This is a genomic window from Pseudomonas sp. H11T01 (genome assembly GCF_048515765.1).
Taxonomy (GTDB): domain Bacteria; phylum Pseudomonadota; class Gammaproteobacteria; order Pseudomonadales; family Pseudomonadaceae; genus Aquipseudomonas.
Genome location: NZ_JBLYED010000014.1, coordinates 57,321 through 172,663, shown reverse-complemented (window position 1 = coordinate 172,663; position 115,343 = coordinate 57,321). Strand labels below are relative to the sequence as shown.

The window sequence follows — 115,343 nt, the reverse complement described above, 5'->3', positions numbered from 1 at the left end:
AGGTTTGTCGGGCCGCAGAAAAATTCGGATTTAACCTACATCAAAAGTTGAGTTCCCCTGCATTTTTAACTGGGCTGGCTTGCCAAGGTCGCCGTTTTTAAGAGCGAAGATCGGCATGAGCAAACCCAGAACACCGCAGCCAATTTACTTGTCAGAACTTACAGGTATGAGTGCAAGACTCTTTGTTGTAGTGATTTCCTCTTTTATATTGGTCGGATGCGGGGACGACAAAGCACCTACGATTGAATGGTTTATCGACAATCCGTCCGAGATATATCGAACCCTAAGAAGCTGCGACCACCCAACAAAGTACAATCCTATGCCGCACTACACGTGGTGTGCTAACGCACGATTTGCATCTGAGACTAGGAGTATGAGGCTAAGGAAACTTGAAGAAGAAAAGAACTTGGCTGCTGCAAGAGATACTCCTGAGAATCTTAAAACGATTAAATGGTACGAGAATAATCGCCACGCACTAGTCGCCAAAGTTAAGAAGTGCAAGGAGAGTACGGGGAAAGTAAATGTTGAGTTTCACGTCGGATGCTTAAAGGCTAATCAAGCAGCAATGAATAGGTACGTGCGTGGGCAGCTCTGGTAGGCAAAAAAACTGTTCCAGTACCCTTGGTCAGTCAATTAAAACTGAATGTCTGGTGGGATTGTTCCCGATTCAGCCCTATCGGACGGCCACTGGTATGACCGAAGAGCTGATATACGCTGCGCGGAGCTGATTACGAAACTTGAAATCGCTGAGGCTAAAAAAGCTTGCGCACAATGCCTGCTAATCAACTTCTAACGCAGAACTTCGGCAAAAAATTCGGTAATCGGGCGCCTGGGCTGACATTTGTACAACGTTTGAACTTTTTCGCTCATGTGCAGCAGTTCTTCACTCGGTTTCGCCCATTGTTCCTTCGGCAACGGCTCGGACCATTGCTGCATCACTTAGGGCAAGGCGTGTTGGCCCATTTTCTGGAGGCGGCGGACTTCCCATTCGGTTAGGTGGTTGGGAATCGTCCACAGGGTCATGACGTCGAACAGATACCAAAGGAACCCTGAGATCCGGTTGCGCTCGCCGTCGCGAATTTGCTGGTGCATACGCGCGCTGACCTTATAAAGGTGAGCTCCGTAGGAGCAAAGGCGACAGATCGCGATGGGAATAAACGCCTTGGGCCGATAAGCCGAGCGACTTCTTGATGTGAATACCCGACCAAAACCATCGGAGTTTCTTGATCGCCATCAAGCAGGTTTCGACCCACCGCTTCCTAGAATGGACAGGCCAAGCAAAGAGGAAGCGACCATGTCAGAGACCTTCACAAAAGGCATGGCCAGGAATATCTATTTCGGGGGAAGCATCTTCTTCTTCCTGATATTCCTGGCCTTGACCTATCACACGGAACAGACCTTTCCAGCTCGCAGCAATGAAGCGCAATTAAGCGAATCAGTGGTGCGTGGCAAGTTGGTCTGGGAGCAAAACAACTGCATCGGCTGCCACACGTTACTGGGCGAGGGCGCCTACTTCGCGCCTGAGCTGGGCAACGTGTTTCAGCGGCGCGGCGGGGAGGAAGGTTTCAAACCCTTTCTGCATGCCTGGATGAAGATGCAGCCGCTGGGCGTACCCGGCCGGCGAGCGATGCCTCAGTTCAACCTGAGCGATCAGGAAGTGGACGACATCTCCGAGTTCCTCAAATGGAGCTCGAAAATCAATACCAATGGCTGGCCGCCAAACAAGGAGGGCTGAGAGATGAGTATTGCTAATCCGCATCTGAAATTCGCCTCGCAAGCCGTGGCCAAACCTTACTTCGTGTTTGCCTTGATCCTGTTTCTCGGTCAGGTGCTGTTCGGTTTGATCATGGGCCTGCAATACGTGGTGGGGGACTTTCTGTTTCCGGCCATTCCCTTCAACGTGGCGCGGATGGTACACACCAACCTGCTGATCATCTGGATACTGTTTGGCTTCATGGGCGCCGCCTACTACCTGATTCCGGAAGAGGCCGACCGCGAACTGCACAGTCCGAAGCTTGCGATCATTCTGTTCTGGGTATTCGCCGCGGCGGGTGTGCTGACGATCCTGGGCTATCTGCTGGTGCCGTATGCGGGCCTGGCCAGGCTGACCCACAACGAGCTGCTGCCGACCATGGGCCGGGAGTTTCTGGAGCAGCCGACCATCACCAAGATGGGCATTGTGGTGGTGTGTCTGGGCTTCCTCTACAACATCGGCATGACCCTGCTAAAAGGTCGCAAGACCACCATCAGCATGGTCATGATGACCGGGTTGATCGGGCTCGCGGTGTTCTTCCTGTTCTCCTTCTACAACCCGGGAAACCTGGCCCGCGACAAGTTCTACTGGTGGTGGGTGGTGCATCTTTGGGTCGAAGGCGTGTGGGAGCTGATCATGGGCTCGATGCTGGCCTTCGTGCTGATCAAGATCACCGGTGTGGACCGGGAAGTGGTCGAGAAATGGCTCTATGTGATCATCGCCATGGCGCTGATTACCGGGATCATCGGCACCGGTCACCACTTCTTCTGGATCGGTGCGCCTGAGGTCTGGTTATGGGTCGGTTCAATCTTCTCTGCACTGGAGCCGCTGCCTTTCCTGGCCATGGTGATATTCGCCTTCAGCATGGTGAAGAAACGTCGTCGGCAACACCCGAACCGCGCCGCTACGCTGTGGGCCAAGGGCACCACGGTGACGGCCTTCTTCGGTGCGGGCGTCTGGGGTTTTCTGCATACCCTGGCACCGGTCAACTTCTACACCCATGGCTCGCAACTGACGGCGGCTCACGCTCACCTGGCCTTCTACGGTGCTTACGCGATGATCGTGATGACCTTGATCAGCTACGCCATGCCGCGACTGCGCGGGCTCGGTGAAGCGGGGGACGAGCGCTCGCAGACCCTCGAGATCCGGGGCTTCTGGTTGATGACCCTGTCGATGGTGATGATCACGTTGTTGCTCACCGCTGCCGGTGCCGTCCAGATCTACCTGCAACGCTGGCCGGTCGATGGAGTCGCGTTGCCGTTCATGGCCACTGTCGAACATCTGAAAGTGCTGTTCTGGGCCCGTCTGGCCAGCGGTGTCGGTTTCCTTGCCGGACTGCTCTGCTATCTCTTGAGCTTCAAGCAGCGTGGCCGCGCAGCCTTGCGCGCTCCAGCCGCTGTTGTCCCTTCATGAGCCGGTGCAACGGCTAGAAAAGGTCGGCCCGGCTGATACAGCGGGCCGTTTTTTTGATGTCCAAAAAGGGCAAAAACCATGGCCTTTACCGTCGAACTGGAAGAGTGGGTAGGCAGTGTCTGGCATCGTTTCATCACGCGGCGCGCCAGCCCGGATTTCCCCGAAGCGCGGGTCGAGCTGGTCAGCCAGCAACGACCGCTGGCGCTGTTGTTTCGTGCCATGGGCGGCGCCAGTGGCATAGGCGTGGAAGCCGCCAGCGACCGCGATCTGTTGCTGCGCCGTAACGTGCTGCAGCAGATCGCCGGTACCTGCAAACAAGTGCCATTGGCGTGGTGTGACGAGAATAACCTTCGTCTGCCGTCGAGCCTGGCGGTCTTCCCTGAAGTGGCATTGAACGAGGAACTCTATCGCTGGCTGGCGCTGCTGGCAGCGCAGGCCGGCCAGATGCGTCACTGGGGGCGGGACAACCAGCGCTGGACGCAAATGCTGTTGCGGCGTTATCCCGCGTTGCGTTCCCGGTACCACCGCCTGGTCGATGCCCATCTGCAATTGCGCCCGGATCCGGCGTCGCTGAACACCAGCGAAGCAGCACTGGAACGGGCGTTGTGCCAGGCATTGCGCGAGCCGGGGAGTGTCGAACATTTTCCCCGTAGCGAACGATCGGCCTGGCCGCTGCCGCTGTGGCTGTATCCGCCGCAGAACCTCGCCAGCCCACAGGCTGCGGACCTGGGCGAAGACTCGGAAGAGACTCTGGCTACGCCTCCCGGCGAGCAGAAAGGCGGACGCAAGCGCGCCAAGCGGATTGATGAAAGTACCCGCGCAGGCGGACTGTTGGTGGTGCGTCTGGAGAACCTGTTCAGCTGGACCGAACACGTGGACCTGGATCGTTGGTCGGATGACAGCGAAGACCCGAACGCCGCCAAAGTCGCCGACGACCTGGACGAATTGACCCTGTCGCGCACTCGTCTGCGCAAGGGCGGCGGTCTGAAGCTGCACCTGGATTTGCCACCGGCCGATGTCGACGATATTCCCCTGGGCGAGGGCATCAAGTTGCCGGAGTGGGACTACCGCAAGCAGCAGATGCAGGATGGCTTCGTCAATCTGCAAATGATGCAGCCGCGTGACTGCGAGGCGCAGCCGCTGCCGCCACGGCTGAAGGCATCGGCGCACCGTTTGCGACGCCAGTTCGAGCACCTGCGCAATGATCGTCAATGGTTACGCCAGCAGCCCCAGGGATCTGAGCTGGATATGCAGGCCTGGCTGGATTTCCACGTTGAACGCCAGCATGGCCAGTGCGCCGAACGCGGTCTGTTCATGGAACAGCGCCAGACCCGTCGCGACCTGGCGTGCCTGTTACTGGCCGATGTGTCGATGTCCACCGACGCCCACCTGAACGATGAGCATCGCGTGATCGATGTGATCAGGGACAGCTTGCTGTTGTTCGGCGAAACGTTGTCGGTGCTGGGTGACGATTTCGCCCTGTACGGGTTTTCCTCGCTGCGTCGTCAGCAAGTGCGCCTGCAAGAGCTCAAGTCATTCACCCAGCGTTATGACGACAACATTCGCGGTCGCATTCAGGGGCTGAAACCGGGGTATTACACACGCATGGGCGCTGCCATTCGCCAGGCCACGCAACTGCTGGGCGGTTGTAAACGCAGACGCAAACTGCTGCTGTTGCTGACTGACGGCAAACCCAACGATCTGGATCTCTATGAGGGGCGCTACGGTGTCGAAGATACTCGTGAAGCGGTATTGGAGGCGCGGCGTCAGGGGTTGACGCCGTTCTGTATCACCATTGATCGCGAGGCCGGCGATTACCTGCCGTATATGTTTGGCGCCAATGGCTACACCTTGATCCGCCAGCCCGAACAATTACCCCTGCGCTTGCCGCAGTTGTATCGTCAGTTGACCCAGCCTTGAAAGGCACTTCCCGTAGCAGCCTGCGTCCCCGTAGCAGCTGCCGAGCCTGCGAGGCTGCGTTCGGCTGCGAAGCAGTCGTGAAATCAGACCACGCGGTGTTTCAGGAGGACCGTGCGTTCCGGGTTTACGACTGCTTCGCAGCCGAACGCAGCCTTCGGCAGCTGCTACGCGGTGGGATATGTTCGGGATGGCGCTGCTCAGGAGATGCTGCGCGGCAACCAGAAAAACATTGCCACACAGAAGATCGTCAGGCCGATGCAGAACCACATGAATCGTCGTTGCCGATGTTCCCCAGCGTCCTCGGCCAGCGCCGGCAGGGGCATGCCGCACTGGCGGCACTCGGTTTCCTGCAGCGGATTAGTGTGTTGGCAATACAGACAGATGGGCACGTCACTCATTCGAACTGTTCCAGGCGCAGACGATCAAGAATGGCGATCTGGCGGCCGTCTTGAGTGATGATCTTTTCATCGATCAAACGGCGGATGATCCGGGAAAACGTCTCTGGCTGGATCGACAGATGCCCGGCAATCAGCTGCTTGGCCATCGGCAGTTCGAATTGGCTGTCAACGGTTTGCAAACGCACCAGTTGCGTCAGCAGATAACGCACGACCCGGTGGGTCGCATTTTTCAGCGACAGGGTTTCGATCTCGTTGACCCGCTGGTGCAGACGTACGCAGAGCTTGCCAAGCAGGGCAAAGGTCAATCGACTATTGCTTTGCAACAGGCGCATGTAGGTGCTGTTGGACAAGCGATAGAGCTGCGTCGGACAAATCGCTTCGGCCGAGGCCACATAGTTGGGTGTGTCCATCAGCATCATCGCCTCGGCGAAGGTTTGCCGATCACCGATGACCTCAAACACCTTCTCTTGCCCATCGGGCGTCAGGCGATAGATTTTCACCGCCCCGGCGATCACGAAATAGAACGAGTCGGCCGGCTCGCCCTGACGGAACAGCGGTTCGCCTTTGTCGATGCTCAGCAAGTGGCTGGTACTCATCAATTCATCCAGCTGTTCTTCATTCAACGGCTCGAATAAATGATGACTGCGCAGAATCTGGTGATGGACGCGATGAAGCACCATAAAAAATCTTCCTGATGGCTGGAAAGGGACGGCTATTAAGTCAAACGAGGCCTAGAGAGATGCCACTGGCCAAAGCCACGATTGAGGCCAGGACAACAAACCATGCAACTGGCTGGATGATGTTTTTCATGACGGCTCCAGGTAGTCGAGGGAAAACACATTTGTCTTATGAAGGCACTCATGAATGAGCAAGACGCGGGCCAGACCTGGAGATCCTTATTTATTGGGGATGTCAGTGAGGTAGGTGAAAAAGACCATGGGCTTTAGGGTGAAAACACCCACTTAATGGTCATTTGTACCCTGAGTGGGTGGCCCTTTGTGGCGAAAGGGCAGCGTTCAACCCTTGATCGGCATCAGGGCACGCCCCTTGCAACCCATTGTTTCGACTACAGAGGGTCAATTTAACCCTCTGGCAGTTTGCAAGCTTGATCTGTGACAAGTGCAGCGAATGGGTAATACCCGATTATGGGGGTGGAATTTACCCTCCGGCAGCAAGGTAGAGGAGTGGCTTTATGCAAGTGCTTGACCGCCGTAAAGCGATGGCGATTGCGCCGTTGTTACGTCTGGCCTTTCGGCCGTTTTTCCTGGCGGGCTGCGTCTTGGCGTTGCTGGCCATACCGCTCTGGCTGGCCGCCTTCAGTGGCGCGATTTCCGGCTGGCAGCCGGCAGGTGGTTGGCTGGCCTGGCATCGGCATGAGCTGTTGTTCGGGTTTGCGCTGGCGATTATCGCGGGTTTTCTGCTGACGGCCGTGCAGACCTGGACCGGTCGCCCGGGCATCAGCGGTAGGCCACTGGCGGGTCTGGCGTTGTTGTGGTTGTTCGCGCGTCTGGCCTGGCTGGCGAATGTGCCGTGGCCGTTGCTTGCGGTTCTGGAATTGGCTTTTCCGCTGGCGGTGGCAGCACTCATGGGTTTCACCCTATGGAAGGTGCGGCAGAAACGTAATTATCCGATTGTGCTGGTGTTGCTGTTATTGGCCGTGGCCGACGGCTTGTCCATGTATGGCCTGCTTCCAGGTCATGAGGGCTGGCAGCGTCAAAGTGTATTGACCGGCATCTGGCTGGCGGCGGCGATGATGGGCTTGATCGGCGGGCGAGTCATACCGTTCTTCACTCAGCGCGGCCTCGGCCGGGTCGAGGGTGTTGCGCCCTGGCCCTGGCTGGATAGCCTGCTGCTGGCAGGCTCGGCGCTGGTGGCAGTGTTATATGCCGCAGGACCTGCGCTTAACCCCACTGTCTGGGTCGGCCTGCTGTTTGCGGTGTTGGCGGCGGGGCATTTTGTGCGTCTGGTTCGCTGGCATGATCGGGCGCTGTGGCGAGTGCCGTTGCTGTGGTCGTTGCACCTGGCCTATGGCTGGTTGGCGGTGGCCTGCCTCGGTATGGCGCTGTGGCATTTCGGTGTACCGGTGAACCCCAGTCTGGCGGTGCATTGCCTGACGATAGGTGCCATGGGCGGTTTGATTCTGGCGATGATCGCTCGGGTCAGCCTGGGGCATACCGGCCGTGCGCTGGAACCGCCGTCGGGCATGACTTTGGCGTTCATTTTGTTGAACCTGGCATGTCTGAGCCGGGTGGTGCTGGTGCTGTTCTTTCCGTTGGGAGCATTGTGGCTGGCAGGTCTGTGTTGGGCGCTGGCGTTTGCGCTGTACGCCTGGCGTTATGGGCCGATGCTGCTGCGGGCCCGGGTTGACGGTCATCCGGGATGAGCAGTCGAATTGACGGAGGTTGCCGGTGATTTACCCCTACTTGCTGGTCACGCACTTGCTGGCGGCCATCGCCTTTATCGGGACGCTGTTTTTCGAGGTGTTCATCTGGCACTCCGCACGCCTGCAGTTGGTGAGCGGTGCGCAATCGACTGCAGATCAGGCGATTGCGGTGCGCTCGCGCAAGGTGCTGCATGGCGTGGTGTTGCTGCTGTATGGCGCCGGCATCGGGCTGGCGTGGCAGCACCGTGGTGTCTTGAGCCAGCCGCTGGCCAGCAGTTTCGGCACGTTGTTGAGCCTGAAGATCCTTCTGGCCTTGAGCATCATCGGGCATTACTTGCTGCTGGCGTATTGGCTGAAAAGCGCGCGGCTGACCTCGACCCGCGCCAGCTGGATTCGCCGCAGCATCCTGGGGCACATGCTGTTGATCGTGATCCTGGCCAAGGCCATGTTCTATTGGCACGGCTGATGGCAGCCCAATCTCATCCCAATAAAAAAACCGCGTCAACCGGTTGGTTGGCGCGGGTTGGGTGTTGCTGGCAATCGATTAATGGCGAGGGGGCAGGGCCTTGACGAACAGCACGTTGTTTTCCAGATGGATGTGCTGCATCAGGTCGTCCCTGAATTCCAGCAAGCCGCGATAAAGGGCGCGCCAGGTGTTGCAGGCATCGGCAGGCGGGGTGATGTTGTCGGTCAGGGCGAGCATTTTTTCCAGGGCTTCACCGTGTTGATCATGTTCGTAACGCAGCACCTGGATCGGCGGTACGGCCTGTGGCCCCATTCCCTGTTGCAGCATCGGGAAGAGCACTTGTTCTTCCTTGAGCATGTGGCCTTCGAGTTCTTGCTGCATGTCCCGCAGGTGGTCGGCCAGGCCGTTGGGGCAGCTGCTGCGCGCACCATGGACCTGCTCGACGCGGCGAGCCAGGCGGATCAGTTCCGGCAGTTGCTCGCGGTGGTGGGCGTGGTAGCGCGCCAGGATGTGGGCGATCAACAGTTCCTCGGGTTCGTTGCGCCAGTCGTGCTGGGTTTCACCGGCGTCTTGCAGGGCATGGAGAGCGTCGGCAATCAGCAGGGGATCGAGGCCTTTGCCAAGGGCGGCTTCACGCAGGCTTTTGTGCCCGGCGCAACAGAAGTCCAGATTGAAGGCGTGAAAAGTCCGGGTGGCGCCGGGAATGTCGCAGGCCAGTTGGCCGAGACTTTGTTCCAGAAGGGTCAGGCTCATCGAGGTTCCTCTTAGGTTTCACAGGTTCCCCGGTCCTGTTGCATCCGGCATGCCATATTTAACGCATTGAAAATGCTCGATTAATTTTTTGTTGTGGTGATGAGTACCCTGACGGCATAGGGTGAATCAAACCATAAAGGGTGGTTACTACCATGCTGCGTGAAAGCCTGGCCGCCGACTTGATTGTCGAGCTGCCCAATGCCGTGCGTTTGCAACGGCTTGTCCAGACCCTGCGCGAATACTTCAACAGTGGCGCCGTGGGGTTGCTGCGTCTGGATGACGACAGCCTGAGGCCGGTGGCGACGGTGGGACTGGTTCACGAAGCGCTGGGGCGCCGGTTTGTCATCGCTCAGCACCCTCGGCTGGCGGCAATCATGGCGTCGCGCGAGCCCACCTGGTTCGAACCCGATAGTCGCCTGCCGGACCCCTATGACGGCTTGCTCGACGGCCATGCCGGCGAACCGCTGCCGGTGCATGACTGCATGGGGGTGAGCCTGTATGTCGAGGGGCGGATCTGGGGCGCGATCACGCTCGATGCGCTGCACGCTGGGACCTTCGACAGCCGCGCTCGGGAGGAGCTCAAGCGTTGTACCTTGCAGATCGAGGCCGCTGTGCGGGTGACCCGGCTCGAACAGGAAAACCGCAGTTTGCGTTTGTCCCGCAGTGATATTCAGGACGTGCGGATGCCCGCTGAGGACGGCGAAATTCTGGGTCAGAGCGAAGTGCTGCGCCAGTTGCTCAATGAGCTGGAAGTGCTGGCCGACTCCGAGTTGCCGGTGTTGCTGTTGGGGGAGACCGGGGTTGGCAAAGAGCTGTTCGCCCGGCGTTTACACGGTCTTTCACGCCGGCGTCATAAGCCCCTGGTGCATGTCAATTGCGCCGCCTTGCCGGAATCGCTGGCGGAGAGCGAGTTGTTCGGACACGTCAAAGGAGCCTTTTCCGGGGCCACCAGCGATCGTGCCGGGCGTTTCGATGCGGCCAACGGCGGCACGCTGTTGCTCGACGAGGTCGGTGAATTGCCATTGAGCGTGCAAGCCAAATTGCTTCGCACGCTACAAAACGGCGAGATCCAGCGCCTGGGCGCCGACAAGCCGCTGCATGTCGATGTGCGGATCATCGCGGCGACCAACCGACACCTGCCGGACAGCATTCGCGACGGCTTGTTTCGCGCTGATCTGTATCACCGCCTCTCGGTGTATCCGGTGCCGATCCCGCCCCTGCGCGACCGCGGCAACGATGTGTTGATGCTGGCCGGGCATTTCCTTGAGCTCAATCGGGCGCGGCTTGGCCTGCGCGGTTTGCGTCTGTCGCCAGCGGCCGAGCGAGCGCTACTGGGTTATGCCTGGCCGGGCAATGTGCGTGAACTGGAGCATGTGATCAGTCGAGCCGCCTTGAAGCAGCTCAGCCGTGGCACCAGTCGCACCCTGATCATGACGCTGGAGCCCGCGATACTGGATCTCGACAACGGTATTCACGCGCCGGGTTCGGTCGCTGAATTGCCTGTGAGCGATGTGTCTGACCTGCCGTTCCAGCCCCTGGGCGAAGCCGTCGACGATTACCAGCGGCAAAAAATCCTTCACGCCTTGAGCCTGTCCGGGGAGAACTGGGCCTGCGCCGCACGGCTGCTGGAAGTCGATCCCAGCAACCTGCACAAACTGGCCCGCAGGTTGCGGCTTAAGTAAGGGCAGGGCGACGCTTCATCAATGCTCAGTGTTGATGGTGGTCAAGTGGGTATCGCACGCAAGCTCGCACACTGTGTGAAACCTTCCGGAGATTACCGCCATGCCCCTTTCCCTGGCTCAAATGCGCCGTAACTACACCCTTGATGGTTTGCAAGATGATCTGGCGCTGGACGATCCACTGACCATGTTCCGGCAGTGGATGCAGCAAGCCCGCCAGACCGAGAGCGCTCCCGTCGAGGCCAATAGCATGGCCCTGGCGACAGTCGACAGCCAAGGGCGCCCACACTGCCGGATTCTGTTGCTCAAAGGATTGAGCGATGAAGGCTTCACTTTTTTCGGCCATTACCAGAGTGACAAGGGGCAGCAACTGGCGGGTAATCCCAATGCGGCCATGACCTTTTTCTGGCCCGGTCTGGAGCGTCAGGTTCGTGTCGAAGGCCAGGTGTCCAGGCTTGACCCGCAGCTCTCGGATGCTTACTTCGACTCCCGCTCCCTGGCCAGCCGTCTAGGGGCCTGGGCTTCACCGCAAAGCCGTCCGTTGGCCAGTCGGGCAGCACTCGAATCCTTGTTGGTGGAAACCGGTAAGCGCTTCGTCGGCCAGACCATTCCACGACCCGAGGACTGGGGTGGTTACTGCCTGCGTCCGGAACGGCTGGAATTCTGGCAGGGGCGTGCAGACCGATTGCATGATCGGCTTGATTACCGTTTGCAGAAGGGTGTGTGGGAGCGAAATCGTTTGGCGCCTTGAGCGACGAATGAATTCCCCCGTAGCAGCTGCCGAAGGCTGCGTTCGGCTGCGAAGCAGTCGTGGAATCAGACCACGCGGTGTTTCAGGAGGACTGTGCGTTCCGGGTTTACGACTGCTGCGCAGCCGAACGCAGCCTCGCAGGCTCGGCAGCTGCTACGGTTATTTCCCCAATTGCCCCGTCGAGGTACCTCCTTGGAGGAATAGGCTCGGTCTACATTCCGGTTCAGGCTGGGCCATACCTTTATCTACAGGAAGGCTTGGATATGGCCCATCTGGCGCAACGTATTTTTCAACCGCTGAACATTGCCGTGCTGACCATCAGCGATACGCGAACCTTCGATACCGACACCTCGGGACAAACACTGACGGATTTGCTGCAAACCGCCGGGCATGTGTTGATCGACCGCGATCTGGTCAAGGACGACATTTATCAGATCCGCGCAAAACTCTCCCACTGGATCGCCGACCCTCAAGTGCAAGTGGTACTGATGACCGGCGGCACCGGATTCACCCCTCGCGACAACACGCCGCAAGCGGTCCTGCCGTTGCTGGACAAACATGTGGAAGGCTTCGGTGAACTGTTCCGTCAGGTGTCTCTGGCGGAAATCGGTATGTCCAGTTTGCAGTCCCGGGCATTGGCGGGGATGAGCAATGGGGTGCTGGTGTGCTGCGTACCGGGTTCGCCGGGCGCGTGTCGAACGGCCTGGAACAAGATCCTGCTGGAACAATTGGACAGTCGCACCGGCCCATGTAATTTCGCTCCGCATTTGAAGCCGCAGGCGCAGCAGGTCATTGATGCCTGCGAGTCACGCTCATGACCGGCTCGGTGTGCGACAGCGGCAAGCTGATGCCCGTGGACGAGGCCATCGCCCGACTGCTGAACCAGGCACCGCCGCCCCCACCGTCGCAAAAGATCCCTCTGGAGCAAGCCTTGGGGCGGGTGTTGGCGGCGGATATTCATTCCCCGGTGAACCTGCCTGCCTGGGACAACAGTGCCATGGACGGCTACGCCCTCAGGGCGGCTGACCTGCCACTGGCGGGCGGTTACTTGTCGGTGGTGGGCCGGATCGCGGCGGGGGCCGGCGACAGCTCGCCATTGTTGCCGCAAACGGCGGTGCGGATCTTTACCGGTGCACCGCTGCCGCCGGGTGCCGATACCGTGGTGCCGCAAGAACGTTGCCGGGTCGAGTGCGAGCACGTCTGGTTCCCGCCGGTAAGCGTTGGCGACCACGTGCGCAAGGAGGGCGAAGAAGTGCGCCGTGGGCATCTGTTGCTCAAGGCAGGTAAGCGCTTGCGCGCACAAGAGTTGGGGCTGTTGGCCGGTGCTGGCGTGGCGCGGGTCGAGGTCTATCGGCCTTTGCAGGTTTGCTTGCTCAGCAGTGGCGATGAACTGCGTGAACCGGGTGATTCGTTGGCGCCGGGGCAGATTTACAACAGCAATCGTTACTGCCTCGCCGCGTTGTTGCGCGGTTGGGGCGTCGAGGTGCATGACTACGGGGTTATGGCCGATGAGTTGGCGGCCAGCCGCGATGCCTTGATCCTGGCGTCTTCGGAATGCGATTTGCTGCTGACTTCGGGCGGTGTGTCGGTGGGCGAGGAAGACCATCTCAAACAGGCGATCGAGGAACTCGGCAGCGTTGATTTTTGGCGGCTGGCCATCCAGCCGGGTAAACCGCTAGCCTTTGGGAACGTGGCTGGCAAACCCTGGATCGGCATGCCGGGCAATCCATCGGCGGCGCTGATTACCGCGTTGGTGGTGGTGCGTCCGTTCCTGCTCAGGGCACAGGGTGTGCGCGAGGTGCTACCGATGCCATTGGCTGTCGCGGCCGGGTTCGATTGGCTGCAACGCAACAAGCGCCGGCAGTACCTGCGGGCAAAACTGAGCCCCGGCCCCAACGGGCAATTGAGCGTCGAGCTGCACCCGCAGCAAAGCTCTGCCATGTTGACCGCCGCCTGCTGGGCCGATGGGCTTGCGGTGGTGGAGTGCGAGCAGCAAGTGCTCAAGCACGACACCGTCATGTTCCTGTCCTTTGCCGACCTGATGCAGTGATGGCAATTGATTGCCGTCAAGGTCGTGGCTGCCGGTCTCGCTAGACTGGCAGCGCATTTTCGATCGCTCTGAACCTGCGCGCGACAGGTATCAGCCGATGGTCGCGACGAGTTCTTTCATGAGGATTACCCATGCAACTGGTCTGCCCGGCAGGGAACCTGCCTGCGCTAAAAGCGGCCGTGCGCCAAGGCGCCGACGCCGTCTACGTCGGCTTTCGTGATGACACCAATGCCCGGCATTTCGCGGGCTTGAATATGGACGACAAACAGTTCGACGCCGCGGTCTCATTCATTCGCCAACATCAACGCAAGCTCTATGTGGCAGTCAACACCTACCCTCAGCCCAAAGGCTGGGAGCGCTGGCAGCGGGCGGTGGATCGTGCTGCCGATTTGGGCGTGGATGCGCTGATCGCCGCCGACCTCGGGGTGCTCAACTACGCCAGTCAGCGTCACCCGCAACTGGCGTTGCACTTGTCCGTCCAGGGTTCTGCGACCCATGCCGCTGCGCTGGCGTTCTATGCGCAGCGCTACGGTATTCGTCGTGCCGTTTTGCCTAGGGTGTTGTCGTTGGCGCAAGTGCGTCAGGTCGCGGCCAGCAGTCCGGTGCCCATTGAAGTGTTCGGTTTCGGCAGCTTGTGCATCATGGCCGAAGGGCGTTGCCATCTCTCTTCCTATATCACCGGCGAATCGCCGAACCTGTGCGGCGTCTGTTCGCCGGCCAAGGCGGTACGCTGGAGCGAAGACGCCCAAGGCTTGAGTGCGCGGCTCAGTGAGGTCTTGATCGACCGCTATACCCCTGATGAACCGGCCGGATATCCGACCTTGTGCAAAGGCCGTTTCCTGGTGGGTGGCAAGCGTTTCCATGCGCTGGAGGAACCCACCAGCCTCGACACCCTGGACCTGCTGCCGGAGTTGGCGGCCATCGGTGTCGAAGCGGTAAAAATCGAAGGCCGCCAACGCAGCCCGGCCTATGTGGAACAAGTCACCCGCGTCTGGCGCGCCGCGCTGGATGCCCATCGCGGCTCGCCGGGCACCTTTCGGGTCAAGGATGAATGGCGTCGGGTGTTGGCCGGTTTATCCGAAGGCAGCCAGACCACCTTGGGTGCCTATCATCGATCATGGCAATGAGGGACGGGACATGAAACTCAGCCTGGGACCGGTCCTGTTTTACTGGGACAAAGAGCAACTCAGCAACTTTTACGCCGAAATGTCGACCTTGCCCCTGGATGTGATTTATCTGGGGGAAACCGTGTGTTCGAAACGCCGGGCATTCTCATTGGATCAGTGGCTTGGCCTGGGTCGCGAGCTGCAGGAGTGCACTCAGGCGCAGCTGGTGCTTTCCAGCCTGACGCTGATCGAAGCGGCGTCCGAACTCTCCAGCCTGCGCCGCCTGTGCGACAACGGCGAATTGCTGGTGGAGGCCAACGACATGGGGGCGGTGCAGTTTCTGGCCGAACGTAAATTGCCTTTTGTCGCGGGCCCGGCCCTCAATCTGTACAACGGCCATACGCTGGCGCAACTACTCGATTGCGGAATGACCCGCTGGGTGCCGCCAGTGGAGTGTTCGGCGGCGCTGATTGGCGATGTGATCGAGCAGGTGCGCGAGTTAGGGCGTGAGGTACCGGAAGTTGAAATTTTCGCTTATGGGCATTTGCCTTTGGCCTATTCCGCGCGTTGCTTCACCGCCCGGGCGGAAAATCGTCCCAAGGACGACTGCCAGTTTTGCTGTATCAACTACCCCGACGGCCTGGCCCTGACGAGTCAGGAAGGTCAGCCGCTGTTCACCCTCAACGGCATTCAAACAATGTCGGCCGAAGTGACCAATCTGCTGGCGGATTATTCCGGGCTGGTGGCCTGCGGCGCCGATATGTTGCGCCTGAGCCCGCGTGCTCAGGGCATGGCCGAGGTGGTTGCAGCCTATCAACGGGTCCGCCTGGGCGAGACGCCGCCGCTGTTCGTCGAAGGCTGCAATGGTTACTGGCATGGCCAGGCCGGCATGTTGCGCGTCGAGGAGGTCGGCCTGTGTTGAACCGAAAAAAGTGGCTGTTGAAAGGTGCTGACCGGTTGCTGCCGCTAGTGCGGCGGGTGCCCTTTGTCGTGCAGCGCGTGGCGTTACAGCAAGCGCTCAATCGCTGCCTCGCCGAGCCGCTGCGCGACGGTGGATTCGACCTGTTGCGTGGTCGCTGGCTGTGCCTGCGGATCCCGGACCTGGGTTTGTCCTGGTACCTGACCCTGGGTCGCGGTGGATTGCAGATTGCCGAACGGGCTCAGGCGCACGTGACCATCAGCGGCAACTGGCGAGAGTTTTTACTCCTGGCCAGCCGTCAGGAAGACCCGGACACGCTGTTCTTCCGCAGGCGTCTGGTTATTGAGGGTGATACCGAACTGGGGCTGGCGCTGAAGAACCTGATCGACAGTCTTGATCCTGATGTATTGCCTGTTTGGTTGTGGCGCAATCTGGAGCGGGCCGGGAAGGGGTTGGCGGCGGGGTGAGAATCTGCGTTGCTGTGACCGACGCACTGTAGGAGCGAGCCGGTCGACGCTCGATTGGTCCGGGCGGCGTTCCGACGATAGCGGCCTCACAGCCGGCCTGTCTCTTGCTGGTGTACATATTCATTACCGCAGAAATGGATAGGTACTCGGACAAGACAAAGAAGTCGTAAGGTTACGCCGCCCCCCACCTCCTTGATAAAGGCCATCACATGGCCCTCATTCATCATGCCAACGAATGTCTCGCCATTCAGACACTCCTCCAAAGCCCCAGGTTAACAAAAGATAACGTGGCGTCGATTGTCAGACCTTTCTAAAGCTGGATAGGATAGGCCAGCTTCAGAAGGGGCTCTAGATTGCTGGTTTCAGGACAACGATCCGAAACGGCAAATCAGAAAAAACGCCCTGTACGGCGCCCTGAAAGGTTGAATGACCTAACAATAATAATGGGGGAAAGGTCTATGAGTGAGCCTGTCATGGGTGTGGGTTTTTGCCGCCCGCCGGCGTTACGCAGATTCGCGTTGCTGGCTACAGCGCTCTCGCTGTTGGGTGTTGCTGCGTTGTCGGCACCCGTCCAGGCCGCAGCCACGGCAGCGGTTGACACTGTCTATTCGATTGAATCCGCAAAATCCGCCAAAGGCCTGATGCTCGACGTCGTACCTGCCGGCGCGCGCCTGGTGGCTGTGGGTGATCGCGGTCATATTCTCTATTCCGATGACCAGGGTAAAACCTGGACCCAGGCCAAAGTGCCGACTCGACAGTTGCTGACCGCGGTGTTCTTTGTCGATGACCAGCATGGCTGGGCGGTCGGGCATGACGCACAAATTCTCGCCAGTGAAGACGGCGGCGCGACCTGGACCAAGCAATTCGAAGACTTGAAACGCGAAGCACCGCTGCTCGACGTCTGGTTCAAGGACGCCAGCAACGGCTTTGCCGTGGGCGCTTATGGCGCATTGCTGGAAACCACCGACGGCGGCAAGCACTGGGAAAACGCCAGCGATCGCCTGGACAACGAAGACCAGTACCACCTCAACGCCATCGCCGCAGTCAAGGATTCCGGTCTGTTCATCGTTGGTGAGCAGGGCAGCATGTTCCGCTCCGCCGATTGGGGACAAACCTGGGAGCGCCTTGAAGGACCGTATCAGGGATCGCTGTTTGGTGTGATCGGTACCCGCCAGCCCGGCACGCTGCTGGCTTACGGTTTACGCGGCAATCTGTTCCGCTCTACTGACTTTGGCAGTACCTGGGAGCCGGTTGAGCTGAAAGCCGCCCGTGGTGCACTCGAATTCGGCCTGTCCGGCGCGACATTGCTCGATGACGGGTCACTGGTCATCGTCGGCAACGGCGGCAGCGTGGTGCGCAGCACCGACGATGGTTTGACCTTCAGCGTATTCAATCGACCGGACCGCATTTCCTTGTCGGCGGTCACGGCAGCGGGCAATGGCAACTTGATTCTGGTGGGACAGGGCGGTGTTCGCGCCACCACGCCAACCGGCGCTGAGCTGGGCAAATAATAAGAAGGCGGGGGATTTCCATGAACATTCAACACCAAAGCAAGATTTCCGTAAGCAGTCATCACCAGGACAAGGCAACGTTCCTCGAACGCCTGATTTTCAACAACCGCCCGGCAGTGATCGTCATCTGCCTGCTGGTCAGCGCGTTCCTGTTCTGGCAGGCGACGCTGATCCGGCCGTCCACCAGTTTCGAAAAAATGATTCCGCTCAAGCACCCCTTCATCGAGAAGATGCTTGAGCACCGCAACGATCTGGCCAACCTGGGCAACACCGTGCGGATCTCGGTGGAAGCCACCGATGGCGACATTTTCTCCAAGGAGTACATGGAGACCCTGCGGCAGATTAACGACGAGGTGTTCTACATCTCTGGCGTTGACCGTTCCGGTCTCAAGTCGCTGTGGAGCCCCAGCGTTCGCTGGACTGAAGTGACCGAGGAAGGTTTCGCCGGTGGTGAGGTGATTCCGCAGAGCTACAACGGCTCGGCCGACAGCCTCGATCTGTTGCGTAACAACGTGCTCAAGTCCGGTCAGGTCGGTCGTCTGGTGTCCAACGATTTCAAATCCAGCATCGTCGATATTCCGTTGTTGGAGTCCTACCCGGACCCGCAAGACCAGGGCAAGTTGCTCGCGCTGGATTACCAGAAGTTCTCCCACGAGCTTGAGGACAAGATCCGCAACAAGTTCGAAGCGCAAAACCCCAATGTGCAGATCCACATCGTCGGTTTTGCCAAGAAAGTCGGCGACCTGATTGATGGCCTGATCATGGTGGTGATGTTCTTCGGCGTCGCCTTCATTATCACCCTGGTGTTGCTGTACTGGTTCACCAACTGTATGCGCAGCACCGTCGCGGTGTTGAGTACCACGCTGGTGGCGGTTGTCTGGCAACTCGGGTTGATGCACGCCTTCGGTTTCGGGTTGGACCCGTATTCGATGCTGGTGCCGTTCCTGATCTTCGCCATCGGTATTTCCCACGGCGTACAAAAGATCAACGGTATCGCCTTGCAGTCCAGTGGGGCCGACAACGCCCTGACCGCAGCGCGGCGAACGTTCCGGCAATTGTTCCTGCCGGGGATGATCGCGATTCTGGCGGATGCGGTGGGCTTCATCACCTTGTTGATCATCGACATCGGCGTGATTCGCGAATTGGCCATCGGCGCGTCCATCGGTGTGGCGGTGATTGTGTTCACCAACCTGATCCTGTTGCCGGTAGCGATTTCCTACGTCGGCATCAGCAAGCGCGCTGTCGACCGCAGCAAGAAAGACGCAGTGCGCGAGCATCCGTTCTGGCGCTTGCTGTCGAACTTTGCCAGCCCGAAAGTTGCACCTGTGTCGATCGCCCTGGCCTTGTTGGCTTTCGGTGGCGGTCTCTGGTACAGCCAGAACCTGAAAATCGGCGACCTCGATCAAGGCGCGCCGGAGCTGCGTCCTGATTCGCGCTACAACAAGGACAACAATTTCATCATCAGCAACTACTCCACCAGCTCCGATGTACTGGTGGTGATGGTCAAGACCGCCCCGGAAGGCTGCTCGCGTTACGCCGCCATGGCGCCGATCGATGAGTTGATGTGGAAGATGCAGAACACCGAGGGCGTGCAGTCGGCGATTTCCCTGGTGACAGTCTCCAAGCAGATGATCAAGGGCATGAACGAGGGCAACCTGAAATGGGAAACCCTGTCGCGCAACCCGGATGTGTTGAACAACTCCATAGCCCGTGCTGATGGCCTGTACAACAACAGTTGCTCGCTGGCGCCGGTACTGGTGTTCCTCAACGACCACAAGGCTGCAACCCTTGATCGCGCGGTGCATGCGGTGCAGGAGTTCGCCAAGGAGAACAACAAGGACGGCCTGGAATTCATCCTCGCGGCCGGTAATGCCGGGATCGAAGCCGCCACCAACGAAGTGATCAAGGAGTCGGAGCTGACCATCCTGGTCCTGGTGTACATCTGTGTGGCGACCATGTGCATGATCACCTTCCGTTCATGGGCGGCAACCTTGTGTATTGTGCTGCCGCTGGTGCTGACCTCGGTACTCGGTAACGCCCTGATGGCCTTCATGGGTATTGGTGTGAAAGTCGCGACCTTGCCGGTGGTAGCGCTGGGTGTGGGGATTGGTGTCGACTACGGCATCTACATTTACAGCCGCCTCGAAAGCTTCCTGCGCGCCGGTCTGCCACTGCAAGAAGCCTATTACCAGACCCTGAAATCCACCGGTAAAGCGGTGCTGTTCACCGGTCTGTGCCTGGCCATCGGCGTCTGCACCTGGATCTTCTCGGCGATCAAGTTCCAGGCTGACATGGGCCTGATGCTGACCTTCATGCTGCTGTGGAACATGTTCGGCGCGTTGTGGCTGTTGCCAGCGCTGGCGCGGTTCTTGATCAAGCCGGAAAAACTGGCCGGGCAGAAGGGTAATTCGTTGTTTGCCCATTAAGGGTTAGTTGAAACGAAAAAGCCGCAACCTTGGGTTGCGGCTTTTTTATATCTGAAAATTCACACTAACCCTGTGGGAGCAAGCCCGCTCCCACAGGACTCTGATGGGCTATCATTGCCACTTTCCAATTGATGATTGATCGCCATGACTGCCGCTACCGATTCCTTGCTCACCGTCCTCGAAACCTGCGACATGCTGGAAATTGACGGGCTGCATGCCTTTGATTTCTCTCTCGACGAAGAGGATCAACTACACATCGAATGCATGGACGGCCGGGCAGCCAAACGCTGGGTTTTCAGTATGGCCCAGGTGCAAGCCGCGACCTTCGATGAAACCCTGCAGAGCTGGACCATCACCGGCGATTCCGGCGAGCACCGGCTGGTGTGCATGAGTGCATTCAGCGGCGGTGACGAAGAGGATGACGAGCATGAGGATGCGTAACTTCTGGCCATTGCTGGTGGCTGGCAGTGTGGGGGCGATGTCTGTGCAGGCGGCGCCGGTCGATAGCTACGAGCTGTTGGTCGGCTCCTACACGCAGGGCCAGAGTCAGGGCCTCTATCGTCTACAGTTCGACAGCCGCACCGGTCAGCTCGACCCCAAACCGTTGCAGGTGGTGAAGAGCGCCAACCCGTCGTGGCTGACCCTGTCCAGGGATCAGCGGCGACTGTTTGTGGTCAACGAAAACGGTCCGGGTCAGGTCGATCCGGTCGGCCGTGTCAGCAGCTTTTCCATTGACCCGAAGAGTCATGAGCTGAGCCTGATCAATCAGGTCCAGTCCCTTGGCAATGAACCGACTCATTCCAGCCTGAGCTCTGACGGGCGCTACTTGTTCGTCAGCAACTATTCGGTGGCGCAAGACCCAGGCGGCAGCCTCGCGGTATTGCCAGTGGCAGCAGATGGCAAGCTGGCGCCGCCAGTGCAACTGAGCAGCCATCCGTCCAGCCGGGTCAATCCTGAACGGCAGATGTCAGCCCATGTGCATTCGACGGTGTCATCGCCGGACGGCCAGTACGTGTTTTCCAGCGACCTGGGGGCGGACAAGGTCTTTGTCTACCGCTACGACCCCAAAGCCAATCCTGAGCTGCCGTTGACCGCCGCCACTGCGGCTTCGGTGCAGTTGCCGCCGGGCAGCGGCCCGCGACATCTGCTGTTCAGCGGTGATGGCAAGCATGCCTGGTTGACCATGGAAATGAGTGCGCAAGTCGCGGTATTTGACTACCAGGCGGGCAAGCTTGTGCAGCGGCAGATGGTCGAACTTGCCGCCGACAAACCCAAGGAAGAGAAGGCCGCAGGTGCGCTGCATGCCTCGCAGGACGGCAAGTTCCTCTACGTCAGCAACCGTGGCACCGCCAATCAGTTGCTGGTGTTTGCCATTGATCCTGCAACAGGTGAGCTCAAAGAGATCCAGCGCCGTTCGGTGGAAGGCGATCATCCACGGGAATTCAGTCTTGATCCGAGTGGCAAATTCCTGTTGATCGGCAACCAGAAAAGCAACCAGATTGTGGTGCTTGAGCGCGATGCCAAGACGGGTTTGTTAGGCAAAACCGTACAAAAACTACCGTTCGACTCCCCCAGCGATATCAAGTTCTTGCTGCGTCAATAAGCCGCAGGCCCCGGATGACGGGGCCTGCGTACTTCTATTAATGACGCTGATATTCGCTACTGCTGCAAAGAATTTCAACGCGCCGACCCTCGGGCGTAAGTTTGCTTCACGGCCTACACAGGCAAGCAAGCCAACTGAATTTACGAGGGTTAACGCCATGAACTTCAATCTCTTCTCCGTCATCGCTGCTTCCGCTATCTCGGCTACCGTGGCTTTGCCAGCCAGTGCCAACGTCTCAATCGGCGAGAAAAAATCCAGCACCCACACCTACACCCAGAAATACCTGCAACAAAGCGCCAACTTCTACGCTGCACTGGATCACAAGATCCAACACTGAAATCTGCGTACGAAAGAATTTATGCAGGAGCGAAGTCACTTGCTCTGATCGGCGATTTTTTGTCGGCAGCCGTCAAAGTGATGTCGCTCCTGCATAAACCGTTTGCGACAGCAGTGGCCGGTCGGTACAAATTCCTTTGGTAATATCATATAGCCATGTGTTTAAATTTGACGCTAATTTATTGACTCAGTCTCTCCAAGGGATCGACAGCATGGTTATGCGTCTGGCAGTGGTTCTTCTGTTCCTCTATTCCACCCCTATCTTGTCGGCTGCCCAGCCTGTTCCAGACGAGCCTGATGCTGCGCGCGAGCGATTGATGAGCGTGCTGCAGGACTAAAACACGCTGGATTTAAGATCAACAAAGCTGATAGTTACTATGCACAAAGGTCGCTATTCATTCTTGGTTTTTTGATCGATTCTGTGGGCACTGAAACATGCCCACGGAGAATCCCATGGCCAGCACACTTCTTACCTCTGCCAAACACGGTGCTTACGTCGCCATCGGTTTGTACGTGGCCATGATCCTTATGGTCACCTTGTCTGGCCAGACTCAGCGCTCCATCGAACCGCCTATCCAAGTGGCATACCCAGGCGTTCAATTCGAACACCACGCACAGAGCATCACTGCCGAACACGCAGACATTGCGGGATTGGTGGGGCAATGAAAGGGCATAGACTCTGGGTCATCGCCTTCCTGGCGTTTTTGACCAATGGCTCTTCATTGTTAGGGGTGGGGCAGGGTTCGGCCGGTTCGCTGGCGCGGGCTATCGAATGCAATCACAACATTGCTCACAACATTCAAACCGCCAAGGCATTGGGGTTGCTGGCAGGTAATCCACCCATCAAACCGAAGGCTGCGCTTTTGGGGCCGTTCAAAGTGGATTGCTCGGCGTTGCAGATGTGCAGTGTGTTCGCCGAGCCGATGGTGGCTTAAGAATGAAACTTGGAGGCGAGCATCGTACCTGTGGCGAGGGAGCTTGCTCCCGCTCGGCTGCGAAGCAGTCGCAAATCCAGCTGACTCATTCTGCCTGAAGAAATACGGTTGCCGATTTTAGGGCCGCTTCGCTGCCCAGCGGGAGCAAGCTCCCTCGCCACAATAGAGTGTGTTCACTGCTAGATCGGCGCTGCTTTAGTCATCACCCCCACAAACAACCCCGACTCCAGAAACCGCTGCAACCACGCCTGCAGATGCCGATACGGCGTCTGTGCGAACCAGTTCTGATCGACATGAGCAAATTGCCGTACGAATGGCGCCACGGCGATGTCCGCCAGGCTCAGGTGATCAGCCGCCAAGTGCGTATGTTCCTGCAACAGCTCATTGAGCTTCTCTAAGAAAACGGCGCCTTGGGCGCGGTAATGCTCCATCGGCTGTTCCGGATAGCGATCGGCGTACTTGTAGCGATCCAAATGCACCTTGAACAGCTGATCGTTTTCTTCGATCAGCGCCGCGCTCAGTTGCTGTGCCGAAGGATTGTCCTTGAGCAACCAATCCTGCGGATCGTTCTGTTCCAGTGCCCAGTGCATGATCTCCAGGCTTTCGTCGATGACCCGACCCTCAACGTCCAACACCGGCACTGTCCCTTTGTTCGACAACGCGAGCATTTCGGCCGGCTTGGCTTTCAGGCTGACCTCGACAATGTTCAGCACAACCCCTGAATAACGCAGGGCCATGCGCGCACGCATGGCATAAGGGCAGCGGCGGAAGGAGTAGAGTGTCGCCGTACTCATTTCACCTCCAGTGTGCTCAGGCCGTTGCCCAAGCGGCGGACCTGGATCTGCACCGGAATCCGTTCGTGCATTTCCTGCACGTGGGAAATCACCGCGACTTTGCGTCCTTGGGCCTGCAGGCCGTCGAGGGCGTCCATCGCCAGTTGCAGCGACTCCGGATCAAGACTGCCGAATCCTTCATCGATAAACAGCGATTCGATTTTCAGCGTGCTGGAGGCCATCGACGCCAGGCCCAGGGCGAGCGCCAGGGACACCAGGAACGTCTCGCCGCCGGACAACGAATGCACCGAGCGCAGCTCGTCACCCATTTCCGTATCCATCACCAATAAACCGAGCATGCTGCCGCCGCGCTTGAGGCGATAGCGGCGCACCAGTTGCCGCAGTTGCGCGTTAGCATGATGCACCAGCAGATCAAGATTGTAGGCCTGAGCGATCTTGCGGAAGGTGTCGCCGGTGGCGGAACCGATCAAAGCGTTCAGCCGTGCCCAGCGCTGCCACTCGCTATAGGCCTCGGCGATGCGTTGCGCCAGCGCCTGATTGGCATTCTGGCGACGTTGGTCTTCGGCCTGTTCGGCCCGCAGTTCGGCGCTGAGCTGTTCACTGGCGGCGAATTGGCTTTGCAGTTCGCTCAGGGCGCTGGCCAGTTGCTCGGCATCGAGATTGCCATTGTGTTGCGCCTGGTGGTTGTGCAGACGCTGTTCGCGTTCGTGCAGCAGCACCTTGGCCTGCTCGATGGCTTTTTCGCTGTGTTGCAACTGTTGGCGAAGCTGGCTGACCTGCTCGTCGTCAAAGGCCAACAGCTGTTCCAGGCCGCCGTCGTCCAGCTCAGGGTGCAGTTGGCGCCAGTCAGAAATCTTGCTGCTCAGCTCAAAATCTTCCAGCTCAAGGGCGTTCAGGCGTTCTTGCCTGGCTTTTAGATCGGCGTCGAGCTGGATCAGTTGGCTACGGGTCTCTTGCAGTGCCTGGTTGGCCGCTGCTTGCGCGTTGCGGGCCTGTTCGACGGCTTGATCCAGTTGCTGCTGCCATTGCTCGGCGCTGGCGTGTTCCCCCAGTAGCTGAAGCAGTTTCTGCTGACAGGCTTGCTGCTGATCGGCGAGGGCAGCGAATTGCTGTTGCGCGGCCTCGAACTGCTGCACGCGAGTCTGTTGCCGATCCTGTTCCTTCTCCAGGGTCTGCTGACGTTGTTGCTGTTCGGTGCGTTCATCGCGCTGCTGCTCGAGTTGTTCGAGACGCTGGGCGATGCGCTGATCGAGTTGCATAAAGGTCGCGGCAGGCTCGCTGCGCAAACCTTCGAGGGTTTCGGCCGGGAGCAGGGTGGTGAACGCCGACAGTTCTTCTTCAAGACGCTGGCGATCACCGGCCAGCTCGCGCTGCTGATTGGCCAGATGTTGCGCGGCTTCTTGACTGGCTTGGGTGGTGGCGTGCAGTTGCTGCTGCAGGCGCGCGGCGTCTTGCTGCAAGGCGAGCAAGGCCGTTTGCCGTTGCTCATCCTGGGCGATGTTCTGGCTCAGCTGACTCAATTGCTGGCTCAGCCAACCGTCCCGCTTGGCGGCGTCCTGTTCCAGCAAGGGTGCTGACAACGGATGGGCCTCAAGGCTAGGGGCGAGGGCTTGCTGCTGGGTCGCAAGCAGCTCTTGTTGTTGCAGGAATTCCTTCTGCTGAGCGATCAACCCGCCCAACTCAGTGCGCAGATCCGCCAGTTGTTCCTTCAGTGTGTCCACGGCTTTCTGGGCGTTGGCTTCTTCGCTTTCATCATGTCGGCCCAGACTCTGCAGAAGTGCTTCGGGCTGATGATACGGATGCTCGTGACTGCCACAGACCGGGCACGGCTGGTCGTCTTGCAGTTGCTCACGCAGTTCTTCGACGCTGGCGCTGCGGGCCAGACGCTGGCGTTCCAGCAGTTGCCGGGTGACGGTCAGGGTTTGCTCGGCGACGGTCAGCTCGGCTTTGGCCTGGATTCCCTTACGGTTGAACTCGTCTCGCTGCTGCTGGGCTGTGTGCTGTTTTTGCGTAAGCTCCAGCGAACGCTTGTCCAGTTCCTGCTGACTGGCCCACAGGCGTGCAAGCTCTTCGAACGCTCGCTGCTGTTTGCGGTTGTCCTGCAACAGACTGCCGAGGATCTGGATTTGCTCGGCCACCGCTTCAGGTTCGGCACCGGCTTCGCGGTACAGCAGCTCAAGGTGGTTGCGTTGTTCGGTGAGTTGTTGCGCCGCGCGGACTGCACGTTGCTCCAGTTCGGGCAATTCGGCCTGGCCTTTGTTCAGCCGATTGCCGATCAACATCAGCTGTTGCAAGCGATCGCGGTAGGCGTTCCAGGCCTCGCTGAGGGGCGCCAGATTCGCACTGTGTGCAAGCGCACTGGCAATCCGCTCCAGGCGTTCGGCGACTTGTTTTTGTTGCTCGAGCAAGCCTTGAATCGCGCTCTGGCCTTGAGTGCAGGCCAACTGCGCTTGTTGCTTGAGCGCTTCGCTCTGGCTCGATTCCCTGGTCAAGCGGGCAAGGCTGCTTTGCTCTTCAAACGCCTGGCGCAGCAACGGCGCGCTGGTGGTGTGTTGGCTTTGTGCCTGAGTCAGCGCCGTCTGGGCAGCTTGCAGGCTTTGCTCCAGTTGGCCCTGACGGCTTTGCAGTTCGCTTTGCTGCTGGGTGTGGTGCTGAATCTGCGCGCTCAGCGGACTCAGTTGCAGGCTCAGCTCGGTCTGCCGGGCGAACTGATGTCGCTGCGGTGCCAGTTGTTCCAGACGCGTCAGTTTGACCCGTTCATTACCTTGAATGTCCCAGTGCTGCTGGGCCTGTTGCAGCTGTTCGGCAGCGCTGTGCTGCTCATCCTGTAACTGCCGCAGGTCCTTGAGCCAGGTGTGCTGAAGTTCGAGCTGCTTGAGTTGCGCTTGTTGAGTTTTGAGTTGCTGCTGAGCGTCGTTAAAGCGCTGATCGAGCTCGGCTCGGGCCTCAGGCTCCAACGGCGTCACGCCACTGGCCTGGGCTTTCAGTTCTTTGTGGACTTCTTCGGCTTCCTTGCTTTTGCTGTAAGCACGGCGGCCTAACTGGCTGTAAATAGCGGTGTTGGTCAGCTTCTCCAGCAGCTCGCTGCGATCCTTGTCGTCAGCCTTCAGAAAGGCACTGAACTCGCTTTGTGCGAGCATCACGGCGCGGGTGAACTGTTCGAAGTTCAAGCCGAGTTTGGCTTCGATCAGTTGCTTGTATTCGCTTTTGCTCTGGTTGCTTAGCAGTTGCGTGCTGTCCAGATCGTGCAGGCTTTGTTTACTGCCCTGGAGCTTGCCATTGGCCTTGTCGCGGGCGCGATTGGCTTCCCAACGAGCGCGGTAGCGGTGGCCGTCGATGCCAACAAAATCGACCTCGGCAAAACCGCTGCCGGTGCCGCGACGCAGCAGGGTGCGCGGGTCGTTGGTGAGCATTTCCGTATCGACTTCCGGCACTTTGGTTTCGCGGCCAACGTTGTTCAGCCGTGGCACCGCACCAAACAAGGCCAGGCACAACGCGTCGAGCAAGGTGCTTTTACCGGCGCCGGTCGGCCCGGTAATAGCGAACAGGCCAGCGCTGGCCAGAGGCTCGGCGGTAAAGTCAATTTCAAACGGCCCGGCCAGAGAGGCGAGGTTTTTCAGGCGGATCGCGAGGATCTTCATGGTTGCTCGCTCTCCATCTGGACGTCTTGCAGCAGCACGGCAAAGTCATTGAGGGTTTGTTCATCGACCTCGCTGCCGTAGCTTTCCTGCCAGGCGCGGCTGAACAGTTCCTGGGGAGTGAGTTGGTCCAGTTCGATTAACTGCTCACTGCCATCGACGCCTTCACGGCTGCCATTGCCAGCGTATTCAGCGGCGATGCGCACCAGACGCACGGCTTTGCCTTGCAGCGCGGTTTCCACTTGCTGGCGCAGGTCAGGCTGTGGCTCGTCGAGGCGCACTCGCACTTCCAGCCAGGGTTGACGCTGGATGTCGGCCAGCAGGTCGATATTGGGTAGTTCGGCCAATTGGCTCAAAACGTCGGCCAGCGGCGCCGGGCCCAGTCGTTGCAGGTTGACGGCGCGGGGGATCAGCCGTGGTTCGACGCTGAGCAGGGACTCACCGTCGAGTTCGATGTCGAGAATCTGATGCTGATAGCCAATCTCGGAAAACGACAGTGGAATCGGCGAGCCGCAGTAGCGAATGCGCTCCTCGCCGTTGACCTTCTGCGGTTTGTGCAAATGGCCGAGGGCGACGTAACTGATGCTTGGTCCGAACAGGCTGGCGGGCAGCGCTTCGGCGTTGCCGATGATCAGGCTGCGCTCGGAATCTTGCGAAACCGAGCCGCCGGCCATGTGTGCGTGGCTGATGGCGATCAACGCCTGACCCGGTTTGCGTTTGGCGTTGGCGGCGGCGATCAGCCATTCATGGACCTGACCGATACCGCGCAGGTAGTCATCACCCAAATGCGCACCAGTGACTTCGGCGGGCCGCAAAAATGGCAGCGCCAGGCACCAGCCGGCGATTTCGCCGCTGGCGTCGGGCAGGGGAATCAATAGGCGTTCGGCATCCAGTTGGCCGTCATCGAGCCACAACACCCGGCCCAGGGCATGGGTGCGCAGGCGCCGCATCAACGGCGCAGGCAACTCGATGCGTGAGCCGGAATCGTGGTTGCCGGCGATCATCACGATGGTCAGCAATGGCTGCTGCTCGTGGGCGCTGACGATGAAGTTGTAAAGGCGTTCCTGGGATTTGACCGGCGGGTTGACCGTATCGAAGATGTCGCCGGCGATCAGCAATACATCGGGTGTGTGCTGAGCCAGTTGCCGTAGCAGCCAGTCGAGGAAGCAGGCGTGTTCGAAGTCGCGTTCCTGGCCGTGCAGGTTCTGTCCAAGGTGCCAGTCGGAGGTATGAAACAGACGCAAGGCAAACTCCGCTTGAAAAATGAGGTGTAGCCGCGGGGAAAATGATAGCGGCGAAAGGGGAGAGAGTTTACTGGCAAAAAACGCTGAGGGCGATGAAGAACCTGTGGGAGCGGGCTTGCCCGCGAAGCGAATACCGCGGTTTTTCAGGCATTGCGCGTCATCGTTCTTCGCGGGCAAGCCCGCTCCCACAGGGGGCCGCGCCCGACCTGAAAAGGTTTATTTCGGATAAAGCGGCGGCAGGCTGCCGCTGTCGCCAACCGGGTCCTGGGCGCGTTCGGTGATGGGGATCGCGCGGATCACACGCCACAGTTCCTCGCCTTGCCAGTGTTGACCGGTTTCGCTGTAGAGCGCGCCGTTCAGGCCGTCCAGTGCGTCGGACAGCGGTACGAAGCGGGCCGCCATGTCGGCGAGCGTTTCCGGTTGTTGCCGGGCCCAGGCATCCAGTGCTTGTCGGGTCGCTTGCGGGTCGTTGGCCAGGCTCGCGCGTTTGATGTCGTCGAGCAGGGTCCGTGGGCTCGGGCCGGTCTGTGCCACCCGCAGGATCGCCGGCTGCCAACGGGCACGCCACCAGAGGCCGAAGCCGAGCAGGGTGGTGCAGGCCAGAATCAGGGTGCTGAGCTGCCAGCGCCAGAGTTCGGGGCTGCTGGCCGCAGAGGTGGCTGGCGTGCCACCGGCGGGGGGTTCAACCATCAGGCTCGGGTTGTTCGCCACTTGCAGGGTGCGGGCCGGCAAGCGGGTGCGTTCCAGGTGATTCTCAAAGGTGTTCCACCAGACCACTTCCACTGCGGGTAGCTCAATCGGGCCGCTGCGGTTCGGCACCAGGGCTTCTCGTTCTTCGCGACTGCCAATCAGCCCTCGCTCACCGTTCTGGTTGCTCAGTGCCGGTTGGTCCGGGTACCGGCGCAGACCATTGACTTCAGTGGCGGGCAGGGGGGGCAGTTGCGCGCTGGACAAACCTTCAGCCTTGACCGTCAGGCTGCGGGTCAGGGAATCGCCGACCTGGCTGCGATCCGGTTCCGGACTCCAGCTTTCGCTCAGGCTCAGGCTGCGTGCCGGCAGCCAGGGTGCGTCGGCCGGATAATCGGCAGGTTTGGCTTTGACCGTCAGCAGGATCTCGGCGGAGCTGATTCGCATCAATTTGCCTTGCTTGGGCCCCAAAGATGTCGAGTCCTGGGAGGGCTGGGCGTCGACCAGGGTCGCGCTGAACATCTGCGGTGGAATCTTCAGCTCACCGCTGTGCTGCGGATAGACTGCGTAACGTAGTTCGATCACGCCATGGCGCAGGCCATTGATGACTTTTTCGTAAGTGCGCGACTCGCCCAGCTGTTCGATACGGGCATCGGGAATTTGCAACGGTGTCAGGCTGCTGTCGTCATACAGCGACACCGAATGGTAGATGCGCAGGGTCAGGAGCGCCTGGGCCTGCACATAGACGCTCTCCTGATCGAGGCTGACATCGATGAATACCGGGTCCAGTTTTTTAATGCTGTCCTGGCTTTCACTCTCGACCACTTGCAGGGTGATCGGCTGGCTTTTGACGTCGCCCAGTTGCAGCGGCGGGATCTCAATCGTGCCATTGCGTTTGGGCAGCAGGGTGATAATCCAGCGGGTGGTGGCGCGGTTGTCACCGTTCAACGAGGTGAGTTGGTTGACCTGGCGGGTTCCGCGTACTTCAAACAGGTCATCCAGTGGGGTCAGATCGGGTTTGCCAAACAGTGTGACATCGTTCGATTCGAGGGTTAGTTCGACCGTCTCACCGGAGTTCAGGTGGCTTCGATCTACGCTGGTGACCAGCTCCACAGCCTGGGCCTGACAGGTCCAGAGAAGGAGTGCGAGCAAGAGGGCGGTGAAGCGGGTCATCGAATTTTTCCCTGATCCTGATGTTGTTGCTGTTCGTACCAGAATTTGCGTCTGAGCAGTTCACCCGGATCATCCGGAATTTGTCGCAGCCATTGCTCCAGCGCCTGCCGGTGTTCGCCGTCGAAGCTTTCCTTGGCGGAGCGCAAGGGCGGTGTGGTGGTGTGTTCATCGCCCAGTTCGCTGCCTGGCACTTCATTACTGCCCGGCTGCTGTGTGCCGTGTGTCTGAGGTTCGCTGGTCGACGACGACGGGTTCTGCGTCTCGGGTTTCTGTTCGTCACCTGGCGAGGGTTGAGTCGCTGCACCGGGTGGCGGGTTTTGTGTGGCTTGCTCGGCCTCAGAGCCTTCGGTCTTGCCCTGTTCGTTTTGTGCCGATGCCTGTTTTTCTTTAAGCAGACTTTCCACCAACGCTTTGTTTTTCAGTGCGGGCCGTAAATCCGGTTGGCGATCCAGTGCCTGTTCGTAGGCATCCAGCGCAGCTTCCAGCTCCCCGCTTTTGGCCAGTGCATTGCCACGATTGTAGTGGGCATAGGCGTCGTTGCCTTCGGCGAAGCGCTGAGCGGCAGCGACATAATTGCCAGCTTCATAGAGCGCAACGCCTTGCCATTGCGGCTCTTCAAAATGCCTGGCGGCATCGGCCGGGCGTTGTTGCTCGAGCAACTGTTGGCCCTGTTGATCCGGGCGTAGCCAGAGGTCGTTGAACTCGAAGGCGTAAGTCGGTTGCGGCAGCATGAACAGTAATGGCAGGCAAAATAGCCAGCCTCGTCGCCCGGCACAGGCGGCGAGCAGCAACAGTGGCAATAGCAGCCAATAGCCCTGATCGGCCCAAGTATCCAGGCGCAGGGTCCGGCCGTCATTGCGCAAGCTTTGCGGGCCGCCGAGCAGGCCGAGGCCGTGCAGATCGTTATCGTCCAGGCGTGCTTGTCGGTAGCGTCCGCCCAGTTCATTGGCAAAGGCCTTCAGGCTCGGCCCGTCCAGGCGCGAGACGAGAATCGCGCCTTGGTTATCCTTGAGAAAAATGCCATCTTCCTGAGCCACCGGCGCGCCTTCGCTGCTGCCGATACCCAGCATCAAAAACTGTTGCGCCTGGCCGCTGAGGGCCTGACGAATCCCCTGACGCTCCTGTTCGGTGAGGGATGAGCCGATCAGCAATATCCGGCCCTGACCAAGGGCGCCGCGCTTGAGCAGCGTCAGGGCCTTTTCCACCGCCAGATCGGCGCGATGGCCCGTTTCAGGCATGATCGACGGCTTCAATGCTTCCAGCAGGTTGCGACTGGTGGCTAAGTCGTCTGATAACGGCACCAGGGTATGAGCACTGCCGGAATACACGACAATCGCGGTCTGCGCATCGCTGCGGTTTTGCAGCAAGTCGAACAACTTGCGTCGGGCCTGCTCCAGGCGGTTAGGCACACTATCGGTGGCGAGCATTTCCGGGGTCAGTTCCAGTAGCACCACCAACGGATCGACCGGTTTCTGACTGGATTGCTCGACCCGCTGCCAGCTCGGACCGATAAGTGCCAACACTGCCAGAGCCCAGGCCAGGCCAAGGGCGACCCACGGCAATTTGCTTTCGCGGCCGTTACCACCTCTGAGCAACACCGCGTGAAAGGCCGGGGGCAGGATCATCTGCCAGCGTCCGGCGCGCTTTTGCCGGTGCCAGAGTTGCCACAGCAACCAGCCAAGCAAGGGTAAGACCAGCAGCCACCAGGGGCGAAACCAGTGCGGCCAGAGCGCAATCATCGGCGCCTCCGCAGGCGCAGGCGTTTGAGCCGCTGGCGCCAGTCAGGATGTTGTTGCAGAAAAAGCTCCTTGGTGAATAAACGCCGTACTGGGTTGTCCGGCCAGCGTTCGCGGATCACCAGCAGCATGCTCAGCAGCAACGCGGCGGCCAGTGGCCAGCTGTATAACGCTTGGGCGGGACGCGCCTGGGTCGGTTGTTGCGTAACGGGTTCAAGCTGATCGAGGGTTTCCTTGATTTTCTTTAACTCTTGGCCATCGCGGGCACGGAAGTAGCGTCCGCCGGTGACCTCGGCAATTTCCTTCAACGCCGGCTCGTCGAGGTCCAGGCTGGGGTTGAGTCCCAGAAGACCTTGCGTGCTGCTCAGCTCCGGGTCGGCGCCAATGCCGATCGGGTAGATCGTCACGCCTTCTGCGGCGGCCAACCGCGCCGCGGTGATCGGGTCGATCTCGCCACCATTGTTCGCGCCGTCGGTGACCAGAATCAGTATTCGGCTTTGCGCCGGACGCTGACGCAGGCGTTTGAGGGCCAGGCCGATGGCGTCGCCAATGGCGGTGTTCTTGCCGGCGATGCCGATCCGCGCTTCGTCGAGCCAGATGCGTACGGTGCGTCGGTCAAACGTCAGCGGTGCTTGCACGTAGGCCTTACTGCCAAACAGGATCAAGCCGACGCGATCGCCTTCGCGGCCTTCAAGGAAATCACCGAGCAGGTGCTTGACCAGCGTCAGGCGGCTGACGTCCTCGTCCTGCCATTGCATGTCGGGGAAATCCATGGAGCCGGACACATCCACCGCCACCAACAAGTCGCGACCACTGGCGGCAATCGGCAAGGGTTCGCCCAGCCAGTGCGGGCGGGCGGCGGCGATCAACAACAGCAGCCAGAGCAGAATAAACGGCGCTTGCTGACGCCAGGCCGGCAGATTGGCCCGGGCGCGACGTCGGGCCAGACCTTCGAGGTCGCTGAGAAAGCTGACTTTGAGTGCCGGTTCGCCGCTGTCTGCTACCGGCAGCAATACCCGCAGTAGCCAGGGCAGCGGCAGCAGGGCGAAGATCCACGGCCAGGCGAACTCAAACATGTTTGCGGATCCAGGTGTCGACCGCTTGGGTCAGGCCAGCGATGGCCTTGTCGTCGAGTTTGCATTCGGGTTTGTAGGCGCCTTCGACCAGCACCATCCAACGGGTCAGGCCGGCAGCGGGACAGCGGTTGTCGAGAAACGCCAGCCATTTGCGGCCATTGAGGGTGTGGCTCTGGCTGTAGGGATAATCGTTGCGGCACAGGCGCTTGAGCAGCCCGTTGAGCTGCTGCAACCAGGCACCTGCGGGCGCACCGTCATAGGGTTTTGGCATCTGGGCCAATTCAGCCAGAGCCGCCACCCGCAAGGGGTCAAGCGGTTGCTCGGCGCGGGCCAGCGGGCGTTTGCTCGGTAAAAAACGCCGGAGCGTCCAAAGACCGAAACCGATCAGCGGCAACAGGATCAACAGCAGCCACCAGCCTGGCGCAGGTGGCCAGAAGCCAATCGGCGGTGGGACGATAAGGGGTTGTAGTTCTTCCAGGCTACTCACTTGGTTTTCCCCGGGCGCTTGGGGTTCAGGTATTCGCGCAGCTGCTCGACCATTTCGCTCTGGGTGCTCAAGGGCATCAACGGCACCCGCAGCTTTTGCGCGAGCAACTCCCAGTGGGCGATGCGCGCTTCCCCTTGAGCACGATAGGCCTGGCGCAGGTCGTAGTTCAACGTGTCCAGTTCCAGCTGCGCGCCACGCTCGGCGAAACGCAACAGGCCCGCGGCAGGCAGGGCATGGTCCAGCGGGTCGGACACTGGCAGCAACAGCAGGTCGCAATGCCGTGACAGCAGGCTCAGTTGTTGCTCGACGCTATCGGCCAACGCGCGCTCATCGCAGATCACGATCACCAGACTGCCTGGGCGCAATACTTCCCGGGCGCGGCGCAGGGCGATGCCGAAGGCATCACGGTCTGGCTCACCTTCGGTATTGAGCGACTGATTGACGCGCACCAGGCGGTTGAGCAGTTGCAGCAGGCTTTGCTTGCTGCGCCGTGGCTTGATCTCGTAGTGCTGGTTGTCGCCGAACACCAGGCCGCCAACCCGGTCGTTGTGCCCCAGCGCGGCCCAGCCGATCAGGCTTGCGGCCTGGGCGGCGAGAACCGATTTGAACATCAGGCCTGAGCCAAAGAACAGTCGGCGGCTCTGCTCCACCATGATGAAAATCGGCCGTTCGCGCTCTTCATGGAACAGCTTGGTGTGTGGTTCCTGAGTGCGCGCAGTGACGCGCCAGTCGATGGTCCGCACATCGTCGCCGGCCTGATAGACCCGCACCTGATCGAAGTCCACTCCGCGCCCACGCAGCTTCGAGTGATGCAGGCCGATCAGCGGGCTGCGCTGGCTGGGCGTAGAAAACAACTGCACTTCACGCACGCGATGGCGCATCTCGATCAGCTCGGCGAGGCTGACGCGGATGCCCGGTTCGGGCGGCAGGCTGGCGTTCATCGGGGTCAAGCGACGGCTACGACGTCGAGAATCCGCTGGACCACCCGGTCCTGATCGATGCCCGCGGCTTCGGCTTCAAAGGAAAGAATGATGCGGTGACGCAACACGTCGAACAGCACGGCCTGGATATCTTCCGGGCTGACGAAGTCGCGGCCGGCCAACCAGGCATGGGCGCGGGCACAGCGATCGAGGGCAATCGAGCCTCGAGGGCTGGCGCCGTAGGCGATCCACTCGGCCATCTCCGGGTCGAACTTGGCCGGGGTGCGAGTGGCCATAACCAGTTGCACCAGGTATTCCTCCACCGCATCGGCCATGTACAAGCCAAGGATTTCCTTGCGTGCGGCGAAGATCGCCTGTTGGCTGACACGACGTTCGGGCTTGGTTTCACCGTTCAGGGCTTCGCCCCGAGCCTGTTGCAAAATGCGCCGTTCGACGGCGGCATCCGGAAAGCCGATTTTGACGTGCATCAGGAACCGGTCGAGCTGCGCTTCAGGCAGCGGATAGGTGCCTTCCTGCTCGATGGGGTTCTGGGTCGCCATCACCAGAAACAGTGGCGACAGCTCATAGGTGCTGCGGCCGACACTGACCTGACGCTCGCCCATGGCTTCGAGCAAGGCGGACTGGACTTTGGCCGGGGCACGGTTGATTTCGTCGGCCAGCACCAGGTTGTGGAAGATCGGTCCTTGCTGGAACACGAAGCTGCCGGTTTCCGGGCGATAGATCTCGGTACCGGTAATGTCGGCGGGGAGCAGGTCGGGGGTGAACTGGATACGATGGAACTGTGCTTCGATGCCTTCGGCGAGCTCTTTGATGGCCTTGGTCTTGGCCAGACCGGGAGCGCCTTCGACCAGCATATGGCCGTCAGCAAGCAGGGCAATGAGCAAGCGCTCGATGAGTTTTTCCTGGCCTAGAATCTGCGTTGAAAGAAAGGTTCGCAGCGCAAGCAGCGCTTCACGATGTTCCATCGATGACTGTTCCTGGAAAGGGTGACCGAAGACGTTCGAGTAACGCCAGGGCTGGGGGCGTTACTTTAATGCATCGCAGGGGGTGACGACCAACGGCGATCAGGGATTTTTCGGGATTTGTCAGGGTTATGGAGGTTTTTTTGTGCATATAAGGGGATCGTTCCCACGCTTGCGCGTGGGAATGCAGCCCGTGACGCTCCGCGTCACCGCAGAAGCGGACGCGGAGCGTCTAGTGAGACATCCCCACGCAGAGCGTGGGAACGATCAAAATTCGGGTGGGACGCGGTCTATGTAGGAGCTGGCGAAGCCTGCGATCTTTTAGCGATGACTCAGGCGAGCTGGCTTACATAGGTGCCGGTGCCTTTGAGGATGTTTTGCAGGGTTTCTTCGACTTCGGGCAGGTCCGAGGCCGCGGTGCTATGGTGGATTTCCAGATGGTCGTCGCCATTGAGCACATCGGTATCGCCAGCGCCGATTTCGATCAGCAGGCGATCGGCGCTGAGGGTGACTTTCAAACCATCAAGGGTAGAAGGTTCGCCATCGAGGGTGATCTCGACTTCATCTTCGTCGGGGTAGCGAGTCATCAGGAACATCTCGCCCTTGTCACTGTGGCAGCAGAGCATGGCCATGTTGTCTTCTTCGTCATCGCACGGGTTGGCGATCAAATGAGCGGTGGTCAGTTGCATGGGACGGTTCCTCGCTCCGGGAGCGCTGTAAAGGCAAGCAAAGTGCAATTCTGCCAGCCCGAAGAATTTTCTGCTGGTCTGTGTTGATCGAGTGCCGGGCAAAAAGCCGGAATTTCTTTTATGAGTCTGGTGAATGATTGGCTGACAAAATATTAAATACTTGAATGAAGTGGGATATTTCCTTGTGGGAATTCCTATCGTTAGTCTTGAAATATCCTATGGGGTTGTAGGGTAACCAGAGGCCGTGAAAATAATAAGATTTAGTTGGGTTTTTTCTTGTTTTGTTCGTTCGTTATAACTTAGTTTACCGTTTCGAACGCAAAGGAGTGCGAAGGCAAAAAACTGAAAAGGAACTTTTTAGATGAATCAGCATTTTGAGTTGGCGGATGAGGTGAAGCATTTATCCGAAGCTGAAATCGAGGTGCTTTATGAGCGTTATCTAGCCGGTGAAAAAAGTAGCGATTTGATTGTCGAGTACAAAATCCCCGTGACGACTCGCAGTCTACTGAAAGTGTTGCCGCCGATTCTCAGCAAAGACTTGAAATGCCCCTATTGCGATCTACCCATGTGGGCTAGAAGGCACGCAAAGGGGACTTCTGCAGCTGGCCGGCACCTCTTCAAATGTGTACGCTGCGAGCACAAGTTTTATCCTGTCGGGTACTACGGTCGACGCTCTGCGTGCACTTGCATTGAATGCTACAAGGTCAGGCAGCAAGAGATCGCCGCGCAAGCGCAACTGGACCGCAACGAGCTGGAGAAGAGGTATGGGGTGTTTTGCCGACCGGTACCCTACGCCAGTCTTGGCTTTGTTCAAAAGCTCTCACTGCTCGCGTTGCTTGAAGGAGGTAAACCCGGCACAGAGGGCATCGCGCCGCTTGATGCAACGTCAAGAAACGAAGCCTTGGCGCCCAGTGAAGGCGCTTGTGAAGACTTGCTGAAAAAACTTCATGAGGCTGGCGTTCTGTTGGTTGATCTTGATTCGGAAATCAAGGCATTCGATCGAACGGCGGGCTGCAAGATCTGCAACTTTTGTTCGGTGCGCTGGCTACCCAATGTGGCACTTGAAACTGGCGAGCGAAGCGCTCGCGATGCTCTTTATCTGACGCTGTATCAGGACTTATCGGGATTTGTTCAACCCGCTTGGAAAAGTGAGCTGTATGCCTTGATGTTTGGTTTGGCCCGGGATGAGTCGATTCAATATATTCATGTGTTGGCCAATGAAGTGAGTTTTGTCTTCGGTGCCGAAAGTCGCGCCGAGTCCGTAGTGGGACAGTTGCTGCAAGACTTCTCTGTGAGTGAGATCTATTACTTTGCCCGGCTTGCAGTAAAAAACGCGGCGCATTTTTATGCGACGGGCACCTCCAAAGGGCGAAGTCATGCGTCCAATACCATTCCGGGCAATATGTTGGGTACGGCCCAGGATGCATTGGCCAAACATTGGCGCAAACGCGGGTATCGAGACTCACGTGTTCCGCAGTCGGCGCTGCATCGGTTGCTCTATGACGTCGTACTCAAGGACAGTGGCGCCGGGTTTACGAAGTCTCCTGGGGTGTATTGGCGTGATGAGCTGGTGCCGCAGTTTTTTTCTGGTTCGGCCTTTGGAGCGGATATGTCGGGACATCTGCAACTGTTCTGTCGCGAGTGCGACTCCAGCAACATCGACGCCAGAATGGATAAGGTGACGGTAGAAATGATGTGTTACGACTGCTCGACCGTCAGTAAATTTCAGGCAGTCCATGATGTGATCGACTGACTTGATCTTCACCTATTCAACCTGGTTCCAGATCAGCACCCATGGTCAGTTCATCGATCATGGGTGTTGGCGTATCCGGATTGCACAGGATACAGCCCCCAATCCGAAGGTTTTTCTGCTGGTTTGTGTACCTGATAGTTACGCGTCGTGGATTCCCTTTAGCCTATTTTTTATGGGGACAAACTGAGCACGAATCCAACCCGTCATGCATGGGACATGGACGCTTAACCTTGGTTGCCGTTGCGACGCGCGCGATATCCGCGTGGTCCGAACCAACCCCGATCATTCGGGTTCGCAGCATGACCGAGTACCTGTGTCCGGCGCTCGTCGTAGAGCGATTCAAACTGTCGTCGCTCAGCATTCGTGATGCGTCGCGCGGAGATGACGCGGATAACCTCCGTCCCGTCGAAATTCTCTTCGATCACGTGCACGACGAGCAGTGCTATTGCACCGTCGACTGTGCCGATGGTTTGCCAGCGAGGCTCACCTTTCTCGAAGGAGACGAGCGATGTGACGTTCAGCGGGTCGTCGATCACTCGGGCGGCGGTCTCGAAAGTCACGCCATGTTTTGTTCGGTTGCTCTCGTTCTTCTGTTCATCCCACACGAACACGGTTTTCTCCTCCGCTCTCGGCCCGTCGGCAACCAGCGTAATAGAACAACAAGCCAATTAACGTCATGCTGATCAAGGCGTAGAACATTGCACCAGGCATTGCATACTTCAATGCTATTCCACACACGATTGGTCCAATGGCGACTCCCATGTAAACGAGGTTTTGCATGCCAAAGTAGATGCCGCGCAAGTGGTTAGGGGCAATCTTGTCGATAAACATATATTCGGCCGGGACGATGATGATCTCCCCAATAGTGAAGATAATGATTGCGAATACCCAGATCCAAAGTTCCTGCGATAGGGAAAGGCCGATCAGTCCCACTACGAAGGCGGCCGATCCTAGCGACACCCACGCCAGGAGTTTCTCCTCCTTGATCCAGCGGCCAAATAGATACTGCAATGATATGACGACGACGGCGTTCGCGGCTGAGAGGTAGGCCACCGTTTCGTAAGCGACACTGGCCGTTTCCACGACGATGAGATATTGCGACAGGTAGGTCAGCAATGGTCCGTAGACGGCCATGCTGAAAATGCCGCCGAGGGTGAATAGTAAAAGGCGTTGGTCCCCCCGTAACACTGCAAGGGTTCCTGCGAATTTCATTCGTTCGGTATCGGCGGGGGCTACGGACGTGACGGGCGTGAAGGCGCTACGAAAGAACAGAAGGAGTAGCAGAATCAGCAGCGTGAAAGCTGCTGCTATCCAGAAGGGGGCGTTGAATACGTAGCGTACCGCCCACGCGCCCAAAAAGGGTCCAATCGCGGCGCCAATGTTTTGGAGCGCGTAACGCAAGGAGTAGGCCTTGGCGCGAACCTCTTGGGGCAGTTGCTCCGACAGTAGGGCGTTGCCTACTACGGTGATCGTGGCCGAGGCCGTATTGAGGAGAACGAGCAATACAAGAAATACGATCGTATTCTGAGTTGACGGGAGTACCAGATACAGTAACAACAGTCCCAGGTCCAATGCGATCAAGAGTTTAACCTTATCGATCTTGTCCGCGAGATAGCCACCATAAACGCTGGAAATCGTGCCGACCAATAGGCAGAGTCCGAGCACATAGCCAATCTGCCCTATGTCGAATCTAAGCACCTCATGAAGATAAATCGGCAGGAATGGTAGCAGTGCAAAAAAGCTTACGGACCGTGCCAGTGAGAGAGTGAGCAAGATCTTGACCGACAGGGGGAACTCGTAGATGGTCTCTAGCAGTGATTTCATTCAAGGCATAGTCCGACCAACTGATCACGCTTCACGCCGACATTACGTAAGGATATCGCCAGCTTTTCCGCGCGTTCGTTCAGCTCCCGATAGGTCAGCTGTGTCTGGCCATCGGTAACGGCTATGTCGTGAGGATACTGTTGAGAAACTCTCGCAAAGACGGCGTGAAGTGTCGTCGCGTCATTGAATTGGGTCGGTAAGCTAACTGTTTTCGTCGGCATCGCGGACACTCGAGGAAATGAAATAACTTGATGGACATAGTGTCTTGAAAAGTTTGAATAAAGCGATCCAAAATCGAGTAGGTGTTTGCCCAAAAAAGCGTAGGAATTTTCCATGGTTTATTGGTGTAAGACGGATAACAACGCATTTGCAATGCGCTGTCTCAGGGGTAAGCCTTTATTCGCGCATCATCGCGATCTACACCGACAATGTGAGGAGTCGGTCAGCAACGCCTGCGAAAAGTGATAAAAAAGGATGGGGCCCCTGAATCGCTTCGCTATTCAGTTAGAAGATCGGTTTTTTCGTGGTGTACAGGGGCTTGACTCGAAGAAAGTCCGATGCTTTTTCAGTCGGGTACGTACCGATGTTCGAAAATGTCGCAGCATCGCAAGCAGGGGCCTGCCGCTCTGGTTGGAAAGTGTGCTGTGAACAGAATCAGGCTTGTCGGTCACTTCTGGCACGCATGTACCGCAAAAAAACTGCTTAAAACAGCGGTTTTCGCCGGCGACTGCTAGTGTTGTTCGATGCGCAGCGCTCGAGTTACGTACCGATGACCGAATATGTCGCAGCATCGCAAGCACTGGCCTTGCCGCACTGGTTAAGCTGCGCAACTGATGGACACCCGTAAAGACAGTGTTTGTGCGCTCGACAGTGGTTTTTGCAGATGCCCATTTCTTGGAAGGTGAATGTGACCTGAGTGTCTCGTCCAGCTTCACCCACCTGTCATCCTGTTTCCTCTGCCCGAGAATCAGGAACAGGGTGACGGATCGCCCCGAAAGGGGTTTGCACGCGACGCTTCCATCAATAACAAGCCCAAGCGGAGTACCACAGATGGCGTTCTTCACCGCAGCCAGCAAGGCCGACTTCCAGCACCAACTGCAAGCGGCACTGGCGCAGCACATCAGTGAACAGGCACTGCCACAAGTGGCGCTGTTCGCGGAACAATTTTTCGGCATCATTTCCCTGGATGAACTCACCCAGCGTCGGTTGTCTGACCTCGCCGGCTGCACCCTTTCTGCCTGGCGCCTGCTTGAGCGCTTTGACCACGCTCAACCGCAAGTGCGCGTGTACAACCCCGATTACGAACGTCACGGCTGGCAGTCGACCCACACCGCGGTCGAAGTGCTGCACCACGATCTGCCGTTTTTGGTGGACTCGGTACGCACCGAGCTGAACCGTCGCGGTTACAGCATTCACACGCTGCAAACCACCGTGTTGAGCGTGCGTCGCGGCAGCAAGAACGAGCTGCTGGAAATCCTGCCAAAAGGCACCCAGGGCGAAGACATCCAGCAAGAATCTCTGATGTACCTGGAGATCGACCGCTGTGCCAATACTGCTGAACTGAATGTACTGAGCAAGGAACTGGAACAGGTTCTCGGTGAAGTCCGCGTCGCGGTCGCCGATTTCGAGCCGATGAAAGCCAAGATCCAGGGTTTGCTCGAAGACCTCGACAACAGCCAGTACGCGGTGAATGTCGACGAAAAGGCCGAGATCAAGAGTTTTCTAGAGTGGCTGGTGGGTAACCACTTCACCTTCCTCGGCTACGAAGAATTCGTGGTGTGCGATGATCAGAATGGCGGTCATATCGAGTATGACCAGAACTCCTTCCTCGGTCTGACCAAACTGCTGCGCGCCGGCCTCACTGCCGATGACCTGCGTATCGAAGACTACGCCGTGAATTACCTGCGCGAACCGACCGTGCTGTCGTTCGCCAAGGCTGCACACCCAAGCCGTGTGCACCGTCCGGCTTACCCGGATTACGTGTCGATCCGCCAGATCGATGCCGATGGCAAAGTCATCAAGGAATGCCGCTTCATGGGCCTGTACACCTCTTCGGTGTATGGCGAGAGCGTGCGCGTGATTCCGTACATCCGCCGCAAGGTCGAGGAAATCGAAAGCCGCTCCGGCTTCCAGGCCAAGGCTCACCTGGGCAAGGAACTGGCTCAGGTACTCGAAGTACTGCCCCGTGACGATCTGTTCCAGACCCCGGTCGACGAGCTGTTCAGCACTGTGATGTCGATCGTGCAGATCCAGGAACGCAACAAGATCCGCGTGTTCCTGCGCAAAGACCCGTACGGCCGCTTCTGCTACTGCCTGGCCTACGTGCCGCGCGACATCTACTCCACTGAAGTGCGTCAGAAGATCCAGCAAGTGCTGATGGATCGCCTGAAAGCCTCCGATTGCGAGTTCTGGACCTTCTTCTCCGAGTCCGTGCTGGCCCGTGTGCAACTGATTCTGCGGGTCGATCCGAAGAACCGTCTCGACATCGATCCGTTGCTGCTGGAAAAAGAAGTGGTGCAGGCCTGCCGCAGCTGGCAGGACGACTACTCAAGTCTGGTGATCGAAAGCTTCGGTGAAGCCCACGGCACCAACGTGCTGTCCGACTTCCCTAAAGGTTTCCCGGCCGGCTACCGCGAGCGCTTCGCTGCGCACTCGGCCGTGGTCGACATGCAACACCTGCTGAGCCTGAGCGAAGCCAACCCGCTGGTCATGAGCTTCTACCAGCCGCTGTTGGGGCAAACCGCCGGTCAGCAACAGCTGCATTGCAAGCTGTATCACGCCGATACCCCACTGGCATTGTCCGATGTGCTGCCGATCCTGGAAAACCTCGGTCTGCGCGTGCTCGGCGAGTTCCCGTATCGCCTGCGTCACAGCACCGGTCGCGAGTTCTGGATCCATGACTTCGCGTTTACCGCAGCCGAAGGCCTGAACCTCGACATCCAGCAGCTCAACGACACGTTGCAGGACGCTTTCGTCCACATCGTTCGTGGCGATGCCGAGAACGACGGGTTCAACCGTCTGGTACTGACCGCCGGCCTGCCATGGCGCGACGTGGCGTTGCTGCGTGCTTACGCCCGTTACCTGAAGCAGATTCGCCTGGGCTTCGACCTTGGCTACATCGCCAGCACCCTGAACAACCACACCGATATCGCTCGCGAGTTGACCCGGTTGTTCAAGACCCGTTTCTACCTGGCCCGCAAGCTGACCAGCGAAGACCTCGACGACAAGCAGCTGCGTCTGGAACACGCAATCCTGGCCGCGCTGGACGACGTTCAAGTACTGAACGAAGACCGCATCCTGCGTCGCTACCTCGACCTGATCAAGGCCACGCTGCGGACCAACTTCTACCAGACCGACGCCAACGGTCAGAACAAGTCCTACTTCAGCTTCAAGTTCAATCCTCACCTGATTCCAGAACTGCCGAAACCGGTTCCGAAATTCGAAATCTTCGTTTATTCGCCACGGGTTGAAGGCGTGCACCTGCGCTTCGGCAACGTCGCGCGCGGCGGCCTGCGCTGGTCTGACCGTGAAGAAGACTACCGCACCGAAGTGCTGGGCCTGGTAAAAGCCCAGCAAGTGAAGAACTCGGTGATCGTGCCGGTTGGCGCCAAGGGCGGCTTCCTGCCACGACGCCTGCCATTGGGCGGCGGTCGCGACGAAATCGCAGCAGAAGGCATCGCCTGCTACCGCATCTTCATTTCCGGCCTGCTGGACATTACCGACAACCTGAAAGACGGCGGCCTGGTGCCTCCGGCTAACGTGGTTCGTCACGACGGCGATGACCCGTACCTGGTAGTGGCGGCGGACAAAGGCACTGCGACCTTCTCCGACATTGCCAACGGTATTGCCATCGACTACGGCTTCTGGCTCGGTGACGCGTTCGCCTCCGGCGGCTCGGCCGGTTATGACCACAAGAAAATGGGCATCACCGCCAAGGGCGCGTGGGTCGGCGTACAGCGCCACTTCCGTGAGCGCGGCATCAACGTTCAGGAAGACAGCATCACTGTAGTGGGCGTCGGCGACATGGCCGGTGATGTGTTCGGTAACGGCTTGCTGATGTCCGACAAGCTGCAACTGGTCGCAGCCTTCAACCACCTGCACATCTTCATCGATCCGAACCCTGCGCCTGCCAACAGCTTCGCTGAGCGTCAGCGTCTGTTCGACCTGCCGCGTTCGGCCTGGTCGGACTACGACACCAGCATCATGTCCGAAGGTGGCGGGATCTTCTCCCGTAGCGCAAAAAGCATCGCGATTTCCCCGCAGATGAAAGAGCGTTTTGACATCTCGGCCGACAAGCTGACCCCGACCGAGCTGCTGAATGCCTTGCTCAAGGCGCCGGTGGATCTACTGTGGAACGGCGGTATCGGCACTTACGTCAAAGCCAGCACCGAAAGCCACGCCGATGTCGGCGACAAGGCCAACGATGCACTGCGCGTGAACGGCAACGAACTGCGCTGCAAAGTCGTGGGCGAGGGCGGTAACCTCGGCATGACTCAACTGGGTCGTGTGGAATTCGGTCTCAATGGCGGCGGTTCCAACACCGACTTCATCGACAACGCCGGTGGTGTGGACTGCTCCGACCACGAAGTGAACATCAAGATCCTGCTGAACGAAGTGGTTCATGCCGGTGACATGACCGACAAGCAACGTAACCAGTTGCTGGCGAGCATGACCGATGAAGTCGGCAACCTGGTGCTCGGTAACAACTACAAGCAGACCCAGGCCCTGTCCCTGGCGGCCCGTCGTGCCTACGTGCGGATCGCCGAGTACAAACGCCTGATGAACGACCTTGAAGGCCGCGGCAAGCTGGATCGCGCCATCGAGTTCCTGCCGTCGGAAGAGCAACTCAACGAGCGCGTCGCGGCTGGCCATGGCCTGACCCGTGCCGAGCTGTCGGTGTTGATCTCCTACAGCAAGATCGACCTCAAGGAAGCGCTGCTCAACTCTCAGGTGCCGGATGACGCCTACCTGACGCGCGACATGGAAACTGCGTTCCCGCCGACCCTGGTCAGCAAGTTCGCCGAAGCCATGCGTCGTCACCGTCTGAAGCGCGAGATTGTCAGCACCCAGATCGCCAACGATCTGGTCAACCACATGGGCATCACCTTCGTTCAGCGCTTGAAAGAGTCCACCGGCATGAGCCCGGCGAACGTCGCTGGCGCTTACGTGATCGTGCGTGACATCTTCCACCTCCCGCACTGGTTCCGTCAGATCGAAGCCCTGGATCACCAGGTTTCGGCGGACGTACAACTGGAGCTGATGGATGAGCTGATGCGTCTGGGCCGTCGGGCTACCCGCTGGTTCCTGCGCAGCCGTCGCAACGAGCAGAACGCTGCTCGTGACGTCGCACACTTCGGTCCGCATCTGGCGGCGTTGGGCCTCAAGCTCGACGAATTGCTCGAAGGCCCGACCCGCGAAGGCTGGCAGACCCGCTATCAGGCCTACGTCGAAGCGGGCGTACCTGAGTTGCTGGCGCGCATGGTTGCAGGCACTACTCACCTGTACTCCTTGCTGCCGGTGATCGAAGCTTCGGACGTTACCGGTCAGAACCCTGCCGATGTAGCCAAGGCGTTCTTCGCTGTGGGCAGTGCGCTGGACATCACCTGGTACCTGCAACAGATCAGTGCTCTGCCGGTGGAAAACAACTGGCAGGCGCTGGCTCGTGAAGCCTTCCGTGATGACGTCGACTGGCAGCAACGGGCGATCACCATCTCGGTTCTGCAAATGGCCGATGCCCCGCAAGAGGTGGAAGCACGTCTGGCATTGTGGCTGGAACAGAACCACACCATGGTCGAGCGCTGGCGCGCCATGCTGGTGGACATCCGTGCCGCCAGCGGCACTGACTACGCCATGTACGCGGTGGCTAACCGCGAACTGCTTGACCTGGCGATGAGTGGTCAAACGGTGGTTGCTGCCACGCCGGACCTGGCGATGAGCGGTCAAAAGGTGGTTGCTGAGACTGCCTGATTGAGTGCTGAATGAAAAAACCCCGCATCGAAAGATGCGGGGTTTTTTTTATCCTCAGATTCTGTGTCGTCTGCGCTCGCGATGAAGCCCTGACAGACACCACACATTGATGTCCTTACTTCTTCAGCGGCGTCAACAACTCATCCTTGTCATCCATCAGCATGAACACCAACAACTTCGCCGGTTGGGTGGCGCTGGCATTGGCCGATACCAGGTGTTTGGAACCCGCCGCTTCGTACCAGGATTCGCCGGCCTTGTAGGTGATGGCTTTTTCGTCATTGACCTGGGAGGTGATCTCGCCTTCCAGCACATAAGCCATGGCCGAACCCTGGTGCATATGCGGCACCGTGGCCTGGCCCGGGGCGTACTCGACGGTGAGCATCAGGGCTTTTTTGCCCGGTGCGTTGGTCAGTTCATGTTCTTGCAGGAGGTTGCGTTTTTCCTTGCCATAGACCGGGTCATGAGCGAAGGCACTGAGGGAGGCCAGCATGGCCAAACCAGCGAAGATCGAGGTCGCGAGCTTAAGTGCTTTCATGAGGGTTCCTTTTGCGTGATTGGGGGTGTGATTCACCCTAAGCCCTGGCTGCGGACCGACCAATAGCCAATCCCGGGAAAGAACAAGAGGCCAATGGCTCAGTGATTGAAGTCCAGTCTGCAGGCCAGGTGATTGCCGATCAGCTCGATATAACCCTGCAGCGCCGGCAGTGTGAAGTGCGACTCCATGCATTCACGGGTCTGCCAATGGCCATTGACGGTCCACAAGCCTGGGGTGCTCGGGCACTCCTGCACCGCATAGTCGAGACAGCCCGGTACTTCACGCAGCGTGTCGGCAATCCGCGTCAGGTGCAGGCCAAGTTCATCCGAACGACCTTGAGCGGCCTGGATCTGGACGGTATTGATCGCGGTGCTGGACATGGCAGGTTCTCCGGGTGATGTGCGGGGGAGTTCGTGAGGAGAAGAGTAGGGCCGGACCCTTTCAACACAAATATCCAATCCGCAGGAAAACCACTGAGCCAATCAGGCGATCTGTTTGAGAATATCCCTGACCTTGTCCAGCGCCGGGTCGATGTCCAGTGTTTCGATCGCCCCGAAGCCGATGATCAATCCGCTTCTGATCGGTGTGTCGTGGAAGAAGCCGTCCAGGGGGTACAGCCCGACTTCGACTTTTTTCGCCAGTTCGACCAGCAACGGGATATCCACTTCCACCTTGCACAGCGCGGCCATGTGGAAGCCGGCAATCGATGGCACGACCTCGAACCAGGGCGAAAGATCACCGTGCAGACGGTTCAGTATTCGTTCCCGGCGCCCGGCATAGACCGTGTGGCACCGGCGGATATGCTTGAGCAGATAACCCTCGGAAATGAACTTGGCCAGCGCCCATTGCGGCAGAGTCGAGGTGTGGCAATCGGTCAGTTGCTTGGCCTTGACTACCGCGCTGTAGATCGCCGGCGGCAATACCGCATAACCGAGCCGCAACTCCGGCAGCATGGTTTTTGAAAAGGTTCCGACGTAGGCGACCAAGCCCCGGGTATCCATACTTTGCAGGGAGTCGGTGGGCCGGCCCTCATAGCGGAATTCGCTGTCGTAGTCGTCCTCGATCACGATCGCGCCCAGCACTCGGGCGCGTTCCAGCAGGGCTTCGCGACGTGCCGGGCTCATCGGCATGCCGAGGGGGAACTGGTGCGACGGGGTGACGTAAATCAGCCTTGCGCCGTCGGGAATCAATGCCACCTGGAGACCTTCGGCGTCCACCGGCACACCGACCACCGTCGCGCCCTGGGCGGTGAACAGCAGCCGCGCCGGGGTGTATCCGGGGTCTTCCATGGCTACGATGCTGCCCGGTTCGATGACGACCCGGGCGATCAGGTCCAGCGCCTGCTGGGCTCCGTTGCAGACCACGATGTCGTCGTCATGACAGGCCACGCCACGGGAGAACGCGACATGCCCGGCGATGGCACTGCGCAAGGCTGGCAGGCCTTCTGGCTGGCTGTAGAACCCCCCATAGATAGCGATTCGGCGTAGCGCATCCTGAGTGCAGCGTCGCCATTCTTCCTGGGGGAATTGATTGCGCGTCGTTGCGCCGCCGATGAACTCACAGCGCAAGGTGCCTTCCAGGGTTGGATGGCGCAAAGGCGCTGGCAGGTTCTGCCAGTTTTCCAGGCTGTGTGCGCAGGCCAGGTCCGCCGCGCTTTGCTTGCGCTCGGCCTTGGCAGCCCGAGCATTGACGAAGGTGCCGCGACCGATCTTGCCGATCAGGAAGTTTTCATAGGTCAGCAGCGCATAGGTGTCGGAGACCGTTTTGCGCGAAACGCCCAGTTGCTCGGCGAGCAATCGGCTGGGTGGCAGCTGTGCACCGGCGGCAATCCGGCCAGACTCGATGGCTCCCCGCAGTTGCTGGTACAGCTGCTCGGCCAGGTCCTTGCGGCCATTGATGACGACATGAAGTTCCATGGGGAGTCCTGAAGGCGATCGGTCGTGTGCAAGGTTACTCGTAACCCTGCGTTGCGTGTAGATAGCGGCGTTTGGGTGGTCTGCGTAAAAAAACGGCAATTGGGTATAGGGCCTTGGCGCCTCGGGTCTTAGGCTTTGACTGACCGAATGTCAGCCAAAGGTCACGTCCATGGAACCTCGTCTGGATTACTACACGGCTTCGCCGCAAGCCCTCAAGGGGATCCTCATGCTCGAGGCGGCGACCTTTGGCCTGTCTATTGAAAAACCCTTGCTGGAGCTGATCAAGATCCGCGTCTCGCAGCTCAATCAATGTTCGTTCTGCACCGACATGCACGCCATCGAGGCCCGCCGCCAGGGCGAGACCGAACGCAGGTTGTACGCGATCAGCGTCTGGCGTGATTCACCGTTCTTCAATGCACGAGAGAAAGCTGCGCTGGCCTGGAGCGAGTCGGTGACCATGCTGCCCACCTCCAATGTGCCGGATGAGCTGTATACGGCAGTGCGTTCCGAGTTCAGCGAGCGAGAGATGGTCGATTTGACCGTGGCGGTTGCCACCATCAATTGCTGGAATCGATTGGCGGTCGGGTTTCGGCAGCAGCCCAGTCATTGATGGCGACTGAACCGACGCCATCGCGAGCAATCGAGCGTCGACCGGCTGCTCCCACAGGTCATGCGCAAGACCTGTGGGAGCGTGGCTTGCCCGCGATCGGCTGCGAAGCAGTCGTAAACCCGACTGATGAGTTCTGCCTGAGGAAACGCGGTTGCTGATTTTAGGACCGCTTCGCGATCCAGCGCGAGCTTGCCCCCTCGCCACAAAGAGGATCAGCGCATTACACTCGGTGGTCACTCTACCTTTCCAAGGAAGAACCACCATGCCCAGCACCGACCCCATGATTGTCATCAAACGCTTCACCGAAGCCCATGTCGACGGCATCACCGCGCTCTACAACGACCCGGCGATCGCTCGCCAAGTGCTGCAGATGCCGTTTCAGACCACCGATCTGTGGCGCAAACGCCTCGAGCCAGACAACGAGCGGCAGATCCAATTGGTGGCCTTGCATCAAGGCACTGTGATTGGTAATTGCGGCCTGGAGCAGTTTTCACGCATCCGCCGCAGCCATAGCGGCAGCATCGGCATGGGTGTGGCGGTCGCCTGGCAGGGCCAGGGCGTTGGCTCAAAATTGCTGGCCGCGGTGCTGGACGTGGCCGACAACTGGATGAACCTGCAACGTGTGGAACTGACGGTGTACGCCGACAACGAAGCCGCCCATGGGCTGTACCGCAAGTTCGGCTTCGAGACCGAAGGTCTGTTGCGTGACTACGCGATTCGCGACGGCGGCCTGGTCGATGCATTGAGCATGGCGCGTCTGCGTCGCACGCGAACCGCCTCTTGAGTCAGTCGCCCAAGGCAAACGCCACGGCAGCCTGGGCATGCAACTCGGTGGTGTCCAGCAGCGGCAGCGAGCTGTGTTCCGGCTTGATCAGCAGACCGATTTCAGTGCAACCAAGGATAATCGCCTGAGCGCCGCGAGCGGCCAGGGATTCGATGATCCGTTGATAGGTTTCCCGCGAGCGGTCGCTGATCATCCCGACACACAGCTCGTCATAGATGATCCGGTGCACGGCGTCGCGCTCGGGGGCGTGTGGCACTAACACTGTCAGCCCTTGGGCTGCGAGACGATCCTTGAGGAAGTTCTGTTCCATGGTGAATGCGGTGCCGAGCAAACCGACAGTCATGGCGCCGGCATCCACTGCGGCCTGTCCTGCAGGGTCGGCAATGTGCAAAAAAGGTACCGATATCGCCGCCTGAATCTGCTCGGCCACCAAATGCATGGTGTTGGTACAGAGCACGACGCATTCGGCGCCACCGGCCTCCAGACGACGTGCCGCGTCCACCAGAATCAGCGCTGCGTCGTCCCAGCGTCCGGCATGTTGGGCCTGTTCGACAGGGCCGAAGTCGACGCTGTACATCAGCAACTTTGCAGAACGCAGCGGCCCCAGCCGGTCGCGCACTTGCTGGTTGATGATGCGGTAATACTCGGCGCTGGACTCCCAGCTCATGCCGCCGATCAGGCCGATGGTGCGCATGCTGTTCTCCTGTTGAGGGCAAAACGTTTTCGAAGAAAATGCCCCGCAGGGCAAAAACTGCCGTGGGCTGCTTACAGTGCCCGTGATTGCCGATCAATTCCATCTTCGGTTAATGCCCGAGCTGCCGGGCACTGGCTGACCAGGTTTTAGTCATACGCAGCTTGTCGGCATCTGCCATGATCAATACCTTGCAGTCATGCTTCACCCAAGGAACATCGCGATGGACGACGTAAAGCAACTGGGCGAGATGCTTCGCCACTACGCAGAAAGCGAAGCGCACAAAAAGCAGGTGTTCGAGACACAATCAGCCGATTGGGCGGTGCGCATCGGCGAACTGTTCAACCATATCGAACAGTGGCTTGAACCCGTGAAAAGTCCAAACCTGCTTGAGGTGAGCCGTGAAGCCTATGTCGCTTCAGGCCCGAGCGTTCCTGTCGAAACCTCACCCTTCAAAACCGAGAAACTGACGATCCTGATTGCCGGCAAACCCGTGGAGTTCGTGCCGGAAGTGATGGGTGCAGGTGGTTTGATCTCTGTTGCAGTGATGGGCCTGACCGCAGCGCGTTACGGCAGTGTCTCACTGGTATGCCAACCGCCGTCGACCGACTGGCAGTGGCGCAAGACCAACGGCCTGAAAGACCCGGATATCTTTGCCTTTGATGCGGATTTCCTGGCGCAGCAGTTGCAGAGCCTGATTCCGCGCGAGCGGGGTTAAGTCCCCCGAGGATCGTTCCCACGCTCTGCGTGGGAATGCCGCCCCGGACGCTCCGCGTCCGCTCTGGATGTGACGCGGAGCGTCACGGGATGCATTCCCACGCAGAGCGTGGGAACGATCATCAAACCTCCAAATTCCCCCACCCCGGCTTCACCTCTTCAGGCGCCACGGCCCTGACGGTCTTGCCCGTCGCCAATTCAACCCGTCGCGCCACTTGCGGGTCATCGGCAAAGGGAATCAAGCTCGCATCGTCGAGGCTCTCGGCCGTCTGATTCCTCAAGCAATACTCCACCGACAGATACAGACACACCACGCCCAGTACATCCAGTGCGATTTCGATCATCTCCAGCTCCTGGCCTCAGGCGAATTGCGCTTCACTGTGGGCCATTTTCAGGTCCGCGACCCGCACCGTGCGCCAGGTGTTGTAGGCCATCAGCAGCATGCCGCTGAGGAAGAACACGCCACCGGCAAAGCGCACCACAAACCCGGGATGGCTGGCCTGCAGGGTCTCGACGAAGGAGTAGGTGAGGGTGCCGTCGTCGTTGATCGCGCGCCACATCAGGCCTTGGGTGATGCCGTTGACCCACATCGACGCGATGTAGAGCACGGTGCCGATGGTTGCCAGCCAGAAGTGCAGGTTGATCAATGGGATGCTGTGCATCTGCTCGCGTCCGAAGACTTTCGGGATCATGTGATAAAGCGATCCGAAGGTGATCATCGCCACCCAACCGAGGGCGCCGGCATGCACATGGCCGATGGTCCAGTCGGTGTAGTGGGAGAGGGCATTGACGGTTTTGATCGCCATCATCGGCCCTTCAAAGGTCGACATGCCGTAGAACGCCAATGACAGCACCAGAAAGCGCAGGATCGGGTCGGTGCGCAATTTATGCCAGGCGCCGGAGAGGGTCATCATGCCGTTGATCATGCCGCCCCAGCTTGGAGCCAGCAGGATCAATGACATGGCCATGCCCAGCGACTGTGCCCAGTCCGGCAGTGCGGTGTAGTGCAAGTGGTGAGGGCCGGCCCAGATGTACAGGGTGATCAGCGCCCAGAAGTGCACGATGGACAAACGGTAGGAATACACTGGCCGTCCGGCCTGTTTCGGCACGAAGTAATACATCATTCCGAGGAAACCGGTGGTCAGGAAGAAGCCCACGGCGTTGTGCCCGTACCACCACTGGACCATGGCGTCAGTGGCGCCGGAGTAGACCGGGTAAGACTTGAACCAGCCCACCGGGATCGATAGGTGATTGACTACGTGCAGCATGGCGATTACTACAATGAACGCGCCGAAGAACAAGTTGCCGACGTAGATGTGCTTGGTCTTGCGCTGCACCACGGTGGTGAAGAACACAATCGCGTAGGCGACCCAGACCACCGTCATCCACACCGCGCCGGAGAATTCGATCTCGGCGTATTCCTTGGTGGTGGTATAGCCCAGCGGCAAGGTGATCAGCATGATCGTGACCACCGACTGCCAGCCCCAGAAAGTGAAGGCGGCGAGCTTGTCGGAATACAGCCGCACCTGGCAGGTGCGCTGTACCGCGTAATAACTGGCGGCAAATTGCGCGCTGCCGGCAAAACCGAAAATCACTAGGCTGGTGTGCAGCGGGCGCAAGCGGCCGAAGGTGGTCCACGGCAGGTCCAGATTCATTTGTGGCCAGACCAGTTGCGAGGCGATCCATACGCCCATTGCCATCCCGATAATGCCCCACACCACTGTTGCCACGACAAATTGGCGGACGACCTTGTAGTTATAGGCCTGTCCGATTGCTGCTGTGCTCATGGTCAATTCTTCCACGGTTGCAAAGTCTTGCCAGGCCACCCGGTCTGGCATGCCGTGAACTGTAGAAAGCATGGGTGAAACAAAACAGACTCAGAAAAACTTCATTAATACGGATCAGATAAAAGCGCATGCCAGTGGCGGTGTACTCAGCGCTGATATGGTTTTTTAGTGTTCACCTGAATCTGTAACGCACTGAGCTGCAGGTCCATAGTCGTTTTCTCCAGAACCAGCCGATAGAGCGCGGTCAGCCCTGATGATGAGGTAGCGACATGTATCACTATGACGACTATGACCGTGCCCTGGTCTTTGAGCGGGTCGCGCAGTTTCGCGATCAGGTGGAACGCTTTATGGGTGGCGAACTGAGCGAAGAAGAGTTTCTGCCGCTACGCCTGCAAAACGGTCTGTACATGCAAAAGCACGCCTACATGCTGCGGGTCGCGATTCCCTACGGCACCCTCGGTGCGCAACAAATGCGCACCTTGGCGAGTATCGCCCGGGATTACGATCGTGGTTACGGCCACTTCACCACCCGGCAGAACATGCAATTCAACTGGATTGAACTGGCCCAGGTGCCGGACATCCTCGAACGCCTGGCCCAGGTGGAAATGCACGCGATCCAGACGTCCGGCAACTGCGTGCGCAACATCACCACCGAAGCCTTTGCCGGGGTTGCCGCCGACGAGTTGCTGGACCCGCGCCCGCTGGCGGAGATCCTGCGGCAGTGGTCGACCATCAACCCGGAATTCCTCTTCCTGCCGCGTAAATTCAAGATCGCCATCTGCTCGGCCAAGCAGGACCGCGCGGCAATCATGATGCATGACATTGGTCTGTATCTTTATCGCGATGCCAACGACCAGATGCTGTTACGGGTGATCGTCGGGGGTGGTCTGGGGCGTACGCCAATTCTTGGTTTGCAGATTCGCGAGGGGTTGCCGTGGCAGCACCTGCTGTCCTATGTCGAGGCCGTGTTGCGGGTCTACAACCGTCATGGCCGACGCGATAACAAGTACAAGGCGCGGATCAAGATTCTGGTCAAAGCTCTGGGCATTGAAGCTTTTGCCAAGGAAGTGGAGGAGGAGTGGCAGCACCTCAAGGACGGCCCGGCGCAGTTGACTGACGTCGAATACAAGCGCGTAGCCAGTGCCTTTGTGCCGCCGGCCTATCGTACGCTTGCGGATACTGATCTGGATTTCGGTACCTGTCTGAGCGAAAACCCGGCCTTCGCCCGCTGGGTCTCGCGCAATGTGCAGCCGCACAAAGTGCCGGGCTACGCCAGCGTGGTGTTGTCGACCAAACCCGGCATCAGCTCACCACCGGGTGACGTCACCGCAGAGCAAATGGAAGCGGTCGCCGACTGGTCCGAGCAGTTCGGCTTTGGCGAAATTCGCATCGCCCATGAACAGAACATCGTGCTGCCGGATGTGCCCAAGGCCGATCTTTTTGCACTGTGGTGCCTGGCCTGTGAGCAGGGGCTGGGCTGCGCCAATGTCGGCTTGCTGACCGATATCATCGCCTGCCCCGGCGGCGACTTCTGTGCCCTGGCCAACGCCAAGTCGATCCCCATTGCTCAGGCCATTCAAGCGCGTTTCGACGATCTGGATTACCTGCACGATCTGGGGGATATCAGCCTCAACATCTCCGGTTGCATGAACGCTTGCGGTCACCACCACATCGGCAACATCGGCATCCTTGGCGTCGATAAAAACGGCAGCGAGTGGTACCAGATCACCCTCGGCGGCTCCCAGGGCAAGAACAGCGCCTTGGGTAAGGTGATCGGCCCGTCTTTCAGCGCTGCCGAGGTACCGGACGTCATCGAGCGGATCATCGCCACCTTCGCCCGGTACCGGGAAAGCGAAGAGCTATTTGTCGACACCTTGCAGCGCATTGGCCTGGAGCCGTTCAAGGAGCGAGTCTATCCGAAGGTTCTGGAGGTCTCGGAATGAACAATCTGCTGCGATTGCGAGAGGGTGTCGCCGAGTGGATGCGTGACGACTCCTGGCAGTTGGTTCGTGACGCGGCAGATGAATTGCCGACGGGACAGCTGATTCTGCCGCTGTCCCAGTGGCTTGCGCGCAGTGCCAAGGCTACGACACCGCGCGAAGGCGTCTGGCTCGGCCCTGACGACGAAGTGGAAAACCTGACCCCGTGGCTCACCAACCTGCCGCTGATTGCCCTGGATTTCCCGAGCTTTCGCGATGGTCGCGCCTACAGCCAGGCTTATCTGCTGCGGACCCGATTGGGCTGGAAGGGTGAGTTGCGCGCGATTGGCGATGTGCTGCGTGACCAGCTCAGCCATATGCGCCAATGCGGTTTCGATGCCTTTGCGGTGCGTGAAGACAAATCCGCCGAAGACGCGCTCAAGGGCCTGGCCGGGATGAGCGTGTTGTACGGCCGCTCGGTGATCGAGCCACGGCCGTTGTTTCGACGGCGTTGAGTGGCGCAGGAGCAAAGCGAAAAGATCGCAGCCTGCGGCAGCTCCTACGGGGAGTGTGTACACCAGAATGTTATCGATGGCTGGGCTGCGGACCTGAATCAGTCGTTTTTGAAGCTGAAGGCGATGTGAGGCAGATTGATTGTCTAGGCAATGATCGTTCCCACGTGGGAGCGCGGGAACGATCAATCTTGTCTATCCCCTGGGCTTCGACCGGTGTGTCGGAGGCAGCCGACGCCGCATGACTCTGCACAGTCTGAGCACCGACACCACAACTTGCGAAAAGCGCCATCAGGCTGAATCCAGCAGCGCGAAGTAAACCATTCATAGGAATTTCCTCATTTTCCGAAGGTGACATTCAGTCCGGCCAACAGCGTGAACTGCGGCTGGCCATTGCCGTTGCGTTCCACTGTCCATTGCGGTTCGATGAAGGCGTTGAGCACGTTGTCGCCGGACTTCCAGACCTTGCCGCCACCAAAACCAAGGGGGATGTAATGGGTGTCGTTTCTCAGGTCGAACGTCCAGATGGCGGTAGAGCGTAGATACCAACCCTTGGACAGGTTGTGAGTGATGAACGGCTGGAAGGTCGCCGTTTCAACATGCTGGCGATCGCTGTCGCCGGCAAACGAGCTTTGGTACTGCACCTGTGCACCGAGCAAGCCGCGGGGAGAGGAGTCGATGGCAATGGCCACCAGACCTGCCTGCCACTTGCCTGTCCCGAGTTCGTCCTGGTCGGCGAACGGAATGGTGATCTGCGGGCCGATGCCCAACTGCACGCCGTCGGTCTTGAGCAGGAAGATATCGAACAGGTTCAGATCACCTTCGCCAGTGGTGTAGCCCCCATGGGGATCGGGGCGCGTGCTGATCGGCGCAGTGGCCCGTATCAACTGTGGGGCAGGGACGAAATCATTAGGTGCAATCGGCAAGGTGCCGCGCACCAGCAGGTCGTTGGTGTGGGCGCTGGTGTCGTAGATTCTCGGGGTGTAGTAGTCCTGCAGGTCCATTCCGGGCGCGAAGTTCAGAGGGTTGTTGCTCTTGTTGGCCTCCTCAGCGTTGTCCGCAAGGACACAAAGCGCAGGCCACAATGTTGCGGCCAAGAGCATGGCGGGCATGTAGTATTTTATCGACATGATTCCCCGATTCCCTGGCTCAGTGGACGACTCGGCACTTCATGGCCGATTGATAAGGCTTTTCGCTCTAGCAAGCCTGTAGGACGCTTCAGATGAAATTAGCAGGGAACGGCGGGTTAGCCAGTCGGAAGCATTCATTTGATGGTTTTTGGGCGCGGGTTCGCTGCTTTTGTGTCCACAACGATGCAGGAGGGAGGGGACGCTTGCGGTCTGCACGGGCAAGCTCTTCGTAGCAGCTACCGAAGGCTGCGTCCGGTCTGGGCCGCATTCGGACGTAGCGGTCGTAAAACCGGCTAACGCTTTCTCCCTGAAAATAGGTGGTTCACCCGATTGCGATTGCTGCGTACTCGAACGCAGGCTTCGCCAGCTGCTACGTTTGTGCTGTGCTGATCACACTATCGTGGGCTGATGCAGATCACGCGTGTGGGTGGGATTCTTCTCACAGGATTTCGGGGTTGCGTTGAATACGGTGCGCGGCTAACCTTCGCGGGTCGCTGCAAAATCAGCGAACGGGCTTGGCGGTCCGACATTCGAAAGGCGCAACAGCGCCCCCAACACGATTGCAGGCGTTTTTTTTCGTCCGCATTCTTGTGTCATGGCGGGTTGCGCAAGGACCCCTTCGGGGGTGCCGGGTGCCTTTCGTACCGGTCCGCCAACCTTGTGCAATCCGCCACCCAAATCTGCTTGGCGGCAGACGGTGGCGGCTCCCCAACGAAAGGAGCTTCACCATGATCAAAGTCACCCCCGATCCACCTGAAACCGAAAACATTTCGCCTTACGACTCCCTGGATCCCACCAAGCTTCACGAGGCCGCCGAACGGGCCCTCGATCACCACTTTGCGCCGCCATTGGACAAATCCAGGCTCGCTGACACCCGTCCAGTGAACATCTTCGCCGTCGTCCCTGGTCTTCACACCGAAACCCTCTTGGCCAACGCCTCCGAGACGCTCGCCAGTGTCAATGCCATCGCCAGCGATTTGGCCTTTGAGCTCGAAGGCTCGCGGCGCAGCGTTGCGCTGGCGATTCAGCAGATGATTGAGTTGAGCCAGCTGTTGGTGAATCAAGCCCTGGAGCAGGTCGCTCCGGCAGGTTGACCGCGTCAGTCGAGCGCGCCCCCGGCGTATCGCGGGCAAGCCACGCTCCCACAGGAGACCGAGATCTAATGTGGGAGCGAGGCTTGCCCGCGAAAGCAGTCTGTCATTCAACGCAGCAAGCAGGACAATTCAGGTTATGGATTCTGAGCGATCTGTCAGCATTCCGGGATAGGCTGCAAGGCGCTTTCGTGTTTAACTTCGGCTCCGCGAAACGCTGAATATTTTTCACAAAAACCCTGCTTAAAAGGACTCCGTTCATGGCTCAAGTCACTCTTAAAGGCAACCCGGTTCAAGTCAACGGCCAACTGCCACAAGCCGGTTCCAAGGCCCCAGCCTTCTCTCTGGTGGCAGGCAATCTGTCTGACGTTACCCTGGCCAGCTTTGCCGGCAAGCGCAAAGTGCTGAACATTTTCCCAAGCATCGACACCCCGACCTGCGCCACGTCCGTGCGCAAGTTCAATGCCCAGGCCAACGACGTGGCCAACACCGTTGTGTTGTGCATCTCGGCTGACCTGCCGTTCGCCCAGGCACGTTTCTGCGGCGCCGAAGGTCTGGAAAACGTCCAGAACCTGTCCACCCTGCGTGGCGCCGAGTTCATCGAGAACTACGGTGTGGCCATTGCTGACGGTCCACTCAAAGGCCTGACTGCCCGTGCCGTTGTTGTCCTCGACGAAAACGACACTGTGTTGCACAGCGAACTGGTTAAAGAAATCGCTGAAGAGCCTGACTACGAAGCTGCGTTGGCCGTTTTGAAGTAACAGGTTTTACCGTTGTTAACGGCCTGGCCCTGTCCAGGCCGTTTTTATTTGCGCTTCAGTGCTTTACCCAAACATCCAGTTACGTAAACCCAAGGTAAATTGCCGGTAAAGGCGCTTTGCTAAATCCCCGCCAGTGCTTATCTTTCAGTCTTCCGTAGAAGATGCTCACGCGCCCAATGGTTGATCACTCCATGCAATCCTCCGCTTCCCGTAATCCCCGTCGCTGGCTGTTCGGCCTGCTTGTCCTGTTGGTCATCGCGGGTCTGTGCTGGAAGTTCTGGCCAACTGACGTTGCTCATAAAGACGCAGCAGGGCAGAAGGCCGCCAGCGGGCATACCGGCAAGTCCGGCATGATGCGCCCGGGTTTCGGTGGGGCAGCCGGACCGGTTCCGGTGCGCGTGGCGCCGGCAACACGCGGGGATTTCCCGGTGTACTACAAAGCGTTGGGCACGGTCACGGCGCTGAACACCATCAATGTGCGCAGCCGGGTGGCCGGTGAGCTGGTCAGGATTGCGTTCGATGAAGGGCAGATGGTCAAGGCCGGTGACTTGCTGGCCGAAATCGACCCGCGTCCGTACCAGAATGCCTTGCTTCAGGCCGAAGGCACCTTGCTGCAGAATCAGGCGCAACTGAAAAACGCCCAGGTCGATATGGAGCGCTACCGTGGTCTGTACGCCGAAGACAGTATCGCCAAGCAGACCCTGGACACCGCCGCCGCGCTGGTGGGCCAATATCAGGGCACGGTCAAGACCAACCAGGCCGCGGTCAATGACGCCAAACTCAACCTGGAGTTCACCAAGATTCGCGCACCCATCGCCGGGCGCCTGGGCTTGCGTCAACTGGACGTCGGCAACCTGGTGGCAGCCAATGACACCACGGCACTGGTGATCATTACCCAGACCCAACCGATCAGCGTGGCTTTCACCTTACCGGAAAGCAACCTGGCGACAGTGCTTGAGCGTTATCGCAGCGGCGCCAAATTGCCGGTGGAAGCCTGGGACCGTGGCGACGTGAAGTTGCAGGCTACCGGTGTGTTGCAGAGTCTGGATAACCAGATTGACATCACCACAGGCACCCTGAAATTCAAGGCGCGCTACGAGAATCGCGATCAAACACTATTCCCCAATCAGTTCGTCAATGTGCGCTTGCTCGCCGATACCCTGAAAGACGTGGTGCTGGCGCCGTCGGCGGCAATTCAGTTTGGCAACAACGGCACCTTCGTTTATGCACTGGACGGCGACAAAAAGGTCAAGATCCACCCACTGAAAGTCGGCGCCAGCGACGGCAATGTAACGGTTATTACCGAAGGCCTGGCCCCGGGCGATCGTGTGGTCCTGGAAGGCACCGACCGCCTGAAGGAGGGCAGTGAGGTAGAAGTGGTCAACGACCGCCTGGAGGTTCCGACCACACCGACTGAGCGCCAGGGCAAACCAGCAAACACCGCGGTTGAACCGGCAGCCACCGACAAGGCGAAAAAGGGCGGCGCATGAACATCTCGCGGCTGTTCATCCTCCGACCGGTAGCCACTACCCTGAGCATGCTGGCCATTATTCTGGCCGGTCTGATCGCCTATCGGCTGTTACCGGTTTCGGCATTGCCCCAGGTCGATTACCCGACCATCCGCGTGATGACGCTCTATCCAGGCGCCAGCCCGGACGTGATGACCAGTGCGGTCACCGCGCCGCTGGAGCGTCAGTTCGGGCAAATGCCCGGCCTGACCCAGATGGCCTCGACCAGCTCTGGCGGTGCCTCGGTGCTGACCTTGCGTTTCAATCTGGACATCAATATGGATGTCGCCGAGCAGCAGGTGCAGGCGGCGATCAACGCCGCCACCAACCTGTTGCCCAAGGACTTGCCGGCGCCGCCGGTGTACAACAAGGTCAACCCGGCGGACACCCCGGTGCTGACCCTGGCCATCACCTCCAAGACCATGCTGTTGCCCAAGCTCAATGATTTGGTCGATACCCGCATGGCACAGAAGATCGCCCAGATCAGCGGCGTCGGCATGGTCAGCATCGCCGGTGGTCAGCGTCAGGCGGTGCGGATCAAGGTCAACCCCGAAGCCCTGGCGGCCAATGGCTTGAACCTCTCGGACGTGCGCACCCTGATCGCTGCCTCCAACGTCAACCAGCCCAAGGGCAACTTCGACGGCCCGACCCGGGTGTCGATGCTCGATGCCAACGACCAGTTGACCTCGCCCAAGGACTACGCCGAACTGATCCTCGCCTATAAAAACGGCGCGCCGCTGCGCCTGAAGGATGTGGCACAGATCGTTGACGGTGCCGAAAACGAACGTCTGGCTGCCTGGGCCAATGAAAACCAGGCCGTATTGCTGAACATCCAGCGTCAACCGGGCGCAAACGTGATCGAAGTGGTCGACCGGATCAAGGCGTTGCTGCCGAGCATCACCGATAACCTGCCGGCTGGCCTCGACGTGACCGTGCTGACCGACCGCACCCAGACCATCCGCGCCTCGGTCACCGACGTGCAACATGAACTGCTGATTGCCATTGCCCTCGTCGTGATGGTGACCTTCCTGTTTCTGCGCCGTGCCAGCGCGACCATCATTCCATCGGTGGCCGTGCCGCTGTCGCTGATCGGTACTTTTGGTGTGATGTACCTGGCCGGCTTCTCGGTCAACAACCTGACCCTGATGGCACTGACCATCGCCACCGGTTTTGTGGTGGATGACGCGATCGTCATGCTGGAAAACATTTCGCGCTTCATCGAGGAGGGCGACAGCCCCATGATGGCGGCACTCAAGGGCGCCAAGCAGATCGGCTTCACCCTGATCTCGCTGACCCTGTCGCTGATCGCGGTACTGATTCCACTGCTGTTCATGGCCGACGTGGTCGGGCGCTTGTTCCGCGAGTTCGCCATCACCCTGGCGGTGGCGATCCTGATTTCTTTGGTCGTTTCTCTGACCCTGACGCCGATGATGTGCGCGCGTTTACTCAAGCGTGAACCCAAGATCGAGGCGCAGGGCCGTTTCTACCGGGCCAGCGGTGCCTGGATTGACTGGTTGATCGCCGCCTACGGGCGCAAGTTGCAGTGGGTGCTCAAGCACCAGCCACTGACCCTGCTGGTGGCCATCGCCACCCTGGGCCTGACGGTGTTCCTCTATATGGTGGTGCCCAAGGGGTTCTTCCCGGTGCAGGACACCGGGGTGATTCAGGGCATTTCCGAAGCACCGCAGTCGATCTCGTTCGCGGCCATGAGCCAGCGCCAGCAAGAACTGGCCAAAATTATCCTGCAAGACCCGGCAGTGCAGAGCCTGTCGTCCTACATTGGCGTCGACGGCGATAACGCCACGCTGAACAGCGGTAGGCTGCTGATCAACCTCAAGCCCCATAACCAGCGTGACCTGAGTGCAACCCAGGTGATTACGCGCTTGCAGCCCGAGCTGGACAAGCTGGTGGGCATCCGCCTGTTCATGCAGCCGGTGCAGGATCTGACCATCGAAGACCGGGTCAGCCGCACGCAGTACCAGTTCAGCATGTCCTCGCCGGATGCCGAGATGCTCAGCCTCTGGAGCAGCCGGCTGGTCGAGGCCTTGGCCAAACATCCGGAATTGACCGATGTTGCCAGCGACTTGCAGGACAAGGGTTTGCAGGTCTTTCTGGTGATCGACCGCGATGCGGCGTCGCGGATCGGCGTGTCGGTGTCGAACATCACGGATGCGCTGTATGACGCCTTCGGCCAGCGGCAGATCTCCACCATCTACACCCAGGCCAGCCAGTACCGCGTGGTGCTGCAGGCGCAGTCCGGCGAGAAGATCGGTCCGCAGGCACTTGAGCAGATCCACGTCAAAACCACCGATGGCGGCCAGGTGCGGTTGTCCAGTCTGGCGCATATCGAAGAGCGTCAGGCACAACTGGCGATCACCCATATCGGGCAGTTCCCGGCGGTGATGATGTCCTTCAACCTGGCGCCCGGCGTGGCGTTGGGGCAGGCGGTCGAGCTGATCAATAGCGTGCAGAAGGACATCGGCATGCCGATTGGCGTGCAGACTCAGTTCCAGGGCGCCGCTCAGGCTTTTGAAGCGTCGCTGTCGAGCACCTTGCTGTTGATTCTGGCGGCGGTGGTGACCATGTACATCGTGCTCGGCGTGCTCTACGAGAGCTACATCCACCCGATCACCATTCTTTCGACCTTGCCGTCAGCGGCGGTAGGCGCCTTGCTGGCATTGATCCTCAGCGGCAATGACCTGGGGATGATCGCGATCATCGGCATTATTTTGCTGATTGGTATCGTCAAGAAGAACGCGATCATGATGATCGACTTCGCCCTCGATGCTGAACGCAATCAGGGCATGGCACCGGAAGCAGCGATCTATCAAGCAGCATTACTGCGGTTCCGGCCGATTCTGATGACGACGCTTGCGGCGCTGTTTGGTGCTGTGCCGTTGATGCTTGCCACCGGCTCCGGTGCTGAACTGCGTCAACCACTGGGTCTGGTGATGGTCGGCGGGCTGCTGGTCAGCCAGGTGTTGACGCTGTTCACCACACCGGTGATCTACCTGTACTTCGACCGTCTCGCTCGACGCTGGCGGCCAGCGCCGGACCGTCTGGAGCCGGTTGAGCCATGAACCTCTCCGGTCCGTTCATCAAACGCCCGGTGGCGACCATGCTCCTGAGCCTGGCGATCCTGTTGCTGGGTGGCGTGAGCTTCGGCCTGCTGCCGGTGGCACCGCTGCCGCAGATGGATTTCCCGGTGATCGTGGTTCAGGCCAGCTTGCCGGGTGCCAGTCCGGAAGTCATGGCGTCGACCGTGGCGACACCGCTGGAGCGCTCCTTCGGCACCATCGCCGGGGTCAACACCATGAGCAGTCGATCCAGCCAGGGCTCGACCCGGGTGATCCTGCAGTTCGACCTCGATCGCGACATCAACGGCGCAGCGCGGGAAGTGCAGGCAGCTATCAACGCCTCGCGCAACTTGCTGCCCAGTGGTATGCGCAGCATGCCGACCTACAAAAAGGTCAACCCGTCCCAGGCACCGATCATGGTCCTGTCACTGACCTCGGACGTGCTGCAAAAGGGCCAGCTCTATGACCTGGCCTCGACCATTCTGTCGCAAAGCCTGTCTCAGGTGCCGGGCGTCGGTGAAGTGCAGATCGGCGGCAGTTCGCTGCCAGCAGTGCGCATCGAGCTGGAGCCGCAGTTGCTCAGCCAATACGGCGTGGCGCTGGACGATGTGCGCAATACCATCGCCAATGCCAACGTACGCCGGCCCAAAGGCTCGGTCGAAGACGACCAGCGCATGTGGCAGGTGCAGGCCAATGACCAATTGGAGAAGGCCAAGGATTACGAACCGCTGATCATTCACTACCAGAACGGCTCGGCGTTGCGCCTGAGTGATGTGGCAAAGGTCAGCGATGGCGTCGAAGACCGTTACAACAGCGGCTTCTTCAACGATGACGCGGCGGTGCTGCTGGTGATCAACCGTCAGGCCGGGGCCAACATCATCGAGACGGTCAACGAGATCAAAGCTCAGCTGCCGGCGTTGCAGGCGGTGTTGCCGGCCAGCGTCAAGCTGAACCTTGCCATGGACCGCTCACCGGTGATCAAGGCCACCTTGCACGAAGCGGAAATGACCCTGCTGATTGCCGTAACACTGGTCATTCTGGTGGTATTTCTGTTCCTCGGTAACTTCCGCGCGTCGTTGATCCCGACCCTGGCCGTGCCGGTGTCGCTGGTCGGTACGTTTGCCGTCATGTACCTCTACGGATTTTCCCTGAACAACCTGTCGCTGATGGCGCTGATCCTTGCCACCGGGCTGGTGGTGGACGACGCCATCGTGGTGCTGGAGAACATTTCCCGGCACATCGACCAAGGTGTGCCGCCGATGAAAGCCGCGTATATAGGGGCCCAAGAGGTAGGTTTTACGCTGCTGTCAATGAACGTTTCGCTGGTGGCGGTGTTCTTGTCGATCCTGTTTATGGGCGGCATCATCGAAAGCCTGTTCCGCGAGTTTTCCATCACCCTGGCGGCGTCCATCGTGGTCTCGCTGGTGGTCTCGCTGACCCTGACGCCGATGCTCTGTGCGCGCTGGCTGAAGCCCCACATTCCGGGCCAGGAAAACCGGCTGCAACGCTGGAGTCAGCGGGCCAATGAGTGGATGGTCAGCGGGTATGCCCGCAGCCTGGACTGGGTGTTGCGCCATCGGCGGCTGACCTTGCTCAGCCTGCTGATCACCATCGGAGTCAACGTCGCGCTGTATGTGGTGGTGCCGAAAACCTTCCTGCCGCAGCAGGACACCGGTCAGTTGATTGGCTTCGTGCGCGGTGATGACGGTCTGTCGTTCAATGTGATGCAACCGAAGATGGAAACCTTCCGGCGTGCGGTATTGGCTGACCCGTCTGTGGAAAGCGTCGCTGGCTTTATTGGCGGCAACAACGGTACCAACAACGCCTTCATGCTGGTGCGTCTGAAGCCGATCAAGGAACGTCAGTTGTCGGCACAGAAAGTCATCGAGCGCCTGCGCAAGTCGGTGCCCAAGGTGCCCGGCGCGCAATTGATGCTCATGGCCGACCAGGATCTGCAATTCGGTGGCGGTCGTGAGCAGACCACTTCGCAATACTCCTACATCCTGCAAAGCGGCGATCTGGGAGCATTGCGCGAGTGGTACCCGAAAGTCGTCACGGCGCTCAAGGCCTTGCCCGAACTGACGGCCATCGATGCCCGCGAAGGGCGCGGTGCCCAGCAGGTGACGCTGGTGGTTGACCGCGATCAGGCCAAGCGCCTGGGCATAGACATGGAGATGGTCACTGCGGTGTTGAACAACGCCTACAGCCAGCGGCAGATTTCCACCATCTATGACAGCCTCAATCAGTATCAGGTGGTGATGGAGGTCAATCCGAAATATGCCCAGGACCCGATTACCCTCAATCAGGTGCAGGTGATTACCGCCGCAGGTGTGCGCATTCCGCTGTCGGGTATCGCCCATTACGAAAACAGCCTGGAAAACGACCGGGTCAGCCATGAAGGGCAGTTCGCTTCTGAAAGCATTACCTTCGACATGGCCGAAGGCGTCACCGTCGAACAGGGTACTGCGGCCATCGAGCGGGCTATCGCCAAGGTCGGGCTACCGGAAGAGGTGATCGCTAAGATGGCCGGTACCGCGAACGCCTTCGCCGCGACGCAAAAGAGCCAGCCATGGATGATTCTTGGTGCGCTGGTGGCGGTGTACCTGGTGCTGGGGGTGCTTTATGAAAGCTACATTCACCCGCTGACTATTCTTTCAACGCTGCCGTCAGCCGGGGTCGGCGCGTTACTGTCGATTTACGCGTTCGGCGGTGAGTTCAGCCTGATTTCGTTGCTTGGGCTGTTCCTGTTGATCGGTGTGGTGAAGAAAAACGCGATTCTGATGATCGACCTGGCGCTGCAGTTTGAACGTCAGCGGGGGATGGCGCCGCTAGAGTCGATCCGCAGCGCTTGCCTGCTGCGCCTGCGACCGATTCTGATGACCACTCTGGCGGCGATTCTCGGGGCCATGCCGTTGCTGTTGAGCACCGCCGAAGGTGCGGAAATGCGTCAGCCGCTGGGGCTGACGATTATCGGCGGGTTGATCTTCAGTCAAGTCCTGACCCTTTACACCACCCCGGTGGTTTACCTCTATCTCGACCGTCTGCGCCACCGCTTCAATCACTGGCGTGGGATACGTACCGATGCTGCTCTGGAAACTCCGCTATGACTGACCATTCGCTTCCCAAAGTTCCCGTGCTGTCCGCCCAACACCTGGTCATGGCCCGCGGTTCGCGTCTGCTCAGTTTAGCCCTGAGCGGGCTGATGCTCAGTGCCTGCGCTATCGGTCCGGATTACCAGCGTCCTGAGTTGAGTGCTCCAGCTCAATACAAAGAAGCTCAAGGCTGGCGTCAGGCTAGCCCCAGCGACTCCCTGGCACGCGGTGCCTGGTGGGAACTGTACGGTGATCAGCAACTCAATGGTTTGATCGAGAAACTCAACAGCGCCAACCAGACCGTCGCCCAATCCGAAGCTCAGTACCGTCAGGCCCAGGCGTTGGTCCGCAGCGCGCGAGGTTCGTTCTTTCCCAGTGTGAACCTGAGCGCCGGGAAAACCCGCTCCAGCCAGGGCACCGGCAGCAGCAGTTCGAGCTTGACCAGTTCCAGCAGCGGCATTCGCGACACCTACAACACCCAACTGGGCGTGAGTTGGGAGGCGGATGTCTGGGGCAAATTACGTCGAGGCCTGGAAGCCAATGAGGCCAGCGCAGAGGCCAGCTTCGCGGATCTGGCGGCGATGCGCCTGAGCCAACAGTCGCAACTGGTGCAGAGCTACCTGCAACTGCGGGTAATGGATCAGCAGAAGCGACTGTTGGAAGCGACGGTCGAGACCTATCAGCGCTCGCTGACAATGACCGAAAACCAATACCGCGCCGGTGTATCCGGCAAAGCCGCGGTCGCCCAGGCGCAAACCCAGCTCAAAAGCACCCAAGCCGACCTTATCGACCTGATCTGGCAGCGGGCGCAACTGGAAAACGCCATCGCCGTGCTGACCGGTGTGCCGCCGGCAGAGTTCAGTCTGGCGGAGACCCAGGACATTCCGGTATTGCCGCAGATTCCCTTGGGCCTGCCGTCGCAGCTGCTTGAACGCCGTCCCGACATTGCTTCTGCCGAGCGCTCGGTGATTGCTGCAAACGCTAATATCGGCGTGGCCGAAGCCGCCTACTATCCAGATCTGACTCTGAGCCTGAGCGGCGGCTACAGCAGCAGTACCTTCGCCAACTGGGTCAGCCTGCCAAACCGCTTCTGGTCGGTGGGACCGAAACTGGCCATGACCCTGTTCGACGGCGGCCAGCGCTCGGCGGAAGTCAATCGTACTGAAGCCGTCTACGACCAGACGGTGGCCAAATACCGGCAGACCGTGCTCGACGGCTTCCGTGAGGTGGAGAACTTCCTGGTGCAATTGAAAGTGCTGGAGGACGAAGCAGTCGTGCGCCAGCAGGCTCTGGAATCGGCCCGCGAATCCTTGCGCTTGACCCAGAACCAGTACAAAGCCGGTTTGATTGCTTACCTCGATGTGGTGGTGGTCCAGGCCACCGCCCTGAGCAACGAGCGCAGCGTACTGACGTTGCTGCAAAGCCGTTTGGTTACCAGCGTACAACTGATCGCCGCGTTGGGTGGTGGCTGGGACGGGCAGCTGCAGGTGAGTGAGAAGGAGTAGGGCGTCAGCCTTAGCTCCCAGATCGTTCCCACGCTCTGCGTGGGAACGCCTCCCGGGACGCTCCGCGTCCGCTTGCGATGTGACGCAGAGCGTCACTGGCTGCATTCCCACGCGGGAGCGTGGGAACGATCAAATCATCGTCTAGCCAGACTAATGGCCTATTGATAATTTTTCTCAGTGCGTTCTTTAGCGCAATCGGTACAATCGCCCACTTTGCCCCCGAGCATGGATGCGGTTCGGCTTATTGGTCACGAGAAATCCCATGCTCATCGGTAGCTATTCCCCCGCGCTGGTTTTGATCTCCCTGTGTGTAGCGATTCTCGCCTCTTATACCGCTCTCGACCTCACCGGACGTATAGCTACAGCCAAAGGCCGGGCGGTTCATTTGTGGACGGCGGGCGGGGCGCTGGCCATGGGGGTCGGCATCTGGTCGATGCACTTTATCGGCATGCTGGCCGTCAGGTTGCCGATCGACCTCGGTTATGACGTCTCGATCACCCTGTTATCCCTGTTGATCGCCATCCTGTCCTCAGGTTTTGCTCTGTGGCTGGTTAGTCAGCCGCGCCTGCCAGCCTGGCAGTTGGGGGTCGGTGCCTTGATCATGGGCGCCGGGATCAGCGCCATGCACTACACCGGCATGGCCGCCATGCGCATGCAGCCGGGTATTGATTACGACCCGGCGCTATTCAGCGCGTCCTTGTTGATTGCCGTCGGCGCTTCAGCCGCTGCGCTGTGGATTGCCTTCCGGCTGCGCCAGAACACCCCTTACGTAAGATTCGCCCGTGGTGGTGCAGCGGTCATCATGGGCATCGCCATTGTCGGCATGCATTACACCGGCATGGCCGCCGCGCGTTTCGCCGACGGCAGTTTTTGTGGCGCAGCGCTCAACGGCCTGAGCGGCAAGGGGCTGGACAACCTGGTGCTGGTCACCACCCTGGCGGTGCTGTGTATCGCTTTGCTGACCTCCATCCTCGATGCCCGCCTTGAAGCCCGCACGGCTGAACTGGCCGACTCCTTGACCCTGGCCAATCAGGAGCTTACCCAACTGGCCCTGCACGACACCCTGACCGGATTGCCAAACCGGGTGCTGCTGGCTGATCGCATTGATCAAGCGATGAATCTAGTGCAGGAGCAGGGTGGTTGTTTTGCGTTGATGTTCATCGATCTGGACGGTTTCAAACCGGTCAACGATGCCTTCGGCCATCACATGGGCGACCAGTTGCTGCGTGAGGTCGGCCTGCGCTTGCGTGAGGAATTGCGCAGCCAGGACACTCTGGCGCGTATCGGTGGTGACGAATTCGTGTTGCTGGTGCAGCTCGGCGAACCGGACGATGCCCTGCGCCTGGCGGCCCGTCAGGTAGGGCTGGTCTCGCGCTCGTTCCGGGTGGCCGAGCATGACTTGCAAATATCCGCCAGCATCGGCATCGCGCTTTTTCCCGGTAACGGTGAGACCGCTCAAGAATTGCTGATGAACGCCGACGCGGCGATGTACCACGCCAAAGGCACCGGTAAAAACGGTTATCGCTTCTTCGACGCTTCGATGAACACCAACGCTCGTAAGCAACTGCAATTGCTGCAAGACCTGCGCGCCGCCGTCGAGCACAAGCAATTCAGTCTGTATTACCAGCCAAAATTCGATGCCAGCAACGGCCAGCCTGTGGGAGCCGAGGCCTTGCTGCGTTGGGTGCATCCGCAGCACGGCATGCTGTTGCCAGACAAGTTCATCGATCTGGCGGAAAAAACCGGGCTGATCATCCCGATCGGCGAATGGGTCTTGAACGAAGCCTGCCGGCAGATGCGTGAGTGGTACGTGCAGGGTTACACCGGTTGGCGTATCGCGGTGAACCTGTCGGCCTTGCAGTTTTGTCATGCGGGGCTGGTAAAAAGCGTGGCCAGCGCACTGGAGCGGCACCGCTTACCGGCCAACAGTCTGACCCTGGAAATCACCGAAACCACCGCCATGAGCGACGCGGACGCGAGCATGACGGTGCTCCAGGAACTCTCGGAAATGGGCGTCGACCTGTCGATCGATGATTTTGGCACCGGCTACTCAAGCCTGATGTACCTCAAACGTTTACCGGCCAACGAACTGAAAATTGACCGTGGTTTTGTCCGCGATCTGGAACATGACAGCGACGACGCCGCCATCGTTTCAGCCATCGTCGCCCTCGGCCAGGCGCTAGGGTTACGGATCGTCGCCGAAGGCGTGGAGACCGATGTGCAGCAGAATTTCCTGACCCAATTGGGTTGCGATTCGCTGCAAGGTTACCTGCTCGGGCATCCGCTGCCGGCCGAGCGTTTCATGGCCGATATCAATCGGGCGGAGCAACTGGCGGCGGGCTGACTAATTAGACCGCGTTATCGTTCATGGCGTCCGTACAGACGCCACACAGTCCATGCAAAACTCGCAGATGACGGTTATTCTTGGCCCCGACTGCTTACGCTTGGAATGGGGGAAAGACAGCATGGACAAAGTCATCATCATCACCGGCGGCAGCCGCGGTATCGGCGCGGCCACCGCACTGTTGGCAGCGCAGCAGGGCTATCGGATCTGTATCAATTACCAGGCGGACGAGAAGGCTGCTCAGCAGGTCCTCGAGCAAGTCCGTGCACTGGGCGCCCAGGCGATTGCCGTACGCGCCGATGTCAGTATCGAAGACGAAGTCATGTCCCTGTTCCATCGGGTCGATACGGAGCTTGGCCGGGTGACGGCACTGGTCAACAACGCGGGCACCGTCGGGCACAAGGCCCGGGTCGATGAAATGTCCGAATTCCGCATTCTCAAAGTCATGAGAACCAACGTGCTGGGGCCGATCCTCTGCGCCAAGCACGCGGTGTTGCGCATGTCGCCCAAACACGGCGGCCAGGGCGGCAGTATCGTCAACGTCTCCTCAGTCGCCTCGCGTCTGGGTTCTCCAGGTGAATACGTCGACTACGCAGCCTCAAAAGGCGCGCTGGACACCTTCACCATTGGCCTGTCCAAAGAAGTGGCCGGCGAGGGGATTCGCGTCAACGCGGTGCGTCCTGGCTACATCTACACCGATTTCCACGCCCTGAGCGGCGACCCGGACCGGGTCAGCAAACTCGAATCCGGTATCCCCATGGCCCGCGGCGGCCGTCCCGATGAAGTGGCCGAAGCGATTATCTGGCTGCTGTCGGACAAGGCCTCGTATGCGACCGGGACGTTTGTGGATTTGGGCGGTGGGCGCTAATTCTTTAGATCTGCATCGCCTGGTCGGCCCTCATCGCGAGCAAGTCGGATCGCCGCACCGCCGCTCCCACATTAGTTCTGCGCTGTTCACACCATAGTGGGCTTACGCAGATCAAGTGTGGGAGCGGGCTTGCTCGCGATAGCGGTGGCTCAGGCGACACTAAACCATCAAAACGACCGCACAATCCTTCCCAACGTCTCCATCGCTTTCTCCGCAACCTCATTCCACGGGCTGCCGTAATTCAATCGAATACAATTCCTGAATCGCTGTGTCGGTGAAAAAATCGGTCCCGGCGCAATGCTGATGCCCTGCGCCAGTGCCATCTGAAACAACTTCAACGAATCCATCTGCGCCGGCAGTTCCAGCCACAGGAAGTAGCCGCCAGCCGGTTGGCTGACGCGGGTTTGTGCCGGGAAGTAGCGGGCGATGGCGGCGAGCATGGCGCTCTGCTGTTCCTCCAGTGCGTAACGCAGTTTGCGCAGATGACGGTCGTAGCCACCGTGTTGCAGATAGTCGGCAATGGCGGCCTGGGCTGGCATCGAGGCGCAGAGTGAGGTCATCAACTTCAGGCGTTCGATTTTCTGCGCGTAGCGTCCGGCGGCGACCCAGCCAATGCGGTAGCCAGGGGCCAGGCTTTTCGCGAAGGAGCCGCAGTGCATCACCAGGCCTTCGGTATCGAACGCCTTGGCCGGTTTCGGCGCCTGTTGGCCGTAATAGAGCTCGGCGTAGACGTCGTCCTCGATCAGCGGCACTTGATGCGTGCGCAACAACTCCACCAGTTCCTGCTTCTTGGCTTCGGGCATGGTCGCGCCCATGGGGTTCTGGAAACTGGTCATGCACCAGCAGGCCTTGATCGGATGCCGTTCGAGGGTTTGTGCCAGAACCCCAAGGTCGATACCGTCCCGTGGGTGCACAGGGATTTCCACCGCTTTGAGCTTCAACCGCTCGAGCACTTGTAGGCTGGCATAGAAGGCCGGGGCTTCGATGGCCACCAGGTCGCCGGGTTCGGTCACCGCTTGCAGGCACAGGTTCAGGGCCTCGAGGGCGCCGTTGGTGATCAGCAGTTCTTCCATGGGCAGCATCAAGCCGCCGACCATGTAGCGCAGGGCGATTTGCCTGCGCAGTTGCGGGTTGCCCGGCGACATGTCGGTGACCACCATCCGAGGGTCCATTTCGCGGCTGGCGCTGGCCAGTGAGCGGGCCAGGCGTTGTAGCGGGAACAGGGTCGGGCTGGGGAAGGCCGAGCCAAAGGGCACGGTGTTCGGGTCCTTGATCGAATCGAGGACCGAGAACACCAGTTCACTGACGTCGACTTCGGTGGATTCGCTGACCTGGCTGCTGATCACCGGCTCCGAGAACGGGCTCGGCGCGTGGGTGTTGACGAAGTAGCCGGAACGCGGCCGGGCGCGGATCAGTCCGCGACGCTCCAGCAGGTAATACGCCTGGAACACCGTGGACGGGCTGACCCCGTAAGTCTGGCTGGCGTAGCGCACCGACGGCACGCGCTGGCCGGGGCCGAGCACCCCGGAGCGGATCAGTTCAGCGATGTCGTCAGCGAATTTTTCGTAGCGTTTCATCGAAAAGCCTTGTCGCTAGGTTTTTGTGTTGGGTGTCAGGGAAATCGACCCCTCACCCTAACCCTCTCCCCCTTGGGGAGAGGGTGAGGGGTGGATTCTAAAGGCTCAACGATTCATCGGTGCAACAAACCGGCTCTTCGCCACGCTGTAGATGTCAGGCTCGTCGCTGTCGACAATCTTGAAGCTGATGCTTTGCGAGCTGCTGCTCGGCCGCTCGCTGGTCATCGCCACCGATACCGGCACGTCGACAATCTCACCCGCGGCCAGGCTCAGCTCAGTCTTGCCCTGCAACTGGAAGCCATCGCCATCCACCAGAGCCAGACGGTACTGCTGGCGTTGTTGGGTCTTGTTGATGATCTTCAGGCTGTAGATGTTCTCGATCTGGCCCAGGCTGTTTTCCCGGAACATCCCACGGTCCTTGCTGACATCCAGCGAGACCATTGGCCGCTCCACCAAGGCCAGTGCCAACGCGCCGGTCATTAACAGCAACACCGCACTGTAGCCAATCAGTCGTGGGCGCAGCAGGCGGGTCTTGCCACCTTGCAGCTCATGCTCCGAGGTATAGCTGACCAACCCGCGGGCATAGCCCATTTTGTCCATGATCGAATCGCACGCATCGATACACGCCGCGCAACCAATGCATTCCATCTGCAAACCGTCACGAATATCGATACCGGTGGGGCAGACCTGCACGCAAAGCTGGCAGTCGATGCAGTCACCCAGACCCACCTCTTCCGACGCAACGCCGCGTTTGCGCGGGCCACGGTTTTCGCCGCGGGCCACGTCGTAGGAGATGGTCAGGGTGTCTTTGTCGAACATCACGCTCTGAAAGCGGGCGTAGGGGCACATGTGCATACACACCGCTTCGCGCAACCAGCCAGCGTTGATGTAAGTCGCACCGGTGAAAAACACCACCCAGAACAGACTGACTCCAGCCATTTGAAAAGTCAGCAGCTCGTTAGCCAACGGCCGGATCGGCGTGAAGTACCCGACAAAGGTCAAACCGGTGAGCAGGCTGATGGCCAGCCACATCGTGTGCTTGGCCGAGCGACGCATCAGTTTGTTCAGACTCCAGGGCGCGGCTTGCAGCTTGATCCGCTGATTGCGCTCGCCTTCGGTCACCTTTTCGCACCACATGAACAGCCAGGTAAAGGAGCTCTGGGGGCAGGTGTAGCCGCACCAGACCCTGCCGGCGAAAACGGTGATCGCGAACAATCCGAAGGCGCAGATGATCAGCAGCGCCGAGAGCAGAATGAAATCCTGCGGCCAGAACGTCGCGCCGAAGATATGAAATTTGCTTTCCGACAAGTCCCAGAGCACCGCCTGACGGCCACCCCAGTTCAGCCACACGGTGCCAAAAAACGCCAGGAACAAAAAGCCCGCGCCGCTCACTCGCAAGTTTCGGAACAAGCCGGTGAAACTGCGGGTATGGATCAGGTTGTCGCTGGATTTGGCCTTCATCTTTGGACGCGAAGGCTCGAATGTTTCTACTAAACGGACGGGGATTCTATCGCTCATGGTCTTTCGCTCATCAGCCTCCATCAGGCCTATGCACTATGACCAGCGATCTGTTTGCATAACAGGCTCAGGTATTGGAATAAAAAGCGGATCAGATGGGCGCGCGGTGTCTGCCTGCGACAAGTTGCAGCACCCTCGGCGGCCCCGTTACAGCGAGACGCCAACCCCTAACGCAGACGCTTGACGCTGTCTGTGATCTGGATCAGTCAAATCACCGAACCACTGACAGTAGCTTTCAAATGCTTACGACCATCCACCGCGCCTGCGACGGTCAATGCGTCGGCTTCTGCTTCGGTAATGTAGATGCGAGCGGCATGGATTAGTGTTTTTTCAGCACCGCGGTCCGCATTGCGAACGTAGGTTCAGAGACGGCACGAATAAACGCGTCGTCCAGAGTGTTGGCGCCATACCGGCGCATGAACTCGGAACCGCTGTCAAAATAATTGAAGCGCTGCTGGCTGATCATATAAAAATAGTCACAGTTATTGACCACTTCATCGACGTTGTGGGACGAAACCAGGATGGCGGTACCTTCCCTGGCAGCGCCATGAAGGCATTGCCATATGTAGTGTCGGAACTCTGGATCGACGCCTGCGGTAGGCTCGTCGAGAATCACGAATTCGGCAGAAATGGCCAGCAGTGACAGAGTGAAAAACCAGCGTGTTTCGCCATAACTGCATAACGAAGATTTTTTGTTCCAGATGTCTTTGTATCGATCAACTATGCCTGGGCTCCATAGGCTTAGTTTGTCTAGTGCCTGGGGTTGTGACATATGTTCGTCTGATGAAAGTGCGGTGACCATTTTGAATATGTCCCACATGCGCAGTGCAGGAGGTGTTGTGATGATTTGGGATAAATATAAAAATTTAGTAAAGTCATTGTGTATCGCGCCTGATTTTACGCTTTTGAGTTCGCAGGCGATATCGAAGAATGTTGTTTTTCCAGAGCCGTTTGGCCCCAATATACCTACGATGGAGCCTTGGGGGATTTTAAGGGATGCTTTGGTTAAAAGCGCTTTATCTCCGTAGGCAAAATCAATGCGCTCCGCACGAAAACTCTTCATTAGTATCGGCTCCATACTGGATTTATTCTTAAGTATTTTAGCGTTCCCGAGAAGGCCGCAGCAAAAGTTAATAGTATTGTAATTACGATGAATTTATTGTGTTCCAAGCCTTCAGCCATTAATCGGTTGGCAAACATCAGCGGATTGCCTGAATTTATAATGTCTGTCATTTCGTTTGTTCTGCTGGCCCCCATGACACCGAGAATCAGCATGCAGAACGAAATAATTGATAGTGGGGTGTTTGAGTTTTGGAAATTAATGGGCGGTAGCGCGAACACAATTCCCAAGATGCAAAACATGACAAAGCAAATGTAGAAGCGCAGGGTAATGTCCAGAAATTCCTTGAGTTCATACCCTCCGAAAGGAAGGCGTGTTGCTGGGTAGAAAGCTCCGCAATAGGCTATTGATATGAGCGAGTAGGCGAGAAAGTGGGAGTAAAGAAAAATTGCCCTGGATTCCCGAGAGTAGATGAATGATCGGACAAAACCACTTTCTCTTCGCCCGATGATGTAAAAGGCAAATCCAAATAATGCTACGCTGGACGAAATGTAGGCGTAGAACCACGCTGATGCGGCTGTGTAATTGCTCAGAAAGTAGCTGGTGTCTTGTCTGGTTATTGCAAAAAAATAGAAAAGGGCACAGGGGGAAATCATAATCCAAAAAAAAGCGATAGGTTCGTTTAAATGTTCTTTTGCGAATAATCTTGTAAGAGTCAGAACTCTTGTGTACATGCCTTTTTTCATCACTGTTAGTCCTGTGGTAATGGTGCCATTGCCAGTTTTAACTATTTGCGGGGTTAACTGCAAATGAGTGGATGTGTTCCCGTAGGAAATATCATTCAGTTTTGAAAGAAAGGTCGTGCAAAAATACAGGAATGTCCTTGTGTGCTGATTCTTATGTTGAAAAATAAAGTGGGTTGAGGTGCATTTTAAAGTTCTTTTAAAACCTGGGTTTAATTGTCATTGCCTGAAATATATCGAAGTAATGCTAATCAAAACATGACTGTAGGACCCAGTAAGTCATTTCTCTTTTTTATGTGCGTTTTCTTTCCGATGTGACTCTTTTTCTAAAAAAAGGCGACAGACGGTAGCTTCAATTGACGAAAAAAGGGTGCTTCAAGAAGCCACCTCAAGCACGTTCGCCGGGATCTATAACTACTCTTGCATCAAGCCTTGACCGGCGATTCCTCGCTCGGAGGGTCTCCCACCGGCGGCTGAATGCCAGGTGGTATCGGGTCCTGTTCTGGAACAGGCGTAGGGTCTGGCGCTGGATCAGGTGGCGGTAGAGTCGGCTCGTCAATATTGGGATCAGGCGTTTCAGCTGGAATTGGAATACCCATGAACATGGCCTCGTTTCTGCTTGTTGTTGACAGGAGTAAAGCGGTTGACCGTCGAGGGGGGACTTTGACTCCCGATTTTTTGCCGGGGGACGCCGCAGGTAAATCCGTCTGAACTTTCCACTGAGTTTTTGGCTCGGAATCTAAGTGAGTTCATTCAGGGACAGCCGAACGCACTGAGGTCCGACCAGGCACAAGCGCGTCCATGGGGCGTTAGGAGAGATGCTCGATGATTGCTGAAAAACCGACAGAGCTTGAGCACAACCCGAAATTACCCTTGCCGCAGGCGTTGCTGTTGCCACGCATTGCGATCGAGAGCACCACGCCGGTCATTGATGGTGGCCAGTTCGCTGTCAAAGCGGTGGCGGGCCAGCCGGTGACGGTGACCAGCAAGGTGTTCGCCGACGGCCATGACAAGCTGTCGGTCAAGATCCGCTGGCGCGGGTCGGCTGATTCCGTGTGGCAAAGCCAGGACATGACCGATCTGGGCAATAACGGCTGGCAAGGCCAGTTCACGCCGGTCAAACAAGGGCTCTATGTGTTTTGCATTGAGGCCTGGATCGATCAGTTCGCCAGTTTTTGTTATGAGCTGGGCAAGAAACATATGGCCGGCGTGCCGGTCAGCCTGGAGTTGCAGGAAGGGCGCAATCTGGTGCTGCAAGCGGTCGAACGTAGTGACGGTGCGTTGAGTGAGCAGTTGAGCGCGTTGCACCATGAACTCTCTGGTTTGCTTGAAACCGAACAGGTCGCGTTGTTCCTGCACCAACGCAGCGCCGAGTTGATGGCCCAGACCGATCATCGTGCTTACCTCAGTATCAGCCCTGACTACGCGCTGGACGTCGAACGGGAGCTGGCGCAATTCGCCAGTTGGTATGAGCTGTTTCCGCGCTCGATCACCGATGACCCGACGCGCCATGGCACCTTTAATGATGTGCACTCGCGATTGCCGATGCTCCACGACATGGGCTTCGATGTGTTGTACTTCCCGCCGATTCACCCCATTGGTCTGAGTTACCGCAAAGGCCCGAACAATTCCCTCACGGCTGGCCCTGATGATCCGGGCAGCCCCTATGCCATCGGCAGTGCCGAGGGCGGGCATGAGGCGATTCATTCAGAACTGGGTACTCGGGAAGACTTCCGCCGCTTGGTGGCCGCTGCGGCTGAACACGGGCTGGAAATCGCCCTGGATTTTGCCATTCAGTGTTCCCAGGATCACCCCTGGCTCAAGGAGCACCCAGGCTGGTTCAACTGGCGCCCGGACGGCACGATCAAATACGCCGAGAATCCGCCGAAGAAGTATCAGGACATCGTCAACGTCGACTTCTATGCTGCCGAGGCGATTCCCAGCCTCTGGCTCGCACTGCGCGATGTCGTCGTCGGTTGGATCGAGGAGGGGGTGAAGATCTTTCGGGTCGATAACCCGCACACCAAACCTTTGCCGTTCTGGCAGTGGATGATTGCCGATATACGGGCGGTTTATCCTGAGGTGATTTTTCTCGCCGAGGCCTTTACGACGCCAGCGATGATGGCGCGCCTGGGCAAGGTCGGCTATTCCCAGAGTTACACCTATTTCACCTGGCGCAATACTAAGGCTGAACTGGCGACCTACCTCACCGAACTGAACGAGTCGCCGTGGCGCGAGTGTTTTCGGCCGAATTTCTTCGTCAATACACCGGACATCAATCCGGGTTTTCTACATGAGTCCGGCCGCGCCGGTTTCCTGATCCGTGCCGCGCTGGCGACCATGGGCTCGGGCCTGTGGGGCATGTATTCCGGTTTCGAGTTGTGTGAAGCGGCGCCGGTGCCGGGCAAGGAAGAGTACCTGGACTCGGAGAAGTATCAGATCCGTCCGCGAGACTTCACCGCGCCGGGCAACATCATTGCCGAGATTGCCCAGCTCAACCGCATTCGCCGGCAGAACCCGGCGCTGCACAGTCATTTGGGATTGAAAATCTATAACGCCTGGAACGACAGCATTCTGTATTTCGGCAAGCGCACCGCCGATGGCAGCAATTTCATTCTGGTGGCGGTCAGTCTCGATCCGTTCAATGCACAAGAGGCGAATTTTGAACTGCCGCTGTGGGAGATGGGTTTGCCCGACGATGCCGCCACTCAAGGCGAGGATTTGATGAACGGCCATCGGTGGACCTGGTACGGCAAAACTCAATGGATGCGGATCGAGCCGTGGCACCAGCCGTTCGGGATCTGGCGAATAACGGCGACGTGATGTAAAGCAGTTTTTTTGATCGTTCCCACGCAGAGCGTGGGAACGATCCCATCAGTCCAGGAGTTTTCAATGGCGAAGAAACCCAGGTCAGCCGCCTTTATCAAGGACCCGCTCTGGTACAAGGATGCGGTGATCTATCAGGTACACGTAAAGTCATTTTTCGACTCCAATAACGACGGGATCGGCGACTTTCCCGGTCTTATCTCCAAGCTTGATTACATTGCCGATCTGGGTGTGAATACCATCTGGCTGCTGCCGTTCTACCCGTCGCCGCGTCGCGATGATGGTTACGACATTGCTGAATACCGGGGTGTTCACGCCGACTACGGGACCATGGCCGACGCCAGGCGCTTTATCGCCGAGGCCCACGACCGCGGGCTGCGGGTCATCACCGAGTTGGTCATCAACCACACCTCCGACCAGCATCCATGGTTTCAACGGGCACGAAAAGCCAAGCCGGGATCAAAGGCACGGGACTTCTATGTGTGGTCCGATGACGATCAGAAATACGATGGCACGCGAATCATCTTTCTCGACACCGAAAAATCCAACTGGACCTGGGACCCGGTGGCCGGCCAGTACTTCTGGCATCGCTTCTATTCCCACCAGCCGGACCTGAATTTCGATAATCCGCAAGTCTTGAAAGCCGTGCTCTCGGTGATGCGTTACTGGCTGGACATGGGCATCGACGGCCTGCGGCTGGATGCGATTCCCTACCTGATCGAACGCGACGGCACCAACAACGAGAACCTGCCCGAGACCCATCAGGTGCTCAAACAGATTCGTGCCGAGATCGACGCCAATTACCCCGACCGCATGTTGCTGGCTGAAGCCAACCAGTGGCCGGAAGACACTCAGCTGTATTTCGGTGATACCGACAGCAAAGGCTTGAACGGCGACGAGTGCCACATGGCCTTTCACTTCCCGTTGATGCCGCGCATGTACATGGCGCTGGCCCAGGAAGATCGCTTTCCGATCACCGATATTCTGCGTCAGACCCCGGAGATTCCCGCCAACTGCCAATGGGCTATTTTCCTGCGCAACCATGATGAGCTGACCCTGGAAATGGTCACCGACAAAGAACGCGATTATCTGTGGAATTACTACGCGGCCGACCGTCGGGCGCGGATCAATCTGGGGATTCGTCGGCGCCTGGCGCCCTTGATGGAGCGCGATCGCAGACGGGTCGAACTGCTCAACAGCTTGTTACTGTCGATGCCGGGTACGCCGACCCTGTATTACGGCGATGAGATCGGCATGGGCGACAATATCTACCTGGGCGATCGCGACGGTGTGCGCACGCCGATGCAATGGTCGATTGACCGCAACGGTGGCTTCTCCCGCGCCGACCCGGCCAGCCTGGTGCTGCCACCGATCATGGACCCGCTCTACGGCTATTTATCGGTGAACGTCGAGACTCAGGCCAGCGACCCGCATTCGCTGTTGAACTGGAACCGGCGGATGCTGGCGGTGCGTAAACAGTCGAAAGCGTTCGGTCGCGGCACGCTGAAAATGCTCTCACCGAGCAACCGCCGAATCCTGGCGTACACCCGCGAATACACCGGGCCCGACGGCAAACACGAAATCATCCTCTGCGTGGCCAATGTGTCCCGCAGTGCTCAGGCTGCAGAGCTGGACCTGTCGGCGTTCGTCGGGATGGTGCCGGTGGAGATGCTCGGTGGGAACGCTTTTCCACCTATAGGTCAGCTAACCTTTTTGCTGACCCTGGCGCCGTACGGTTTCTATTGGTTTGTGCTGGCGGCGGAAAATCAAATGCCGAGCTGGCATGTGGAGCCGGCGAAAAGCATGCCGGACTTCACCACCCTGGTCCTGAAAAAACGCCTCGAAGAATTGCTCGAAGCACCGTCGCGCACCACCCTGGAGCAAACTTCGCTGCCGGCCTGGCTGCCCAAACGGCGCTGGTTCGCCAGCAAGGACTCGGCAATCGAACAGGTGCGTATCGCCTACGGCGAGCGTTTTGGCGACCCACTGCATCCGGTACTGCTCAGCGAGATCGAGGTCACCAGTGATGGCCAAACCAGTCGCTATCAGTTGCCATTCGGTTTGTTGGCCGAGGATCAGTTCAGCGCAGCCTTGCCGCAGCAGCTCGCACTGGCGCGGGTCCGTCGCGGACGGCAGGTCGGCTTGATCACTGATGCCTTTAGCCTTGATACCTTTGTGCGTGCGGTTTTGCAGGCCATCCAGACGCAAAGCGTCGTGTCGACAACCGAGGGCGAGATCCATTTCGAGCCCACCGCCGAACTGATGAAGCTCGGTCTGAACCAGGACTCTGAAGTGCGTTATCTGTCGGCCGAGCAGTCCAACAGCTCAGTGGTCGTCGGCGGTAGTCTGGTGCTCAAACTGATCCGCAAAGTCAGCGCTGGCGTTCATCCGGAACTGGAGATGGGCGCTTATCTGACCTCGGCCGGCTTCCCCCATATCTCGCCGCTGCTCGGCTCGGTGATTCGCCGTGACGAGCAGGGCCAGGACAGCCTGCTGATGATCGCCCAAGGTTATCTGAGCAATCAGGGCGACGCCTGGGAATGGACGCAGAACAACCTGGAACGGGCGATTCGTGATGAGTCGGCGCAAGCCATGTCCGAGCAGGAACAGCATTACAACGCCTTGGGCGAACTGAAAGATTTCGCCGGTATGCTGGGTCAGCGCCTCGGCGAGATGCATCAGATACTGGCAGCACCCAGCGATAACCCGGACTTCAGTCCGAAGCCGAGTACCCTCAAGGATGCGCAAGAGTCGGCCAGACACATCGGCGCGCAGCTGGAGCGCGCCTTGCAGATGCTCGAGCAACATCAGACCGAGCTTGGGCCTGAGGATCAGGCATTGGTCAGCCGTTTACTGCAACACCAGAAAGCCCTGCTGAGCCACATCCAGAGCCTGGCGAAACAAACCGTCGGCGGCTTGCGGATGCGGGTACACGGTGATCTGCACCTGGGGCAGGTACTGGTGATCAAAAGCGATGCCTACCTGATCGACTTCGAAGGTGAACCGGCGCGCGCCTTGCATGAACGTCGTGGCAAGCACAGTCCGTACAAGGACGTCGGTGGTGTGTTGCGCTCGTTCGACTATGCGGCGGCGATGGCGCTGAATGTGCAGAGTGTCGACAGCTCGGCGCAGGCCCATGCCGCGCGCAAGCGTGTGACGGACCGTTATTTAAGTGAAGCAAAACAAGCCTTTATCCAGGCGTATCGGCTGGCAACAGCTAGTCTTGCTCATGCATGGCAAAACGCTCAAGGTGAAGACGCCGCGCTGGCGTTATTCTGCCTGGAGAAAGCAGCCTATGAAGTGGTGTATGAAGCGGAAAATCGACCCACTTGGCTGCCGGTGCCATTGCACGGCTTGTACGGGTTATTGAGTGGGCTTAAACCCTTTTCCGACACAGAGACCAGTGGAGAGCAGTCATGAGTTTCTCAAACAGGGAACAGGGGCATTCCAGAGAGAGATTGTTGCCCAGCGCAAAGGATATCGACGCCTTGGTGCGTGCCGAGCATCGCGACCCGTTTGCGATTCTGGGGCCCCATGCCGATGGTGCAGGCGGGCAATTTATCCGCGCATTTTTGCCGGATGCCCTGAGTGTTCAGGTGTTGGCCAGGGACAGCGGGGAAGTGCTCGGCAGTTTGAGCGCGGCCGAGGTACCGGGCTTGTTTCTCGGGCACTTTGACCGGGCTCAGGCCTACCAGTTGCGGATCAATTGGGCGGGTGGCGAGCAGACCAGCGAAGACCCCTACAGTTTTGGTCCGCTGCTGGGCGATATGGATCTCTACCTGTTCTCCGAAGGCAATCACCGCGATTTGAGTGCCTGCCTCGGCGCGCAGTTGAAGACCGTGGACGGCGTCGACGGCGTGCGCTTTGCGGTGTGGGCACCGAATGCCCGGCGGGTGTCGGTGGTGGGCGATTTCAACGTCTGGGACGGCCGTCGGCATCCTATGCGCCTGCGCCACGCCTCTGGTGTGTGGGAGTTGTTTATCCCACGGCTGCAAGCGGGGGAGGCCTACAAGTACGAGATTCTTGGGGCTGACGGAATTCTGCCACTCAAGGCTGATCCGATGGCACTGGCGACTCAGTTGCCGCCGGATACCGCATCGAAAGTCGCATCGCCGCTGAAGATCGACTGGCAGGACCAGGAATGGATGCAGGCCCGTGGCGAGCGTCAACGGCCGGATGCGCCGCTGTCGATCTATGAGCTGCATGCCGGCTCCTGGCAGTGTGAAGTCGATGACCTGGGAGAAGTCGCACGTCAGTACAACTGGCACGAACTGGCCGAACGCTTGATTCCCTATGTGCAGGACCTGGGTTTCACCCATATCGAACTGATGCCGATCATGGAGCATCCGTTTGGTGGTTCCTGGGGCTACCAGCCTCTGTCGCAGTTTGCCCCGAGTGCCCGTTACGGCTCACCGGATGATTTCGCTGCCTTTGTCAACGCCTGCCATCAGGCGAATATTGGCGTGATTCTGGATTGGGTGCCGGCGCATTTCCCCACCGATACCCATGGTTTGGCGCAATTCGACGGCACCGCGCTGTACGAGTATGGCAACCCGATGGAAGGTTTTCATCAGGACTGGGACACGCTGATCTACAACCTGGGGCGCACCGAGGTTCACGGTTTCATGCTGGCTTCGGCGCTGCACTGGCTCAAGCATTACCATGTCGATGGTCTGCGCGTGGATGCGGTGGCCTCGATGCTCTACCGCGACTATTCACGTAACGCCGGCGAGTGGGTGCCCAATCGTCATGGCGGTCGCGAGAACCTGGAAGCCATCGATTTTGTCCGCCACCTGAACGACGTGATCGCTCTGGAAGCGCCGGGTGCGCTGATGATCGCCGAAGAGTCGACGGCCTGGCCTGGCGTGAGTCAGGGCACCCAACAGGGTGGTCTGGGGTTCAATTACAAATGGAACATGGGCTGGATGCACGACTCGCTGCATTACATTCAGCAGGATCCGGTGTACCGCGCTCACCATCACAACGAGTTGAGCTTCGGTCTGGTTTACGCCTGGTCCGAGCGTTTCATCCTGCCGATTTCCCACGATGAAGTGGTCCACGGCAAACATTCGCTGATCGACAAAATGCCCGGTGACCGCTGGCAGAAATTTGCCAATCTGCGGGCCTACCTGAGTTTCATGTGGGCGCATCCGGGCAAGAAGCTGCTGTTCATGGGCTGCGAGTTCGGGCAATGGCGGGAGTGGAATCACGATCAGCAGCTTGATTGGTATCTGTTGCAGTACCCGGAGCACCGGGGTGTGCAGAAACTGGTGGGCGATCTCAACCGGCTGTACCGCGAAGAACCGGCGCTGCACGACCAGGACGATGCACCGCAGGGGTTCCAATGGTTGATCGGTGATGATGCGATTAACAGCGTCTATGCCTGGCTGCGCTGGAGCAGAGAAGGGCGGCCGGTGCTGGTGGTGGCGAACTTCACGCCGGTGCCACGCGAGGCCTATCGGATCGGCGTACCCTTTGCCGGGCGCTGGGCCGAGGTGATCAACAGTGATGCCGACACCTATGCCGGTTCCAACTACGGCAACGGCGGTGGCGTCTTCACCGAGGACGAGCCCAGCCATGGCCAGGCTCTGTCGCTGGTGTTGAACCTGCCGCCATTGGCCGTATTGATCTTGCGGCCCGAGGGTTAGCGGCGGCAGCGCATTTGTGGCGAGGGAGCTTGCTCCCGCTCGGCTGCGAAGCAGTCGTAAATTCGGCGAATGCGGTCCAACTGATGAACCGCAGCGTCTGGTTTTGGGACCGCTTCGCGATCCAGCGGGAGCAAGCTCCCTCGCCACAGGTTTTGCAAACCCTCACCAACGCATCCGCACACCCAGGATGCCGATCAAACCGGCGTTGCTATCGGCGGCGTCGCTGTAATCGGCGCTCACGTACAGGCTCACTGTGGGCGAGACCCTGGCCACCAGGCCCAGGCCCAGTTCAACAGTGGAGGAGTTACGGCTACTGCTGATCTTATCAATCTGGCCGAGGCTCAGGGTGTCACTGGTGTTTACCGTGTGCCAGAAGTTAGTCCGCACGTAGGGTTCGACCGGCAGCCCGCTAATCTCGTAGTTACCTTTCAAGCGTGCACCGACCCGGCCACTCCATGAGGTCAAATCGCTGGACGACGCGTTGCCGCTCCCGGCGTTCGGGGTGTCCAGGGTAATCCGTTGATTAATCAACTGCGCCTGGGGTTCGACGACCCAGTTGTCGCTGATGCCGATGGGAAATCCGCCTTCAACCGACAGCGTCACCGCGCTACCTTCGGCTGCTTGTCGTGCGCCCTGATCGGTGCGGCTATAGCCGTTGACCCGGCCACCGCTCGCGGTCAAATCCACATGCCAGCCGTGCGAACCTGTCAGGCTCCAGTAGGCACCAAGGCTTGAGCCTTGCAGGTTAAGGGTGTCAGTACTCGGGTCGGCCATGACGCGGTTGGGCAGAATGCCTTCGCTGTTGGCCTGGATTTGGCTCTGCCCACCCACCAGGCCGACACGCTGGGTAGGGCCGCTGTCATTTTGCAGGGTGTAGAGGGCTGGCGCCTTGAGAAGGCTATCAGCGTTGCCGGAAAACTGCGAGGCAAGGTAGTCGGTTTCAGCCTGTCTTGAGGCTTGACCATACACGCGGTCCCAGGCTGCGGGCGCTGCTTCTTTGATGGTCAACGGGTAAGCATCGCGGGAGGGATTTGAAACGAAACGGCCGGATGTCACATCAGGCGTCGGCAAGGTAAACACTGGAACATCCTGACGATACCAGGGTATCGACTCATCTTCGGGGGAGGTCGCCTGAACCTCCATGGAAGAACACAGCAGGAGTGAAGTCGAAACGGTGCAAAGGGTAATTTTGATCTCTTGTGAGGTGAAGGAAGTTTTCATGGAGGTCTACCTTGCAATCGCGCATGCCTTATCTCGCTATGGCGTCTCTCCTACCCCGAATGAGGGGCGACCGAGTTCAATGAGGCAAGGCTCGGCGGCCCGCTTGCGCAGGTGTTTTGAGCCTTGTCCCTGATGGTATTTCCGGGGGTAGTACGTGAAGCTAAGAAGACTCCTGACGTCGCGTCAAGAAATTGAACGATGGGTGGTAGGGTTATTTATAGGCGTCAAATATTTGAATTTAAAGCATTCTCTAAGTTCTTGTTTGTACGCAATATCGTCGAAAAGTACCGGGCTAGACGCGTTCGTTAGGAGGCTACGAGGTTTGGAGTACGGGCTGCTCACGCACCCTGATACCCAGGTTGCCGACGATGCCGCCTCGAATCGGATACTCGGTTTTGGGCTGTTAGAGATGCACTTCCACCGCCAATGGCAAGTGATCGGAGAGGTGCGTCCACGGCCTGTGACTGAGGATTTTTGGCTGGTGGCTGCTCGCGTTACGCAGGTAGATACGGTCCAGGCGCAGCAACGGGAAGCGCGCCGGATAGGTTTTTGCCAGGCGCCCGTGATGGCGCTCGAAGACTTCATGCAGGTAGGTGCGTTGGGCGAGGGAGGCGTTGCCGTGTAACTGCCAATCATTGAAATCGCCAGCGATGATGACCGGCGCGTCGTCGGGCAGCGATTCGAGCAGTTGGCAAAGCAGGGCCAGCTGCAGCTGACGATGGCTTTCCAGCAAACTCAAATGCACGCAGATCGCGTGCACCTCGGCATGCCCCGGTACTTCCAGCACACAATGCAGCAACCCGCGACGTTCAGGGCCGGTGATGGAGACGTCGAGATTGCGGTGTTGCCGGATCGGGTATTTGGACAACAGGGCGTTGCCGTGATGCCCGTCTGGATAGACTGCGTTGCGTCCATAGGCGAAGTCGCTCCACATGCTGTCAGCGAGAAATTCGTACTGTGACTGCTGCGGCCAGTTGTAGTAGCGCGAGGCGTGGCGGTCGTGCTCGCCCAGCACTTCTTGCAAAAACACCAGGTCGGCCGAGGTGCTGCGCACTGCTTCGCGCAATTCCGGCAGGATGAAACGCCGGTTGAAGGCTGTGAAGCCCTTATGAGTATTGACTGTCATCACCCTCAGGCGATGAACCGCCGGTGCACTGTTCATCGGTTCTGAGCTGACGGGGCGCCTGTCTGAATCGCTGGTCACGGTCATTCCTCTGAATCAGGGCTGATTACTTATGCGACTGATGCTTTGCCCGGCAGTTCAGAGTTTTCAGACGCATAGATCCGTGCGGGTGTCGATTACACAAACACAATCTCGTACGGCAGTCGCATGCGCTCCAGAATCACTCGCGGCAGCATCGGCGCGATACCGATAGCGGGTTCGCCGTCGAGTTGGCTGGCATAGGCATGGGTCGCATGGCTTTTACGGGCCACGGTCCAGGTATCCAGGCGAATCTTGCGCGCCCGTTGCCAGGGAATCTGCCCTTGCTCGCGGGCCGGCCAGTGCCAAGCCCAGACCGGTATTTCATGAAGTTGCGCGTCGACCATCGCCGCGGCCTTGGCGCTGGCTCGGCCAACGGTGTCATGGTCGACATCGCCGTCCTCACGCCAGGTGCTGAAGACCACATCGCCGGGGCGCAAATAGCGCGCAATGAACTGGGTCAGTTGGTCTTCGCGTTCGGCGAGGGCATTGTCGGTGAAGCCGCCGCGGATCCACTTCAGACTGTGCAGCGGCAGCCCCAGACGCCGGAGGGCTTCGACGCTTTCCTGTGGGCGAAATACACTCAGGCGCTTGGCCGACCACAGGTTAGAACCCGGATGGCTGGCACTGCCGTCGGTAATCGAGATCAATTGCAAGGGATGGCCAAGATTGGTCAATAACTGCAGTAGACCGCCGCAGGTCACGACCTCGTCGCCGGGATGAGGCGCGATCACAACCGCACGAGCACCTGGTGGGACCAGTGTGCTGGTGTTGATGACCGGGATATTTTCCAGCTGCAGCGCACTGTTCCAGATCTGTGCAGGGTGGCTGCTTTCGGGGAGGGAGACAGGTTTCATCAGTGTCACATCCTTGTTTTGGTATGGCCGCCAGTGTTGAACAATGGCTTGAGGTCAATCCTCTGCACGCCGGTGCTTGACGTGTTGATCGAGAGGTTTGCTGGCTTTCCGAACCCTGGATTGCCGCGAGCTGAGTATTGCTCATACTCAGGCTTGCGTCGCCCTTGTATGAAGAATCGGTCGTAGTTTTTTTGTACGGGCAGGTTTTGCGCCTTCAGAAAATCACCCAAACTAATTTGTCCTGATGCCGGTAAGTCAAGGCGCAGAACTTGTGGGAGATTCTATGTTTGGGGGGAACCCCCAAACATAGAATCTCCCACAGATTTCACTCCTCTTCTTCGTGTTGCAGCTCGAACAGCAGTAGCGAGCGGCCGGTCACCGAATACTCGTAGTTGAAATCGAAGCGCTCCTGGCCACGAACCGAGGGTTGGTTGGTGTCTATCATGCAGGTCCAGAAACCACCGTCAGGCACTTCAGGGAGCCGGAAATTGACCACGTCGTGATGGGCGTTGACCACCAGCAACAGCGTCGCAACCGCACCGGGGCGGCGGATACCGGTCTCTTGGGCGCGGCCATCGAGCAACATACCCAGGCAACGGCCGTGGCTGTCTTCCCATTGTTCGGTGGTCATCTCAGTGCCGTCCGGCGCCAGCCAAGTGACATCTTTGACGCCAATGTCCTCGTTGTAATTGCCCACCAGAAAGCGTCCGCGGCGCAGGATCGGGTAGGCCAGCCGCAGCTTGATCAGGCGTTTGACGAATTTGAGCAGCGATTTGCCGTCCTCGTCCAGATCCCAGTTGACCCAGCCGATCTCGCTGTCCTGGCAGTAGGCATTGTTGTTGCCGTGCTGGGTGCGGGCGAACTCGTCCCCGGCCACCAGCATCGGCGTGCCTTGGGCCAGCAGTAATGTGGCAAAGAAGTTGCGCATCTGGCGCGCGCGCAGGGCGTTGATTTCGGGATCGTCAGTCGGACCCTCGACACCGTGATTCCAGGACAGGTTGTGGTTGCTGCCGTCCTGATTGTTCTCGTCGTTGGCCTCGTTGTGTTTGTCGTTGTACGACACCAGGTCATGCAAGGTGAAACCGTCGTGGGCGGTGATGAAGTTGAGCGACGAATAGGGCCGGCGACCGCGCTGATTGAACATCTCGCCGGAGGCTGTCATGCGTCCGGCGAAATCGGCGAGCTGACCATCGTCGCCTTTCCAGAAGGCGCGCACAGTGTCGCGAAACTTGTCGTTCCATTCGACCCAGCCCGGCGGGAAACCACCGACCTGATAACCGCCGGGACCGATGTCCCAGGGTTCGGCGATCATTTTAACCTGACGCAGAACCGGGTCCTGGCGGCAAGCCACGAGGAAGCTGTGGCGTTCGTCGAAGCCGTCGTGATAGCGCCCGAGAATGGTCGCCAGGTCGAAACGGAAACCGTCCACATGCATTTCCGTGGCCCAGTAGCGCAATGAGTCGGTGACCATCTGCAGCACACAGGGATGACTCAAATCCAGGGTGTTGCCGGTCCCGGAATCATTGATGTAGAAGCGTTTGTCATCCGGCATCAAACGGTAGTATGAGGCGTTGTCGATGCCGCGCATGGACAGCGTCGGGCCTTGCTCGTTGCCTTCGGCGGTGTGGTTGTAGACCACGTCGAGAATCACTTCCAGATTGGCTTCGTGCAAGTGTGCGACCATCTCCTTGAACTCGGCGATCTTGCCGCTGGCCAGGTAACGCGGGTCGGGGGCGAAGAAGGCGATGCTGTTGTAGCCCCAGTAGTTGGTCATGCCTTTGTGCAGCAGATGCTGATCATTGACGAAGGCGTGAATCGGCAGCAACTCGACTGACGAAACGCCGAGTTTGCGGATATGTTCCATCACGTCATCGACCATCAACCCGGCGAAGGTGCCGCGCACATTCTCGGGGACGGAGGGGTGACTCATGGTTATGCCGCGCACGTGAGTCTCATAAATGATCGTTCGGTCCCACGGCACACTGACGCGGTGATCGTGACCCCAGGTGTGCGCCGGGTCGATGACTTTGCACTTGGGCACGAACGGCGCGCTGTCACGTTCGTCGAAACTCAGGTCGGCGTCAGGATGGCCGATGGTGTAGCCGAACAGCGCCTCGGACCATTTCAACTTACCCACCAGTTGCTTGGCATAGGGGTCGATCAGCAGTTTGTTGTGGTTGAAACGGTGACCGTTTTCCGGGTCATAGGCGCCGTAGACCCGATAGCCGTAAATCAAACCGGGATGAGCGTCGGGCAGATAGCCGTGGAAGATTTCGTCGGTGTATTCCGGCAGCTCGATGCGTTCGAGTTCTACTTCGCCGGCGTCGTCGAACAGGCACAGTTCGACCTTGGTCGCGTGAGCCGAGAACAGAGCAAAATTGACCCCCAGGCCATCCCAGGTAGCGCCCAGCGGAAAGGGCAAACCTTCACGGATGCGTGAAGGCTCGGCATGAGGCTCGGGCGTGGCTTTTTTTGGCTTGGTCATAGGTGCTCCTGCAAATGAATTCTCCGTTGTAGGAGCGAGCTTGCTCGCGATGGACGTTAACGATTACGCGTGTGTTCTGAATAAACGCGTCGCCCTTGGGCCCATCGCGAGCAAGCTCGCTCCCACAGGGGGCAGCGTTCGCTTAACTGACTGGCATTAGGGCAAGCAAGCCCCTTCGCCACACAAAAATGCACGGACAGGACTGGTCAACTGGCCGGTGGCTTACGCGGCGCTCGCGGTTTTTTCACGGCAGCTTTTTTTTCACCTGGCGGCACCACTACTGGTGCAGCAGCGGCCGGTTTGGTTTTGGGTGTAGATTTTGCTGTGGCTTTTGGCGCGGCTTTGGCCGTACTGGTTTTGGACGACTTGGTCGGTGTCAGGGCTTCGGCCTCTGCCAGTTTGCGCGCCATCTCCCAATGGCGGGTTTCCTGGCCTTCGGGTTTACCTTCGGACTCCCAGATTTGATAGGCAAATTCACGGACGCGTTTTTCATCGGTACTCATCGCAATGCTCCTGAGCTGAACTCAAGTTTGGATAAAGAGATTGACCGGGAAGTCCTCCAGCGCGGCGCTGATCATTAACTCTGTTTGGTGTGTGACTTCGCACGCTGAAAAAAGTCCCTTCAAGTGTTGCCCGGAGGCAGTGAACGGTAGTTTTACTCGGGTGTCGCCCCAATCCGGCGCGTACACCAGCGGTTGTGCGCCAGTTTTCAGCAGGTTGGCGACAAGCCTGGGAACAATCACCACAGCCCGCTGGCCATCGATTTCGCGCATGAAGGCCAGTATGTGTTCGGCCTGGCTTCCGAGCACTTCCAGGGCTTGGTAGCGGCCCCGGCGAAATAACTCCGGGTGCTCGGCGCGGCGGGTTAACGCCCGGGCGATCAGTGTTTGTTTGATGCGCCCGTCATGCCAGTTCAGCAGCAACTCCGTCACCTCGCAAGGCGCCTTCAATGCCAGTTGCCGAGCGTTGAAATCCACGGGCCGTCGGTTGTCCGGATCCACCAGGCTGAAGTCCCAGAACTCATTGCCCTGATAGAGATCAGGGACACCTGGCACCGTGAGCCGCAGCAAGGTTTGCGCCAACCCGTTCAAGGCGCCGGCAGGGGCGATTGCTTGTGCGGCGCTGCCGATGGCCGAGCGCAACTCAAGCCCCTCGGGAGATAACAGCAGGCGTTCGAGGAACGCGTGAGTGGCCTGTTCATACGCCTCGTTAGGCGCGCTCCAACTGCTCTGGAGTTTGGCTTCGCGCAGGGCCTTTTGCTGCCATTGCCAGAGACGTTGAGCGTAGGCCTTGAGCGCCTGACTGTCGTCGCTACGCAGCGCCAGTGGCCAACTGCCAAGCAGGGCCTGATAGAGGATCAGTTCATCACCTGCTGAGGGTGCCATTGGCTCGTTTCGCAGCGGTGCGGCCAGTGCTTGCCAGCGTCCGACCTGCTCGACATACCAGACGGCGCGTTCGCTGAGCACTGCCAGTCTGGCGCGAGTGTCTTCACCGCGTTTGTGGTCATGGGTGGCCGTGGCCAGCAGGTTGTCCGCAAAGGTCGCCAGGCGCTGGCTGCACGCCTGGTGAAAGTCAGCGACGGGGGCGCTGAACTGCTCGGTACTGAAGCCGACGTCATTGCGCGACAGCAGCACGGCCGAGCGATAGAACGCAGTGTCTTCCACCGCTTTGGCTGCCGCCGGAGACGTCAGCTGTTGAAAGCGCACACACGCATGCTTGAGGATCTTGCGCTGCCTGCCCACCGGCCGATTGCGCCATGGCTCGCCGCCGAGCCAGCGTTCGAGGTAGTCGAGCACTGGCCAGTCGGCTTCGCTCAGAGTGCTACGGGCGCCGCTCATGGCTTGCTGAAAAAACACCTCGTCCTCTATGGGTCGGCCACAGGCATTGATGTAAGTGCGGTACACCGGAAAGTGCACGATCAGTTCCTGCAATGCCCGGCGTATCGCACCCAGGGTCAGGTCGCGGCTCATGAGGTCATCGCGGGCAATCTGCAACAGTGCCTGGGCAACGCTTTCGAAATCCCCGGCAAGGGAACCGTTGAGGATTTGCTGACGGGCCAGCAGCGCCTCGTGACTGAACTGGGCGGGGCGTTCGCTGTGGCTGCTCCATAGCGCGGCGAGGCTGTCGGCGCCTTGCGGATCGTGTTGCAACAGTGACAATTGGTCCATGAACTCGTAACCGGTACTGCCGTCCACCTCCCAGTCGCGGTGCAGTGTTTCGCCTCGGCCAAGAATTTTCTCGACGAAGATCGGGAAGTGCCGCGAAGGCGACAAGGCATCGACCCGGCGTCGCAGTTTGCGGCAGTAACCTCGCGGGTCGGCGAGCCCGTCGATATGGTCAATACGCAAACCGTCCACCAGGCCATCGCTGATCAACTGGAAAATTTTGGCATGGGTGGCTTCGAACACCACCGGTCGTTCGACCCGCAGACCGCCCAGTTCATTGATGTCGAAAAAGCGCCGCCAATTGATATCGTCGGCCGCCGTACGCCAGCTGGCCAGGCGATAACTTTGCTGCTCCAGCAGACTGTGCAGGCGTGCGAGACCTTCAGGTTGGCGGGAGTCGTAGAGGCTCAGGGAGTGTTCAATGGCTTGCTGGATGACCGGTTGCCGGGCAAGCTCGACCAATTCCTGTCGCAGCGGTAATGCCAGGGAATGGGCGTCAGACAGGTAGTGAAGGGTGGTGAAACGATCAGCCAGGGACTTGAGTCGTTGTGCGTGTTCGGGATCTAGCTGATCGCCCGGGTTGAGCAGTTCACCGTAATCGGTGGGGCAGATCGGGAAGTGGTGCTCGTAGTGCGCGACATAAAAGGCACCGCGTCCAGGGTCGAAACGCAGGGGGATCGTCCCGTCCTGCAACGCCACACCATAGTCGGTGCCGAGAAATGGCAGCAGTAACTGGCCCTCAAGCAAAGGGTCGGGGGAGTGCCACTGGATATCGAAGAACTCACCGTAGGGGCTGAGCCGACCCCATTCCAGCAAATCCAGCCACCAGGGATTGTCGGCGCGACCCACGGCCATATGGTTGGAAACGATATCGAGGATCAGGCCCATGTGCTGTTGACGCAGGGCGTTGACCAGTCGATGCAGGGCCGCGTCCCCCCCAAGCTCCGGGTTGACCGTGGTCGGGTCGACCACGTCATAGCCGTGCATGGAACCGGCGCGGGCGCTGAGCAGTGGCGAGGCGTAAATGTGGCTGATGCCCAGGCTGGCGAAGTACGGCAGCAAAGGCACTGCGTCATCCAGGGTGAAATCCTTATGAAATTGCAGGCGCACTGTCGCCCGAAGCGGGCGGATGTGCGTGGCGCTCAATGGTCACGCTCGAAGGCTTGTTGCCGTGCACAGGCGAGCATTTCCAGGCGTCGTGCGGCATCCGGGTCATCGAGCAACGCTTCGCTGTCGCTGGCGAAGCGACGACGCCAGTTGGGGTGGCTGTCGGTGGTGCCGGGGAGGTTGGCCTGCTCATCGATACCCAAGGCATCCTCCAGCGGCAGCAATACCAGCGGCGCGCGGGTGTGAGCCAGGAAACGCACACTGGCGTCGAGCACTTGATCGGTTTCGTGGGTCTCTTCGCGAAAATTCTGTGGGTCTTTACTCAAGGCCCGACGCAACCCGTCACGTTCGCGCTGCCGATGTGCTCGCCAATGGGCTTCGGCGCTTGCGTCGGTCAGCCCAAGGCGCACATTCCATTCAATATCGCGACCGTGCCACCAGCCGTTGAGTGTCGGCAGGTCATGGGTGCTGGTGGTGGCCAAGGCGTTGTCCGGCCAGTCGAGGATCGGCTTGAAATCCACGCCGTGGTCTTGCTCGAAGAGCAGCACGCGCATGCCGAGCATCGAACGGGCGATCAGTTTCTCCCGCAGCCCCTCCGGCACAGTGCCGAGGTCTTCGCCGAGGACAATGGCTTTATGCCGGAATGACTCCAGCGTCAGCAGCCGCAGCAGGTCGTCCACCGGGTAATACAAATAGGCACCGTCACTCGGTGGTGAACCGAGAGGAATGACCCACAAACGCTGCAGGCCCATCACATGGTCTATTCGCAACCCGCCTGCGTGAGCGAAGTTGGCCCGGAGCATTTCGATGAACGCGCGAAAACCGTTGCGCACCAACCCCTCCGGAGAAAACGCCGAAATGCCCCAACCTTGACCCGTGCGGTTGAGGATGTCCGGTGGTGCGCCGACCGTCAGCGCCGCGAGCAACTCGTCCTGGCGACTCCAGGCCTGACTGCCACCGCCATCGGCACCCACCGCCAGATCGGCGATCAAGCCGATGCCCATGCCGCTGCTGCGCGCTACTGTTTGCGCGCGCTCCAGGCACCGGGCGATCAACCATTGGCAGAAGGCGAAGAAGCCGATGTGCCCGGCGTTTTGTTCGGCGAACTCGGCCAGTGCCGTACTGCGCGGATCGCGCCATTGTTCTGGCCATTCACGCCAGTCGAGGCTTTCGCCACGGGCTGCACGTTCGGCTTGAACGGCCTCGAAGCGGCAATGGTTTTCCAGCGCTTCGCCACCGCTGTGACGAAAACTGCTGAAGTCCTCATGCAAGGGGTTTTCGCCATGACAAAAGCCTTCATACAACGCGCGCAGCAGGCGCTGTTTGGCGTCTGCCGCCGCAGGCCAGTCGATCAGTGTCTGTTGCGCAAGCGTATGCAGCTCCTTGGCAAGCCCGGTAGCGTCAATCGCTGTGCGCAATGCACGTTCACCGAGAATCTCTCCAGGTGAGGCATACAGGCTGTTGAGAAACAGTCGGCTGGAGGGCGAGTAGGGGCTGTAACGCTGGGTGTCGCTGCTGAACATGGCGTGCAACGGGCTGATCGCCAGGGCATCGGCGCCGCGCTCACCGGCGACCCGGGCCAGATTTTCCAGCGCCTGGGTGTCACCGAAGCCACCATCGCCGGGACGTCGCAGGGCATACAGCTGAACGCTCAGACCCCAGACACGAGGGGTCGAACTGTCGACCGCATCACCTACGCTGTAGCAATGGCTGGGTGCCACGGCGAGGGTGAAGTGTTGTCCAGCGATGCTGACGCTTTGATAGCCAGGCGGAATCAGACCCGGCAAGACCGCGTTGGCGTCCAGTTTCAGGTTGAGGATGGCGCCGTCTTCCAGATGAATCTCACAGGGCGTTTCAGGGGCAAAGTAGTGCGCCAGATCCAGTCCTTTGCCGACGTCTGCGGTCAACAGTGGTGGCAGCTGTTTGTTCTGTTGGACGCGTTGTAGCTCGAGCAGACTGGCATCGATTTCTTTCGCGGTGGAGGCGGGATGACCCAACCCAATCAATACCGCACGCAGCACTGCGGGAGTCACTTTTTGCGGTTGGCCGTTGGCATCGAGCCAGTCGACCGCCAGACCCGCTTGGTTGGCGAGTATTTCCAGTTGCGTATCGCTCATGGGCGCTCTCCAGTCGTGGGTGGCGCTGTCAGGCTGACAAGCGCGCTGTACGGGGCAAGTGTGCCCTGATGCAGAAGACTGAACGCCTCTTGCGGGTATTCGAAAAGCTGTAGTGCCTGATCCTGGTATGCCGGGCCTTGTGGTGAATGGACCACCGGTTGTGCACTGAGGTTCAGGTCAATTCGCAGCAGGCTGCCATCACCCAAACGCCAGCGAGCGCAGACTGCGCCTTCGGCCAGAACCTCGGCACCCAGAGCCTGGGCGCCGGGCAGGCGGGGAATGATTTCCCGGTGTCGGATCTCCAACAGTTGCCGATACAGCGTCTGAGTCGTGCGCTGTGCCAGGGTATTGGCTTGAGCCAGATCCGCTTGGCAAGCATGAAAGGTTTCAGGTGCGTTCGGATCGGGAATCTGCTCGCGTTTGTGCGGGTCGGCGAAGGCGTTGAAGGCAGCGAACTCATTGCGCCGTCCCTCACGAACCGCCTCGGCCAATTCACCGTGGTGGCTGGTGAAAAAAAGAAAGGGCTCGCTGACGGCGCCTTCATCGCCCATGAACAACAAGGGGATCATCGGCGATAACAGCAACAGTACGGTGGCCGCATGCAGCGCTTGTGCCGACGCCAAGTGGTGCAGCCGTTCACCCAAGGCGCGGTTGCCGATCTGGTCGTGGTTCTGCAGGAACAGCACAAAAGCGCTGGGCGGCAAGTGCCCGCTGGGCTCGCCACGGGGCGTGCCGTGGCGCGTGGTATGACCCTGGTAGACAAAGCCCTGGCTCAGGCAGCGGGCGAGTTTCTCGGTGGGCTGGTCGGCGAAGTCGGCGTAATAGGCATCTGTTTCTCCGGTCAACAGCACGTGTAACGCGTTATGGCCGTCATCGTTCCATTGTGCGTCGTAGCCTTGCTCCAGAAGACTGGCCTGATTGAACTCGTTTTCCAGAATGAGCCAGACATGTCGATCCGGGGGGATCTGTTGGCGCACGCGCTGTGCCAGTTCTTGCAGAAAGTGCGGGTCATCGATGGCGTGCACGGCGTCCAGCCGCAGGCCGTCGAAGCGATATTCCAGCAGCCACATCAACGCATTGTCGATAAAGAAGTCGCGTACTTCGCGGCGGCGGAAGTCGATGGCGGCTCCCCAAGGGGTGTGTTTGTCTTCGCGAAAGAAGCTTTGGGCGTAGCGATGCAGGTAGTTGCCGTCCGGACCGAAGTGGTTGTAAACCACATCGAGAATCACCGCGATACCCAAGCCATGGGCGCTGTCGATCAGTTGTTTGAGCTGTTCGGGCGAGCCGTAGGAGGCTTGCGGTGCATAGGGGAAAACCCCGTCATAACCCCAATTGCGCGTTCCGGGAAATTGCGCGAGGGGCATCAGTTCGATCGCGGTGATGCCCAGCGCAGCGAGACGCGGCAAGTGTTTTTCGACTCCGCTGTAGCCACCCAGCACACCGACATGCAGCTCATAAATCACCGCTTCATGCCAGGGGCGGCCTTGCCAGGTGCTGTGTTGCCAGTGATAGGCGAGCGGATCGACCACCACGCTGTGGGAGTCGACGTCGCCCGCCTGAGCCCGGGCTGCCGGGTCGGGCACCTCAATTTCACCATCGATGTTATAGCGGTATCGGGTGCCGGCGGGGCAGCGGGTTTGAATCACGAACCAGCCGTCGGCTTGAGGTAGCAGTGGCAGCGACGGGTGGTTTTCCAGTTCGACACTCACATAAAACGCATCTGGCGCCCACAAGGCAAAGCGGGTGTGCTCTGCATCCAGCATGATTGCGCCGTGGGGCCAGGTTTCCAGATTCCGTAAAGGCATCTATGAAGGCCTCTTACTGTTTACCCGATTGCCCCAGCGCTTTAGCCACCAGTTGCTCATAAAGTTCGGCGTAGGGTTCGACCGCTTTGCACCAGTTGAAGGGCACCGTCATGGCCCGGCAGCGCATGGCGTTGAGCAGGTCAGGGTAGGCGAATACCTTGAACGCCCGCTCGAGCGCTTCTTGATAGCTGGGTACCGTGGATTCATCGAACAGAAAACCGGTTACGCCGTTTTCGATGGTGTCGGCCAGGCCGCCGGTATTACGTGCCACTGGCAATGAACCGTAACGCTGGGCATACATCTGGCTCAAGCCGCAGGGCTCGTACCGCGAAGGCATCAGCAGGAAATCGCTGCCAGCGAACATGCGCCGGGCATCCGTTTCGTTGAAGCCGATACGCACTCCGACCCGTCCGGGGAAACGCAGGGCCAGCGCACGCATGGCTTGTTCTTCTTCCGGCTCGCCACGACCGATGATCGCAATCTGGCCACCCGAGGCGACGATGAATTCGGCCACGCCTTCGGTCAGGTCCAGACCTTTTTGATACACCAGGCGCGAGACCACGGCGAACAATGGGCCTTCAGAATCTTCCAGGCCAAACAAGTCGCGGACATGAGCGGCGTTGACCGCTTTACCCTCCCAGTCGCCGATGCTGAACGGACAGGTCAGATGGGGATCGGTGGCCGATTCCCAGCTTTCATCGATGCCATTGGGAATGCCGCTGAGCAGGCCTTGCTGGGTCTTGCTGGCCAGGAAGCCATCGAGACCGCAGCCGAAGACCGGCGTGGTGATTTCCTGCGCGTAGGTCGCGCTGACCGTGGTGATATGGCTTGAATACGCCATACCGGCCTTGAGAAAAGACATTTTGCCGTAGAACTCCATGCCGTCCTGTTGCAGGGCGTGCATTGGAATACCCAGCTCCGGGCAAGAGGCCAGGCTGATCACGCCCTGATAGGCGAGGTTATGGATGGTGAACAGGGTCGGTGTGCGTTGTCCGCGCCAGTGCATATAGGCCGGTGCCAGACCCGCTGGCCAGTCGTGGGCGTGCACCAGATCCGGGCACCAATGAATCTGCGCCAGATTGGCGGCGAGGTCGGCGGCGGCCAGCCCCAAGCGGGCGAAGCGGATGTGGTTGTCCGGCCAGTCGCGACCGTTGTTGGCGCCGTAGGGCGTACCCTCGCGCTCGTACAACTCGGGGCAGATCAAAACATAAATGACCAGACCGTCGGACATGTCCATGCGGCCGATCTTACAGGGGGGGAGCGCCGCGTGACCGCCCAGTTCGCCGATGATATGGATCGGGTTTTCGCTGTTGAGCACTTGCGGGTAGCCGGGGATCAGCACACGCACATCATGCAGTTGCGCCATGGCTCTGGGCAGTGCAGCGGAGACGTCACCCAAACCGCCGGTTTTTACCAGATCGGCAATTTCCGACGTCACGAACAGGACTTTTTTTCGATTGGGGTTCTGTCTGGGCGGGGGTAGCACCGTTTTGTTCCCGGACGCGAGAGCCTGCATGGGCACTCGTTCGCCGACCTGCTGATGAGAAAGTTCTCCTTGGGTATCTACAGCGGCACTGATCATCTGTCTTTCCCCTTTTATTGATTTGTTCCTGGCGAATCACCAGAGATAGGGTTGGCCAACTCCTGTGGCCAAGCGCACAAGCGCTACGCAATCGGGCAATTGGCTCCGAGTACGCTGAAGCAATAAAGAGTGGGTTGGCCGTTGCAAGGATTGCACCAAACATGACGGCCCTACCTTTAACCTGACCTTTCGCCCGGGTAGAAAGTTTCGACTTTTTTTATGCGGTCAACCGATCGGTTTTCGCCCGGGAAACTGAGTCTAGGCCAGAAGTTAGAGCGGGGAAGGCAGATTGGCAAAATTGTCCGACAAAGTGCTCAATGAGGCGATTGACTAGCATGCAAGTGTTACAGGCGCACTCTCGAAGGGCATGTTTTTTTGCTCTTCAAGCACGAAAAAGGTGAGGGAATTGCCAGATGGGAGTGCGGGATGCAAATGCGATCGCACCATTGTGGTGCGCGAATTCGGGAGGAGAGACGCTGTCTTTTGCCGGAATCGTTATCAGGTCAACAGGCGAATCGGCTGCCCATTTGCCCAAGCCAGAATGTCCTCGATCATCTGCGAAAAGAACAGCCGATAGTTCTGTTCGCTGACATAGCCCACATGGGGCGTAGCCAGCACATTACTCAATTGACGGAACGGATGATCCACCGGCAAAGGCTCGCGCTCGAACACATCCAGCGCGGCACCGGCCAGGCGCTGTTGCTGGAGCGCCTCGATCAATGCGGCTTCATCGACGATCGGGCCACGGGCGGTGTTGATCAAATGCGCCGTCGACTTCATCCAGCTCAAAGCCTGTGCGTCCACCAGGCCACGGCTGCGCTCACTGAGCACCAGGTGAATCGACAGCACGTCAGCCTGTTCGAACAGTTCGCGCTTGCTGACATAGGTGACGCCGGTCTCGGCCGCGCGCTCGGCGGTGAGGTTCTCGCTCCAGGCGATCACTCGCATGCCGAACACCTGACCGAACTGGGCGATGCGTTTGCCAATGCTGCCAAGCCCCAGAATACCCAGGGTCTTGCCATGCAGGTCACCGCCCAGGCCTTGCTGCCAGTCACCGTTACGCAGGGCGTTGGCTTCATTCACCAGGTTGCGGGTCTGGGCCATGATTAGCGCCCAAGTCAGTTCGGGTGCGGCGTGTTTGTAGCTGTCGGTGCCGGACACCTGAATGCCCAACTCGGCCGCAGCCTTGAGATCAATCGCCGCATTGCGCATGCCGCCGGTGACCAGCAGCTTGAGCCTGGGCAAGCCGCGCAGCAGCGTTTCGTCGAAAAGGGTGCGCTCACGCATGACGCAGATCACTTCGAAAGGGCTCAGCCGCTCTTGCAGTGTTGCGCGGTCAGCCGGGTAGTCGTGTAGGAAGCTGACCTCGCCGTTGTGTTCCAGGGGTGACCAGTCCACCACACCGCTGGCGACGTTCTGCCAATCATCGATAACCGCAATCTGCACAGCCATGGACGCTACCTCGTTAACGGGTGGGTTGGGTATTGAGCCAGCCGATCAAAGCCTTGTGGAATTTCGCCGGTTCTTCCATTTGCGGCGCATGGCCCAGGCCGGGAAACTCCACCAGCGTCGATTGAGGGATCAGTTTGGCAGCTTCTTTGCCAAGCACGTGATAGTTGCCGATCTTCGCTTTGACCGCTGGCGGGGCAATGTCCTTGCTGATGGCGGTCGTGTCGTCGGTGCCGATCAACAGCAGGGTCGGCATTTTCAGGTTCTTGAATTCGTAGTACACCGGTTGAGTGAAAATCATGTCGTAAATCAGTGCTGAGTTCCAGGCTACCTGCGTATGCCCCGGGCCGTTATTAAGGCCAGCGAGCATCTCTACCCAACGGTCGAACTCTGGTTTCCAGCGTCCAGCGTAATACGTGCTGCGTTCGTAGTTGTGGATGTCCTCGGCGGTTACTTTCAACTCCCGCGCATACCACTGATCGACGCTGCGATGAGGAACACCCAAGGCTTTCCAGTCTTCCAGACCGATCGGATTTACCAATGCCAGTTGTTCGACCTGATCGGGGTAGAGCAGCGCGTAACGAGTGGCGAGCATGCCGCCGGTGGAGTGGCCCAGAAGGCTGACCTGCTGGATCCCGAGTGCGTTCAACAGGTCGTGGGTGTTGATCGCCAGTTGCTGAAAACTGTATTGATAGCTGTCCGGCTTGCTCGAGGTGCAGAAACCGATCTGGTCCGGGGCGATCACCCGGTAGCCGGCCTCGCTCAAGGTTTTGATCGAGGTGTCCCAGGTGGCACCGCAGAAGTTCTTGCCGTGCATCAGCACCACGCTGCGACCGTTCGCCTTGCCGCTGGCCGGCACGTCCATGTAGCCCATTTGCAAGGACTTGCCCTGAGACTGGAAGGCAAAGTGCTGGACGGGGTAGGGGTATTCGAAGCCTTGAAGCTGCGGCCCATAGGTCGGGCCCTCAGCGGCGAAAGCGGGCAGAGAGGTGGCCAGAAGCAGACTGGGCAACCACAGGGAGCGTGAGCGGATCATGGACGAACTCCGTTGGGAAACCGTCGAGGCTGCAAAGGCGGGATTAAGTCGAGATTAATCAGCCACGATCCTTTGGAACAAAATGTTCACTGCATCCAGCCCAGAGTCGCCCAGGCCAATACTAGATAGCGTGCGGACTTGGCGAGGGACACGATCAGCAGAAAACGCCAGAACGGCTCGCCCAGCACCCCGGCGACCAATGTCAGAGGATCGCCGATGATTGGCACCCAGCTGAGCAGCAATGACCAGTGACCGTAGCGCTGATAGTGATGTTGAGCCTTTTCCAGTGATTGAGGGCTGACCGGGAACCAGCGCTTGTCCCGGAACCGTTCAACGCCGCGCCCCAACCACCAGTTCACCAGCGAGCCGAGTACATTCCCGACGATGGCGATGCTCAACAATAACCAGACTAGATACTGGCTGCTGAGCAGCAGGCCGACCAACACCGCCTCGGATTGCAACGGCAGCAACGTGGCGGCGCCGAACGCCGCGAGGAACAACCCGAGGTAGCCTGCGAGCATTAATGGGCCGGGTAGTCGGCGATCACTTCATCGGTGCCGTTTTTGCTCAAGCCGATGACCTGATAAGCATCGCCCATTCCATCCATTTCCATTCCCGGCGAGCCCATGGGCATGCCCGGAGCGGCCACGCCGAGCAGGTCGGAGCGTTTGCTCAAGGCCAGTACCTGTTCGGCGGGCACATGGCCTTCGACGAATTTGCCGTTGATCACGCCGGTGTGGCACGAAGCCAATCGCGGCGGGACACCGAGGCGCTGCTTGACTTCGCTCATATTGGCTTCGATGTGGTCGTTGACCTTGAAGCCATTCGCTTGCAGGTGAGCGATCCATTTTTTGCAGCAACCGCAATTGGCGTCGCGGTGCACGTCAATCGGGATCAGTTCAGCAGCCTGGGCCAGCGAGGTGATGAACAGGGCAGAAAGGGCTGCCAGACGCAGTGTGGTTTTCATCGGTAATCTCTTGTCGATCATTTCACGTCGCTTATTTTGAACATTTTCTCCGATGAAAAAGGTCACTTATGTTTCAAAGTTATACAAAGGCGGGATGCAAGAGGAAAGTTGCCCGCTCGAAGGTTCCGAACGGGCGAATGAACAAACGTCTGCTATCTGTCGAGCATCTGCATCACCGCCTCGGGATAGCGCAGCCCCGCGGTAGCGTTGACCGGGAAGATGGCTTCCAGGGCCTGTAACTCGCCAGCGCTCAATTTAACGTCCAATGCAGCGACGTTTTCCTCCAGATATTTGCGTTGCTTGGTCCCGGGAATCGGAATCAGGTAGTCACCTTGCGCCAGTACCCACGCCAGCGCCAGTTGCCCGGCAGTCACGCCCTTTTCGGCAGCTAAGGCTTGTACTTGCTCGACCAGGAGCAGGTTCTTTGCAAAATTCTCACCTTGAAAGCGCGGGCTGAAGCGACGGTAGTCGTCAGCGGCGAAGTCGTCCGGGCTTTTCAGTGCGCCAGTCAGAAAGCCCCGCCCCAGTGGGCTGTAAGGCACAAAGGCAACGCCCAGACGCTGGCAGGTTGCCAGGCAGCCGTTATCTTCCTGATCGCGACTCCACAGTGAATATTCACTTTGCAGCGCGCTGATCGGATGAACCTTGTGTGCGCGCTCAAGGGTGCTGGCCGATGCCTCGCTTAAACCGAGATAGCGCACCTTGCCGTCTTTGACCAGTTGCGCCATGGCACCCACGGTTTCTTCGATCGCAACGTCGGGATCGATGCGGTGCTGGTAATACAGGTCCAGCGTTTCCACGCCCAGGCGTTTCAAGGTGCCGTCGATCGATGCGCGAATGTACTCTGGTCGACCGTTGACCGCGCGGGTGGTGGGGTTCAGCGGGTCGCGGACGATACCGAATTTGCTGGCCAGAAATACCTGGTCCCGTTTACCGCGAATCGCCTTGCCGATCAGCTCTTCATTGCTGTGAGGGCCATAAATGTCGGCGGTATCCAATAGGTTGATGCCCAGTTCCAGGGCGCGATGCAAGGTGGCGATTGCCTCCTGGGTATCTGTGCCGGTGGTGTAGAAATCGGTCATGCCCATGCAACCAAGGCCGATGGCGGAAACCTGTGGGCCGTTTGTACCGAGTTGACGAGTGTGCATAGGGTTGAAGCTCCTTATAGATGACCGGGGCTATTGTTATCCTCGACAAAAACAAGATAAACCGGCTAAAACCGCTATCACTATTTGTAATTTCTAAATAATGGCCGGGTGAGCAAAACAATGGACCGTTTTAACGCCATGCGCGTGTTCACGCGGATTGTCGAGTTGGGTGGTTTTGCCAAGGCCGCCGACAGTCTGCAATTGCCTCGTGCTTCGGTAACGATTCTGATCAAGCAACTGGAGGCGCACTTGGGTGTGCAACTGTTGCAACGGACAACACGACAGGTCAGTCCGACCCTCGACGGAGCGGCCTATTACCAGCGCTGCATTCGTCTGTTGGCGGATCTTGAGGAAACCGAGTCGGTATTTTCCGCAGCACGCAACAATCCGCGCGGCACGTTGCGGGTCGATATGCCCGCCGGTATCGGTCGTTTGATTGTGATTCCGGCACTCCCCGAGTTCACCGCTCTTTATCCGCTGATCGAGCTGGAAATCGGCTTGAACGATCGGCCTGTGGACCTGATTCGCGAAGGTGTCGATTGCGTGGTGCGTGGAGGGTTGTCTCTGGATGACTCACTGGTGGCCCGTCCATTGGCGCTGATGGATCAAGTCACCTGTGCCAGCCTGGAGTACCTGCAGCGCAAGGGTACGCCGCAATGCCTGGATGATCTGGCCGGGCATCAGGTGGTCGAGTATTTTTCCAGCACCACGGGCAAGCGCTATGGCCTGGAGTTTCAGGTAGGGGATGAGGTGCGATTGATCGACTTGCCCAAGCAGGTCTCGGTCAACAGTGCCGATGGTTATCTGGCGGCCTGTGAAGCGGGGTATGGTCTGGTGCAGACGCCGTATTACCACGTCGCCCGGCAGCTGCGAGAGGGCAGCCTGTGCGAGGTCTTGAGGGATATACCGCCACCAGGACTGCCAATGACAGCGCTCTATCCTCCGCACCGCCAGTTGTCCCAGCGGGTGCGGGTATTTGTCGATTGGCTGGTTGATCTGTGTTCCCGGGAGCAGAGTGGTTTTCAGCGCCCGGGAGGATGATGGTGGTGATGAAAAGGTGTGAGTCGACAGGTTTACTGAAGACTTTTAGCGATGTTGATAATAGCCAGGGCCACCATAGTAATGACGGTGCCCACCGCCTTCGCGAGGGAAGAACAGGCAACCGCTCAGGGTCAGGATGATCAGCAGGGGAATCAGCATTGTGATTCGACGGAACATTTTAAAATCCTCATGGTTAAAGCCGCAATGAAGCCAAAACTCTTCATCGGCTGTAACATGAGACCCCGTTTGTAGCTGCCCATTCCCGCACAAAGGTAGGGTCTTGGCATGCATCTGGATACAAACCGGATACAAATTTTCAGGCTCAGGAACCCGTAATGACCCAGTCGCAACGTTTGAAATATTCGATTCTGATCTCCCTGGTGGTATTGGGGATCATGTTTGGCCTGTCCTACCTGCAAAACGCCGGCATGATTACCGAAAAAATGTTCCAGTACATCGCCATTGGCGTGGCGGTGATTGTGGTGGTGGTCAATGGCGTAATGCGCCGCAAGGTAAAGCCCTGAGCACGTGCTCCAAGGATTCAGGCCTTGCTGTGGAGTAGCGCGATAGCCTCTTGATGCAGGCTGTAGCTTTTGTCCGGATTGAGCGTGATCACGCCTTCGCTGCACAGACGCTTGAGCACTTCGCGCACGCTGAGAAAGGACGAGGGAATGTCCAGCTCCAGCAAATGGCTATGCACCCCGCGTACGCCAAGCGAGCGGTCGTTCTCGGCTGCCGTGATCAAGGCATCGATGACCTTCAGACGAATCAGACTGGTGCGCAGGCCAAAGCTTTTGAGCAAAAACCTGATCCGGTCATTGTTGTGACGCTCGACGCTTTTGCCAAATACACCGTTGCCGCCGGCCATCGATGGGCTGTGTAGGGATTTATTATCGTCCATTGGCAGTTGCTGGTTGTACATGCAAAAACTCCTTTTCAGAGCCTGATCAGGAAAATGATGGGTGCTCTCAGTGACTCATACGAACGAGCAAGGCAAATAATGAAGATTCGGATGTAGAAAATTTGTCGGTATCAAGTCAGAGACCTGTCAGTTACCTGAATTGATAGCTACGCTGCTGTTAAATTTTCTTTCTTTGCTGCTTAATCCAGACCAGCTTGCTCAGCAGCTCGCTCGCGGCGCCGACCAATGGGTTGAGAACCGATTGGAACGCCGGAGGAGGCTGGTCGAATTCCGAGAAAGCACAGTAAACATCCAGTGCCGGATTGCCGGTCAATTGGCAACGGCAAGCTCAACCGCAAGACGTTGCCAAACATAAGGAACGGCCAGTTGCAGAGCCAGGCCTGTGCACACACCTATGAGTTCAGGGTATTGGCGATACGGGCCGGCTGGACGGGACAGGATCCAGTTGGCGACCCAGCTGGGTAATGAGGTAGGCGATGGAGTCGGCATTGCCTAACAGGGTGTCGATTCGTTTGAGCGGGTCTGCGTAAAAAATTCGACGGGCATCTGCCAGGTCAGTGCCGCCGGTCAGGTTCAAGATGTGACTTTCGATATGCTCCGTACCAAGGGTGGTGCCTGGGTCCACCCAGGTGTCAGCGGCTTGGTCCAGGACCTGAAAGAGATCAGTCGCTGGAGTCAGGATAGAAAGTGCTGTGGTCTGAATGTCTTGCAGCGCTTCCTTTAAATTTTTCCCCGTTATTGCATCCAGCAAGTCGTGGAACGGCCGTGTGGCCTCCAGATAAGCAATATCCTCGGTACCACAAACAATGTGAGTGAGTTCGTGAATGAGGGTTGTCGCCCTTGCGTGTGCATCAATGTTGAAAGGGACGATCAAGTGCGACTGATAAAGATGGTATCCCGTGTTAAAAAAACGACTCGATAAGTACAACTTGTGTTCGACATCGGCCGGGATGGTAAAAGCCATATGGGTTTCTGGGCTAGTGCGATGAGAGCCTGTAACAAACCGCTTTGAGTCAAGGGATGTCAGAGAGGGATCCACCAGCGCCGCAAGGACGGAGTCGATGACGGTTGTCAGCTTTTGAATATGGCCCGGTTCTATCGTGGATACCCCAAAAAGCGTTTTGACGAATTGATGTACTCGCGTGACCGGTTGAACAGCGGGGTCTAACAGACGCAGGTTGTGCTTGCAGTTATTGGTATAAAACAATGCAAGGTCCAGTGCTTCTTTAATCATTCGGGCTTTGACAGGATAGAGCCGTCGAATGTTTTTCATTCCGGCGGCTTCTATATTCATTCCTTCGCGAGCGCTCGACCAGGTTGTGTATTTGCTATTTAGTCTTGTCAGCGCTCCGACGTAGCGGGGGAGGTGTTTGTGAGCATCGAATCCCCATTGTTGTGCGTCGGTTTTACGTACAAACGGGCCTTTCTTTTGATCACTGATGATGCGCCAGTCATCCCCGCCTTTTTCTATGCGATAGACCTTTCCTGAAAGAGGTATGTATTGTTGCTTAGTCACTGCATCCTCATAAACGCCGAGTTCATCGCTCTTTTTCAGGCTGTTAAGCGCCACGTCCATAACTTCATACGGTTGCAGTCGGGTTCGCTGGGGGGCCGTCAAGTCCATATTGGCCCAGGTTGTGACGACAGCGGGAGGCTCTACGGCAGGTTCGCTCGCAACAGGTTCTTCTGCAACAGGTGGTACCTGTGCTGATGGGGAGGGCGATTCCATTGCTTTCCTGATCGTTGCCAGTTGCGCCACGCCATTGATGAACGCCTTGATTGCGGGTCCCCACTTGTGTTCCTGCAGGTCTTCAGCTGACTCCTTGAAGTACTGATAGCTCTGCCACACGACTATCGGGTAAGCCAGCTTCCCGGCCAGGACCTGAATTTCTTGCTGCACGCCGGTCTGGAACAGGTCCTTCACCGTCTCCCATTCAGATTGCCGGTTCGCTTCGGACTGACTGCCGAGCATCTTCGACAGCACAGGTGTGTTGTCGCCAAACAGTTGCTTGAGCAGACTCCCGATTATTGGCGTTGAGGCCAGCTTGATTTCCGAGCTTTGTTGGTTGGTCGCTGTCAGCAAGTTCCTGTAAGTCGCCTGTTGAGAGTCAGGGAGAAGTCTGAGCACCCAGTTTTGCAGAGCACCTGCTGCGCGGAACTCGCTCAAAAAGCTCGTTTCGTCTTCATACTCTTTAAACACATGATTTGGATAATAAGGCGAATAAAGTATCTGCGGGCCCTTGCTTCCAGGCTCAGGACCGATCAGATAGAGACCGAGCGCTTTGACCTTCGCGGCGCCTTGAGTGGCGATCAACTCCAGCGGGCGAATGAGCGTCTTCACCCCCTGGACGGTTTTACGAGCCATTGCGTCGGGCATGTCCAGCACCTGCTGGATTAACGCGAATGCCTCCTCGGAAAGTCGTTCTTGTAGTTTTAGCCCATGAGCGTGTTGCAGAAGTTGCCAGGGAAGTTGTTTGACGAATCGTTGTTGGCGTTCTGCGGCACCCGCATTGCCGAGGGTAAGGTGCGTTTCAAGGAGAGCCTGGTAGTGCGTCTTGATATCCAGCTGACGCACCAGTTGCCTCACTGAAGTAGCGTTCAACTGCTCCGGGAGTACGTTGGCTGTTTCGGACGTGACGTTGAAATCGGTGCTCTCCAGGCCATCGAAGTGGTTCAGTGCGAAATCAGTGAGTGCCTGCTTGTATCCGGTCAATGCCAGGCGAGGGGTGATCGACACCTCAGACGGATCAATTGCATGTTCCGGATAACGACGTTTGAGCAGGTCTGTCAGTTTTTCCTGAGCGTAATCACGCAGCGACTGGATACCGTGAAGATAGTCTTTGTCAGCGTCAACGCTAATGAGGTATTGCTCGAATAATTCGGCATGGCGTTGCTGTTCTGTTGCCGATGCCATTCCCAGCCAGACGGGCAATGATTGTTGTTTAACGGTCGCCTGCGCTATTTGCGTGGCTCGTTGCAGATTAATGCGGGCGGGCTTTTTCTTCAGATTGTCGAGACGACTCAACAGCTGTTTGCCGGGCAGTTTGAGTGCGAGGGTCTGCGCCCGCTCTACCAGATATTGCTCAATGTATGATTGTTGCCGGTCTTGCAGGACATCGCGCTCGATGAGTCTGAAGGGGCCAAGCGAGTATTTTTGATGGAATTGTCGCTCTTTGAGGTTTTCCAGGAGTGCCAGGCGTTCGCCCGGGCTCAGCAATCGTCTCGTCAATTCGGCTCTCACGCTGTCGACTGAGCTGAATACTTCCAGGCCTAGGGCTGGTGTCCACAAGATCACCCGACCTGAGTGCCCGGGGTCTATACCGCCGCGTTCGGTCAGTACCAGGCAATTGGCCAGGGGCAGTAGCGCGCGTTGTCCTGTGCGTTCCAGTGTCAAGGCGTAAGCATCCGGCCGGAACCCGTTCAATCCTTGACGCGTTAATCGATCCGCACTATCAGGGTTGAGCACGGTATTGATAATCGCTTGATCATCGGCGCGTAGGGTTTTGTTCAGAACCCTGAGTTCAGCTTCCCCGCGTATGCCCACGGACATCGCATGGGCTAATCTGGGCTTCATCTCCTCAAGGGCGATTCTTGGGAGGTCGCTCAATTCATATCCCTTGAAATAATCAAGGGTGGCCAGGACGATGGTGTTGACAGCCTCAACGCTCGGATTTGTCAGTTTCGATGAACTGCCGGCAGAGGGCTTACCATAGACGCCGTATTCGGATGAAGCGGGAATGGGCTTGGCTCGCTGGATCAAGCGCTCGATAAAATATTCGAACAGGTTGAGCGACTCAGACGGCTGACGTTCTTCGCGCTCTTTGGCACTGCCCGGGTAGCGATTGATGTAGATCTCTGAGGCAGTAAGTTTATTGATTCCTCCGAATTTTAATGTTTTTCCAAGTGCAATCGTGGCCCAGCCGCTGAGCGTTGGATGCGTTTCGCTTTCGTCGGCAAGCGCATCTTCGATGGTTTTGAATGTCTGCTCCTGCCTTTTCGCTTTTTCCGCCTGGACGGTAGACGGTCGTTGCTTGTCAGAGGCAACCGGGCGGGTGCTCCAGCGACCACCAGCATCCAGCGAGAGCAAGCGGTGGTCGAGCATGGCGCGGATGTCGAGTGCATGGTCGAGCAAAGCATCGATATCAACGGCCCCTTCGCTGCGGCGATAAACCCCCAGGGCATACTCCAGGTTCTGCTGCTGCTTGTCGGCGATGTCCCGGACAATCTCCAGGAAGACCGCCCCCAACACGGGGGCACCCGAGATTTGCGGATGGTCAAAACTGATAAAACGATAGCGCTCTTCCAGTGACAGGGAGGCGTAGAGCTCATCTTCATGGCCCGCTGCCTTGGCCATTACTTGCAAGGCGGTGCGCAAGTCCTCGTAGCGTTCAAGTAGTTGCAGTCCGGCGGATTGTGTATAGAGGTAGGCACTGGAGTTGCTGATCATCAGCGTGCCGGCCAATTCGACGTAGTTGGGGTAGTGCTCCCAAATACGGACTTTTTCAATGTGAAGTGGATCCTTATGGTTTTTCCGTAATGTGCTGTCCGGCAAATAGAGGGCCGTTAATTGCTGGCTCTGCTGCGCAGTAATGATTTTGTCTTGACGCTTGAACAGCAAGTCCATGCGTGACTTGTCGCTCATGGCTTCGGCAAAAAAGGCCAGTCGTGATTGTCCGGGGTTGACCTCAGTATTCCAGAAGGTCTCAAGGTGAAACGTCAGCGAGAGTGTCAGGCTGCCAGCAGCCGTTTTCACCGCCTGTTCCCAGAGCTGCTTGTCTTTCGCCATGAGCTCGGAGTCTGCCGGGTCATACGGTCTTTTCGGATTGACGAATTCCCGGGCCCGACCCAATGGCCACGCTTGTTTCTGATAGAAGTTCAGCAGGGCCTCGCTCAAAGGCACTGAGTCGACCCCGCGGCGTACGGGCAGACTGTCCTCTGGCGAATCGCCAGAAACGTCCTCGATAAAACTGCTCATGCGGGTTTTGCTGTGATCCAGTCCCGGAACATGTTTTTGCAGCGCACTGTCGAGCGTTGCATTGAGCATTGAGGTGAGCGTCGGCAGTTTGAGGAGTTCGGCCAGCATGGCCTGCACATTCTGACTTTGATAAAGCCTGATGGTGGTTGCCTGATCTTCGAATACGTCGCCTTCGATCAACGACGTGCTGATCGTGAGTTTATCCTCGGGTTTCAAGGCTGTGCGTTGTGGGATTGAAAGGAAGCGCAGCAATTCAATCCGCTGTGCCGGGGTGTCCAGCCGTTCGCTCAGCTCGGCCATTAGCGTGCCGGCATTTTCGAACTTTTCCAGGCCTCCGTATGGGGTGTAGAGAATGACTTTTTTGTCATCAGGGGTCGGGCCTATCATGAAGGCGCCAGCAAGAATCAGAGGGGGGCTGTTGCCTGGCGTGTTGAGTAATAGTCGGTCGACTTTCATGGGATCTGGTTGTTTTGAACGGTCGGCGTGACTTGCCAGGAGCAAGTTTTTTAACCAGTAAAGGTCTTTGACGGTGAAGCTGCGAGCGCGTTCGCGCTCACTCGGTTGCCTTCTGGATTCAGCCAGCAGGGCTTCAGGAAAAAAATACGGCAGCGTCGCATCATCCATGGTTTACCTCTGTTCTTTGCAGGCAATTATCGGCAACTGCCAATGCGTTGAAGGAGGCTGCAATCCTGAGGCGCGAGCGCTCTTCGAGAGCGGTAGATAGTTAGTGCATTGCATAGGGCGGATACGGACCTTGCAGCAACTTTCTTGCACGAGCTATCGACAAGAGTTGACAGGTCGATCGCAAAGCGTTGTTTAATCGCGGTGCCGGATCTTCATACGCTGTTGCCCCCTCCAATAATTAAACTGGAGCTTCAGATGTCTGCATCACCTTTAGTTGTCGAAACCCCGTCAGAACACCTTTCCTATGCCCAGTTGGTGGCGTTGCTGGAGCACATTTTCCTGCGTCATGGTACCTCAGCCGAAGTGGCTAGCGTGCTGGCCGAAAACTGCGCCGGTGCCGAGCGCGATGGCGCCCACAGTCACGGTGTATTCCGTATCCCCGGTTATGTATCGACGCTGGCGAGTGGCTGGGTCGATGGCAAGGCCGTGCCCATCGTCGAGGATGTAGCCTCGGGTTTTGTGCGGGTCGATGCGGCCAACGGTTTTGCTCAACCGGCGCTGGCGGCTGCTCGGGCGCTTCTGGTGGAGAAAGCCCGGAGTGCCGGGATCGCGGTATTGGCGATTCGCAACTCTCATCACTTTGCTGCACTTTGGCCGGATGTCGAACCCTTCGCTTATGAAGGGCTGGTGGCCTTAAGCGTGGTTAACAGCATGACGTGCGTGGTGCCTCACGGCGCTGATCGCCCGCTGTTTGGCACCAACCCGATCGCCTTTGCCGCGCCACGGGCCGACGGCGATCCGATCGTCTTCGATCTGGCCACCAGTGCCATCGCCCACGGTGACGTACAGATCGCCGCGCGCAAGGGCGAGCGCCTGCCGGCCGGTATGGGTGTGGATAGCCTGGGCCAACCGACTCAGGACCCCAAAGCGATTCTTGAAGGTGGTGCGCTGTTGCCGTTTGGCGGCCACAAAGGGTCGGCACTGTCGATGATGGTGGAGCTGCTGGCGGCGGCCTTGACCGGTGGCAACTTCTCGTTCGAGTTCGACTGGTCTAATCACCCCGGAGCGAAAACGCCCTGGACCGGGCAGTTGATTATCGTGATCGACCCCAGTAAAGCCGCCGGGCAGAACTTCGCCGAGCGCAGTCAGGAACTGGTGCGGCAGATGCATGGGGTAGGGCTCAAGCGAATGCCTGGGGATCGTCGTCATCGTGAGCGAGCCAAGGCTTGCGAGCAAGGGATTGCCATTGCGTTGGATGAGCTGACGCATTTGCGTTCTTTAGCTGGAAGTTGAGGCAGTAGGACTCGACCATCCCTCTGGTCTGAAGGCCTGGGGGATGGAATGCCCGTCGATTAATGAGTCAAGGTGTTTTAACGATGGTATTTGTCGACAAGTGTGTCGGGCTCCCCGTAAACAATGCTGGGTCCAGGGCGGCCAGTTCTGAAATAAGCAGGGCTACCGAGTCTGCATTGGACAGGATCATTCGACCACGCACTGTTGAGTCAAAGAGAAAGGCTAGCCGTGCGGCATTGAGGTTCGTCGTCCCGCTCACGTTGAGAATGGTTTCCAGGGCCGTGTGGTTGAGCGGTTCCTTGAACAGGTTCTCGGCAGGTGTGCTCCTGGAGAAGGCTTTTCTTCGACTGCTGACTATCCAGTCAGGCGTTTGGAAAGGCCCCAGGCGAGTTGTATCGAGTTTGGCTATCGGTGGGTACTCGGAGTAGGCATCGGCCAGGTCTTTGGTGCCCAATACGAGGTGGCTCAGTTCATGAATCAAGGTATTGGCGCGGGCGTGAGACCCCTGATCGAAGGAGCCAGTAACCGGATAGTCATCGCCGCGAAGGCTCGGATCAAAAAAATGCTCGGTGAAGAAGATTCTGCGCTCGGGATCACCGGGCACCGAGAATGCTACGACATTGTCTGCAGTAATGGTTGTTCCAATGACATAGCGTTTTGAGTTGTAGGTGTTCATGGAGCGGTCCCAGAGTGCGTCGAGTAACGTGGATGTCATTGCGTCTATCTGGTCATAGTGCGCGGGCGTTACATCAGAGATAGACAGAGCCTCTTTTATGATCGAGATGACTCTTGGATCTCGAGGTGCCCCTGGCACTGGCTTGCGTAAAACAAACCTGCATCCCAGCAATTTAATAAAGGCGGTTGTATGTGCATCCTGCAGGGCCCAGGCTTTTTCCGGGTAGCGTGTCGTGATTTGCGTCATGCCTTGCGCATCGAAGTCCATTTCCAGCTTTGCTCGATTCGCGGCGCTTTTCTTCTTGAGTGTTTTTGCAATTGAACGAGTGAGAGGGGTGGTCGTTATTTCCCAGACGCCGATCTGATTTCTTCTCAGGCTGGGCCCCACCCCATCGTCATTGATCATTCGCCATTCCCCCGCCTGTCTATCGATGCGATAAACCCGGCCTTGTACAGGGGCGTATTGGCGTCGATTTATCGGGTTTCTGTAGACTCCAGGAGCCTCATCGCTTTGCAGGCTAATCAGATCGATTCCGGGTACCTCGAATTCACGTAGTCGAGTGATTTGTTCGGCGGTCATTGGATGGTCTGCCCAGTCGAGGCCGGTAGGCCGTATCATCCTCTCGATTTCGACAGCTGCGGAACCTGCGCGGACAGGGCGCAAGCGCAGTTGGTGCATTGCCAACATTTGCAACAGGCTCATGATGACTGAGTCGCACGCGTCTCCCCACTGGCCTTTTTTGACCGCTTCTGCCACTTCCGTGACCAATTGGAGATTGCTCCATATGACGAAAGGCAGCGTGACTATTCCAGGCGCAAACAAGAATCCCGCAGTGATAACGGGCGTCAGCAAGAACTTCAATCGTTCCCATTTTGCTTGTGCGGCCGTAACGCTTTGCGATTCGGCCATGCTGATCAATAAGGCCCTGTTGTCGGTAAACAAGCTGTTCAGGAAATTACCAGCGTAGGGGGTATACGAAAGACTGATGGGGCCAGGCGTGTGGGTTGGCAGATCGGAAAAAGGAATGTGCGGCTCGGTGAACCCTCCATTGGCGTAGATCTTTGCAACTTCTTTCGACATTCGCTCCAGGACCAGTGCTTGCAGGGGCATGGACGTTTGCAGATCACTGATCAAGTGGGCTTCGTCCCTATACTCCTTGAGCCCATAGTCCTTGCTGTACGGCGTATACAGGATGAGCGGTCCAGCGGCGGACTGCCTTGGGCCAATCAAGTACATACCGAGCGCGGCGTCCGCTTTCAGGTCCTTCTGCGGGATGAGCTCTAACGGTCGGACGATGATATTCACGCCGCCAACGGGCTCTCTGGCGAGGTCGTCCGGCATTGTTATGACCTGTTTGACAAACAGGTATGCCTTTTCTGTAAGGCGGTCCTGGAGTCTCATGGCCAACGCCTGCTCAATCAGTTGCGCTGGTAGTTGCGTGGCAAACAAGTGCTTGCGCTCGTCTACGCCCTGTTGACCGTCGTCGAGTTTGTCATGGAGTGTTTTTACATACTCCTTGCCTATGTCCAGGGTGCGAAACACTCCTTGCAGGAAGGGCGAGTCCAGCCACGCGGGAACAGGAAGACTACTGTTGTGAAAACTGATAAAAATCGCCGCGCCATTGACCTGCGCATACGTCTTCAAGGCAAATTGAGTCAAGCTTTCAGTGGTGCGGGGTGCGGTACCTTTGGCGTTTGCCGCATAGAAGAAGGGCGGCTCGCCAGTGGGGGCCACGGCTGACTCATAATGGGTAATGGTGACGTTGATCAGGTCCGGGTTCAGAGGGTGTTTCGGGTCTTTGGCATTAAGCAGGGTTTCAAGTTTCGAACGCGCAAAGTTGTGCAGACTGGGAATGTCATGCAGATAGTTTTTCCCCGCGTCAATGGACCTTCGATACGCTCTCAGTGCCTCAAGGTACTCCTGCTGTTCGTTTAGCGATTTCGCCCGTAACCAGTCTGGCAGTTTTTGTTGGAATAGAATGTTTTGTGCGCTAACGATGAGCCTGTCCAGGTTGATCGCTGCTCTGATATCGGGGGGCTGGCCCAGCATCGAATCAAGCGTATTTTGCGCGCTGAGTTGGCATATTTGGGCAAGATCGAACAGGCTCTCTCCCGTCTCCAGTTCAGCTTCAATCTGCCATTGCTGAAGGACTTCCTGAAAGTCGCCGTCAATGACGCCCAGTTCTATATTGATTGAGGTCTGCTCAAGGATTCTTGAATTGTCGGTCCATGAAACATTATCGAGCAGGCTGGAGCGCTCGCGAATATCAAGCAGTCGTGCATTCAGTTGGCTGAGCAATGCCGGCATAGAGTTATACGATTCCAGCCCCCGTCCCGGGGTCCAGAGAACGACTCGTCCGCGGTCTTCTGGGGTGAATCCCGGGCCAAGACTGCCGCGTTCAGCTATCACAAAACAATTGACAAGTTTTACCCGGGCCGGTTGCTCGTCCGCACTCAGGGCAATGCCGTAGACATCCGGGCGGAAGCCATTCAGGGTTTTACGCATGGTCCTGACAGGGCTGTCGAGCACAACGGCAAGTAGCCTGCGATCATTCTCGTCCAGGCTTTGATCCGTCGATCTCAGGTTGAGTTCATGCTGTAGCGCTGCATACCT

The 115,343-nt window shown here is 58.5% G+C and carries 88 protein-coding genes and 1 pseudogene (1 of these 89 only partly in view); 41 read left to right on the top strand and 48 right to left on the bottom strand.

The features are described from left to right. Nucleotides 1-939: 939 nt before the first annotated feature. A complete protein-coding gene (locus ACN1C3_RS19835) occupies nucleotides 940-1,092 on the bottom strand; it encodes a hypothetical protein (protein WP_419117461.1) in 153 nt (50 codons plus the stop codon). A 202-nt stretch (nucleotides 1,093-1,294) separates the two neighbouring features. On the opposite strand from ACN1C3_RS19835, the gene ACN1C3_RS19830 reads away from it, so the two are divergent. From ACN1C3_RS19830 to ACN1C3_RS19820, 3 genes are all read left to right on the top strand, one after another. Continuing rightward, on the top strand, nucleotides 1,295-1,735 hold the full coding sequence (locus ACN1C3_RS19830; protein WP_419117460.1) for a c-type cytochrome: 441 nt from the start codon (nucleotides 1,295-1,297) through the stop codon (nucleotides 1,733-1,735). Between the two features lie 3 nt (nucleotides 1,736-1,738). Next, nucleotides 1,739-3,166, top strand: a complete 1,428-nt coding sequence (locus ACN1C3_RS19825) for a cbb3-type cytochrome c oxidase subunit I (protein ID WP_419117459.1) — start codon at nucleotides 1,739-1,741, stop codon at nucleotides 3,164-3,166. A 78-nt stretch (nucleotides 3,167-3,244) separates the two neighbouring features. Continuing rightward, nucleotides 3,245-5,086, top strand: coding sequence for a nitric oxide reductase activation protein NorD (locus ACN1C3_RS19820; protein WP_419117458.1), 1,842 nt, complete (start codon nucleotides 3,245-3,247; stop codon nucleotides 5,084-5,086). Between the two features lie 197 nt (nucleotides 5,087-5,283). Here the strand turns inward: ACN1C3_RS19820 and ACN1C3_RS19815 are convergent, their stop codons facing one another. Further along, a complete protein-coding gene (locus tag ACN1C3_RS19815; protein ID WP_419117457.1) occupies nucleotides 5,284-5,484 on the bottom strand; it encodes a protein DnrP in 201 nt (66 codons plus the stop codon). Beyond that, nucleotides 5,481-6,164: a Crp/Fnr family transcriptional regulator gene (locus ACN1C3_RS19810; RefSeq protein ID WP_419117456.1), complete on the bottom strand. Its 684-nt coding sequence runs from the start codon at nucleotides 6,162-6,164 to the stop codon at nucleotides 5,481-5,483. Before ACN1C3_RS19810 ends, ACN1C3_RS19815 begins: the two co-directional genes overlap by 4 nt. A 512-nt stretch (nucleotides 6,165-6,676) precedes the next feature. Between ACN1C3_RS19810 and ACN1C3_RS19805 the strand changes: the two genes are divergently transcribed. Together ACN1C3_RS19805 and ACN1C3_RS19800 are read left to right on the top strand one after the other, a co-directional pair. Continuing rightward, nucleotides 6,677-7,867 (top strand): NnrS family protein, encoded by a 1,191-nt coding sequence (locus ACN1C3_RS19805; RefSeq protein WP_419117455.1) that lies wholly within the window; start codon nucleotides 6,677-6,679, stop codon nucleotides 7,865-7,867. 28 nt (nucleotides 7,868-7,895) lie between these two features. Beyond that, complete coding sequence (locus tag ACN1C3_RS19800; RefSeq protein WP_419117493.1) at nucleotides 7,896-8,333, top strand: hypothetical protein; 438 nt, start codon at nucleotides 7,896-7,898, stop codon at nucleotides 8,331-8,333. Between the two features lie 78 nt (nucleotides 8,334-8,411). Here the strand turns inward: ACN1C3_RS19800 and ytfE are convergent, their stop codons facing one another. Beyond that, entirely contained in the window at nucleotides 8,412-9,086 is a 675-nt protein-coding gene (gene ytfE, locus ACN1C3_RS19795; protein WP_419117454.1) for an iron-sulfur cluster repair protein YtfE, read from the bottom strand. A gap of 152 nt (nucleotides 9,087-9,238) precedes the next feature. Here ytfE and norR point away from each other — a divergent pair, with 152 nt between their 5' ends. From norR to ACN1C3_RS19720, 15 genes are all read left to right on the top strand, one after another. Beyond that, the gene (norR, locus tag ACN1C3_RS19790) at nucleotides 9,239-10,768 is read left to right on the top strand and encodes a nitric oxide reductase transcriptional regulator NorR (protein WP_419117453.1); all 1,530 of its coding nucleotides are present in this window, start codon (nucleotides 9,239-9,241) and stop codon (nucleotides 10,766-10,768) included. 100 nt (nucleotides 10,769-10,868) lie between these two features. Continuing rightward, nucleotides 10,869-11,516: a pyridoxamine 5'-phosphate oxidase gene (gene pdxH, locus ACN1C3_RS19785; RefSeq protein WP_419117452.1), complete on the top strand. Its 648-nt coding sequence runs from the start codon at nucleotides 10,869-10,871 to the stop codon at nucleotides 11,514-11,516. Between the two features lie 263 nt (nucleotides 11,517-11,779). Then, nucleotides 11,780-12,334 (top strand): molybdenum cofactor biosynthesis protein B, encoded by a 555-nt coding sequence (gene moaB / locus ACN1C3_RS19780; RefSeq protein ID WP_419117451.1) that lies wholly within the window; start codon nucleotides 11,780-11,782, stop codon nucleotides 12,332-12,334. After that, complete coding sequence (glp, locus tag ACN1C3_RS19775; protein WP_419117450.1) at nucleotides 12,331-13,566, top strand: gephyrin-like molybdotransferase Glp; 1,236 nt, start codon at nucleotides 12,331-12,333, stop codon at nucleotides 13,564-13,566. Before moaB ends, glp begins: the two co-directional genes overlap by 4 nt. A 131-nt stretch (nucleotides 13,567-13,697) precedes the next feature. Continuing rightward, entirely contained in the window at nucleotides 13,698-14,693 is a 996-nt protein-coding gene (gene ubiU / locus ACN1C3_RS19770; RefSeq protein WP_419117449.1) for a ubiquinone anaerobic biosynthesis protein UbiU, read from the top strand. Nucleotides 14,694-14,703: 10 nt separating this feature from the next. Next, nucleotides 14,704-15,594: a U32 family peptidase gene (locus tag ACN1C3_RS19765; protein ID WP_419117448.1), complete on the top strand. Its 891-nt coding sequence runs from the start codon at nucleotides 14,704-14,706 to the stop codon at nucleotides 15,592-15,594. Beyond that, nucleotides 15,588-16,058, top strand: coding sequence for a ubiquinone anaerobic biosynthesis accessory factor UbiT (ubiT, locus tag ACN1C3_RS19760; RefSeq protein ID WP_419117447.1), 471 nt, complete (start codon nucleotides 15,588-15,590; stop codon nucleotides 16,056-16,058). Before ACN1C3_RS19765 ends, ubiT begins: the two co-directional genes overlap by 7 nt. A 458-nt stretch (nucleotides 16,059-16,516) precedes the next feature. Continuing rightward, nucleotides 16,517-17,569, top strand: a complete 1,053-nt coding sequence (locus ACN1C3_RS19755) for a WD40/YVTN/BNR-like repeat-containing protein (RefSeq protein WP_419117446.1) — start codon at nucleotides 16,517-16,519, stop codon at nucleotides 17,567-17,569. A 20-nt stretch (nucleotides 17,570-17,589) separates the two neighbouring features. After that, complete coding sequence (locus tag ACN1C3_RS19750) at nucleotides 17,590-19,995, top strand: efflux RND transporter permease subunit (protein ID WP_419117445.1); 2,406 nt, start codon at nucleotides 17,590-17,592, stop codon at nucleotides 19,993-19,995. 144 nt (nucleotides 19,996-20,139) lie between these two features. Beyond that, a complete protein-coding gene (locus ACN1C3_RS19745) occupies nucleotides 20,140-20,436 on the top strand; it encodes a DUF5629 family protein (RefSeq protein ID WP_419117444.1) in 297 nt (98 codons plus the stop codon). After that, nucleotides 20,423-21,598: a lactonase family protein gene (locus ACN1C3_RS19740; RefSeq protein WP_419117443.1), complete on the top strand. Its 1,176-nt coding sequence runs from the start codon at nucleotides 20,423-20,425 to the stop codon at nucleotides 21,596-21,598. The genes ACN1C3_RS19745 and ACN1C3_RS19740 overlap by 14 nt, the downstream gene beginning before the upstream one ends. A gap of 157 nt (nucleotides 21,599-21,755) precedes the next feature. Beyond that, nucleotides 21,756-21,935 (top strand): hypothetical protein, encoded by a 180-nt coding sequence (locus ACN1C3_RS19735; protein WP_419117442.1) that lies wholly within the window; start codon nucleotides 21,756-21,758, stop codon nucleotides 21,933-21,935. A 211-nt stretch (nucleotides 21,936-22,146) separates the two neighbouring features. Continuing rightward, on the top strand, nucleotides 22,147-22,272 hold the full coding sequence (locus ACN1C3_RS19730; protein ID WP_419117441.1) for a hypothetical protein: 126 nt from the start codon (nucleotides 22,147-22,149) through the stop codon (nucleotides 22,270-22,272). A 115-nt stretch (nucleotides 22,273-22,387) separates the two neighbouring features. Then, the gene (locus ACN1C3_RS19725) at nucleotides 22,388-22,600 is read left to right on the top strand and encodes a hypothetical protein (protein WP_419117440.1); all 213 of its coding nucleotides are present in this window, start codon (nucleotides 22,388-22,390) and stop codon (nucleotides 22,598-22,600) included. Continuing rightward, nucleotides 22,597-22,869: a hypothetical protein gene (locus ACN1C3_RS19720; protein ID WP_419117439.1), complete on the top strand. Its 273-nt coding sequence runs from the start codon at nucleotides 22,597-22,599 to the stop codon at nucleotides 22,867-22,869. The genes ACN1C3_RS19725 and ACN1C3_RS19720 overlap by 4 nt, the downstream gene beginning before the upstream one ends. 179 nt (nucleotides 22,870-23,048) lie before the next feature. Here ACN1C3_RS19720 and ACN1C3_RS19715 read toward each other — a convergent pair whose 3' ends face one another. The 10 genes from ACN1C3_RS19715 to ACN1C3_RS19670 all read right to left on the bottom strand — a co-directional run bounded on the left by ACN1C3_RS19715 (nucleotide 23,049) and on the right by ACN1C3_RS19670 (nucleotide 36,296). Beyond that, entirely contained in the window at nucleotides 23,049-23,663 is a 615-nt protein-coding gene (locus ACN1C3_RS19715) for a glutathione S-transferase (protein ID WP_419117438.1), read from the bottom strand. Next, nucleotides 23,660-27,304: an AAA family ATPase gene (locus tag ACN1C3_RS19710; RefSeq protein WP_419117437.1), complete on the bottom strand. Its 3,645-nt coding sequence runs from the start codon at nucleotides 27,302-27,304 to the stop codon at nucleotides 23,660-23,662. Before ACN1C3_RS19710 ends, ACN1C3_RS19715 begins: the two co-directional genes overlap by 4 nt. After that, nucleotides 27,301-28,545, bottom strand: coding sequence for an exonuclease SbcCD subunit D C-terminal domain-containing protein (locus ACN1C3_RS19705; protein WP_419117436.1), 1,245 nt, complete (start codon nucleotides 28,543-28,545; stop codon nucleotides 27,301-27,303). Before ACN1C3_RS19705 ends, ACN1C3_RS19710 begins: the two co-directional genes overlap by 4 nt. Nucleotides 28,546-28,761: 216 nt before the next feature. Further along, nucleotides 28,762-30,405, bottom strand: coding sequence for a BatD family protein (locus tag ACN1C3_RS19700; RefSeq protein ID WP_419117435.1), 1,644 nt, complete (start codon nucleotides 30,403-30,405; stop codon nucleotides 28,762-28,764). Next, nucleotides 30,402-32,144 carry a VWA domain-containing protein gene (locus ACN1C3_RS19695; protein WP_419117434.1) on the bottom strand — a complete coding sequence of 581 codons (1,743 nt, stop codon included), beginning with the start codon at nucleotides 32,142-32,144 and terminating at the stop codon, nucleotides 30,402-30,404. Before ACN1C3_RS19695 ends, ACN1C3_RS19700 begins: the two co-directional genes overlap by 4 nt. After that, the gene (locus tag ACN1C3_RS19690) at nucleotides 32,141-33,217 is read right to left on the bottom strand and encodes a vWA domain-containing protein (protein WP_419117433.1); all 1,077 of its coding nucleotides are present in this window, start codon (nucleotides 33,215-33,217) and stop codon (nucleotides 32,141-32,143) included. The genes ACN1C3_RS19695 and ACN1C3_RS19690 overlap by 4 nt, the downstream gene beginning before the upstream one ends. Then, a complete protein-coding gene (locus tag ACN1C3_RS19685; protein ID WP_419117432.1) occupies nucleotides 33,210-33,704 on the bottom strand; it encodes a DUF4381 domain-containing protein in 495 nt (164 codons plus the stop codon). The genes ACN1C3_RS19690 and ACN1C3_RS19685 overlap by 8 nt, the downstream gene beginning before the upstream one ends. Beyond that, nucleotides 33,701-34,645, bottom strand: coding sequence for a DUF58 domain-containing protein (locus ACN1C3_RS19680; RefSeq protein ID WP_419117431.1), 945 nt, complete (start codon nucleotides 34,643-34,645; stop codon nucleotides 33,701-33,703). The genes ACN1C3_RS19685 and ACN1C3_RS19680 overlap by 4 nt, the downstream gene beginning before the upstream one ends. A gap of 5 nt (nucleotides 34,646-34,650) precedes the next feature. Continuing rightward, nucleotides 34,651-35,610 (bottom strand): AAA family ATPase, encoded by a 960-nt coding sequence (locus ACN1C3_RS19675; protein WP_008150800.1) that lies wholly within the window; start codon nucleotides 35,608-35,610, stop codon nucleotides 34,651-34,653. 329 nt (nucleotides 35,611-35,939) lie between these two features. After that, entirely contained in the window at nucleotides 35,940-36,296 is a 357-nt protein-coding gene (locus ACN1C3_RS19670; RefSeq protein ID WP_419117430.1) for a hypothetical protein, read from the bottom strand. Nucleotides 36,297-36,657: 361 nt separating this feature from the next. Here ACN1C3_RS19670 and ACN1C3_RS19665 point away from each other — a divergent pair, with 361 nt between their 5' ends. Then, entirely contained in the window at nucleotides 36,658-38,049 is a 1,392-nt protein-coding gene (locus ACN1C3_RS19665) for a hypothetical protein (RefSeq protein ID WP_419117429.1), read from the top strand. A gap of 224 nt (nucleotides 38,050-38,273) precedes the next feature. On the opposite strand, the gene ACN1C3_RS19660 is transcribed toward ACN1C3_RS19665, so the two are convergent. The 3 genes from ACN1C3_RS19660 to ACN1C3_RS19650 are packed head-to-tail and all read right to left on the bottom strand — an operon-like array spanning nucleotide 38,274 to nucleotide 40,208. Next, nucleotides 38,274-38,660: a BrnT family toxin gene (locus ACN1C3_RS19660; RefSeq protein ID WP_419117428.1), complete on the bottom strand. Its 387-nt coding sequence runs from the start codon at nucleotides 38,658-38,660 to the stop codon at nucleotides 38,274-38,276. Continuing rightward, nucleotides 38,644-39,873, bottom strand: coding sequence for an MFS transporter (locus tag ACN1C3_RS19655; RefSeq protein WP_419117427.1), 1,230 nt, complete (start codon nucleotides 39,871-39,873; stop codon nucleotides 38,644-38,646). The genes ACN1C3_RS19660 and ACN1C3_RS19655 overlap by 17 nt, the downstream gene beginning before the upstream one ends. Then, nucleotides 39,870-40,208: an AMP-binding protein gene (locus ACN1C3_RS19650; protein ID WP_419117426.1), complete on the bottom strand. Its 339-nt coding sequence runs from the start codon at nucleotides 40,206-40,208 to the stop codon at nucleotides 39,870-39,872. The genes ACN1C3_RS19655 and ACN1C3_RS19650 overlap by 4 nt, the downstream gene beginning before the upstream one ends. Before the next feature lie 715 nt (nucleotides 40,209-40,923). On the opposite strand from ACN1C3_RS19650, the gene ACN1C3_RS19645 reads away from it, so the two are divergent. Continuing rightward, nucleotides 40,924-45,840, top strand: coding sequence for an NAD-glutamate dehydrogenase (locus tag ACN1C3_RS19645; protein ID WP_419117425.1), 4,917 nt, complete (start codon nucleotides 40,924-40,926; stop codon nucleotides 45,838-45,840). 115 nt (nucleotides 45,841-45,955) lie between these two features. Here ACN1C3_RS19645 and ACN1C3_RS19640 read toward each other — a convergent pair whose 3' ends face one another. The 3 genes from ACN1C3_RS19640 to ACN1C3_RS19630 form a co-directional block, all read right to left on the bottom strand. After that, nucleotides 45,956-46,375: a cupin domain-containing protein gene (locus ACN1C3_RS19640; protein ID WP_419117424.1), complete on the bottom strand. Its 420-nt coding sequence runs from the start codon at nucleotides 46,373-46,375 to the stop codon at nucleotides 45,956-45,958. A gap of 98 nt (nucleotides 46,376-46,473) precedes the next feature. Next, nucleotides 46,474-46,755 carry a putative quinol monooxygenase gene (locus tag ACN1C3_RS19635; RefSeq protein WP_419117423.1) on the bottom strand — a complete coding sequence of 94 codons (282 nt, stop codon included), beginning with the start codon at nucleotides 46,753-46,755 and terminating at the stop codon, nucleotides 46,474-46,476. A gap of 102 nt (nucleotides 46,756-46,857) precedes the next feature. Further along, nucleotides 46,858-48,291 (bottom strand): PLP-dependent aminotransferase family protein, encoded by a 1,434-nt coding sequence (locus ACN1C3_RS19630; RefSeq protein WP_419117422.1) that lies wholly within the window; start codon nucleotides 48,289-48,291, stop codon nucleotides 46,858-46,860. 169 nt (nucleotides 48,292-48,460) lie between these two features. On the opposite strand from ACN1C3_RS19630, the gene ACN1C3_RS19625 reads away from it, so the two are divergent. Together ACN1C3_RS19625 and ACN1C3_RS19620 are read left to right on the top strand one after the other, a co-directional pair. Beyond that, nucleotides 48,461-48,901: a carboxymuconolactone decarboxylase family protein gene (locus ACN1C3_RS19625; protein ID WP_419117421.1), complete on the top strand. Its 441-nt coding sequence runs from the start codon at nucleotides 48,461-48,463 to the stop codon at nucleotides 48,899-48,901. A 262-nt stretch (nucleotides 48,902-49,163) separates the two neighbouring features. Further along, on the top strand, nucleotides 49,164-49,685 hold the full coding sequence (locus tag ACN1C3_RS19620) for a GNAT family N-acetyltransferase (RefSeq protein ID WP_419117420.1): 522 nt from the start codon (nucleotides 49,164-49,166) through the stop codon (nucleotides 49,683-49,685). Between the two features lies 1 nt (nucleotide 49,686). Here the strand turns inward: ACN1C3_RS19620 and ACN1C3_RS19615 are convergent, their stop codons facing one another. Then, the gene (locus ACN1C3_RS19615; protein ID WP_419117419.1) at nucleotides 49,687-50,379 is read right to left on the bottom strand and encodes an aspartate/glutamate racemase family protein; all 693 of its coding nucleotides are present in this window, start codon (nucleotides 50,377-50,379) and stop codon (nucleotides 49,687-49,689) included. Between the two features lie 220 nt (nucleotides 50,380-50,599). On the opposite strand from ACN1C3_RS19615, the gene ACN1C3_RS19610 reads away from it, so the two are divergent. Continuing rightward, nucleotides 50,600-51,094 (top strand): hypothetical protein, encoded by a 495-nt coding sequence (locus tag ACN1C3_RS19610; RefSeq protein WP_419117418.1) that lies wholly within the window; start codon nucleotides 50,600-50,602, stop codon nucleotides 51,092-51,094. 121 nt (nucleotides 51,095-51,215) lie between these two features. Here ACN1C3_RS19610 and ACN1C3_RS19605 read toward each other — a convergent pair whose 3' ends face one another. Then, the gene (locus tag ACN1C3_RS19605; protein ID WP_419117417.1) at nucleotides 51,216-51,437 is read right to left on the bottom strand and encodes a cbb3-type cytochrome c oxidase subunit 3; all 222 of its coding nucleotides are present in this window, start codon (nucleotides 51,435-51,437) and stop codon (nucleotides 51,216-51,218) included. A 15-nt stretch (nucleotides 51,438-51,452) separates the two neighbouring features. Next, nucleotides 51,453-52,880, bottom strand: coding sequence for a cytochrome-c oxidase, cbb3-type subunit I (ccoN, locus tag ACN1C3_RS19600; protein ID WP_419117416.1), 1,428 nt, complete (start codon nucleotides 52,878-52,880; stop codon nucleotides 51,453-51,455). Between the two features lie 269 nt (nucleotides 52,881-53,149). Here ccoN and ACN1C3_RS19595 point away from each other — a divergent pair, with 269 nt between their 5' ends. Next, entirely contained in the window at nucleotides 53,150-54,823 is a 1,674-nt protein-coding gene (locus ACN1C3_RS19595; RefSeq protein ID WP_419117415.1) for a nitrite/sulfite reductase, read from the top strand. After that, nucleotides 54,820-55,314, top strand: coding sequence for a DUF934 domain-containing protein (locus tag ACN1C3_RS19590; RefSeq protein ID WP_419117414.1), 495 nt, complete (start codon nucleotides 54,820-54,822; stop codon nucleotides 55,312-55,314). The genes ACN1C3_RS19595 and ACN1C3_RS19590 overlap by 4 nt, the downstream gene beginning before the upstream one ends. Before the next feature lie 335 nt (nucleotides 55,315-55,649). Here the strand turns inward: ACN1C3_RS19590 and ACN1C3_RS19585 are convergent, their stop codons facing one another. Further along, nucleotides 55,650-56,441, bottom strand: coding sequence for a hypothetical protein (locus ACN1C3_RS19585; protein WP_419117413.1), 792 nt, complete (start codon nucleotides 56,439-56,441; stop codon nucleotides 55,650-55,652). 728 nt (nucleotides 56,442-57,169) lie between these two features. On the opposite strand from ACN1C3_RS19585, the gene ACN1C3_RS19580 reads away from it, so the two are divergent. The 8 genes from ACN1C3_RS19580 (at nucleotide 57,170) to ACN1C3_RS19545 (ending at nucleotide 70,687) form a co-directional block, all read left to right on the top strand. Then, on the top strand, nucleotides 57,170-57,535 hold the full coding sequence (locus ACN1C3_RS19580) for a DUF6124 family protein (protein ID WP_419117412.1): 366 nt from the start codon (nucleotides 57,170-57,172) through the stop codon (nucleotides 57,533-57,535). Nucleotides 57,536-57,792: 257 nt separating this feature from the next. Next, entirely contained in the window at nucleotides 57,793-58,293 is a 501-nt protein-coding gene (gene tpx / locus ACN1C3_RS19575) for a thiol peroxidase (RefSeq protein ID WP_419117411.1), read from the top strand. A 176-nt stretch (nucleotides 58,294-58,469) separates the two neighbouring features. Further along, nucleotides 58,470-59,783 (top strand): MdtA/MuxA family multidrug efflux RND transporter periplasmic adaptor subunit, encoded by a 1,314-nt coding sequence (locus ACN1C3_RS19570; RefSeq protein ID WP_419117410.1) that lies wholly within the window; start codon nucleotides 58,470-58,472, stop codon nucleotides 59,781-59,783. Beyond that, entirely contained in the window at nucleotides 59,780-62,881 is a 3,102-nt protein-coding gene (locus tag ACN1C3_RS19565) for an MdtB/MuxB family multidrug efflux RND transporter permease subunit (protein ID WP_419117409.1), read from the top strand. Before ACN1C3_RS19570 ends, ACN1C3_RS19565 begins: the two co-directional genes overlap by 4 nt. Beyond that, nucleotides 62,878-65,985, top strand: a complete 3,108-nt coding sequence (locus ACN1C3_RS19560; RefSeq protein ID WP_419117408.1) for an efflux RND transporter permease subunit — start codon at nucleotides 62,878-62,880, stop codon at nucleotides 65,983-65,985. Before ACN1C3_RS19565 ends, ACN1C3_RS19560 begins: the two co-directional genes overlap by 4 nt. Then, a complete protein-coding gene (locus ACN1C3_RS19555) occupies nucleotides 65,982-67,475 on the top strand; it encodes an efflux transporter outer membrane subunit (RefSeq protein ID WP_419117407.1) in 1,494 nt (497 codons plus the stop codon). The genes ACN1C3_RS19560 and ACN1C3_RS19555 overlap by 4 nt, the downstream gene beginning before the upstream one ends. A gap of 262 nt (nucleotides 67,476-67,737) precedes the next feature. Then, nucleotides 67,738-69,819, top strand: coding sequence for a putative bifunctional diguanylate cyclase/phosphodiesterase (locus ACN1C3_RS19550; RefSeq protein WP_419117406.1), 2,082 nt, complete (start codon nucleotides 67,738-67,740; stop codon nucleotides 69,817-69,819). A 121-nt stretch (nucleotides 69,820-69,940) separates the two neighbouring features. Next, a complete protein-coding gene (locus ACN1C3_RS19545; protein ID WP_419117405.1) occupies nucleotides 69,941-70,687 on the top strand; it encodes an SDR family oxidoreductase in 747 nt (248 codons plus the stop codon). A 167-nt stretch (nucleotides 70,688-70,854) separates the two neighbouring features. Here ACN1C3_RS19545 and mapR read toward each other — a convergent pair whose 3' ends face one another. From mapR to ACN1C3_RS19520, 5 genes and pseudogenes are all read right to left on the bottom strand, one after another. Further along, nucleotides 70,855-72,264: a GntR family transcriptional regulator MpaR gene (gene mapR / locus ACN1C3_RS19540; protein ID WP_419117404.1), complete on the bottom strand. Its 1,410-nt coding sequence runs from the start codon at nucleotides 72,262-72,264 to the stop codon at nucleotides 70,855-70,857. Between the two features lie 105 nt (nucleotides 72,265-72,369). Next, nucleotides 72,370-73,782 (bottom strand): cytochrome c oxidase accessory protein CcoG, encoded by a 1,413-nt coding sequence (ccoG, locus tag ACN1C3_RS19535; RefSeq protein WP_419117403.1) that lies wholly within the window; start codon nucleotides 73,780-73,782, stop codon nucleotides 72,370-72,372. Between the two features lie 206 nt (nucleotides 73,783-73,988). Then, nucleotides 73,989-74,096, bottom strand: a pseudogene (locus ACN1C3_RS19530) (DUF3203 family protein); the annotation flags it as partial. 5 nt (nucleotides 74,097-74,101) lie between these two features. Next, nucleotides 74,102-74,845 (bottom strand): ATP-binding cassette domain-containing protein, encoded by a 744-nt coding sequence (locus ACN1C3_RS19525; RefSeq protein WP_419117402.1) that lies wholly within the window; start codon nucleotides 74,843-74,845, stop codon nucleotides 74,102-74,104. Then, the gene (locus ACN1C3_RS19520) at nucleotides 74,845-75,588 is read right to left on the bottom strand and encodes an ABC transporter permease (RefSeq protein ID WP_419117401.1); all 744 of its coding nucleotides are present in this window, start codon (nucleotides 75,586-75,588) and stop codon (nucleotides 74,845-74,847) included. The genes ACN1C3_RS19525 and ACN1C3_RS19520 overlap by 1 nt, the downstream gene beginning before the upstream one ends. 822 nt (nucleotides 75,589-76,410) lie before the next feature. Between ACN1C3_RS19520 and ACN1C3_RS19515 the strand changes: the two genes are divergently transcribed. The 3 genes from ACN1C3_RS19515 (at nucleotide 76,411) to glgB (ending at nucleotide 84,059) form a co-directional block, all read left to right on the top strand. Next, nucleotides 76,411-78,408 (top strand): alpha-1,4-glucan--maltose-1-phosphate maltosyltransferase, encoded by a 1,998-nt coding sequence (locus ACN1C3_RS19515; protein ID WP_419117400.1) that lies wholly within the window; start codon nucleotides 76,411-76,413, stop codon nucleotides 78,406-78,408. A 69-nt stretch (nucleotides 78,409-78,477) separates the two neighbouring features. After that, nucleotides 78,478-81,831: a maltose alpha-D-glucosyltransferase gene (gene treS, locus ACN1C3_RS19510; RefSeq protein WP_419117399.1), complete on the top strand. Its 3,354-nt coding sequence runs from the start codon at nucleotides 78,478-78,480 to the stop codon at nucleotides 81,829-81,831. Beyond that, complete coding sequence (gene glgB, locus ACN1C3_RS19505; protein ID WP_419117398.1) at nucleotides 81,828-84,059, top strand: 1,4-alpha-glucan branching protein GlgB; 2,232 nt, start codon at nucleotides 81,828-81,830, stop codon at nucleotides 84,057-84,059. Before treS ends, glgB begins: the two co-directional genes overlap by 4 nt. 162 nt (nucleotides 84,060-84,221) lie before the next feature. Here the strand turns inward: glgB and ACN1C3_RS19500 are convergent, their stop codons facing one another. The 15 genes from ACN1C3_RS19500 to ACN1C3_RS19430 form a co-directional block, all read right to left on the bottom strand. After that, a complete protein-coding gene (locus ACN1C3_RS19500) occupies nucleotides 84,222-85,280 on the bottom strand; it encodes an autotransporter domain-containing protein (RefSeq protein ID WP_419117397.1) in 1,059 nt (352 codons plus the stop codon). 403 nt (nucleotides 85,281-85,683) lie between these two features. Further along, entirely contained in the window at nucleotides 85,684-86,484 is an 801-nt protein-coding gene (locus tag ACN1C3_RS19495) for an endonuclease/exonuclease/phosphatase family protein (RefSeq protein ID WP_419117396.1), read from the bottom strand. Nucleotides 86,485-86,579: 95 nt separating this feature from the next. Then, nucleotides 86,580-87,338 (bottom strand): PIG-L deacetylase family protein, encoded by a 759-nt coding sequence (locus ACN1C3_RS19490; protein WP_419117395.1) that lies wholly within the window; start codon nucleotides 87,336-87,338, stop codon nucleotides 86,580-86,582. 5 nt (nucleotides 87,339-87,343) lie between these two features. Further along, nucleotides 87,344-87,568 carry a hypothetical protein gene (locus tag ACN1C3_RS19485; protein WP_419117394.1) on the bottom strand — a complete coding sequence of 75 codons (225 nt, stop codon included), beginning with the start codon at nucleotides 87,566-87,568 and terminating at the stop codon, nucleotides 87,344-87,346. Between the two features lie 95 nt (nucleotides 87,569-87,663). Continuing rightward, on the bottom strand, nucleotides 87,664-89,823 hold the full coding sequence (gene glgX / locus ACN1C3_RS19480) for a glycogen debranching protein GlgX (protein WP_419117393.1): 2,160 nt from the start codon (nucleotides 89,821-89,823) through the stop codon (nucleotides 87,664-87,666). A gap of 206 nt (nucleotides 89,824-90,029) precedes the next feature. Next, nucleotides 90,030-90,326, bottom strand: coding sequence for a DUF2934 domain-containing protein (locus ACN1C3_RS19475; RefSeq protein ID WP_419117392.1), 297 nt, complete (start codon nucleotides 90,324-90,326; stop codon nucleotides 90,030-90,032). 21 nt (nucleotides 90,327-90,347) lie between these two features. Beyond that, nucleotides 90,348-93,134 (bottom strand): malto-oligosyltrehalose synthase, encoded by a 2,787-nt coding sequence (locus ACN1C3_RS19470; RefSeq protein ID WP_419117391.1) that lies wholly within the window; start codon nucleotides 93,132-93,134, stop codon nucleotides 90,348-90,350. Further along, nucleotides 93,131-95,212 carry a 4-alpha-glucanotransferase gene (gene malQ / locus ACN1C3_RS19465; RefSeq protein ID WP_419117390.1) on the bottom strand — a complete coding sequence of 694 codons (2,082 nt, stop codon included), beginning with the start codon at nucleotides 95,210-95,212 and terminating at the stop codon, nucleotides 93,131-93,133. The genes ACN1C3_RS19470 and malQ overlap by 4 nt, the downstream gene beginning before the upstream one ends. After that, nucleotides 95,209-97,017: a malto-oligosyltrehalose trehalohydrolase gene (gene treZ, locus ACN1C3_RS19460; protein ID WP_419117389.1), complete on the bottom strand. Its 1,809-nt coding sequence runs from the start codon at nucleotides 97,015-97,017 to the stop codon at nucleotides 95,209-95,211. The genes malQ and treZ overlap by 4 nt, the downstream gene beginning before the upstream one ends. A gap of 13 nt (nucleotides 97,018-97,030) precedes the next feature. Continuing rightward, on the bottom strand, nucleotides 97,031-98,599 hold the full coding sequence (glgA, locus tag ACN1C3_RS19455) for a glycogen synthase GlgA (protein ID WP_419117388.1): 1,569 nt from the start codon (nucleotides 98,597-98,599) through the stop codon (nucleotides 97,031-97,033). 498 nt (nucleotides 98,600-99,097) lie between these two features. Next, nucleotides 99,098-100,051, bottom strand: a complete 954-nt coding sequence (locus ACN1C3_RS19450) for a D-2-hydroxyacid dehydrogenase family protein (protein WP_419117387.1) — start codon at nucleotides 100,049-100,051, stop codon at nucleotides 99,098-99,100. 13 nt (nucleotides 100,052-100,064) lie between these two features. Continuing rightward, the gene (locus tag ACN1C3_RS19445; protein ID WP_419117386.1) at nucleotides 100,065-101,084 is read right to left on the bottom strand and encodes an alpha/beta fold hydrolase; all 1,020 of its coding nucleotides are present in this window, start codon (nucleotides 101,082-101,084) and stop codon (nucleotides 100,065-100,067) included. An 86-nt stretch (nucleotides 101,085-101,170) separates the two neighbouring features. After that, nucleotides 101,171-101,605 carry a YqaA family protein gene (locus tag ACN1C3_RS19440; RefSeq protein WP_419117385.1) on the bottom strand — a complete coding sequence of 145 codons (435 nt, stop codon included), beginning with the start codon at nucleotides 101,603-101,605 and terminating at the stop codon, nucleotides 101,171-101,173. Further along, nucleotides 101,605-102,051, bottom strand: a complete 447-nt coding sequence (locus ACN1C3_RS19435; protein ID WP_419117384.1) for a DUF411 domain-containing protein — start codon at nucleotides 102,049-102,051, stop codon at nucleotides 101,605-101,607. Before ACN1C3_RS19435 ends, ACN1C3_RS19440 begins: the two co-directional genes overlap by 1 nt. Nucleotides 102,052-102,203: 152 nt before the next feature. Further along, complete coding sequence (locus ACN1C3_RS19430; RefSeq protein ID WP_419117383.1) at nucleotides 102,204-103,199, bottom strand: aldo/keto reductase; 996 nt, start codon at nucleotides 103,197-103,199, stop codon at nucleotides 102,204-102,206. A gap of 120 nt (nucleotides 103,200-103,319) precedes the next feature. On the opposite strand from ACN1C3_RS19430, the gene ACN1C3_RS19425 reads away from it, so the two are divergent. Beyond that, entirely contained in the window at nucleotides 103,320-104,240 is a 921-nt protein-coding gene (locus tag ACN1C3_RS19425) for a LysR family transcriptional regulator (protein ID WP_419117382.1), read from the top strand. 45 nt (nucleotides 104,241-104,285) lie between these two features. Here ACN1C3_RS19425 and ACN1C3_RS19420 read toward each other — a convergent pair whose 3' ends face one another. Next, complete coding sequence (locus ACN1C3_RS19420; protein ID WP_419117381.1) at nucleotides 104,286-104,417, bottom strand: hypothetical protein; 132 nt, start codon at nucleotides 104,415-104,417, stop codon at nucleotides 104,286-104,288. 158 nt (nucleotides 104,418-104,575) lie between these two features. Here ACN1C3_RS19420 and ACN1C3_RS19415 point away from each other — a divergent pair, with 158 nt between their 5' ends. After that, nucleotides 104,576-104,764, top strand: a complete 189-nt coding sequence (locus ACN1C3_RS19415) for a hypothetical protein (protein WP_419117380.1) — start codon at nucleotides 104,576-104,578, stop codon at nucleotides 104,762-104,764. Between the two features lie 17 nt (nucleotides 104,765-104,781). On the opposite strand, the gene ACN1C3_RS19410 is transcribed toward ACN1C3_RS19415, so the two are convergent. Together ACN1C3_RS19410 and ACN1C3_RS19405 are read right to left on the bottom strand one after the other, a co-directional pair. Next, complete coding sequence (locus ACN1C3_RS19410) at nucleotides 104,782-105,162, bottom strand: fe2+ zn2+ uptake regulation protein (protein ID WP_419117379.1); 381 nt, start codon at nucleotides 105,160-105,162, stop codon at nucleotides 104,782-104,784. Between the two features lie 400 nt (nucleotides 105,163-105,562). Continuing rightward, the gene (locus ACN1C3_RS19405; protein WP_419117378.1) at nucleotides 105,563-110,761 is read right to left on the bottom strand and encodes a dermonecrotic toxin domain-containing protein; all 5,199 of its coding nucleotides are present in this window, start codon (nucleotides 110,759-110,761) and stop codon (nucleotides 105,563-105,565) included. 255 nt (nucleotides 110,762-111,016) lie between these two features. Between ACN1C3_RS19405 and ACN1C3_RS19400 the strand changes: the two genes are divergently transcribed. Beyond that, nucleotides 111,017-112,054, top strand: a complete 1,038-nt coding sequence (locus ACN1C3_RS19400) for an Ldh family oxidoreductase (protein WP_419117377.1) — start codon at nucleotides 111,017-111,019, stop codon at nucleotides 112,052-112,054. 67 nt (nucleotides 112,055-112,121) lie between these two features. On the opposite strand, the gene ACN1C3_RS19395 is transcribed toward ACN1C3_RS19400, so the two are convergent. Continuing rightward, nucleotides 112,122-115,343 carry the 3' portion of a dermonecrotic toxin domain-containing protein gene (locus tag ACN1C3_RS19395; protein WP_419117376.1) on the bottom strand. It continues 2,133 nt past the right edge of the window, so the window shows 3,222 of its 5,355 coding nt (coding positions 2,134-5,355); its start codon lies off the right edge, out of view; it ends in the stop codon at nucleotides 112,122-112,124.

What these genes read in the sequence shown, in the direction of transcription:
- ACN1C3_RS19520 (WP_419117401.1), bottom strand. Translation starts at nt 75,588, where the DNA reads ATGAAAAAAGGCATGTACACAAGAGTTCTGACTCTTACAAGATTATTC.
- ACN1C3_RS19445 (WP_419117386.1), bottom strand. Translation starts at nt 101,084, where the DNA reads ATGATCCGCTCACGCTCCCTGTGGTTGCCCAGTCTGCTTCTGGCCACC.
- ACN1C3_RS19650 (WP_419117426.1), bottom strand. Translation starts at nt 40,208, where the DNA reads ATGGAAAATTCCTACGCTTTTTTGGGCAAACACCTACTCGATTTTGGA.
- moaB (WP_419117451.1), top strand. Translation starts at nt 11,780, where the DNA reads ATGGCCCATCTGGCGCAACGTATTTTTCAACCGCTGAACATTGCCGTG.
- ACN1C3_RS19720 (WP_419117439.1), top strand. Translation starts at nt 22,597, where the DNA reads ATGAAAGGGCATAGACTCTGGGTCATCGCCTTCCTGGCGTTTTTGACC.
- treZ (WP_419117389.1), bottom strand. Translation starts at nt 97,017, where the DNA reads ATGCCTTTACGGAATCTGGAAACCTGGCCCCACGGCGCAATCATGCTG.
- ACN1C3_RS19635 (WP_419117423.1), bottom strand. Translation starts at nt 46,755, where the DNA reads ATGTCCAGCACCGCGATCAATACCGTCCAGATCCAGGCCGCTCAAGGT.
- norR (WP_419117453.1), top strand. Translation starts at nt 9,239, where the DNA reads ATGCTGCGTGAAAGCCTGGCCGCCGACTTGATTGTCGAGCTGCCCAAT.
- ACN1C3_RS19745 (WP_419117444.1), top strand. Translation starts at nt 20,140, where the DNA reads ATGACTGCCGCTACCGATTCCTTGCTCACCGTCCTCGAAACCTGCGAC.
- ytfE (WP_419117454.1), bottom strand. Translation starts at nt 9,086, where the DNA reads ATGAGCCTGACCCTTCTGGAACAAAGTCTCGGCCAACTGGCCTGCGAC.
- ACN1C3_RS19410 (WP_419117379.1), bottom strand. Translation starts at nt 105,162, where the DNA reads ATGTACAACCAGCAACTGCCAATGGACGATAATAAATCCCTACACAGC.
- ccoG (WP_419117403.1), bottom strand. Translation starts at nt 73,782, where the DNA reads ATGAGCGATAGAATCCCCGTCCGTTTAGTAGAAACATTCGAGCCTTCG.
- mapR (WP_419117404.1), bottom strand. Translation starts at nt 72,264, where the DNA reads ATGAAACGCTACGAAAAATTCGCTGACGACATCGCTGAACTGATCCGC.
- ACN1C3_RS19515 (WP_419117400.1), top strand. Translation starts at nt 76,411, where the DNA reads ATGATTGCTGAAAAACCGACAGAGCTTGAGCACAACCCGAAATTACCC.
- ACN1C3_RS19620 (WP_419117420.1), top strand. Translation starts at nt 49,164, where the DNA reads ATGCCCAGCACCGACCCCATGATTGTCATCAAACGCTTCACCGAAGCC.
- ACN1C3_RS19810 (WP_419117456.1), bottom strand. Translation starts at nt 6,164, where the DNA reads ATGGTGCTTCATCGCGTCCATCACCAGATTCTGCGCAGTCATCATTTA.
- ACN1C3_RS19425 (WP_419117382.1), top strand. Translation starts at nt 103,320, where the DNA reads ATGGACCGTTTTAACGCCATGCGCGTGTTCACGCGGATTGTCGAGTTG.
- ACN1C3_RS19545 (WP_419117405.1), top strand. Translation starts at nt 69,941, where the DNA reads ATGGACAAAGTCATCATCATCACCGGCGGCAGCCGCGGTATCGGCGCG.
- ACN1C3_RS19825 (WP_419117459.1), top strand. Translation starts at nt 1,739, where the DNA reads ATGAGTATTGCTAATCCGCATCTGAAATTCGCCTCGCAAGCCGTGGCC.
- ACN1C3_RS19580 (WP_419117412.1), top strand. Translation starts at nt 57,170, where the DNA reads ATGATCAAAGTCACCCCCGATCCACCTGAAACCGAAAACATTTCGCCT.
- glgX (WP_419117393.1), bottom strand. Translation starts at nt 89,823, where the DNA reads ATGACCAAGCCAAAAAAAGCCACGCCCGAGCCTCATGCCGAGCCTTCA.
- ACN1C3_RS19715 (WP_419117438.1), bottom strand. Translation starts at nt 23,663, where the DNA reads ATGAGTACGGCGACACTCTACTCCTTCCGCCGCTGCCCTTATGCCATG.
- ACN1C3_RS19605 (WP_419117417.1), bottom strand. Translation starts at nt 51,437, where the DNA reads ATGATCGAAATCGCACTGGATGTACTGGGCGTGGTGTGTCTGTATCTG.
- ACN1C3_RS19435 (WP_419117384.1), bottom strand. Translation starts at nt 102,051, where the DNA reads ATGAAAACCACACTGCGTCTGGCAGCCCTTTCTGCCCTGTTCATCACC.
- ACN1C3_RS19525 (WP_419117402.1), bottom strand. Translation starts at nt 74,845, where the DNA reads ATGAAGAGTTTTCGTGCGGAGCGCATTGATTTTGCCTACGGAGATAAA.
- ubiU (WP_419117449.1), top strand. Translation starts at nt 13,698, where the DNA reads ATGCAACTGGTCTGCCCGGCAGGGAACCTGCCTGCGCTAAAAGCGGCC.
- ACN1C3_RS19830 (WP_419117460.1), top strand. Translation starts at nt 1,295, where the DNA reads ATGTCAGAGACCTTCACAAAAGGCATGGCCAGGAATATCTATTTCGGG.
- ACN1C3_RS19680 (WP_419117431.1), bottom strand. Translation starts at nt 34,645, where the DNA reads ATGAACGCCAGCCTGCCGCCCGAACCGGGCATCCGCGTCAGCCTCGCC.
- ACN1C3_RS19630 (WP_419117422.1), bottom strand. Translation starts at nt 48,291, where the DNA reads ATGGAACTTCATGTCGTCATCAATGGCCGCAAGGACCTGGCCGAGCAG.
- glgA (WP_419117388.1), bottom strand. Translation starts at nt 98,599, where the DNA reads ATGATCAGTGCCGCTGTAGATACCCAAGGAGAACTTTCTCATCAGCAG.
- ACN1C3_RS19710 (WP_419117437.1), bottom strand. Translation starts at nt 27,304, where the DNA reads ATGAAGATCCTCGCGATCCGCCTGAAAAACCTCGCCTCTCTGGCCGGG.
- ACN1C3_RS19560 (WP_419117408.1), top strand. Translation starts at nt 62,878, where the DNA reads ATGAACCTCTCCGGTCCGTTCATCAAACGCCCGGTGGCGACCATGCTC.
- ACN1C3_RS19700 (WP_419117435.1), bottom strand. Translation starts at nt 30,405, where the DNA reads ATGACCCGCTTCACCGCCCTCTTGCTCGCACTCCTTCTCTGGACCTGT.
- ACN1C3_RS19735 (WP_419117442.1), top strand. Translation starts at nt 21,756, where the DNA reads ATGAACTTCAATCTCTTCTCCGTCATCGCTGCTTCCGCTATCTCGGCT.
- ACN1C3_RS19740 (WP_419117443.1), top strand. Translation starts at nt 20,423, where the DNA reads ATGAGGATGCGTAACTTCTGGCCATTGCTGGTGGCTGGCAGTGTGGGG.
- ACN1C3_RS19625 (WP_419117421.1), top strand. Translation starts at nt 48,461, where the DNA reads ATGGAACCTCGTCTGGATTACTACACGGCTTCGCCGCAAGCCCTCAAG.
- ACN1C3_RS19450 (WP_419117387.1), bottom strand. Translation starts at nt 100,051, where the DNA reads ATGGCTGTGCAGATTGCGGTTATCGATGATTGGCAGAACGTCGCCAGC.
- glp (WP_419117450.1), top strand. Translation starts at nt 12,331, where the DNA reads ATGACCGGCTCGGTGTGCGACAGCGGCAAGCTGATGCCCGTGGACGAG.
- ACN1C3_RS19670 (WP_419117430.1), bottom strand. Translation starts at nt 36,296, where the DNA reads ATGCAACTGACCACCGCTCATTTGATCGCCAACCCGTGCGATGACGAA.
- ACN1C3_RS19475 (WP_419117392.1), bottom strand. Translation starts at nt 90,326, where the DNA reads ATGAGTACCGATGAAAAACGCGTCCGTGAATTTGCCTATCAAATCTGG.
- ACN1C3_RS19690 (WP_419117433.1), bottom strand. Translation starts at nt 33,217, where the DNA reads ATGTTTGAGTTCGCCTGGCCGTGGATCTTCGCCCTGCTGCCGCTGCCC.
- glgB (WP_419117398.1), top strand. Translation starts at nt 81,828, where the DNA reads ATGAGTTTCTCAAACAGGGAACAGGGGCATTCCAGAGAGAGATTGTTG.
- ACN1C3_RS19665 (WP_419117429.1), top strand. Translation starts at nt 36,658, where the DNA reads ATGAATCAGCATTTTGAGTTGGCGGATGAGGTGAAGCATTTATCCGAA.
- ACN1C3_RS19570 (WP_419117410.1), top strand. Translation starts at nt 58,470, where the DNA reads ATGGTTGATCACTCCATGCAATCCTCCGCTTCCCGTAATCCCCGTCGC.
- ACN1C3_RS19500 (WP_419117397.1), bottom strand. Translation starts at nt 85,280, where the DNA reads ATGAAAACTTCCTTCACCTCACAAGAGATCAAAATTACCCTTTGCACC.
- ACN1C3_RS19750 (WP_419117445.1), top strand. Translation starts at nt 17,590, where the DNA reads ATGAACATTCAACACCAAAGCAAGATTTCCGTAAGCAGTCATCACCAG.
- ACN1C3_RS19805 (WP_419117455.1), top strand. Translation starts at nt 6,677, where the DNA reads ATGCAAGTGCTTGACCGCCGTAAAGCGATGGCGATTGCGCCGTTGTTA.
- ACN1C3_RS19400 (WP_419117377.1), top strand. Translation starts at nt 111,017, where the DNA reads ATGTCTGCATCACCTTTAGTTGTCGAAACCCCGTCAGAACACCTTTCC.
- ACN1C3_RS19590 (WP_419117414.1), top strand. Translation starts at nt 54,820, where the DNA reads ATGAACAATCTGCTGCGATTGCGAGAGGGTGTCGCCGAGTGGATGCGT.
- ccoN (WP_419117416.1), bottom strand. Translation starts at nt 52,880, where the DNA reads ATGAGCACAGCAGCAATCGGACAGGCCTATAACTACAAGGTCGTCCGC.
- ACN1C3_RS19420 (WP_419117381.1), bottom strand. Translation starts at nt 104,417, where the DNA reads ATGTTCCGTCGAATCACAATGCTGATTCCCCTGCTGATCATCCTGACC.
- ACN1C3_RS19440 (WP_419117385.1), bottom strand. Translation starts at nt 101,605, where the DNA reads ATGCTCGCAGGCTACCTCGGGTTGTTCCTCGCGGCGTTCGGCGCCGCC.
- malQ (WP_419117390.1), bottom strand. Translation starts at nt 95,212, where the DNA reads ATGAGCGATACGCAACTGGAAATACTCGCCAACCAAGCGGGTCTGGCG.
- ACN1C3_RS19755 (WP_419117446.1), top strand. Translation starts at nt 16,517, where the DNA reads ATGAGTGAGCCTGTCATGGGTGTGGGTTTTTGCCGCCCGCCGGCGTTA.
- ACN1C3_RS19555 (WP_419117407.1), top strand. Translation starts at nt 65,982, where the DNA reads ATGACTGACCATTCGCTTCCCAAAGTTCCCGTGCTGTCCGCCCAACAC.
- ACN1C3_RS19610 (WP_419117418.1), top strand. Translation starts at nt 50,600, where the DNA reads ATGGACGACGTAAAGCAACTGGGCGAGATGCTTCGCCACTACGCAGAA.
- ACN1C3_RS19405 (WP_419117378.1), bottom strand. Translation starts at nt 110,761, where the DNA reads ATGGATGATGCGACGCTGCCGTATTTTTTTCCTGAAGCCCTGCTGGCT.
- ACN1C3_RS19695 (WP_419117434.1), bottom strand. Translation starts at nt 32,144, where the DNA reads ATGATTGCGCTCTGGCCGCACTGGTTTCGCCCCTGGTGGCTGCTGGTC.
- ACN1C3_RS19820 (WP_419117458.1), top strand. Translation starts at nt 3,245, where the DNA reads ATGGCCTTTACCGTCGAACTGGAAGAGTGGGTAGGCAGTGTCTGGCAT.
- treS (WP_419117399.1), top strand. Translation starts at nt 78,478, where the DNA reads ATGGCGAAGAAACCCAGGTCAGCCGCCTTTATCAAGGACCCGCTCTGG.
- tpx (WP_419117411.1), top strand. Translation starts at nt 57,793, where the DNA reads ATGGCTCAAGTCACTCTTAAAGGCAACCCGGTTCAAGTCAACGGCCAA.
- ACN1C3_RS19550 (WP_419117406.1), top strand. Translation starts at nt 67,738, where the DNA reads ATGCTCATCGGTAGCTATTCCCCCGCGCTGGTTTTGATCTCCCTGTGT.
- ACN1C3_RS19815 (WP_419117457.1), bottom strand. Translation starts at nt 5,484, where the DNA reads ATGAGTGACGTGCCCATCTGTCTGTATTGCCAACACACTAATCCGCTG.
- ACN1C3_RS19430 (WP_419117383.1), bottom strand. Translation starts at nt 103,199, where the DNA reads ATGCACACTCGTCAACTCGGTACAAACGGCCCACAGGTTTCCGCCATC.
- ACN1C3_RS19615 (WP_419117419.1), bottom strand. Translation starts at nt 50,379, where the DNA reads ATGCGCACCATCGGCCTGATCGGCGGCATGAGCTGGGAGTCCAGCGCC.
- ACN1C3_RS19490 (WP_419117395.1), bottom strand. Translation starts at nt 87,338, where the DNA reads ATGAAACCTGTCTCCCTCCCCGAAAGCAGCCACCCTGCACAGATCTGG.
- ACN1C3_RS19835 (WP_419117461.1), bottom strand. Translation starts at nt 1,092, where the DNA reads ATGCACCAGCAAATTCGCGACGGCGAGCGCAACCGGATCTCAGGGTTC.
- ACN1C3_RS19725 (WP_419117440.1), top strand. Translation starts at nt 22,388, where the DNA reads ATGGCCAGCACACTTCTTACCTCTGCCAAACACGGTGCTTACGTCGCC.
- ACN1C3_RS19765 (WP_419117448.1), top strand. Translation starts at nt 14,704, where the DNA reads ATGAAACTCAGCCTGGGACCGGTCCTGTTTTACTGGGACAAAGAGCAA.
- ACN1C3_RS19675 (WP_008150800.1), bottom strand. Translation starts at nt 35,610, where the DNA reads ATGGAACATCGTGAAGCGCTGCTTGCGCTGCGAACCTTTCTTTCAACG.
- pdxH (WP_419117452.1), top strand. Translation starts at nt 10,869, where the DNA reads ATGCCCCTTTCCCTGGCTCAAATGCGCCGTAACTACACCCTTGATGGT.
- ACN1C3_RS19645 (WP_419117425.1), top strand. Translation starts at nt 40,924, where the DNA reads ATGGCGTTCTTCACCGCAGCCAGCAAGGCCGACTTCCAGCACCAACTG.
- ACN1C3_RS19415 (WP_419117380.1), top strand. Translation starts at nt 104,576, where the DNA reads ATGACCCAGTCGCAACGTTTGAAATATTCGATTCTGATCTCCCTGGTG.
- ACN1C3_RS19640 (WP_419117424.1), bottom strand. Translation starts at nt 46,375, where the DNA reads ATGAAAGCACTTAAGCTCGCGACCTCGATCTTCGCTGGTTTGGCCATG.
- ACN1C3_RS19595 (WP_419117415.1), top strand. Translation starts at nt 53,150, where the DNA reads ATGTATCACTATGACGACTATGACCGTGCCCTGGTCTTTGAGCGGGTC.
- ACN1C3_RS19730 (WP_419117441.1), top strand. Translation starts at nt 22,147, where the DNA reads ATGGTTATGCGTCTGGCAGTGGTTCTTCTGTTCCTCTATTCCACCCCT.
- ACN1C3_RS19585 (WP_419117413.1), bottom strand. Translation starts at nt 56,441, where the DNA reads ATGTCGATAAAATACTACATGCCCGCCATGCTCTTGGCCGCAACATTG.
- ACN1C3_RS19655 (WP_419117427.1), bottom strand. Translation starts at nt 39,873, where the DNA reads ATGAAATCACTGCTAGAGACCATCTACGAGTTCCCCCTGTCGGTCAAG.
- ACN1C3_RS19565 (WP_419117409.1), top strand. Translation starts at nt 59,780, where the DNA reads ATGAACATCTCGCGGCTGTTCATCCTCCGACCGGTAGCCACTACCCTG.